We start from the raw sequence: 114,987 nt of genomic DNA on the forward strand, positions 1-114,987 counted from the left end.
CAGTATGTCCAAGTCCCGCTCGATCAGAGTGCCCTTGGTCACAATTCCGATGGGATGCCGAAACTCCTGCAGAACTGTCAAACAAGATCTGGTGATTGATAGGTCACGCTCAATAGGTTGATATGGATCGGTGTTTGTTCCCAACGCAATTGGCGCGACCTTATAACCACGCGCCGACAGCTCTTTTCTGAGGACCGCCGCCGCGTTGGGTCGCGCAACCAAACGGGTTTCAAAATCCAATCCCGGGGAAAGGCCAAGATAGGCGTGGCTTGGACGCGCAAAGCAATAGACACACCCATGTTCACATCCCCGATAGGGATTAATGGAACGGTCAAATGGCAAGTCGGGCGATCGGTTATAGATTATCACGCTGCGCGCAACCTCTTGGCGAACCTCGGTCCGAAGAACAGGTAGATCGTCCTCCGCATCCCACCCATCGTCAAAAGATTCGGTCTCATACCTCTCAAACCGGCCTGCGGAATTTGACAGGGTCCCCCGGGCCTTGATGTTGTGCGAAACCATGATGTTTCCCTTTTGTTCTCACCTATGCATACGCCCGTTCTGCGTCTGCGGCAAGCATTTCGGAAGTTTCGTTGGGAATTGAGCATCCGGACAAAGACCCGCGTACCGCCACCTTTTCTGAACGAAATGCAGGATGTTCATGCAGAAAATGACGTCGAGTTGATCAATAATTTGCCGTATAGGTCGGTCCCGGAACCGCCAAGGTCGCAATCGTCACAGTCGAACTGCGGCGAAATGGCCAAAACGGAAAAAATGCCACCACGGGCGCAATGCCCGAACAGCTCAGGGAAACGCCCCATGTCCGATGAAGAAGACATCGTCCTGTCCGAACTAAATGACGACGAACTGGTCGAACAGATGTTCGACGATCTTTATGACGGCCTGAAAGAAGAAATCGAAGAAGGTGTGAACATCCTGCTGGAGCGCGGATGGACCCCCTATGACATCCTGACCAAAGCGCTGGTCGGTGGCATGACCATCGTTGGCCATGACTTCCGCGACGGCATCCTGTTCGTGCCGGAGGTTCTGCTGGCCGCAAATGCAATGAAGGGTGGCATGGCCATCCTGAAACCGCTGTTGGCTGAAACCGGTGCACCGCGCGTTGGTAAGATGGTTATCGGCACCGTGAAAGGCGACATCCATGACATCGGCAAGAACCTTGTTTCGATGATGATGGAAGGCGCTGGCTTCGATGTTGTGGATATCGGCATCAACAACCCGGTCGAAAACTACCTCGAAGCGCTGGAATCCGAGAAACCCGACATTCTGGGCATGTCCGCCCTGCTGACCACGACCATGCCCTACATGAAGGTTGTGATCGACACTATGGTCGAACAAGGCCTGCGCGAAGAGTATATTGTTCTGGTCGGTGGCGCACCGCTGAACGAAGAGTTCGGCAAAGCGATTGGGGCCGATGGCTACTGCCGCGATGCGGCTGTGGCCGTGGAAATGGCCAAGGACTTCGTTTCTCGCAAACACAATCAACTCGCCGGTTGACAATAGTGACACAGATTTGAACGAGACCGCCCAACCCGGGCGGTCTTTTTGTTGGACGCCTTGAAAAGAACTTCATTATTTTAGAGTTTGGTTTCGTGATGCCGAGTTTGCGATTTAAGCTCGATAAGTGACCAGTTTTTACGAGGTAGTTTATGCCTACGACGTTCAATGTGCTTTTCCTCGGAACGCTTCCGATCATCGACCCAACCGAGGGCAACAACACTGCTGAAAACGCGGGTGCGCTTGTCGGCCAGACCTTTGGTAGCCAAGGCGACCCCCTGTTCGAGGAAGCCGCTGTCTGGAGCCCGGTGGGAAATCCCGGCGGCACCTATGAAAACAACGCAAATGTCGACACCGACTCTTTCTCGATTGATGGCAACACGGCCCAATTCGATGCGGCGGTCGCGTATAACGCTACAATTACCTATGTCGACGGAACTACGGCGAACATAACTGCCGTAGTGGCGCAGGATGATGCTGGAAATACCTATCTGGTGCCGGAGTTTTCGGCCAACACGGATCAGGCCGCGCTAGAGGATCAGGGCATCCGCTCCGTAACCTTCAACAGTATTAACACCGATACAGCCAGCGGTCTGAACTCTAACCGCCAAGAGTGGGACATTGCCACGTGCTTTACCACCGGCACCCTGATTGAAACAGAATACGGAGCTGTCGCGGTTGAAGACCTTCGGATCGGCGACAGGATTAAAACACTGGATCACGGATTGCAGACGTTGCGCTGGGTCGGTCGCCGAACCGTTCGCGCCACCGGTGCATTCGCGCCCGTTCTTTTCAAGGCCGGAGCACTTGGAAACAGCAGGGATTTGCTGGTGTCCCAACAGCACAGAATGCTGATCGACACCTGGCAGGTTGAATTGAACACCGGATTTTCCGAGGCGCTGGCGCCCGCAACTCAATTGGTGAACGGCAACGACATCGTGATGCAAGCGGGCGGCCTTATCACCTATTATCACCTGATGTTTGATCGACATGAACTGGTCTGGGCCGAGGGGTGTTTGACCGAGAGCTTTCATCCGGGCATCCAAGCCTGGAATAGTTTGACCGACGCGACACGGACCGAGATTCTGAACCTGTTCCCGACACTGGCAGATCAAGGAATTACCGCATACGGTCCCCCTGCCCGTCCCTCGCTGCAGCACTTCGAGACGCAAGCGTCGGTCGCCTAGCGCGGGATGTCGTAAGCAGGCTTGTCTTCACCCCGATTTCGGCCTTTGATGTCGCAATCGCAGCCGGAACAAAGCCATGCAGCACAACAGCCCGCCAGATGACGAAAGCCTGACGTCGCAAGGCTATAGTGAGACCGGGCGCTCGGGCAGTATTCTTCTGCTGGCCTGTGGCGCGCTGGCGCGTGAAATTCTTGACCTGAAAAATCGTAACGGCTGGGATCACATATCGCTGACCTGCCTGCCCGCGATATTGCATGTTCATCCAGAACGGATCACGCAAGCTGTTGAAGAGGCCGTCGCCAAGCATCGCGACGAATATGACCAGATCTTTGTTGTCTATGCTGATTGCGGCACCGGGGGGCTGCTCCAAAAAGCCTGTGCCGAATTGGGGGTTGAGATGGTTCAGGGCCCGCACTGCTATTCGTTTTTTGAAGGCAATCAGGCCTTCGACGCGCGTGGCGAAGACGAGACCACGGCGTTCTATCTGACGGACTTTCTGGCCCGCCAATTCGATGCCTTTGTCTGGAAACCGCTGGGCTTGGATCGTCACCCCGAACTCAGGGACATGTATTTCGGGAATTACACGAAACTGATCTATCAGGCACAGACGGACGATCCGGATCTGACAGATCGCGCCCGCGACTGCGCCGACCGGATGGGGCTGGCGTTCGAGCGTCGCTTTACCGGGTATGGAGACCTTGAAACCACGCTTGCCGATTGGGCCACTCGCAGGCCCAATAACTAACGGGGTCAGGCGTTTTCCTGAGCCACTTCCCGAATGCGCTGGATCATCGCCCGCAGGCCATTTGAACGCTGGGCGGACAGGTGATCATTTAGGCCCAGCCGCGCCAATTCTCCGCCTGCATCGACCTTTGGCACCTCTGCAACCGGCAAGCCGTTATAAAGCGACCGCAGCACAGCGATCAGGCCCCGCACGATCAACGCATCGCTGTCGCCATCAAAGCGAAACACACCACCTTCAATAATGGGTTGCAACCATACTTGGCTGGCACAGCCATTCACCTTTGTGGCAGGCACCTTGAGCGCATCGTCCAACGGCTCCATCGCTTTGCCCTGTTCTATGACGTGGCGGTACCGGTCTTCCCAGTCCTCCAGAAACTCGAAATCCTCAACGATTTCTTCAAAGGCTGGCGTTGCCATCTTGCGGCGATCCTTTTGTTGCGACCATACAGGAGAACTATGCCGCGCACCCGCATCTGTCCAGCCCTGCCATGGGTTTTCAAAGCTTGCAAATTACGATAACCCATTGCGGAATTTAATGCTCTGAGCTGGGTCTATGCAAAAATCACTGTCACTCCTTATGATCGCCGCACTGACCCTGTCTGCCTGCAACAGTTGGAGCGACTCGCGGGCGAACCCATCCAACTGGTTCGGGTCCAGGACGTCGACCCCACCACCCACCGAGGCGGCCTATGACCCCAACGTCCTGGTACCGCCAGAACGCGAAGGGTCCGGCCTGTTTTCAAGACCTGATCCCGTGGACAACAGCGTGCCGATCGCCAAGGTTGATGAGCTGCGGATTAACCCCACGCCCTCGGGTGCCATCATTTATGTAAGGGGTACCGCTGCGCGCCAAGGCGCTTATGGGGCCCAACTTGTTCGGGTTGAAAACGCAGAGAACCAAAAGAACGGGGTTCTGGAGTTCACGTTCCGGGTCAGCTACCCCAGCTACGCCACCAATCAGGGGACAGAACGGTCACGAGCGGTGTCCGATGCGGTTAATGTTAGCCTGGATGACCTGCAAAACACCCGTCTGGTTCGGGTCGTCGGTCAGCAGAACGCACTGGAATCCCGGCGCCGGTAGCTGTCGCTAAAGCGTGACGACCTTCACCGTTTGCCCCTTGGCAGCCAAAGCGATCTTACCTTCACACAGTTTGAGGGCGTCCTCGCCGAACACCTCGAAACGCCAGCCTGACATGGCCGGCACGTCGCGCTCACCGGCGGCAATCTGATCCAACTCGGAACTGGTTGCGATCAGCTTTGCCGCAACGCCCGCGCTTTCGGTTTTTGACTTCAGCAACACGCGCAAAAGGTCCGCCAGCGCAGGATTGACCTTAAGCTTGTCTCGGCTGGTGTCCACGCGCGGCATTTGTTCGGGCGGGCAACTGACCCCTTGTTTGACAGCGTTCAAAATACCTTCGGCAATAGCCCCCTTGCGGGCTTCGCGCAGCAACAAACGAGAGCCACCCAGGTCTGACGGCGATTTCGGCTTGGTAGATGCAAGTTCGATCAGTGCATCATCCTTGAACACACGGCTGCGCGGTACATTATTTTCCTGCGCATAAGCCTCGCGGAACCGGGCCAATTCGCGCACGACGGCCAGAAACTTGGCGGAATTTGTCCGCGTCTTTACCCGCTTCCAAGCGTCTTCTGGGCGAATATCGTATGTGTCAGGCAAGGTCAGTGTCCGCAACTCTTCGGCGACCCAATGGCTACGCTGGGATTTCTCCAACTCAGCGGCCAAATGTTCGTAGATTTGCCGCAGGTGCGTTACATCTGCTAGAGCATAGGTTTTTTGCGCTTCGGACAGGGGCCGCCGGGACCAATCTGTAAAGCGTGAGGTCTTGTCCAAACCTTGTTTGCAAATCTTGCGCACCAGCGTTTCATAACCAACCTGTTCACCAAAACCGCAAACCATCGCCGCCACTTGCGTGTCAAACAACGGCTTGGGGAACACGCCAGCCTCGACCCAGAAAATCTCAAGATCCTGCCGGGCCGCATGGAAGACTTTGACAACACTTTCGTTAGCAAAAAGCTCGTACAACGGGTCCAGCGACAGTCCGTCCGACAAAGGATCAACAAGAACAGCACTGCCCTCGTCCGAGGAAGGAACCGCAAGTTGCAGCAGGCAGAGTTTGGAATAGTAGGTGCGTTCCCGCAGAAACTCGGTGTCCACGGTGACATAGTCATGATCCGCAGCCGCCGTGCAGAACTCGGCCAACTCTTGCGTCGTTGTCAGGGTTTTCATTCGTGGTGCTATTCTTGCTTTTGTTCTTTGTGACTGCCCGTCAGTTTTTTGACATACCGAGCCGTAGTGCAGACCATAGGCCGAATAACACGTAAGTGTAAATCACCCTGAAATGTTCAAGGCAGCAACACCGGAGTGCGATCCGCGCCTGCATAACGTCTAAGCACCGCCGGGTAGAGTTTGTGCTCTAATACCAGGACACGTGCAGCCAACGCTTCGGGCGTCTCATCTGGTTCAATGTTCAAACGAGCCTGACCCAGGATTGGACCGTCATCCAATGCGGCCGTGACCTCATGAACCGAGCAGCCATGTTCAACATCGTCTGCTTCGATTGCCCGGGCGTGGGTATTCAAACCCTTGTATTTTGGCAACAGTGACGGGTGTATATTCAGCATCCGACCCTGAAATTGCGACACAAAATCCGCCGTCAAAACCCGCATGAAACCAGCAAGGCATACGATGTCAGGCTGGGCTTGCTCCAAGGGCTTCAGCAACTCGGCCTCAAAAGCGGCGCGGTCCCCCTTGAACGGTCGGTGATCAACCGCAGCCGTAGCGATGCCGCGGTCGGCGGCTTTCACTAAGCCGCCCGCCTGCGGATCGTTGGCCAGCACCAGACACGGTCGCGCAGGGTGATCACCAGTCATGCTGTCGACCAGCGACACCATGTTGGAACCGCCACCCGAAATTAAGATCGCGACGCGCTTGTAGCTCACAGCAGGTGGCCCGAATAAGATACGCCGGGCACGTCTGTGACGCTGCCGATCCGGGCAACGGTCTCACCTGCCTCGGCCAACAAAGTGGTCAGTTCGTCTGCTTGCGCGGCGTCGCAAACGACGATCATGCCGATACCGCAGTTGAAGGTCTTTAGCATTTCAGCCTCGGCGATGCCGCCAACGTCAGCCATCCAGCGGAAAACGGGCGGCAAGTCCCACGCATTCAGATCAATCTGCACACCCAACTCATCAGGCAGTACGCGCGGCAGGTTTTCAGTCAGGCCGCCACCAGTGATGTGCGCCAGCGCGTGAACGCCCCCTGCCCGGATCGCTTGCAACGCCTGTTTGACATACAGACGCGTCGGCGTCAGCAGCGCCTCGCCCAGCGAACCTTCGCTGAACGGCGAGGCGGCATCCCAACCCAGCCCCGAGAGTTCAACCAGTTTGCGCACCAGCGAATAGCCGTTGGAATGCACCCCGTTCGAGGCCAACCCTAGCAGCACATCACCCTGTTGCACGTCTGCGGGCAGATGCGCGCCACGCTCCATCGCGCCGACCGAGAAACCGGCCAGGTCGAAATCGCCTTCGGGGTACATGCCAGGCATTTCAGCGGTCTCACCCCCGATCAGGGCGCAACCAGACTGTACACAGCCCTCAGCGATGCCTTCGATGATCCGCGCGGCGGTATCTGTGTCCAGCTTGCCGGTGGCGAAATAGTCGAGGAAGAACAGCGGCTCGGCGCCCTGACAGATCAGGTCGTTGACGCACATGGCCACCAGGTCAATGCCCACCCCGTCAACTACGCCGGTATCAATGGCGATGCGCAGCTTGGTACCTACGCCATCGGTCGCGCCCACCAGAATCGGGTCGCTATAACCTGCGTCCTTGAGGTCGAACAGCGCGCCAAATCCGCCCAGACCGCTCATCACGCCCGAGCGGTTCGTCCGCTTGGCCGCAGGCTTGATCCGGTCGACCAGAGCGTTCCCCGCATCAATGTCAACGCCTGCATCAGCATAGGTGATTCCGTTCTTGCCCGCTGTCATGGCCAACCCCTTATGAATGGTTCACGCGCGGGTTAGTCGATTGTTGGACATGTTGCAACGGTCAGGCTTGACGCGGCTGTTCACCGTGGTACGCAAGGCGCTTAGGCGGGCCTGTAGCTCAATTGGTTAGAGCAGAGCGCTCATAACGCTTTGGTTGGGGGTTCGAGTCCCTCCGGGCCTACCAAAAACCGCTTCAACGCAAGCCCACATACTGACAGGCTGTGTAGAATTCGTCACAGGGTTCAAACCACCCGAAATAAATCACGCCTGCAATTACGACACCAATAAAAATAAGCAACTTATTCAAAATCTTACCCTCACCATTTACCAAGGCGCGCAAATCAGAAATTTCGACTTTCGGTCAATGTGAATACACCGACGCGAAACACGCGCGACCGGACCTTTGACCTGAATCCCCGACAGACGGCCTACAAAAGCATAAACGCTCTCTACCCTTCCTTCGGGTTCATCCTAGCACATTTTGGCAATTGTAAAAAAACCTGCGTCCAAAGCGGACCAGTTGCCCCGAGTCATCGACCGATGATTATGTCCGCGCACAACCCGCCCAGCCTTTCGCTTTTGCCCAAGCGTAATACCCCGCCATGCGCACGCGCGATGTCCGAGACGATCGCAAGGCCAAGGCCGACACCGCTACCTTGATTCTGATTCCGAGCGGGATCAAGGCGAGAAAACGGTTTGACGGCCTCGGTGCGCTGATCCTGTGGAATACCTGGACCGTCATCCTCGACCCGAAAACGGATCGTCTTGGGTGTCATCGACAGACTGACTTCAGCCCGGTTTCCGTACCTGACCGCGTTTCCGATCAAGTTCTCAACGGCCCGGCGAATGGCAGTGGGACGCAGCAAGGCCGTACCCTCGCCCTCGACCGAGACCAGGCTGGCCTCGTGACCTGCGCGACGTGCATCCTCGACAATCTGCCTCAGCAAAATCTCGGGCTGAACGGTTTCCGGCGGGCCCTCTGCGGCCCCGCGCGAAAAGTCCAGAAATGCGTCCAACAGCAACTGCATTTCATCCACATCCTGTTGCAGCGGCGCGGCCTCATCCTCGGGCAGCATGGACAGGCCCAGTTTCAGTCGCGTCAACGGGGTTCTGAGATCGTGACTGACCCCCGACAACATCAGTGTGCGCTGTTCCATCTGGCGTTCAATTCGCGCGCGCATGTCCAAAAACGCACTGCCCGCTGCGCGGACTTCAATTGCCCCTCCGGGTGAATAAGGCACAACCCTGCCCCGGCCAAATGCCTGCGCTGCATTCGCCAGTCGAGTGATCGGCCGAAGTTGATTGCGCATGTACAAAAAGGAAATCGAAGTCATGATCACCGCGAAGAAAACCATGGTCACGATCAACTGGTGCGGCGCGGTTGGGGACAAGCGACGGCGATCCAGTGTCAGCTCAAGCAAGCCCAGATGGGTCCGCATATACAGCCGCGCCTGATCGCCCGTTGGCAGAGCGACTGCCACAAGATCCAGCAATTGTTCGTGCAGATCGGCTTCTACCTGTGGCGCGATGAAGTCATACCATCTGCGGTATTCAATATCGGGCCCTTCATTGATCCCTAAAAATCGGGCCTTCATTTCCAATGAGGCAATGTCCTGTCGAATCGCGGCAATGGCCTGATGCTGCGTTTCGGCGTCTGCCATCGTGTCTGTAATCAGGTCGACCTCACGTGCAGCCGCGCTGGTCATTTGCGCGGTCACATCCTCAAGGTGTTTTTGAATGAACGCGACGCCGACCACCAACAGAAGAACGATCACCGGAAGAACCAGGATCAGAACCGCACGCGCATAGAGACTGCGCGGCATATAGGATTTGAGCCACCGACTGGACATACGCTAAACCTAACGGGCTGATCCGACAAGAGAAAGAGTACAGAATGCAGGCTCCCGACGATTTCAACCCGCGCCCAGGTATGGCTGTCGAGTTACAGACGGGCCTAAGGCGCATTCTGGCCCCCAATCCATCGCCAATGACATATCGGGGCACCAACACATATCTATTGGGTGAAAAGGACTGCGCCGTCATTGATCCCGGCCCACTGAATGAGGGTCATCTTCAGGCGATTCTGGATGCTTTGCAGCCCGGCCAGCGGATCAGCCATATTATTGTAACGCACACGCATCTTGATCACTCGCCCCTTGCCGCACCATTGGCCGCCCGCACAGGTGCCCCGATTTTGGCATTTGGCGGCACCGAATCTGGCCGCAGCGCAGTTATGTCCGAATTGGCGGAACAGGGCCTCGCAGGCGGCGGCGAAGGCATCGACACCGATTTCCGTCCGGATATCGAGGTTTCAGACGGCGAAGTTATCCAAGGCGACGGCTGGCAAATCGACATCATTCACACCCCCGGTCATCTGGGCAACCATATCGCGCTGGGTTGGTCGGATGTCTGTTTTACTGCAGATCACGTCATGGGTTGGGCCAGCTCTCTTGTGTCACCACCAGATGGTGATCTGACTGATTTCATGAACGCCTGCTACCGCCTGCGCGAACGGGACTGGAGCAGTTTTCATGCCGGTCACGGAGCACCGATTCAGAATCCAGCCGAGCGTCTGGATTGGCTGATCAATCACCGGCTTGAACGCGAAGCACAGATTCTGACCGCACTGGAGGAAAAACCCGGCACCGCACGCAACCTGGCCGAGAGGATATACACAGAAACCCCTGCGGCCCTTCTACCCGCCGCCGAGCGCAATGTTTTTGCACATCTTGTCGATTTATGCGGAAAATCAAAGGCTTCACCAAAAGGCCAGCTTTCCGTGAATGCGCTTTTTGAAAGGTTGGGCTAACCAAAGAACTTTTTTCAGCTCTTATGACGATCTTGTCTTGTCGGCCAAAAACGAGGTTGCTATACGGCCCTCAGTTCCGGCGTAGCTCAGCGGTAGAGCAGTTGACTGTTAATCAATTGGTCGTAGGTTCGATCCCTACCGCCGGAGCCAAATTCCCCTTAAGATTTCAGAAGAATGGTTCGGCGAATTTCCCTGCGCCGTGGACAGTCAACCTTCGTCAAAAAAACTTCGCGCACCCCTCTGGACGCCGCAGAGTCGTATTGATATACGGCGCGGACCGTTCCGGCGTAGCTCAGCGGTAGAGCAGTTGACTGTTAATCAATTGGTCGTAGGTTCGATCCCTACCGCCGGAGCCATTTTCCCTAATTTCAAATACTTAGCCCGTAAGGGCATCCGAAAAATCCGCGCGAAGGTTGCGCTTAAGCACCTTGCCCGTAGCGTTCAGTGGCAGCGCGTCCACAAAGACAACCTTGTCAGGAATCTGCCATTTGGCGATTTTGCCGTCGAAGTATGACAGCAGTTCGTCCTCCGACGGGTCCTGCCCCTCGGCCTTAACCGCAACCAATAGAGGACGCTCGTCCCACTTGGGGTGCGGAACACCGATCACAGCGGCCGTCGCAAGCTTGGGATGGGCAACGGCGATATTCTCCAACTCAACTGAACTGATCCATTCGCCACCAGATTTGATGATATCCTTGGATCGGTCACGGATGGTCATGTACCCGTCGGCATCCAAAGTCGCCACATCACCAGTGGCGAACCAGCCATCCTGCAGCAGGTTCTGATCCTGCAGTTCAAAATAGCTGTCCAGCACCCAATACCCGCGAACCAGCAAATCACCCTGAGTTTCACCATCGCGGGGCAGTTCATTGCCGTCATCGTCAACGATTTTCAGTTCGACGCCATAGCACGGCCGGCCCTGACTCTCGCGCAGCTTGTGCTGCTGTTCAATCGGCAGATCAGCGTGTTTCGCCATGGGTTGATTCGCCGTACCCAACGGGCTCATCTCGCTCATGCCCCAGGCGTGAACAGTGTCTACATCATAGGTGTCACGGAATGTTTCGATCATCGAGGGAGGGCAGGCCGCGCCGCCGATAACCGTTCGCTCCAGACTGGTCAGTTTACTGCCCGACTTCCCTGCGTGGGCCAGCAAACCCTGCCAGATCGTCGGAACACCCATCGCCAGTGTAACGCCGTAGGTGTCAATCAGGTTCACCAACGCCTCACCATGCAGATCCGGTCCGGGCAGAACCATTCGTGAACCTGACATCGCGCAGGCATAAGGCGACCCCCACGCATTCACATGGAACATCGGCACCACCGGCATCACAACGTCCACGGCGGAGTACCCGATGACATCTCGCGTATTCGACCCAAAACTGTGCAGCACGGTCGAACGATGGGAATACAACACGCCCTTCGGATTTCCCGTTGTGCCGGATGTGTAACACAGGCTGGACGCAGTGTTTTCGTCAAAGCTAGGCCATTGGAACCCTTCATCACCTGTTTCGATCAGCTCATCATAGAACTGAACACCAGGAACCTGCGCGATCGCGTCATCGTTCCTTGGCCCCATCAGCACGAAATGCTGAACTTCGGTCAGATGCTCTTTGATCGCCGCAACTAGCGGAATAAAGGTTGCGTCAAAGAACAGAACCCGATCTTTCGCGTGGTTAATAATATAGGTGAGCTGTTCGGGGAACAGTCTGGGGTTGATCGTGTGACACACAAAGCCAGCACCAGAAGTTCCATAATATATTTCCAGGTGCCGCCGGTTGTTCCACGCCAGCGTCCCGATACGCGCTTGCGGTTCGAGGTCCAGTTTGGTCAAGGCTGACGCCAGCTTTCGCGCATTCACCGCCACTTGTGACCAAGTGCTTTCGGTCACGGACCCGTCGGTCTCAACCGAGATGATCTCGGTCTGACCATGATAGCGATCCGCGTGTTCAATCAGTGACGAGATCAGCAGCGGCTGCGTCATCATTTGTCCCAGCATGGACATCCTCCCTGTAGTTGCACCATTTCTTTGCGACAGTGCATTTGTTCCGCCCCCTGCAACGACCAGCAGGGCATCTGTTCGGGGACCCACCCTGCCAAGCATTTAATTTGCTGACAATAATAGAATGCAGCTTTCCGCTGCGGCAAAAAGAAGTTTTTTCCTCAGTCCCGATGGCGCATCACATACGCCACCAACGCGGCGGTCGAACCATCCTTTTCAGACGCCGATTCCTCACCTTCCACGATCGGACCAAGCGATGTTGCCAGTTCCTTACCTAGTTCGACACCCCATTGGTCAAACGAGTTAATTCCCAACAGCACACCTTCGACAAATACACGATGTTCATACAGCGCGATTATCTGCCCCAAAACAAACGGCGTAAGTTTTGGGTATATCAATGTGGTTGAAGGTCGGTTTCCGGAAAAGACCCGGTGGCGGGCCTGACGTTCCAGCTCGGCGCCTTCCAACCCCTTCGCGGCCATGCGTTGCCGTGCTTCGGGCAGCGAACGCCCTCGCATCAACGCCTCGGATTGAGCCAAACAATTCGCCAACAATAGACGGTGGTGATGCGAAAGCTCCGGCTCGTGCCCTTCGGCTGCAACCATGAATTCGCAGGGAATAACGTCGGTACCTTGGTGGACCAATTGATAGAAAGCGTGCTGCCCATTGGTTCCAGGCTCGCCCCAAACGACTGGTCCGGAAGGAACCGCCAATGCAGCGCCATCCATCGCCACGGATTTTCCGTTCGACTCCATCTCGAGTTGCTGAAAATACGCGGCCAACCGCAACAACCGCTGATCATAAGGCAGAACCGCACGGCTGGCATGGCCAAGAACCTGCCGGTGCCAGATACCGACGAGAGCCAGCATGACAGGCATGTTTTCACCCCAGTCAGCCGCTCGGAAATGCACATCCATGGCCTGACCGCCCCGCAAGAAGGCATCAAAAGCATTCGATCCGACGGCGATCATCACGGGCAAACCAACCGGCCCCCAGACCGAGTACCTTCCGCCGACCCAATCCGCAAAGCCGAATACCCTGTTTTCGGGAATGCCAAAGGCTTGCGTCTTGTCCAAAGCGGTGGACACCGCCGCGAATTGTGTCGCCGGGTCGCCCCCACCTTCGGTCATCCACGCCCGAGCCGTTCGCGCATTGGTCATGGTCTCAATGGTTGTGAAGGTTTTCGAGGCGACAATGACCAGCGTCCGCGTCGGATCCAGTTGTCTCAACGTATCGGCGATATGCGCGCCGTCCACGTTCGACACATAATGCAACCTTGGCCCATCGTGATACGGGGACAAAGCATGAGTGGCCATAACCGGACCCAGATCGGACCCACCGATTCCGATATTCACCACATCCGTAAAGCTGCCCCCTGCCCCGATGACGGCACCGCCGCGCACCTCTTCGGCAAAGACCCGCATACGTTGAAGCGTGTCCAAAACGTCAGGCATGACATCCAGACCATCAACTTCTACCGGGCCACCGTCCAAATTGCGAAGAGCCGTGTGCAGCACCGCGCGGCCTTCGGTTTCGTTGATCTTGGTACCGCTGAACATCGCCTCGCGACGGTCGGCCAAATCTGCCTCATCGCATAACTGAATTAGGGCATCGCGGATCGTCGTATCCAACTGGGTCTTCGAGTAATCAAACAGCAAGTCCCCAGTCGAAGCCGAGAAAATGCGCGCCCTGTCGGCCGAATGTTCGAACAAGTCCAAAATCGCGCGGTCCTGCGCGCCGGCTGCCAGAGTTCTGAGGTTATCCAGTTTCATTGTCGTCACTCCGCCCAGTGAACCGTCATCCCACTTAGCACCGCTGCGATCGGTGCCTCTTCCGGATGCAAGGTAAGTGCTTGTTTCAACGCCTCGCGCTTTGCAGCCCCGAAGATCACCAGATGTTTGGACAAGGCCCCGTCCAAAACTGGTGCTGTCAGGGTTATGCGCGCCTCTGGCTGGACTTCGGTCCGGGCGATGGCCAGCGGCGGCGCGTGCCTATCAAGGGCCTCTTCCAATCCCTGCATTCCAGGAAAAAGTGACGCCGTATGCATGTCCTCTCCCATCCCCAGAACAAGAACCGACAGGGGAAGGACCGGAGTGATCAGGCTTTCGACTTCCGGCAGTACTGTCTCGGGGTCCTTGCCGTCCAGATACAGCGGAACATATTGCGCCGCTGATGCGCGATTTGTCAGCAGACGCTCGCGGATCAGTTTTTCGTTGGATCGGTCGCTACTGCCTGGCACGCAACGCTCATCCGTCGGTAAAATCCGCACTCTGTCCCATTCCAGATCAGCGGCACACAACCCGTCAAAAATCGGCCCCGGAGTAGTGCCGCCGGGAACCGCCAGCGAAATCATGTCGTGATGCAGCAACGCGGCTTCCAGATCTCCGGCCAAGACGTTGGCGACGTCGATGGCCAGCATGTCCCTGTCGGCGTATTCCTGTATTTTCATGGGTTTATCCCTTGCCACCGGCGACCATCCCGTTTCATCAGCAGTTCGGCGTCGCCCGGGCCGGTACTGCCACTTTCATATGGTTTCGGCACGTCCCCACGCGACTGCCAACCCGCAATAATAGGGTCGGTCCACGCCCATGCGGCCTCGACTTCGTCGCCGCGCATGAACAGGGTCTGATTGCCGCGGATCACATCCATCACCAGCCGTTCATATGCGTCCGGCGGCTCTTGGTTTTCAGGCCCCAGCGCCTCGGCAAAGCTCATGTCCAAGGGCACGTCGACCAGACGCATGCCCCCCTGCCCAGGCTCCTTGATCGTCACCTTCAAGGTAATCCCTTCGTTCGGCTGCAGGCGGATCGACAGGACATTCGCATGGCGGCCAGCCTGTTCACCAAAGATCGAGTGCGGCGCATCCTTAAACATAACATTGATGACCGACGAGCGCGCCACCAACCGTTTGCCCGTTCGCAAATAAAACGGTGTACCGGCCCATCGCCAGTTGCTCACATGCGCCCGCAGCGCCACGTAACTTTCAGTGGTCGATCGTGGATTGCCCACGATCTGACGGTAGCTTGGCCCGCCCCCTTCAAACTGACCGCGCACGATATGGTGCGGTTCAACCGGGTCCAAGGCGCGGATAACCTTGAGTTTTTCATCTCGCACGGCGTCTGGGTCGAATTTCGCCGGCGGTTCCATCGCGATCAGGCACAAAAGCTGCATCAGGTGGTTCTGCATCATGTCGCGCATCGCACCGGCGCGCTCATAATACTCTTCCCGCCCATCTATACCTACGGATTCGGCCACGGTGATCTGAATGTGATCTACGTACTGGCTGTTCCAGAGAGGCTCAAACAACATGTTTCCGAACCGTACTGCCATCAAGTTCTGAACCGTTTCTTTGCCCAGATAATGGTCGATCCGGTAGATTTGCTTTTCCCTGAAATGCGCAGCCAAGGTCGCGTTCAACACCTTCGCGCTGTCCAAATCGTGACCAAACGGTTTTTCAACGACAATTCGGGTCTGTTCGGTCGCAAGATCATGTGACTGAATTCGCTCGGCCAACGAACCGAACAGCCTTGGCCCAACGGAAAAATAGAAGGCGCGCACCATGTCGGGCTGAAGCTTGGCCGCCAATGTCGACCACCCTTCGTCGGAACCACCATCTAGTGCAACGTAATCGACGCAATGAAGAAATGCCGCCAGCGCCGCCGCATCCTTGCACTGGACCGAGGCATGCGTTTTCAGCGATTCGGCCACAACTTGCCGAAAGGTTGCGCCGTCGTGCTTTGTTCTGGCGGCGCCAATAATCTGCACCCCATCGGCCCATTGACCAGCACAAAACCGACGGAACAGCGCCGGAAGGATCTTGCGCTGCGCCAGATCACCGGTTCCGCCAAAAATGACCAGATCAAAGGGGTCGACGGGTATGACACGAGAAACCATGTGTTTTCCTTACCTTGCCCCTAAGGCCATGTCCAATGTTAGCGCAACCATATTTGCGGCAATCTGCGTCTTCACAACTCTGTCAGTTCGGTTCAGCCCACTTAACGAACACAGGCCAAGGCGCTAAGTCTTTCACACGAGCTCAAAGAACCGGAAACCGGAATGAAAGACAACGCCCCTCAAAGCGCCAATATTGGCAAATTTCAGAACAAATTGGTGACAGCAGACGGGCAAACCCGTGCATCCGTGGCGTTGAAGGATCCTCAGACGCTTTGGTTCAATACTGGCACGCTGTGCAATATCGAATGCACCAACTGCTATATCGCAAGCAGCCCGACCAACAACGCGCTGGTTTACATAACCGCAGATGAGGTTTGCGCATATCTGGACCAGATCGAAGAACGCGCGTGGCCGGTACGTGAAATAGGCTTCACCGGCGGTGAACCTTTCATGAACCCCCAAATGATCGGGATGACGCGCGCCGCGCTTGAACGTGGGTTCGAGGTGTTGATCCTCACCAACGCAATGCAGCCCATGATGCGTCCCAAGGTCCGCGAAGGCTTGTTGGACCTGCAACGTGACTTCGGCGACAAGCTGACTTTGCGGATTTCTGTCGATCACTTCCACCCTGACCTTCACGACGAAGAGCGTGGGCAAGGCAGCTTTGACAAGACCGTCGAAGGTATGAAATGGCTACGCGACAACGGGTTTCAAATGGCCGTGGCCGGGCGTTCGGTTTGGGGGGATACCGACGCAGAAAGCCGTGCAGGATATGCCGCATTTTATGAGGCCCATGGTTTTGACATCGACGCGCAGGACCCCGCGCGGACCGTCCTGTTCCCCGAGATGGACGAAACCATCGAAGTGCCTGAGATCACAACCGCTTGCTGGGGCATTCTGGATAAATCACCCGAGGCGGTCATGTGCTCAAACGCAAGGATGGTCGTGAAACGCAAGGGCTCTGACAAACCCGCCGTGCTTGCCTGCACCCTGCTGGCCTACGAACCGGAATTCGAGATGGGTGAGACATTGGCCGAGGCCGAAGCTGATGTGCACCTGAACCACCCGCACTGCGCCAAGTTCTGCGTATTGGGCGGCGCAAGCTGTTCGGGCTGATCAGTTCAACTCGGGCGATTTCCAGTATTTGGTTCCCGACGCCCCTGCCGAAACGCGCCACCCCTTCTTGCTAAGGACAAAGAAGGAACGGCCATCGGTAAACCTGAGTGTCTCGTCAGTGCGTTCTTCACCGTACATGGCGTCCGATTGGGCCGTAGCGTCGTATCCATAGTCAATGAACTTGTCCAAATCCGCCTGCGTTTCAAACAGGATAACGAACTTGGTTTCAAACCCACCGATTCCAATCGCGGCACCGACCCCTCCGGTTCCCATGTTCATATAGGTGTGCTGTCCGGTCTCTTTCGACACGGCCACACCGCGTCCGTATCCGGCGGACACCGGAAATACCGTCACCTTTCTGGAATCAAAAACCGCATATCCCGCGCTGACATCGTAAAGCGCCTGTGCTTCGGGGTTTTCAGCCATAAGCTGCGTCAGAACCTCGTTTGCCATGACGTCAAGTTTCGCGCGTGTCTCTTCCGGGGTGGCTTCGTTCGACATCAGATCGGCAGTGGAGTCGATGGTGTCATCCACGGCGCTCACGCCCTTTTCGACTGTGTTCCCAACCGACTCGGCCCCACGCCCAATGGCGTTTGCAGTGTTTTCAGCACCCTTCTTGATTTTATCCAGGACGCCTTCGGCAGCGACGGGACCGCCAAGCATTGTGACGGCAAAAGCGAGATACAGAATTCGAGACATTGTGACTTTCCATATGGCAAACGGTTTGCATGCCACTCTACTCAATAAAACCGCGTTGAGAATGCCTGTTCAGTTTATCCTGAATTCACCGACCATGTTGCGCCATTCTCCGGGGGCAATCATTTTCCGGTGCGTGTACCTCACCGAATGCAGCGGTCCTTCAATCTCGCGCTGCCAGAATTCGATGAAATCAAACAGTTTCGGGTGGTCCGGGGCAAGATCGTAATCCTGCCAGATGAACGTATTCAGAACGTGGATATAGTCGGGCATGTGATAGAAGAATTCCGCCGTCGTCAGCCCATATCCCTTGAGCATTAATTCGGTTTCGCTTTGCTCCATGCAGACCTCCAATTTCTTGCAAGGTCTCGTTAGGGTAACATGGAAACCCTCAAACTATTGAATAACAATATGTTACTCCGGTGTTACTGTGGTTTTTTGCCGGAAATGCTCAGCTGGCTTGCACCTTATGTGCCGGGTCTGATAAGATGCACACACAAGATATAGACCCAAGCCAAAGATCGGGCAGTTTACGTGAGCGATACGCCAGAAACCCCAGAAAACATGGATGAAACCCCGCCTGAGCGTCCCGTTTATGACGGTCCGACGGTGTCCATCGAATCCGAGATGCGCACGTCCTATCTGGACTATGCCATGTCGGTCATCGTGTCCCGTGCGATCCCTGATCTGCGCGATGGTTTGAAGCCGGTGCATCGGCGAATTCTGTACGCCATGCACGAAACCGGGAACACGCATGACAAAGCGTATCGTAAATCGGCGCGTCCCGTTGGTGATGTGATGGGTAAGTACCACCCGCACGGCGACAGCGCGATCTATGACGCGCTGGTGCGGATGGCACAGGATTTCTCGATGTCGCTGCCGCTGCTGGACGGTCAGGGCAACTTTGGTTCGATGGACGGCGATAACCCGGCGGCCATGCGTTATACCGAAGTGCGGATGGACAAGCCTGCCGCATCCCTGCTGGCCGATATCGAAAAAGAAACGGTCGATTTTCAGGACAACTATGACGGCAAGGACAAAGAGCCGACTGTCCTGCCCGCGCGGTTCCCGAACATGCTGGTCAACGGGGCCGGTGGTATCGCCGTTGGCATGGCCACGAACATCCCACCACACAATCTGGGCGAAGTGGTCGATGCTACGCTTGCACTGATCGACGACCCGGACCTGACCTCTGAACAGTTGATCGAATACGTCCCCGGCCCCGATTTCCCGACGGGCGGTGTGATGCTAGGCCGGTCCGGTGCGCGCAAAGCCTATCTGGAAGGTCGCGGTAGTGTCATCATCCGCGCCAAAACGCGGACCGAGGAAATTCGAAAAGACCGCTATGCCATCATCGTGGACGAGATCCCATATCAGGTGAACAAGGCGTCGATGATCGAAAAGATCGCCGAGGCCGTGCGGGAAAAACGCATCGAAGGCGTGGCGCACGTACAGGACGAATCTGACCGCAACGGCGTACGGGTTGTTGTGGAACTGAAACGCGATGCAACGCCCGAAGTGGTTCTGAACCAGCTCTACCGTTTCTCGCCGATGCAAACGTCCTTCGGCTGCAACATGCTGGCGTTGAATGGTGGTCGGCCTGAACAGTTGACTCTGCGCCGGTTCCTGACCTCGTTCATCGACTTCCGCGAAGATGTTGTCGCTCGCCGCACGGCCTATGATCTGCGCAAGGCGCGCGAACGCAGCCACATCCTGTGTGGTCTGGCTGTGGCCGTTTCAAACGTAGACGAAGTGGTTGCCACCATCCGGTCGTCAGCAGATGCCGCCGAGGCGCGCGAAAAGCTGATGACGCGTCGCTGGCCTGCGGCCGAGATCGAAGGCTATCTACGCCTGATCGACGATCCGCTGTCCAAGATGAACGACGACGGCACCTATAACCTGACCGAGGTGCAGGCCCGTGCGATTCTGGAACTGCGCTTGCAACGCCTGACCCAACTGGGCGTCAAAGAAGTCACTGATGAGCTGGAGCAACTGGCCGCCAAGATCAAGGAATACCTTGATATTCTGTCCTCGCGCGAACGCATCATGTCGATCATCGGCGATGAGTTGCGCGAAGTGCGTGATCAGTTCGCCGTTCCGCGCCGCACCGAGATCGTCGACTGGTCCGGCGACATGGAAGACGAGGACCTGATTGAGCGCGAAGACATGGTCGTGACCGTCACCTCGGGCGGCTATATCAAGCGAACGCCGCTGGCTGATTTCCGCGCACAAAAGCGTGGCGGCAAGGGCCTGTCAGGGATGCAGACCAAGGAAGAGGACGTCGTTACCAACCTCTTCGTTGCGAACACACATACGCAACTACTGTTCTTCACCACCGAGGGGATGGTCTACAAGCTCAAGACCTGGCGCTTGCCACAGTCCAGCCGCACCGGAAAGGGCAAGGCGATCGTCAACATCCTGCCGATCCCCACGGGCGTGTCGATTGCCGCAATCATGCCAGTGGATGTGCCGGACGACGAATGGGAAAACCTGCAAATCGTCTTCGCCACCAGCGCAGGCGACGTGCGACGAAACCGCCTGTCAGATTTCACCAATGTGCGCCGCAACGGCAAGATTGCGATGAAACTGCCCGAAGATGTTGAACTGGTGAATGCACGCATCTGTTCCGAAGATGAAGATGTGATGCTGGTCACCAATTCTGGCCGTGCGATCCGCTTCCGCACCACCGACGTGCGCGTCTTCAACTCGCGCGAGTCGACCGGTGTGCGCGGTATCAAGCTGACCAATGGCGACCGCGTTGTGTCGATGTCTGTCATCCGCCATTTCGAGGCCGGACCGGACGAGCGCGCGGCCTACCTCAAGATGCGCCGTGCCGTTGCGGGCATCGCCGATGACGGCGAAACGGACGAGGATGAAGCCGCACCCGGTACGATCACGCAGGAACGCTATGCCGAGATGTCGGCAGCCGAAAACCTAATCCTAACGATTACCTCGGGGGGCGCGGGCAAGCTGAGTTCCAGCCACGATTACCCCGTGCGCGGGCGCGGCGGCATGGGCGTCGCGGCAATGGACAAGGCCATGCGCGGTGGTGAACTGGTGGCGTCGTTCCCGGTTGAAATCGACGACCAGATCATGCTGGCCACTTCCAAGGGCCAGTCGATCCGTGTGCCGGTAGAAGGCATTTCCTTCCGCTCGCGTAGCGCGGGCGGTGTACGGGTCTTCAATACCGGCAAGGGCGAAGAAGTCGTCAGCGTCGCCTGGATCGCCGATCAGGGCGACGAGGACGAAGACGAATAAGCCAGCCCAAAAGGATTTGTAAGACCCCGTAGGCCAGCCTGCGGGGTTTTTCGTTTACGTCGCGCTCTGCTTGACCGGTTTCAAAGGACCACAGTCACTACACAGGTTTCAGCGCATTCCGGATAGACGAACACCCCTCTCCATCCGTACTCGGGACACTCTATTGACCGGGGGATGGAATTCACGTGCCTACGCGTTCAAGCGGGCATGTTACAGGCCGTAAATCTCGCCAAACTTGTCTTCCAGATACGCCATCAAGGGCTCTGGCCCCGGCTCAACCCCGCTTGCACGGGTAATGATGTCACGCGGGGCATAAAGCCCGCCATATTGCTGTAGATTTTCGCGCAGCCACCCCGTTGGGCCCGAGGTATCGCCCTGCGCCAGTTGCGTATCCAGATCAGGCAGCGCCGCGCGCAGGGTCTGGTAAAGGCATCCGGCATAGACATTACCCAGTGCATAAGTCGGGAAATAGCCAAACAGCCCCACCGACCAGTGCACATCCTGCAGACAACCATTAGACGGCTTGTCGACCGCATAGCCGAAATCGGCCTTGAACCGGTCATTCCACGCAGCTTCCAGATCGTTGACCTGCAAGTCCCCGGCCATCAGGGCGCGCTCCAGATCAAAGCGCAACATGATGTGCAGGTTATATTGCACCTCATCCGCCTCGGTCCGGATGTACCCGTTATGGACGCCGTTGACGGTGGCGTAGAAGGCGTCGGCGTCGCTGATCCCGAAATCGCCAAAGGCCGCTGTCATCTGATCGAACAACCAACCGGTAAAGGCGCGGGATCGGCCCAATTGGTTTTCGTAAATCCGGCTTTGGCTTTCATGGACACCCATCGACACCCCACTGCCCAGCGGGGTCAACGCATAGGCTTGGTCGATGCCTTGTTCATAGGCGGCGTGGCCGACCTCGTGAATGGTCGAGTAGAAACAGTTGAACGGGTCAGTTTCACTGGTACGGGTGGTGATACGCACATCCAGTCCACTACCCGAACTGAATGGGTGCACAGCCTTGTCCACACGACCTGTGTTCAGGTCATAGCCAAAGGTGGTCGCCAGCTTCTGCGACAGGCGCATCTGGGTCAGTTCGTCAAATGTGCCAGTCAGGCTCTGCGGCACAGGGCGATCCAGTACAGCGGCGCGTAAGGCCACCAGACGTGGGCGCATCTGGTCGAATATATCGGCAATCTGGGTGCCGGTTGTGTAGGGCTCGTAATCCTCGACCATGGCGTCATAGACGTCACCGCCTTGGGCCAGCGCCGCACCCTCTTCACGTTTCAGGGCTACGACCTCTTGCAGCACAGGCAGAAACGCCGCTACATCCTCATCCGCACGTGCCTGCGCCCATGTACCCTGGGCCGACGAAGTCACGCGGGCGATGGCCTTGGCCAGATCGGCGGGCACTTTGACCGTGCGCTCAAAAGACCGGCGAATTTCGCGGATCTGTGCCTTGCCGACCTCATCCTGCGGGTCGGCCTGATCCAGCCACTCGGCCACGCGCGGGTCGGATCGGCGGGCGTGCAGAACGGATTCGATCGCAGCCATTTCCTCGGCCCGTTGCGGGGCCGCCCCGCGCGGCATCACCGTTTCCTGATCCCAGCCCAGCCGCCCGGCAATCTGCCCCAATGCCGAAGTTTCGCGTTGAAAGGCCATCAGGTCGTCAAAGGCGGTCATGTCACGCTCCGCGGATCGAGGTTGCGATTGGATAAGCGGCCAGGAACCGCGCGCGCAGGATCAGGGTCCAGACAACAACGGCCATGAACTGGTGGACAATCGCGATCTGCCATGGTGCGGCATAGACCACGGTGACAATCCCGATCACAACTTGCAGCGCCAGCGCCGCAAAGGCGGCATTGAAGGCGAATCGCGTCTGTGGATGCGCACTGGTGCTGCCGCGCCGCCAGACGATGACGCCGAAAATCAGCAACAGGTAGCCCGCACAGCGGTGAATGAACTGCACCAATCCCGGGCTTTCGAAGAAGTTTCGCCACATCGGCTCCAGCATGGTGGCATCAGGAGGCAAAAGCTGCCCGCCGATCAGAGGCCAGTCGGTATAGGATCGCCCCGCGTCGATCCCGGCCACCAAAGCGCCGATCAGGATTTGCAGGAACGCGAAATGCATAAGACCGGTCGAGAGAGAAAACAGCTTTGCCTCTTTCGCGCGGCGGGCCTGCATCAAATCACGTTCTTCGCGGCCTAGCTCTAAGATGTACCACGCGAGGAAGCCGAGGATCACAAAAGCCAGCCCCAGATGCACAGCCAGACGATAGCTGGCGACGGCGGTCATACCCTCGCCCTGCGTTACGCCCGAGGCGACCATCCACCAGCCCACGGCGCCCTGAACCCCGCCCAAAGCACCGGGAATCAGCAGCTTACCCGTCCAACCAGTTGGAATTTTCCGCGCCATAAGGAAGCCAAAGAACCCAATTGCCCAGACCAGACCAATCACGCGGCCCAGTTGGCGATGGCCCCATTCCCACCAGTAGATCGTTTTGAAATCGTCCAATTCCATCCACTGGTTCTGGATGCGCCACTGGTCGATTTCCTTGTATTTGTCGAACTCGGACTGCCAGTCGGCTTCGGACATCGGCGGGATTGCCCCGGTGAAGGGCCGCCACTCGGTGATCGACAAGCCGCTGTCGGTCAGTCGCGTCAGACCGCCCACGGCGATCATGATCACAACCAGCGCAAACAGCATCATCAGCCAAGCCCGGATCGCCTTGCGTGCACCGCCACGCCCACGGTCGATCATACCGGGCTGAATTGCCTCTTGTTTCTGGTCGCCCGAGACCTCTTCGAAGATGCTGCGCTTGCCGCTCATGCTGTCCTCATGTCCTTGTTTCGTCGCACGCTAGGGTGAAGCGGAAGATAGGTCCAGCCTCAGCCCTTGTCCTTCCAGCGGACCATCTGCCGCATGATCCCGTGCAGCATCTGCACATCCGCCCGCGTCAGCCGCATCCGAGACCAAAGGTTGCGCAGGTTGGTCTTCATGCCTTCGGCCTTTTCGGGGGGATAGAAAAAGCCTGCCTCGTCCAGCCGGTCCTCATAATGTTCGACCAGCTTTTCGACTTCGATTCCTGTGGCCCAGTCACCCTTGCCCAGATCGGTGGCCTCATGCACCACATCGGCACTTTGACGCATCCACTCATAGGCAGTCAGCAACACACATTGCCCAAGGTTGAGCGAGGCATATTCGGGGTTCACCGGGACCGAGATGATGGCGTTGGCCTTGGCAATATCCTCATTCTCAAGCCCGGCGCGTTCGGGGCCGAACAGCACGGCAACCTTTTCGCCCGCCGCGACCTTTTCAGCGGCGATCTGCATCGCGCGCTCGGGGCTGTAGACCGGCTTGGTCAGCCCCCGTTGGCGCGCCGTGGTGGCGAAGACAAACGTGCTGTCCGCCAACGACCCAGCCAGATCGTCAAACAACAGCGCCTCATCCAGCAACCGCCCAGCCCCGCTGGACATGGCAACGGCCTTGGGGTTCGGCCAGCCATCGCGCGGCGCCACAATCCGCATTCGGTCCAGCCCGAAATTCCACATCGCGCGCGCGGCGGCGCCGATGTTTTCCCCCATCTGAGGGCGCACAAGCACAAAAGAAGGCTGAGGTTGATCGCTGGGCATACCTTACTCCGAAAGTTCCGCCTGCTCTAATCGCCCCGCCTGATTAGGGCAAGCCGCCGCTGCTTCTTCTGTTCCCAAATACCCGCTCGGCAGGCTAAAAAGTTTGCTTCCCCCGCTCAATCCGCTAAACCGCGCCGAGAACTGAAAACTGAAGGACGCGCCATGGATACCCCCGAGCAGCCGCAGATTTACCTGATTACGCCTCCGACCATTGCGCTTAGTACCTTCCCCGACCAATTGGGCCGCGTGCTGGACAGCACAGAAATCGCCTGCATCCGGTTGGCCTTGGCGGGCAGCGACCAAGACACCATCGCCCGCGCGGCTGATGCCTGCCGCGAGGTTGCCCACGCGCGTGATGTCGCCATCGTCATCTCAAACCACGTCCTGCTGGCGCAACGGCTGGGTTTGGACGGGGTACATCTGGATGATGGTGCACGATCAGTCCGGGCTACGCGCAAAGAACTGGGCCCAGATGCCATCGTCGGCAGCTTTTGCGCGGCCTCCAGCCATGACGGCATGACCGCAGGCGAAAACGGAGCGGATTACGTGGCTTTTGGCCCTGTCGGCTCGTCAGCTTTGGGTGATGGCAGCATCGCTGAAAAGGACCTGTTCCAATGGTGGTCCGAAATGATCGAGGTTCCGGTCGTGGCCGAAGGCGGCCTGACCCCAGACCTGATCCGTGACCTCGCCCCCCATACCGATTTCTTTGGCATCGGTGACGAAATTTGGTCGCAAGACGATCCGGTCGCCGCGCTGAAGACGCTCACCGACGCGATGTGAGCGTTAACCCTTGCACCTGCTGTGACGCTGCGGCATGACACGGGCATGACTCAGACTAGTGACATCCTGTGTATCGGCTCGGTCCTGTGGGACGTGATCGGACGCTCGGCCAGCGCCATGCGGCAGGGCTCGGACGTGCCGGGGCGGATTACCCGCCTGCCCGGCGGCGTTGCGATGAACATCGCCATGACGCTGGTGCGATTCGGGATGACGCCCACCCTGCTGACCGCCATCGGCCGCGACCCCGAAGGGGATGAGCTGGTCCTTGCCTGCGCCCGGCTGGGCATGGTCACGGATCACATCTACCGCTCGCAGGATTTGCCGACCGACCGTTATATGGCGGTCGAAGGCGCCAACGGGCTGATCGCCGCCATCGCCGACGCGCACTCGCTTGAGGCTGCGGGGGCCAAGATTCTGCGCCCGCTGATGCACGGGCCACTGGGCTTTGAGAACACGCCGTTTGAAGGCCCGATTGCGCTGGACGGCAACCTGACGCTGACCCTGCTGGAAGAAATTGCCCAAAGCCTGGCCTTTGCCAAAGCCGACCTGCGCGTGGCTCCGGCTTCGCCCGGCAAGGCCGAACGCCTGCTGCCCTTCCTCAAACACGCTCGCGCCACGTTATACGTGAACCTTGAGGAAGCTGGCATTCTGTGCCAACGCGAGTTCGCCGATTCCGAAAGCGCCGCCAAAGGTCTGCTAGACCGGGGCGCGTTGAGGGTGTTGGTCACAGATGGCGGCAACTCTGCCACTGTCGGCACCTCGGATGAAATCCTGACCCAGACACCCCCGTCCGTTCTGGTCACCCGTGTGACCGGCGCAGGCGATACTTTCATGGCGGCGCATATCGCGTCCGAGGCCGCCGGGGCCGCCCCCGACGCTGCCCTGACCCGCGCCCTGCACGCCGCCGCCACTTACGTTTCCGGAGAAACCCCACTGTGATCGACATCCAATACTCGGCCGAAGTGCGCGCCGCCAAAGACGCAGGCCACCCCATCGTTGCGCTGGAAAGCACCATCATCACCCACGGGATGCCCTACCCGCAGAATATCGAGGTCGCAGCGCAGGTCGAACAAGATATCCGTGACGCAGGCGCAGTACCCGCCACCATGGCGGTGATCAAAGGCAAGCTGCATGTGGGGCTCGAGGCCGGCCAGCTAAAGGCACTGGGACAGGCGCAGGGCGTCGCCAAAATCTCACGCGCCGACATGGCCGCTTGCATCGCCACCGGCGGAACCGGCGCCACCACCGTTGCCGCCACGATGATCGCCGCGCAATATGCCGGGATCGAGGTCTTTGCCACCGGCGGCATTGGCGGCGTGCATCAAGGGGCGGAGACTTCGTTTGACATCTCGGCAGACCTGCATGAGTTGGCGCAAACCCGCGTGACCGTGGTGGCAGCAGGGGCCAAAGCGATCCTTGATCTGGCCAAAACGCTCGAGGTGTTGGAAACGCTGGGCGTGCCCGTGATCGCCTATGGCCAGGACGAATTCCCCGCCTTCTGGTCGGCGCAATCTCCCTACGCAGCGCCATTGCGCATGGACAGCGCAGCAGAAATCGCCAAGGCCCACGCCACCCGTCGCGCCCTTGGCCTGCCCGGCGGCCAGTTGGTCGCCAACCCGATCCCCGCCGCTGATCAAATCCCGGCGCTGGAACTGGCCCCGATCATCGCTTCGGCTCAGGCTGATGCCGACGCACACAGGATCACCGGCAAAGACGTTACTCCCTACCTACTGCAGCGCATTTATGAACAGACCGAGGGGCGGTCGCTGACCGCGAACATCGCATTGGTCAGAAATAACGCAAAATTGGCCGCCGGCATCGCCCGTGCCCTGTCCGAGTGAGCAAAGCTATTGTACCAAAGCCCCGGACTGCTTAACTAAATTGGCAAACACGCAGGACCGTAATGAACACGCCCTTTGACGAAGAACCTCACCGCCGACCGGGCCTGTTTTCCCGGCTGCGCGCGTCATTTCTGACGGGCATCGTTGTCATCGCTCCGGTCTGGCTGACCATCTGGCTGATCTGGTCCGTGGTGGGCTGGATCGACAGCGCGGTCCTGCCGCTGATCCCGCAGAAATTCCAACCCTCGGAATATGTGGGGGTGAACCTGCGCGGCGTGGGCGTGGTGATCTTCCTGATCTTCACCGTGCTTGTCGGCTGGATTGCCAAAGGAATTCTTGGCCGCTCGCTGATCCACTTTGCCGAAAGCCTTGTGAACCGGATGCCGGTGGTGCGCTCGGTTTATTCGGGGATCAAGCAAATATCGGAAACGGTGTTTGCCCAGACGGAACGGTCCTTTGAAAAAGCCTGCCTGATCCAATATCCCCGCCGGGGCATCTGGGCGATCGGATTTGTCTCGACCACTGCGCGGGGTGAGGTCAGCGACCGCGCTGAAACCGGTGGCAACCTGTTGAGTGTTTTTGTGCCAACCACACCCAACCCGACCTCTGGATTTCTGCTGTTCTTCCCGGAAGAGGACGTGATCCTGCTGGACATGTCGATCGAGGACGCGGCCAAACTGGTGATTTCGGCAGGTCTTGTTTATCCAAACGAAAAAGACCCGTCGCAGCCGCCCGAGTGATCAGCCGAACATTTCGGGCAGATTGACCGTGCTGCGCGTGCCAAGGTCGGATTTGTGCTCCGCCAGAAACCGATCCATGGCTCTGCGCCCTGCATCCTTGAGCTTGTGCAACACGACCGGGTTTGGCACGGTCTTGGTGGCCACCGACAAATCATTCATAAGATCATCATCTGCGATCATGTGAACCAGAACGCGGCTCATCTCTCCGGCCTTTAGTTTTCCATCCGCCAATAAGCGCTGAACAAAGCTGATCGCGCGCAGTTCTCGAAACAGGGAGGAATTGAAACTGATCTCATTGATACGGTTCTGAATCTGCTGCGGCGTCCGCGGTATCTCGTCCCGTTCCAGCGGGTTTATATTCACGATCACCACATCGTCTGGCAGATCACCGTTGAACAACGGATAAAGTGCCGGATTGCCGGTATATCCACCGTCCCAATAAGCTTCGGTTCTGCCGGACTTGGGATCAAAAATCTCGACCGCCTGAAACAGGTTCGGCAAACAGGCCGAGGCCAAAATGGCACCGGTCGAAACCTCTTGCCCGGTAAAAACCCGTATCTTTCCGCTGCGCACACAGGTTGCACAGACAAAAAGCTGCGGCCCGTCATCTGCGCAAATCTCGTCAAAATTGAACCGATCCACCATGGGCTCAAGCGGATTGCGATAAAAGGGACCATACGCATAAGGCGAGACCAATCTCGACCATGCATCGCCCACGGAAAACGGTAGCGAATATTCCATGGCCTGTGCGATCTGCGCGGGCTCCAACGACTGCATCCAGTTGGCAAGGCGCATGTCACCGACCGCACCCATCCGGGACCAAAGACCATTCAGATTTTCCCGCGCCCCCGCGCGGCCATCGTGCACCATGCCCGATTTGAACGCCGCCCCATTCAACGCCCCGGCCGAGGTTCCAGTGATCGCCGCGACCTCGATATCCTCTTCATCAAGAATTCGATCCAACACACCCCAGGTAAACGCCCCATGTGCGCCACCGCCTTGCAAAGCCAGATTGATCCTCTTCACGACCCACCCCTTCTTCTGTTTAGAAATACTTCGGGGGTGTGGGGGCAGCGCCCCCACGTAATCTCACAAAGCGGTCCAACCGCCATCCACGGAAATCGTCGTCCCCGTGATCTGCGCCGCCGCGTCCGAGCACAAAAACACCGTCGTGCCCCCCAGTTGCTCAACCGTTGCAAATTCTTTCGACGGTTGCCGCTCCAGCAGGACGTTCTTCACGACGTCCTCACGGCTCATGTTGTATTCCTTCATCGTGTTCGGAATCTGAGCGTCCACCAAAGGCGTCAGCACATAGCCCGGACAAATCGCGTTGCAGGTGATTGGTTCCTGCGCGGTCTCAAGCGCAATTGTCTTCGTCATCCCCACGACCCCGTGTTTGGCAGCGACATACGCCGCCTTATAAGGAGAGGCGGTCAGCCCATGCGCCGACGCGATATTAACCACACGACCCCATCCTGCCTTTCGCATCATCGGCAAAGCGGCGGCAGTCGTGTGAAAGGCCGAGCTCATGTTGATCGCAATGATTGCATCCCACTTGTCGACCGGAAACAGGTCGATCGGCGAGACATGCTGAATACCCGCGTTATTAACAAGGATATCGCAAGCCCCGGCCTGTTCGATCAGGGCGCGGCATTCGTCCCCCTTGGACATATCTGCCTTGATATAGCGCGCGTTGGTGCCAGTCTCCTGAGAGATTTCCGCAGCAAGGGCGTGGTCTTCGTCAAGGTCGGTAAAGGAATTCAGAACCACATCTGCGCCGGCCTTGGCCAATTCACGGGCAACCCCCAATCCGATCCCTGAGTTCGACCCCGTTACGATTGCCGTTTTTCCCTTAAGGCTCATGGCCGCTCTCCCTTAGAATCCGTATCGGCGACACAGTGCCATGCTGCACGTGCAAAGAAAACGAAGAATGACCTCGCGGAACGGATTGACAAAAACTCGGCCAAAAAAAACGCCCGCACGAAGCGGGCGTTAAGTTATTGAGGCAGGTTTCATACAGGCAAGAAACCTATCGAGCAGTGCACCCTTTATAAGCAATTCCACGCCTTCGTCCAAGCTAAAAGTTTGAAAAGAAGAAAAATCATCGGTACGATGAATCCCAACAAAATAAGGCCAGAGCAGGATTGTTTCCAAAATGAGCCCCGATTTTCTACGACCCGCACGCCCAGTGATCACGGGAATCACTTTCCTTTTGGGGGCCGCAATCGCCAGCGCAGAATCGGCGCATGGCATAGCTATGTACGGAGAGCCCGCCCTACCACCGGATTTTGTGTCTCTGCCTTACGCAAACCCCGACGCGCCCAAAGGCGGAAAAGTCGTTTTCGGAAATACGGGCGGCTATAACAGTTTGAACCCGTTTGTGCAAAAAGGGACCTCCCCATGGCAGTTGCGGTTTTGGACGCATGAAAGCCTGATGGGGCGATCTTGGGACGAACCTTTCACACTTTACGGCCTGTTAGCCGAATCAGTTGAGACGGCGCCGGACCGGTCTTGGGTCGAATTTACACTACGCGAAGGGGCACAATTTTCGGACGGCACACCCGTCACCGTTGATGATGTCATCTGGTCGCATGAGATTTTGGGAACCGAAGGGCATCTGCGGTATCGCGGTCTTTGGAGCAAGATCGACAGCATCGAAGCAACCGGCCCGCGCACCGTGCGGATCACATTCAACGAGCCCGACCGCGAACTGGCCTTGATCGCCGGTCTGCGCCCGATCCTGCAAAAGGCACAGTGGGACGGTAAGGATTTTGCCAATGCCACGCTGCACGATATTCCCGTCGGCACCGGCCCGTATGTGATCGACAGCTATGAGCCGGGACGATACGTCAACCTGCGGCGTAACCCCAATTACTGGGGAAGCGATGTTCCCTTCCGTCGGGGTACGATGAATCTTGATGAGATGCGGATCGAATTCTACGCGGACGGCACCGTTCTGTTTGAGGCTTTCAAAGCTGGTGAACTGACCGCCGTGCGCGAGTTCAACGCAGACAAGTGGGAAACACAGTACAACTTCCCAGCCGTTCAGCGCGGCGATGTAGTAAAAACCGAAATCCCTCATGGTAAGCCATCGGGCATGACCGGATATGTCATGAACACCCGCAAAGCGCCGTTCGACGACTGGCGCGTTCGCGAAGCCCTGACGCTGGCCTTCAATTTCGAGTTCATCAACGACACGATCACCGGCGGGGCGCAGCCCAGGATCACGTCCTATTTCTCGGGCTCCGTTCTCGCCATGCAACCTGGCGCAGCAACAGGCCGCGTGGAAGAGCTGCTTCAACCCTACGCGGCAGACCTGCCGCCCGGAACGCTTGAGGGATACGTCCTGCCGGAAGGTGACGGCTCGGCCCGCAACCGGTCAAACATCCGTAAAGCGACCAAGCTACTGTCTGAAGCAGGCTGGACCATTCAGGACGGCGTCCTTCGCAACGCAAACGGTGATGCGTTCACGCTGAACGTGTTGCTGCAACAGGGCGACAGCGAAGGCGAGACCGCCATCGAGATCTATAGCCGTGCGCTGGAACGTCTGGGAATTCAAGTATCAACAGAACAGGTAGACAGCGCGCAATTCACCGGGCGTACCTCAGATCTGGATTTTGACATGACGTTTTTCCGACGCGCCCTCTCGTTATCGCCGGGCAACGAACAACGGCTGTATTGGGGGAGTGAAAATGCCGATACGCCCGGCACCCGCAACCTGATGGGCGTGGCCTCACCTGCTGTGGACGGATTAATTGATGCCATGCTTGCGTCAGAAAGCCATGAGGACTTCGTTGCCGCCACCCGCGCCTTGGACCGCGTGTTGACAGCCGGACGATACGTCATTCCGATCTGGAATTTCGACGTCGGGCGGATCGCGCACGCCAAAGAACTGAAGCAACCGGAAACCCTGCCAATTTACGGCGACGGGCCCGAGTATATGCCGCAGGTCTGGTGGTTCGAAGAGTAACGCAAACGCACGGACCAGACCCGATTTCAGGCGGAATTCAATTGCGTTCGGCTTTTCGGCGAAAAACGGCACACGCGCCAATAGGCCCAACATCTTGCGTCACAAATTGGGACGGCTGCTACAGATTGGTACGGATACTAATTTGAGTTAATAAACAAAAACTTCGCACAAAAAGCTTTACGCAATGCATCCATGCGTTGTAGCCTTGCAGCATTATAGCGCTTTGCGCGACCTGATTATTGCTTTGAATTTCGGAACATAGCCTTTTCTCAGCCTCGCAGCGTGCGCCTTTTACGGACCAGCCCCCACTCACTCCAAACTTGTGTCCGTATGCCCGTTGCGGATTGCCTGCAACGGGCATTTTGATCCTTGCAGCAGATCGGAAATGGGTGCGACATTTTGTCATGCGCTGACGACCCATGCCCCTTCGTACCCTGTTTATGGCCGAGCAGCTTTGAAACCTGGAAACCGGAAAGCTTGCAGATGTTGAACTGGAATGACCTGACGCAAGACTGGGACGCAATGTATTCGCGCGCCAAACGGCGCTTTCCAAACCTGCGCGACAAGGACAAGCCGCTGTTCAGCAAGGATCGCAAAGGATTTGAGGCTTACCTTGCAGAACGTCACCACCTGACAGTGAACGAAGCCCACGAAGAGCTTGAGGACTTTCTGTTCACGGAAGGCCTGAACCGAGAATTCAGCCGGTCGTTAACTAAGTGACGTCACCCAAAGGATCGTCGCGTCTTCGTCGCTGACAGACACCACGTTGTGCCCCATGCTGCCGTCGTAATAGGCGCTGTCGCCGCGGCGCATTTCCACAGGTTCATAAAACTCGGTGTACAGACGTACAACGCCTGTAAGCACGTAAAGAAATTCTTCCCCGTCGTGGCGAACCCAACCCTCGAACTCGTCCATCGACCGCGCCCGCACACGCGCCCGATAGGGCAGCATCTGCTTTTTCGTCAGCGTTTCGGCCAGCAACTCGTGCTCGTATGTCGTCGTGGGATGGGCTGTGCCCTCTCCCATCCGGGTGACGGCCATACGGCCAATCACCTGTTCCCGCTGTGGCGGGGTGAAGAGCTGGGGCACTGAAATCTCAAGCCCGGTCGCCAGCTTTTTCAGCGCATCATAGGTCGGAGACATCTGGCCATTTTCGATTTTGCTGAGTGTCGAACGCGCCAACCCTGCCTGAGTTGCCGCTTGTTCCAACGTCCATTTGCGCGCCTTGCGCAGCTCGCGCACGCGGGCGCCAAGGTCCAGCGGCTCAACCTCCGCGGGCTCGCCCGAGTCTCGGGCCAATCGGATCAGGGATGTCTGTTCGTGCGTACTCATGTGCAATTCTATAGGGCTAGGTTGACCTGCTTGCAACGGAACAGACGTCGCGTTAGCCAGTCGCTATGCTTTCTGTCTTCGATCAAGGCCCTGCTTTGGCCTGTCCATCCCCGTTCAATCTGGCGGCGCATGTATTGCGTCAGGCCAATCGGCTGGCCGACAAAACCGCCCTGTCAGTTGTCGGGTCGACCAAGGCGGAACACTGGTCATACGCACAGTTGAAACGCGCCATTCTTGGCACCGGAACTGGTTTGCTGCAGTCCGGCTTAAACCCCGGAGACATCGCTTTGATGAGGCTGGGCAACACGGTCGACTTCCCCATCGCCTATCTGGGTGCGATATCGGTGGGGATCGTACCTGTGCCGACCTCGTCCCAATTGACCGAACCCGAAACCGCAAAGATCATCCAAGACCTAAAGCCAGCAGCCGTTCTGCGTGACCTGACCGTGGCCTGCGCCAACCATCCTGTGCAGATCACTTTGCCCGATCTGACCGCCATGCGGGACCTGTACCCAGCCACATTCCAGATGGGCGATCCAGAGAGGATGGCTTACGTCGTCTATACCTCGGGCACCTCTGGGAAACCTCGGGCTGTCGCACACGCCCATCGCGCAATCTGGGCCCGGCAGATGATGGTGGATGGGTGGTACGGTCTACGCGAAAATGACCGCCTGTGCCACGCCGGAGCGTTCAACTGGACCTACACATTGGGCACGGGTTTGATGGACCCGTGGACGATCGGCGCGACAGCGTTGATCCCCGAGCCCGGAACCGATCTGTCCACCCTTCCTGCGCTTCTGCGTGACCACCAAGCCACTATTTTCGCGGCCGCACCGGGTGTCTTTCGAAAAATCGTCGGAACGACCGATCAGCTAACCTTGCCGCACCTACGGCATGGGCTCTGCGCAGGTGAGAAGCTGTCGCCCACGCTTCATACACAATGGAAACACGCCACAGGGACCGAACTGTTTGAGGCCTATGGCATGTCCGAATGCTCGACCTTCATCTCGTCCAGCCCCGAACACCCCGCGCGGGGTGAGGCCTTGGGCCAACCGCAGCCCGGCCGGCGCGTGGCCATCCTTGGGCCAGATGGTCCAGTCCCGCAAGGAACCGAGGGCACCATCGCCATCCACCGCTCGGATCCTGGCCTGATGCTAACCTATCTGAATGCCCCGGACGAAGCGCAGGCGCGGATGCAGGGCGATTGGTTTCTGACCGGCGATCAGGGCGCGATGGCTGTGGATGGGCAGATAACTTATCTGGGCCGCGACGACGATATGATGAACGCGGGCGGGTACCGCGTGTCCCCTGTCGAGGTTGAGGCCGTGCTGTCACAATACCCCGGCATCACGCAGGCAGGTGCCGCCGCCGTCGAGGTGAAACAGGACACATTCCTGATAGCAGCCTTCTATACAGGCCCGGAAAAGCTGGACGAAGATGCCCTGCGCACCTATGTGGAAGCAAATCTGGCGCGCTACAAGCAACCGCGCGCCTTTATCCACCTGCCCGAGCTGCCGACTGGCGGCAATGGCAAACTCCTGCGCCGGGCGCTTCCGGCCTATTTCAAGGCGACCACCGAATGACCCAGACCGTCAAACTTGACATCATGTCCGACCCGATCTGCCCGTGGTGCTATATCGGCAAGACCCATCTGGACAAGGCGCTGGCCGCGATCCCAGATCACCCCTTTGTCATCGAATGGCACCCTTTCCAACTGAATCCAGACATGCCCGACGAGGGCATGGGACGCCGCGAATATCTGGAACGCAAGTTTGGCGGCAAAGAAGGTGCTGTCCGTGCCTACGCCCCGGTTGTTGAGCACGCTGAAAACGCTGGCCTGAAAATCGACTTTGAAGGGATGAAGCGCACTCCCAACACGCTGGACGCCCACCGCCTGATCCACTGGGCCGGGATCGAAGGGAAACAAAACGCGGCGGTCGACGCACTGTTCGACGCCTATTTCGTTCAGACACGCGACATCGGAGATCACGAGGTTCTGGCGGACATCGCCGACGGTATCGGTATGGACGCTGCGATCGTGCTGAAACTGCTGAAATCAGATGCTGATCGTCAGGACATCAGTGACCGCGACACGCATTCGCGCCAGATGGGAGTGAACTCGGTCCCGACCTTCATCGTCGCCAACCAGCACGCGGTTCCCGGCGCCCAACCTCCTGAAATGTGGGAGCGCGTGATCGGTGAAATCATGTCTCAGCTTGAGGCTTCCCCTGCAAATTAGCACAGCCCTCTGTGCACATTTAGTCTCTGGTGCCACCTGACCTGCCGTGATAGCGCGATCAGGTCAGGAGGGCACAATGGCCGGTCGTATGTCACGAGGAGAGTTCGTCGCACTTGTCGCGATGATGTTCGCAACAATCGCGTTCTCGATCGATTCCATGCTGCCCGCCCTGCCCGAAATCGGCGCGCAGCTCAGCCCGGATGACATCAACCAAGCGCAGTTGATCCTGACCTCATTCGTTCTGGGGATGGGGATCGGGACATTCTTTACCGGTCCGCTGTCTGATGCATTCGGGCGTAAACCTGTCATCTACGTCGGCTCTGCACTGTATATTCTGTCGGCGGCGGTGGCATGGTCCAGTTCCTCGCTCGAGATGTTGCTGATCGCACGGATTTTTCAAGGTATCGGCTGTTCCGCCCCGCGCGTTGTCGCGATGGCAATTATTCGGGATCTGTATTCCGGCCGCGAAATGGCCCGTATTGTCTCGATCGCGATGATGATCTTTACGCTGGTTCCAGCCATCGCGCCAATGATGGGCGCCGGAATTATCGCACTGACCGGATGGCGCGGAATTTTCGCGTCTTTCGTGCTGTTTTCGCTGATCACAATCGTCTGGATGGGGCTGCGCCTGCCGGAATCTCTGGCTGCTGAAAACCGACGCCCTTTGCGTCTGCCGCTGATGCTGGACGCAGCGCGCCAGATGTTTGCACATCCAACGGTAAGGGTTTCGATTATGGTGCAGACCCTGTGCCTTGGGATGCTGTTCACCATGCTGACCATGGTGCAGCCGATCTATGACATCATCCACGACAGCGCCGAAAGCTTTCCCTTCTGGTTCGGTTTCGTGGCGCTTATGTCCGGCTCCGCCAGCCTGCTGAACGCAGCCCTTGTCATCCGTCTGGGAATGCGCCGGATTGTGACGTGGGTTCTGGGTGCGCAGATCGTTTTCACGACTTCGGTCATCGTTCTGAACAGCATGGACCTGTCACCGACCCTGTCATTCGCCGTATTCGTTAGCTGGCAAACCGCCGTATTCTTTATGGCGGGCATGACCATGGGCAACCTCAACGCCATCGCGATGGAACCTATGGGCCATATCGCTGGCACGGCGGCCTCGGTCATCGGAGCGATCTCAACGGTTCTTGCCGCGGCGATCGCTGCACCCATTGGCCTGCTGTTCGACGGATCAATCGCACCTTTGGCAACCGGGATACTGACGATGAGCACACTGGGTTTTGGCCTAATGCTGCACATGGGTCGGATCGAAAACAGATTGCCAGCCTGATCTGTGCACCCCCGGTGAATCAGGTTAACCTCCGCTCAACCCGAGTGGAGATTTTCAATGAGCGACTATTACGATCTGGGAACCCATACCTGCACGGTCACCACCGCCTCGGCCGAAGCGCAGCTGTGGTTCGACCGCGGGTTGGTCTGGACCTACGGCTATAACCACGATGAGGCCGTAGCCTGTTTCCAGCGAGCGGTCGAAGCCGATCCGAATTGCGCAATGGCACATTGGGGCGTCGCCTATGCCGCCGGTCCCAACTATAATGTGCCGTGGAATCTGTTGGATGACCGCGGCAAGAAGAAGGCGCTGACGTTGGCATTTGACGCGACGCAACGGGCGCTTGCTTTGGTCGATGGCTGTACCCCAGTCGAGCAGGCACTGATCCACGCCCTGCCCACGCGTTATCCGCAGGACGACCCAACAGATGATATGCACCAATGGGACTATGACTTTGCAGACGCAATGCGCGCGGCGTTTGCTGAACGACCCGACCATCTGGACCTGCGTACCATCTATGTTGAATCGCTCCTGAACCTCACGCCTTGGCAGATGTGGGACCTGAAGTCGGGGAAACCAGCTGAGGGTGCTGCGACGCTTGAAGCCCAAAAAGCGCTGGAAGATGCGATGGCGAACGATCCAGCAGCCATGTCTCATCCCGGTCTTCTCCATCTATATGTGCACCTGATGGAGATGTCGCCAACCCCCGAAAAAGCGTTGAAAGCAGGGGATGTTCTGCGAACATTGGTGCCTGATGCGGGCCATTTGGTGCATATGCCCACCCATATCGACGTATTGTGCGGTCACTATCAAAACGTCGTTCATTGGAACGAAAAGGCGATCGAGGCAGACCTTAAGTATTACGAGCGCGAGGGCGCTTTCAACGTGTACACAGGCTATCGCCAGCACGATTATCACTTTGTCATCTACGGCGCGTTGTTTCTGGGTCAGATCGAGCCGGCCCTGCGCGCCAATCAGGGCATGTGGGACACCACACCCGAAGAGATGCTGCGCATCGAAAGCCCGCCAATGGCGGACTACTTCGAAAGCTATATGTCCATGGGCCCTCACATCCTGATCCGTTTTGGCCGCTGGGAAGAAGCCAAGGCGCTTGAGCCACCAGAAGACACCGACCTGTTCCTGACCCTGACCGCGACGGCCTACTATGCCCGCGCCATCGCTTTTGCAGCGACGGGACAGGTGGCCGAAGCCGAGGCCGAGGAACAACTTTTTCTTGCTGCCAAGGCCCGCGTCCCCGACACCCGGCTGATGCACAACAACCGTGTTACTGACCTGCTGGAGATCGCGCAGGAGATGCTGAGGGGCGAGATTGAGTACCGCAAGCGTAATTACGATGTGGCCTATGCCCATCTGCGACGCTCGGTCGAGTTGGACGACAACCTGCCTTATGATGAGCCGTGGGGCTGGATGCAGCCGACCCGTCACGCATTGGGCGCGTTGTTGTTCGAACAGGGCCACACTGCCGAAGCTGAAGCTGTTTATCGCGAAGATTTGGGACTGGGCGGCACTCTTAGCCGCGCCTCGATCCATCCCGACAATGTCTGGAGCCTTAAGGGGTTGCACGATTGCCTGAAAGCGCGTGGCGAGGTCGACGAGATCAAGCAAATCAGCCTAAGACTGGATCTGGCACTTGCCCGCGCCGACCGTGCCGTCGGCGCATCCTGCTTTTGCGCGCAGGCGGCGATGAAGGCCGCTGAATGAAGCCCCTTCTGCTTGTTGCCGCCTTTACCTGCGGCCCGGCGCTGGCGGATCGCCAGACCTTTCCCCCTGTGGATGAGGCTGACCAAGACCCAAGCCTTTTGGCGTTTCGGGCCGAGTTGTTGACCAAGGTCAAAGCGCGTGACGCTGACGCGGTCATCGCTGCGGCCTGTCCTGACATTTATCTTAGCCACGGCGGGAATGGTGGCCCCGAAGAGTTCCGAGATCTTTTGGCCCCCGATCCGGCCACCGTGTCGGACCAAGGAGGCGAGGCCTATTGGTCCGATCTTGAAAACACCTTGTTACAGCCCGGCTATTTCGACGAGGACGGTGAGTTCTGGATGCCGCATCAGTGGCAGATCACCCTGCCCGCCACGCTAGACCCTTATATGGCTTATTTCGTCAATGCTACGGACGTGACTCTGCGCCAGTCTCCAAACAGGGGCGCGCCTATTCTGGATCTGATCAGCCACGAGGTCGTTATCGTCCGGGACTATTCCGAGATTGACGAATACCAGCAGGTTTTGCTGACCGATGGCGGCCAGGGCTACATGCACAGCATGTTCCTGTGGCCGATGGTCGGGTATCGCGCCGCATTCGCCAAGTCAGAGGGCGGTCAATGGCAATTATGCACCTTCGTCGCCGGTGACTAAGGCGTCACCGGACCGAGCAATGTGATTTAGGTTTTGGCCTTTTTCTCGGCCATAACCTTTTCGGCCAGGTCCCGCGCAATAGAGAAGGCACCTTTGATCTTATCGCTGTCCTTCTTCCAGTCACGCCGCACGACGATCTTGTTGTCTTTGACCTTAGCCAACCCGCGCTGGTTCTGGATGAATTCGACCAATCCCTGAGGTGACGCGAATTTGTCATTGTGGAACTGGATCGTCGCGCCCTTTGGCCCTCCGTCCAGCTTGGCAATACCCGCGCGTTTGCACATGGCTTTGATGCGCACGACCAGCATCAATGTGTTCACCTCTTTCGGCAATTTTCCAAATCGGTCAATCAGTTCCGCCGCGAATCCTTCCAGTTCAACCTTTGTCGACAGCGATGACAGGCGACGATAGAGGCCCAGACGAACATCCAGATCGGGCACGTAGTCCTCGGGTATCAGAACGGGTACGCCCAGATTGATCTGCGGGGCCCATTGGTCGTCGCTATCTGACAGCCCCTCCATCTCTCCGGCTTTGATCTTGGCAATCGCCTCTTCCAGCATCGACTGGTAGAGTTCATAGCCCACATCGCGCATTTGCCCCGATTGTTCTTCGCCCAGTAGGTTACCCGCGCCACGAATGTCCAAGTCTTGGCTAGCCAGCGTGAACCCCGCCCCCAGTGTATCCAACGAGCCCAGAACGCGCAGACGTTTCTCGGCCGTGGCAGTCAGCTTCTGGCGCGGGTTTGTGGTTAGATAGGCATAAGCGCGGGTTTTTGAGCGCCCCACCCGACCACGGATTTGGTACAATTGGGCCAGACCGAACATATCCGCCCGATGCACAACCATCGTGTTCGCGGTTGGGATATCCAGCCCACTTTCTACAATCGTTGTGGCCAGCAGAACGTCGTATTTGCCGTCGTAAAAGGCGTTCATTCGGTCATCAAGCTCGCCTGCCGCCATCTGTCCATGGGCGACCACATAGGTCAGCTCTGGCAATTGCTCCTTCAGGAACTCTTCGATCTCGGGCAGGTCAGAGATGCGTGGAACGACGTAGAAGCTCTGCCCGCCGCGGTAGTGTTCGCGCAGCAGGGCCTCGCGGATCGTGACCGCGTCGAATTCGCTGACATAGGTGCGGATCGCCAGACGGTCGATGGGTGGCGTGCCGATGATCGACAGGTCGCGCACGCCGGTCAGCGAAAGTTGCAGGGTGCGCGGGATCGGCGTGGCGGTCAGGGTCAGAACGTGGATATCGCTGCGCAGCTGTTTCAGGCGTTCTTTGTGGCCGACGCCGAAATGCTGTTCCTCGTCGATGATCAGCAGGCCCAGATTGTTGAACCGGATGCCCTTGGCCAACAGCGCGTGGGTGCCGATCACGATATCGACCGTGCCGCGCGCCAGCCCGTCGCGTGTTCGCTGAGCGTCTTTTGCGGAGACAAACCGCGACAACTGCCGCACCTCAAGCGGGAAGCCCCGGAAGCGTTCTTTGAAGCTGGCCGCGTGTTGGCGGGCCAGCAGGGTGGTTGGCGCGATCACCGCCACCTGCACGCCCGACATGGCGGCGACAAAGGCCGCACGCATGGCGACCTCGGTCTTGCCAAAGCCGACATCGCCGCAGATCAGACGATCCATCGGTGCGCCGGAATGCATATCCTCCATCACCTCAGAAATCGCGCGCAACTGATCGTCGGTTTCCTGATAAGGGAAACGGGCGCTGAATTCCTCCCACGCATGGGGCGGAGGGTCCATGATGGGGGCTTTGCGCAAGGCCCGTTCGGCTGCGATGCGGATCAGCTTGTCCGCCATTTCGCGGATACGCTCTTTTAGCTTGGCCTTTTTCGCCTGCCACGCGCCGCCGCCCAGACGGTCCAGCAGACCTTCGTCATGGCCGTATTTGGACAGCAACTCTATATTTTCGACCGGCAGGTACAGTTTTGATTGCTCGGCATATTCCAGCAGCAGGCATTCATGAGCGGCACCGGCGGCAGTGACGACCTCCATCCCCATATAACGACCGATGCCGTGATCCACATGCACCACAAGATCGCCGGGCGTCAGGGATTGGGTCTCAGTCAGGAAGTTCTCGGCCTTGCGGCGTTTCTTGGGCTGACGGATCAGGCGATCACCCAGCACGTCCTGTTCGGCAATCACCGTTAGGTCGGGGGTCTCGAACCCATGCTCCAGCGCCCAGACGGCCAGATGCAGGCCGCGTTTGCCGACGCGGGTGCCATCGGTGACGGGGATCGCCTCGGCCAGCCCTTCATCCTCGATCAACCCGGTCAGACGTTCGCGCGCGCCTTCGGAATAAGACGCGATCAGCACCGGGCCTTTGGCCATTTTGTCGGTGATATGCGCAGCTAGGGCACCAAATAGGCTGATGTTTTCCTGCTGCCGTTCGGGTGCAAAGTTTCGACCGATCCGTCCGCCTGCGTCGATCACGCCCGGTCCGCTGGCTTGTGGCAGGGGGCCGAACTGCAGAACCCGCCGGTCGCCAATCGCCTGTTCCCACGAAGCATCGTCCAGATACAACAATCCGGGTGGCGTCGGCTTATACACCGTATCCATGCGCGATCGGTTTTCCAAAGCCAAACGCCGGGTTTCATACTGATCGGCAATCGTATCCCACCGCGCAAGACGTGCGGGCGTCACCTGATCATCCAGCGAGATCGTCGCCCCCGGCAGGTAATCGAAAAGTGTCTCCAGCCTTTCGTGAAAGAACGGAAGCCAATGTTCGACACCTTGATGTTTGCGCCCCGCACTGACGGCCTCGTACAAAGGATCATCGGTCCCCGCCGCGCCAAATTCGATGCGGTAGTTCTGGCGAAACCGAGTAATGGCGGCCTCGTCCAGAATAACCTCGGACACCGGGGCCAATTCCACGACCTCAAGCTTTTCGGTCGTTCGTTGTGAGACTGGATCAAACCGGCGCGCACCGTCCAGAACATCGCCGAACAGGTCCAGCCGCACGGGGCCGGACTCACCGGGCGGGAAAATGTCGATGATGCCACCGCGAACCGCATAGTCACCGGGTTCCATCACGGTTGGGCTTTGGGTAAATCCCATGCGGACCAGAAACGCACGCAAGGCCTGTTCATCGACACGATGATTCACACGTGCGGTAAAGGCAGCTTGTCTTAGCACGTCCCGCGCCGGAACGCGCTGTGTTGCCGCGTTCAGGGTTGTCAGCAAAACGAAACGTTCTGGCATCTGATGGACCAGAGCTGCCAATGTCGCGACTCGCGCCGCCGCAATATCCGCATTTGGCGACACCCGATCGTATGGCAGGCAATCCCAGCCGGGAAACACAAAAACGGGAACGTCCGGTGCGAAGAAAGCCAGCGCCGCGCGCATCGCTTCCATCCGCTTGTCATCACGCGCGACATGACAGACCGGACCGCCGCTCCGGGTCATTTCGTTCAGAACAAGCTGTGCGTCAAACCCTTCGGGGGCGCCGCCAACCGTCACATGGTTCGGAGCCGTCATCGCCTTGCCTTTCCGAATTCTCTATCCCAGAACGCCGATGGAAAAGTTCTGATACATACCCCAAAGCGATGTGATCAAGATCGAAATTATTCCAACGATCTGCGTATAGATTCTGCATCGCGTGAGAATTTTTGACACGACATCCATGCCCGGTTCGGTCCGTTGTAACTTGCGCGCAGCGGAAATGTTGATCAGCATCACCACACAAAGCGGAAACAAAAGCAGAAAGACCGCCTGAGCGAACTCAACTCCGTAGAAAAACCCAAGTATCGCCAGTCCGGTAAAGAAAAAGCAACTTAACGCCAAAATGACCAGCCCGGACACATCCACGATGTATAAAAGCCGGTTCTTGTTGATCCTGACGACGTCCAACAGGTCTTCTTCAGCCTGCCCACCGATGCGGCGTGCGCGAACGACCAGGTCATAAGGAACCCCCATGGCCCAGTGGCTGGCCGACGACCATAGAACGGCCAAACCGATCCAATACCAAAGGTTGGAAAAGCTGCGCATGTCGATGAGTTCAAAAATCGAAGAGTATAAGTCCACGCGTCAGCCCTTTGTTCACTGTCCTTAGGGACCCTCTTCGCATAGGCGCGTCCATCGTTACCCTTGAGACTACGCGGAATTCATGCCACCCAATGCGGGAATATTCAAGGAGAGCGCGACATGAAACCGACCATCGCCCCTTTTCCATTGGCTCGTTTCCGTAGAGCGCGGCAATCTCAGGCCATTCGGGGTCTTGTGCGCGAAAACACACTGACCACAGATGACCTGATCTGGCCGGTATTTGTGCGCGACGGCGAAGGGATTGAAGAACCGGTTCCTTCTATGCCTGGTGTTGTACGTCGGTCCGTCGATCTGATTGCGAAGGCTGCAGTCGAAGCACAAGCACTTGGAATACCTGCGATCTGCATCTTTCCTTACACTGACCCCAGTCTGAAAACCGAAGACTGTGCCGAGGCGTGGAATCCCGACAACCTGTCGAACCGCGCCATTCGCGCCATCAAATCCGCAGCTCCGGATATTGCTGTCATGACAGATGTGGCATTGGACCCCTACAACATCAACGGTCATGACGGGTATGTCGTCGATGGCGAGATTGTGAACGATGAGACGGTTGAGGCGCTGGTGAAGATGACGCTGGCCCAGGCCGACGCGGGTGCTGACATCATCGGGCCATCTGACATGATGGACGGCCGGATCGGGGAAATGCGCCGCGCGCTGGAATCCGCAGGCCACCAGAATGTGATGATTCTGAGCTACGCCGCCAAATACGCCAGCGCCTTCTATGGTCCGTTCCGAGATGCAGTTGGCGCGTCTGGTGCGCTGACGGGTGACAAGAAGACCTACCAGATGGACCCGGCCAATTCGAACGAGGCCATGCGCCTGATCGAACGTGATCTGACGGAAGGAGCCGACATGGTCATGATCAAGCCGGGCATGCCCTATCTGGACATCTGCCGACGCGTCAAAGACACGTTCGGCGCCCCCACTTATGCCTATCAGGTGTCCGGTGAATACGCGATGATTCAGGCCGCTGCGCAGAACGGCTGGATCGATGGGGAAAAGGTCATGCTGGAAAGCCTTCTCGCGTTCAAGCGCGCGGGATGTGACGGCATCCTGACCTACTTTGCCCCAGAGGTCGCCCGGCACCTTCAGGGCTAAGACCTCAAACTGTCGCGATAATTCGCCTATTGTGATCGGGGGTGATGCAGCTTTCCCGTGACACGTGGACTCAATAGGCGTATCCTCGCCCACAAGATCGGGAACACCCGACAACTCAGGCAGTCATACAGAGAAAAAACATGAGCAGTTCCAATCCCATTCGACTAAGTCGTCGTGGCTTTGCCTTTGGCATGGCCGGGCTGACCCTAACCGCAGCTTGCGGCAACGGTGTCGGCAACTCGAACGCGGCAACGATCGACGCGCGCGTCGATGCCACGCTGACCGAAATGTATTCACGCTATCCGAACACGGTGGAAATCGCAGAAAAAGCCAACGGCATGCTGGTCATGCCCTTGATAACCGAAGCCGGGTTCGTTTTTGGCGGCGGTTATGGCCGTGGCGCATTGCGGATCAATGGCGCAACCGTGGACTACTATTCTGCCGTAAAAGGCACCGCTGGATTGCAGGTCGGGGCACAGCAATACGCCCACGTCCTGTTCTTCATGACACAGGACGCGCTGAATGACTTCCGTCGTTCCAGCGGATGGACGGCTGGCGCGGATATCGGCTACGTGGTCAGCGATCAGGGCGACTCTCTTTCGACCAACACAACAACGTTGCGCTCCCCGGTACTGGCCGCCGTTTTCGGTCAGGCGGGTCTGCAGATCGGCGCAACCGTCGATGGCACGAAATACACTCGGATCATCCCGTAACACAGCACTAACCCCCTCAGTGCTTAACCCCTACCATGGACGTATCTCTGTGGCAGGGGTTTTTCTTTGCGACGTTGCGCAAAGATACACAATCTTCCGGCGTTCCTCTTTCGGTTGGGATGGGCTTCTACTAATCTGACGCCAAACGGAGATAGATAAGAAAATGGGCCTCAGATGGGATTAGTATTTCGTTGGCTGGTGCGCCTCGCCACGGGCCTCGTTCTTCTTAGTCTGGCCGCCGTCATACTGGTCTACTTTCTGGCCAGCCAATCCCTGCCCGAATACGATCAAACCGTTGAGGTACGCGGGCTGACTGCGCCCGTGGAAATCGTGCGCGATACCGCCAATGTGCCGCATATTCTGGGCGAGACTGACCCGGATGTCTTCTTCGGGCTTGGGTACGCACATGCGCAGGACCGTCTGTGGCAAATGACCGTCCTGCGACGCACCGCCCAAGGGCGCTTGTCCGAAGTGTTCGGAGCGCGCACGGTTTCAATCGACAAGTTGCTGCGACGGCTTGACCTTTACGGCCTCGCCCATCGCTCGGTCGATGTGCAGGACGACTATACCAAGGCTGCGCTGCGCGCTTACGCGGCCGGTGTCAACGCGCGGCTGGACGAAATCAACGAGATGGCGCTTGGGCGTGGCGCGCCCGAAATGTTCCTGTTCAATGCGCCTGTTTCCCCTTGGCAACCCGGTGACAGCCTCGCTGTGATCAAATTGATGAGCCTTCAGTTGTCCGGCCATCTTGAAGACGAAGTGCTGAGGGCGCGCACGTCGCTCATGCTGAACAACTCGGCGCGGCTGGCCGATATCCTGCCCGATGTACCGGGTGCCGGAATTGCGGCCCTGCCCGAATATGCCGCCTTGTTCCCGGGTTTGCCCCGATATGTAGACGGATCGCCGATGCCAGACAGTCCGCTTTCGCCATTCCCGAAACGTGGATTAGCCGGGGCATCAAACGCCTGGACTGCAGCACCATCACGATCGGCCATTGGTGGGACGCTGCTGGCGAACGACCCGCATCTGGGTTTCACTGCACCCGGAGTTTGGTATCTGGCCCGGCTGGAACTTGAAAAAGGTGGCGTCATCGGCGCAACGATTCCGGGCATTCCTTCGGTCATGGCGGGGCGCAGCGATCGGCTGGGATGGGGGCTGACCTCATCTTATCTGGATGATCAGGACGTTCATATTGAACAGCTCAACCCCGACAATCCCGAAGAATACCTGACCCCGGACGGGTACAAGTCATTCCGAACCCGCCCGTCAATCATCGAGATCAAGGATGAGGCGCCCATCACACTGACCCTCCGATGGACGGAGAATGGACCCCTTCTGCCCGGCAACCACTACGATCTGGGAACCATAACACCGCAGGGCCACGTTGCATCGCTGTCCTGGACGGCCCTAAGTGCGCAAGACACGTCAATGACCGCGTCGATGGCCTTGATGAATTCTGATACCGTGCCGCAGGCGATTGACGCAGCCGAACTGTTCATCTCCCCATCTCAGAACCTGTCGCTGGTGGATAAGGACACGATCGGCATGAAGCTGATCGGGGCCATGCCCAAGCGCGACCTGCGCAATCAAAGCCGTGGACGCATCCCCACCCCCGGATGGCTGACCGAGAACCGCTGGCAGGGCCGCCTGCCCTATGCGGACAACCCCGAGTTTGTGGCCCCTGCCGGTGGCATACTGGGCAACACAAACAACAAGGTCATAGACCGCCCCTTCCCCGAGCATGTTTCATATGAATGGGGTGACACGCAGCGCATTCACCGCTGGGAACGCCTAATGCAATCGCGCGAGGTTCACACGCGTGACAGCTTTATCGAGGCGCAACTGGACACCGTCAGCTTTACCGCCCGCTCGCTGCTGCCCTTGATTGGCGCGGACCTGTGGTTCACCGGAGCATCGGCCCCAGAAGGCACGCCCGAGCGTCAGCGCCAGATCGCGCTGGGATTGCTGGCCGAGTGGAATGGCGAGATGAACGAACATCTGCCCGAACCTCTGATCTATGCCGCTTGGCTGCGTGCGCTGCAAATCCGCCTGATCTCGGACGAGCTTGGCCCGTTGGCTGCCAAATACAAACATGTTGAGCCGCTGTTCATAGAACGTGTTTACCGCGATATCGACGGCGCGGCAGTATGGTGTGACGTACGTCAAAGTGCGCCCACGGAAACCTGCACGGATATGGCGCGGCTGGCGCTGGACGACGCGCTGATCTGGATTTCCGAGAAATATGGCGGGTCGCTGGAATCCCTGCGCTGGGGCGATGCTCATCAGGCGACCCATGATCACCCGGTGCTGGGCTCGGTCCCGGTTCTGCGGTTCTTCGTCAATATCCGCCAATCCACCAGCGGCGGCGACAATACATTGCTGCGTGGGCGCACGTCGGGCGAAGGGCCGGACCCGTTTCAGAACGTGCACGGCGCGGGTTATCGGGGCGTCTATGATTTCGCGGACCCTGACAGTTCAGTCTTCATTACGGCCACCGGTCAATCGGGCCATTTCCTGTCGCGCTACTATGACGATCAGGCGCAACTTTGGCGGCGTGGGGAGTATATTCCGATGTCGCTGGATCTTGATCTGGCCCGTGCAGCGGCCGTTGGCGTGACGAATTTGATCCCGCGCTGATTTCGTCTGTTCGGCAAGACCTTGCCCCTTTTTCACGGTTGCGTGGACGCAGCCCCTTGTTTTGGCTTACGATCCCAGTGGTCATTGATTGGAACCGGGGGGGTATTCATGGCCAGTATTCGGGACACGTTGAACAACCTCGCGCGGGATTACGCAATCGCGTGGAGCTCTGGCGATCCCGAAGCGGTCGCCGGTTTTTTTGCACCGGATGGAACAATCACAATCAATCGTGGTGATCCGTTTGTCGGACGCTCGGCAATCGCGGATATGGCGCGCGGGTTCTTTGACGAGTTTGTCGACCTAGAAGTTCGATGCGATATGCTGAGATGGGCCGGAACCCACGCAATCTTTGTCTGGACACTGGAAGGGCACCACGCCGAAACCCGCAATCACGTCATCACCCGGGGTTGGGAAGAATGGGACATGACGGCTGACAACAAGGTTCAGTCTTCGCTGTGGTGGTACGACGCCGAAGACTATCAGCGGCAGATCGACGGGGTCTGACCCAGCCTACCCCTTGGTAATCTGGTACGAACGTGGGATGCCCTGCGTGATCCCGAACCAGTCCGAGTTTTGCGTGCGTTCCTGATGCGCATCAAACGACGTTTGATCCCGAAACACCTCGTTGACATTAAACCGACCCGGGGTTTCCGCGTCTTCGGTGACTTCGAAGGACAAGCACCCCGGTTCCGCCCGTGTCAGCGCAATATGCTTGGGCAATGCGGCGCGTACTTGCTCAAGACGATCTATCGGTACGTCGATATGACCAGTCAAAAAGACCTTGCTTTCGGACACTGTGCCCCCCGTCAACTCAAAGCGCCGAAAACTGAGCGGCCTGCTTGTCGGTCCAGAGAACCGTGATCTGGAACCCGTCCTCTGTCTGCTTTTCGGATCGGACGACGTCCTGACGGAATAGCCACGCGCGCTTGTCGCCTTCGGCAAATCCAAGGGTCAACGTGCTTTCGTGCCGTACGCCCTGCAGTTTGACCGCGATATCGGCCAGTAGCGGCTCTATCCCCTCACCCGTCACTGCGGAAATCGCAAAGATCGCAGGATCGCGATCCGAACGCGCTATGGCGGCTTCGCGATCCTCGTCGCTCAATAGGTCGATCTTGTTCCAAACCTCAAGCCGCGGACGTTCATCATCAACCCCAAGCGAGCTCAGGATCGTTTCGACATCCCGCGCCTGTTCGTCGGTTTCGTTATGGCTGATATCGCGCACATGAACAATGATATCGGCGCCCAGAACCTCTTCCAGCGTGGCGCGGAAGGCCGCGACCAGCTCGGTCGGCAGGTTCGAGATGAACCCAACTGTATCCGACAGGATCACCTCGGGGCCATCAGGCAGTTCAACCCGGCGCATAGTCGGGTCCAACGTGGCGAACAACATGTCCTTGGCCATCACCTCTGCCCCAGTCAGCCGGTTGAACAGCGTCGACTTGCCTGCGTTCGTGTAGCCCACTAGCGCAACGATGGGATATGGCACCTTAGCGCGCGCCGCACGGTGCAGGGTGCGGGTCTTGACCACCTTCTGCAATTGGCGACGCAAACGAACAAGCTGTTCGTCAATGGCGCGTCGGTCGGCTTCGATCTGTGTTTCACCCGGACCGCCGACAAATCCCAGCCCGCCCCGCTGCCGTTCAAGGTGGGTCCACGCCCGAACAAGGCGCGTCCGCTGATAGCTGAGCGCAGCCATTTCGACTTGCAGAACACCCTCGCGGGTCCGCGCACGATCGCTGAAAATCTCAAGGATCAGCCCCGTCCGATCAAGGATTTTGACCTTCCAGGCTTTTTCAAGGTTGCGCTGTTGAACAGGGGTAACCGGCCCGTCAATCAGAACCAGTTCGATTTTGTTATCGTGCATCCGTTCTGCCAGTTCTTCAATCTTGCCGCTGCCGAACAGCAACCCGGGCTGGGCGCGTTGCAGGCGCACGATTTCCGAGCCGACCACGTCAAGATCGGGCAAAGCGGCAGCCAGTGCCACCGCCTCTTCCAGCGCCGGTTCAGGAACACGGCGCTGTTCATCTGACTTGATTTCCGGATGCAGCACCCAAGCGCGGGTGCGCGTCCTATCGTGTTCCATCAAGAGGCGTCTTCGCCCTCATACAGGCTGATCGGCTGCGACGGCATGATGGTCGAAATCGCGTGCTTGTAGACCAACTGCGACTGTCCGTCGCGGCGCAACAACACGCAGAAGTTATCGAACCAGGTAATCACACCCTGCAATTTCACACCGTTGATCAGGAAAATTGTGACCGGGACCTTTGCTTTCCGTACATTATTCAGGAACGCGTCCTGCAGATTCTGTCTGTCCGAAGCCATATTTTTATAATCTCGCCATTGTTCTTGCTACGCGCTGCGGACCAACGCGCTCCCTCCGGCGGAGTATGGAGTGTCGTTAACCGAGTTTCCAGATGAAAAATAAGACATTCTGCGGGTGTGGATTCTTAGCCCCGCCAAAGTGTTGGCGTTATCAGCGCTACAATCGCCAGTGTTTCAAGCCGACCAATGACCATTGCGGCGCACATTGTCAGCTTGGCACCTTCCGACAAGTCCACCAGCCGCAGCGGAACATCCGTGGCCAGTTCGATCAACGGCCCGGTCGTACTAAGCGCGGCAACCGTCAAAACCATCGCCTGTTCAAACCCAGCCCCGGTCGCGGCCAGCAGCAAGTTGAAGGCCGCAGCGGTCAGCGCAAACATCATCAAAAAGATCCAAGCGATGAAGGCACCATCGCTTTGGATGCGTCTGTTGCCGCCACCCACCCCACTTACCGAGGACGGATAGATCAGTCGATCAATTTCGCGCGCACCGTTGAGGTACAGGGCAAACACGCGCAACAGTTTGACGCCACCTGCCGTTGTCGCAACGCCCCCGCCAATCAAGGCCAACCCCATCAGGATCAGGCCGGGTGTTCCTAATCCGGACAATTGCTGCGCGTCGTTCCAGTTGGCACTTTCGAATCCTGCAGTCGTGAGAAAGGACAAAGCCGTGAATGTCATGCCCCAGATAACGTTCAACGCCTGCAGCGGCTCCATCGTGTTGCCAATTTCATTCACACCCGCCCACACACGAATGAACAGCAGTATCGCGACCGAAAGGACAATCATCAGCCCGATCCGGAATTCCGGGTCTTTGTCCAGCCGAGAATACCCTGTCATGGCTGTATCGGTCGAAAACGTCAGACGGGAGAGCGCGAAGAAGAGAAACAGAAACAAAATCGCCTCGCCGGTAATTCCCGCCTGCGCGCCCTCAAGCCCCCCCACAGGCGAAATGCCGGACGTTGCCATGGTAGACATGGCATGGCAGATCGCGGTCAAACCCTGCTCACCCGCGATCAGCAGAAGCAACCAGATCACTGCCGTCAGACCGGCGTAGACGGGCGTCAGAGTACGCGCGACACGTATCAACCGACCACGCGGATCGACCTTTTCACTCTGCGCCACGCCCGAGACCGGGCGTCCCGGCTGCCCTCGGGCCGTTACTTCGAACCCACCCAGTGACAAGGGTGCCAGAATAGCTGCGGCAGAAATCCACATCAGCAAGCCACCCATCCATCCCACTTGCGCCCGCCATAGATGTAGCGGCGCGGTCAATCGGTCAGGGTCGGGAAAAATGTCCGCTCCGGTCGTCGTCAATGCGCTGACCATGTCGAAATACGCATTCAGGAACGTGGTGTTCCCCAAAGCATCATGCAGCGGGATCGCCAGAAAGATCGGCAGGATTGTAAAACAGGCCAGCAACACAGCCAACTGCCCCAATGTGCCGCGCCGTGGAACCCGGTTGGATGATGCAAGCGCAACGGTTGCAACGACAAACAACCCCAACAACCCCGAATAGAAGAAAGACCGGGACGTGTCGTGGTCATCCAGCGCGAGCGCATAGATCGCGGGGACCCACATCGACAAAGCAGCGATGCCCCAGATCAGCAGGAACAACGGCAATCGCCGCACCAGCCCGATCCTGTGTGCCTGCGCCCGCTCCATCAGAAGAAATCAATCGAGACCTGTAGCAACCGTTCGACCTCGGGCACGTCCTTGGCCATGGCAAAGATGGCGACCACGTCTTTTTCCTCGATCCGCAAGCTGCCGGTTGGCCGAAACAATTCTTCCCCTTTGCGAACCGCGCCAACAAGGACACCTTCGGGAAAGTCGATATCGCGCAACCGCTGCCCCGCCATAGGTGAGGTGGACAGAACCTCAGCCTCGATCACTTCGGCCTCGGCATCGCCGATGGAATAAACCTGCCGAACACGTCCATGGCGAATGTGACGCAGGATCGAGCTGACCGTGGTCGCGCGCGGGTTGATATAGGCATCAATTCCCAAAGGTCCCATCAAAGCGACCATGCTGGGGTCATTGATCAGCGCAATCGCCAATGCACAGCCTTCGGCCTTGGCGCGCACGGCAGCCAGCATGTTGGCACGGTCGTCGTCAGTGACGGCCAGCATCGCGTCTGCACGTTCAATCCCGGCCTCGCGCAGCAAAGCGGCATCAAGCCCGTCGCCATTCAGAACAATCGTACGCTCCAGCGCCTCGGCCGCGAGTTCGGCGCAATTGCGGTCCCGTTCGATGATTTTGGCACGTACGCGGCTTTCGCGTTCTTCCAGCGTGCGGGCAACTTCGAGCCCGACATTCCCGCCGCCGACGATGACGACGCGATCCTGTTTCTTTTGCGCCTTTCCGAACACCTCCATCGTGCGGTCCACGTCTTTGACATTGGCAAAGACATAGCATTCGTCGTCGACGAAAAGTTGGTCCTCGGATTCGGGGGCAAAAAGGGTGCCTTCGCGCCGCACCCCGACGACAACAGAGCTGAGCGTGGAGAATAGATCGGTCAATTGCCGCAAAGGGGTGTTCACAATTGGGCAATCCTCGTCGATGCGAATCCCCAAAAGCTGCGCCTGGCCGTCCATGAACATTTCGGTATCAAAGGCTGAAGGCGCCGAAAGGCGGCGCATGGCGGCGGCTGCGACCTCTCGCTCTGGGCTGATCACCACGTCGATGGGAAGGTGATCCCGGCGATAAAGATCCGAGTGGATCGCCTCAAGATAAGATTGTGACCGCAGTCGCGCGATTTTCCGCTGAATCGAGAATACCGAATGCGCCATTTGGCAGGTGACCATATTCACCTCGTCCGAATGGGTGGCGGCAATGATCATCTCGGCGTCGCGCGCACCTGCGCGTTCCAACACGTCGGGGTAGCTGGCGAACCCGGCGATGCCCTGAACGTCCAGTGTTTCCGTCGCCCGCCGCACGAGGTCCGGGTTATTGTCCACAACCGTTACATCATTCAATTCGCCCGACAGGTGCCGTGCAATCTGCCAGCCAACCTGACCAGCACCGCATATGATGACCTTCATGTTTTTGGCCCTCTTGCCTGAAATCTTTGAATGACAGATGCCCTTATAGCGGTCAATTGAATTGTCATACCCGTGCAATCAAGGCAAGATAACCCTATGAAAACAGTGCTTCGATTGCTTATTCCTGTTCTGACGCTCACCTCATGCGGCCCACTTTCCATGTATTACCGTGAGGGTGAAAGCGTATCGCGCATGCAAACGGACACGACCGAGTGTCGGGTGCAGGCGGTCAACAACGTGCCAGTCGCCACTCAAGTGCGGCAATCCCCGCCAACATATTGGCCCGGTCGAACCTATTGTCACGGGAACGGAAGATGCTACCGATCGGCTGGATGGTGGCAGCCGGGGCAAGTCTACACCGTGGATGTGAACCAAGGCCTGCGCAACAATGTCGAAGCGCAGTGCATGGCCAAAAAGGGATATCGACCCGTCAGCTTGCCGCCGTGCAGGCAAAATGTGAAATCACGGGTTCCTGCGCAGCGAACGAGACAACTCCCGCCGCTGAGCACCGAGTCGTGTTTCGTCAAATTTAACGACGGCGCGTTTCAGATCATAACCCCCGGAGTACCGGGCTAAAGTCACCGGCAGCTTATTCTGCCGGCTCCGGTTCATCCAATTGTGCGACACGTGCACCCGACTTGTTCGACGTCACAACGCCCAGTGATTTCAGCTTGCGGTGCAGCGCGCTGCGCTCCATCCCGACGAAGCTGGCGGTGCGGCTGATATTGCCACCGAAACGGTTGATCTGAGTCAGCAGATATTCACGTTCGAACGCCTCGCGCGCCTCACGCAGAGGCAACGTGGCCAATGCACCTGACAGTACGACACGGCCGGAATCGTCCGCTTTCTCATCCTCGGCGGGCAGCTCCTTGGCCTCGATTGGGCCCGTGCCGTCACCCAGGATCAACACCCGTTCGATCAGGTTCTTCAACTGGCGTACATTGCCCGGCCAGGTCATCGTCTGCAGCAGAGCGACGGCTTCATCAGATATCTCACGCATGGGTAGACCTTGGGATTCATTGCACATTTCGATGAAATGCTGCGCCAGAACCGGGATGTCCTCGCGCCGGTCTTCAAGCGAAGGCACATCAATCGGCACGACGTTCAAACGGTGATACAACTCTTCCCGGAACCGTTCTGCCGCGATCTCTGCGTCAAGATCCTTGTTCGTCGAAGAGATCACCCGCAAATCCACCCGCACCTTGTCAGATCCGCCGACGCGCTGAAACTGCTGATCAACCAATACGCGCAATATCTTGGATTGCGTGCCAAGCGGCATATCCGCAACCTCGTCAAAGTAGACTACGCCCCCATGCGCTTCTTCCAGAAGTCCGGATTCAACACCGCGCTCCGACGACTCTCGTCCGAACAGAACCTCTTCGACCCGCTCAGGTTCGATACCCGCGCAGTTTACAGTCACGAAGGGCGCATTCGCCCGGTTGGAATGGGCGTGAATATAACGCGCCGCGATTTCCTTGCCGGACCCGGCAGGGCCGCTCAACATTACACGGCCATTCGATTTGGTAACTTTGTCCAACTGACTTTGCATCGAACGGAAGGCGGCGGACTTGCCGATCATGTCCGAATTCGTGACTTCTTTGCGCTTGAGCGATGCATTCTCGCGGCGCAGGCGCGAGGTTTCCATTGCGCGCCGGATCACCACCATCAACTGATCAATGTTAAAAGGCTTTTCGATAAAGTCGTAAGCCCCCTGTTTGATTGCAGCCACGGCAATTTCAATATTCCCGTGCCCCGAGATGATCACCACTGGCACATCGGGATTGTCACGTTTCACAGCCTTGAGGATGTCGATTCCGTCCATGCGGCTGTCCTTTAGCCAAATGTCCAAAATCAAAAGCCCCGGCGGTTCCGAATTGATTGCCGCCATGCACTCGTCCGAGTTGCCAGCCAGCCGGGTTGAATAGCCTTCGTCCTCCAGAATGTCGGACACCAGCTCGCGAATATCGCGTTCGTCATCTACGATCAGAATGTCACTCATCTTTGGCCTGCTTTCAGTTTGTTTATATGATTTGCCTGCTTTTGTGGCGCAGCCGACTGGGTAAATTTGCCCCCCGGCAAACGGATAACGGCCATCGCGCCAAAATGGTCCTGTCCCTCAAATACCGGTGCATCTTCCAACGTCAGCGCACCGCCATGTTCTTCGATAATCTTCTTGACGATAGGCAGTCCCAGACCGGTTCCCTCGTCACGTGTGGTTACGTATGGCTCAAACAGCCGCGCCCGATCTTCGGGCAACCCTATTCCGTTGTCTGCAATGGTGATGATTGTCCCTGCATCATCACAGGTTACATCCACTTTTATCTGTGGTTTGAGATTTTTCGGAGCACCTTTTTTCTTCAAGGTTTCAATCGCTTCTCCGGCATTCTTGATAAGATTGGTCAAAGCCTGATTCAGCATCGTCGCGTCCAGATCCGCCACGACTGGGTGGTTCGGAAGCGTTGCATCAATCTGAACGTCGGGCTGACCGGATTGTTGCAGCAACACCGCCTCGCGTACCAGATCGACGACGTTTTCCTCGTGTCGGTCAGGTTCGGGCATACGCGCAAACTTCGAAAACTCGTCCACGATCCGCCTTAGATCATTGGTCTGCCGCACAATCACGTCCGTCATGGATTCGAGGCTGTTGCAATCTTCCTCATCCAGCTTGCGAGAGAATTTTCGTTTGATCCGCTCGGCACTCAGTTGAATTGGGGTCAGCGGGTTCTTGATCTCATGCGCAATGCGGCGAGCCACATCACCCCAGGCCGCCATGCGCTGCGCGCTGACCAGATCGGTTACGTCATCAAAGGCCACAACGTAACCTTCCAGACCACCATCCTCGCCCCGCCGGATTGCCATGCGCACCAGAAGGTTCTCCAACCTGCCCTTTCGGGTCACTTTGACCTCGCCCTGAACGGCTTCCTGACCGCTGTCCTTGAGGCTTTCAAACAAAGGAAGGAACTCCGGCACGGCAATACCGATGGCCAGATGTTCTTCCTTACTGGACCAGTCCAAAAGGCGTTCCGCCGACCGGTTCACGAATGTCACGCAACCATCGGAATCCACACCCACAACGCCGGACGTTACAGAGCTGAGGACCGAGTCGAACAGCCGCCGACGCCGCTCAATCTGGCGCGTATTTTCAAGCAGAGTGTCGCGTTGGCCTTTCAGTTGCCGAGTCATCTGGTTGAAATAACGGCCCAACATGGCGATTTCGTCGTCGCTGGCCTCTTCGATCACCTGCACACTCAGGTCACCCGCCCCAACCCGCTGCGCCGCCGTGGTCAATCGTCCGACAGGGCGTGACAGTCGCTCGGCAAACCACATGCCCAAAGACACAGCCGCCAAAATCAGGATCACCGCAAAGCCCAGATAAAGCAGGCCAAACTCGAACAGTACCCTGCCCCGTTCGTTTTCAAGCTGTTGATAGAACTGGACTGTTTCTTTGGTGTCGTCCAACAAGGTAAGCAGTTGCCCGTCTACCTCACGACTGACGTAAAGATAGCGATCCAAATAGGCCTGAAGGGGTACCAAGGCCCGAAACTCGCTGTTTTGCCAATCGGCAATTATCAGCAATCCAGTGTCCGTCGCTTCGATCATCTGCTCAGGCGTAGGGGCTTCGTAGTTGAACAGGTACGAACGATCGCCCCGGGATTTGATCTCGCCACTGCCGTCGATGACGTAAGCCTCGCGCAAGCCCCGCTGAATCTGCGACTGGCCCTGCGCCAGAACGGTGCGCAATTCGGCGTCCGAAATGTAGTAATCCCGCGCTCGAGCCGTATCCAAGAACCGCGCCAGAACGGTGGCGTCTTGGGTAAGTCCTTCGCGGTGCTCCTGTTCATAAGCCTCAGCAGCGGTCAAGGACGAGCCTACAACTTCGCGGACGCGGTCCGAGAACCAACCTTCAAGCCCGATATTCACCGTCAGCCCTGCGAAAATCGCGACGGTGACTGTTGGCACCAGCGCCAACAGCGTGAAAGCGCCGATCAGACGCAAATGAAGACGAGAACCCGCGGATTTAGCCCTTCGCGCGGCGATCAGGCTTCCAAGTTGGCTTAGGACCAGTGCCGCAACGACCAGAACATATACTAGGTCAGCCAGCAAAATCAGGCGCAGCGTCGGCGCCGTCGTTCCCAGATCGAATGGACCAATGACAAGGTAAGTGGCCAACGCAAGGACGGGGCCCAGCAAAACCAGACCCAAGGTGCTAAAATTGCGCAGCTTTCGTGACTTTCTCCACCGATTGATCGATAGGATCAGCCCGCTCTGTGCCCGGGTTGCCACCGTCTGCCCTCATCCTGATGTGCCGCTTGCGCGGCTTACCGCCATATTTCGTGGTCGTTGCCGGACATAGGCCCGGATGCCACGCTTTGTGTGGCTATATTACATCAGTTTGCGTCGCCGTGTCACCTGAATATCGAGATCAGTAATCTTTTTCCGGAGCGTATTCCGGTTTATGCCCAGCAGATCGGCACATTTCGCCTGATTTCCGCCGGTTGCGTCCAACGCCAGCTCGATCAAAGGGGCCTCAACCTCGCGCAGGATGCGTTGATACAGGCCCGGAGGTGGCAATAAATTGCCGTGCAGATCAAAGTAACGACGCAAATGACGCGCGACAGAGGCGGACAGTTTTTCGCGCTCACCATCCCCCAGAACCGGTTCGGCTTCGGGTTGACTGCCCAAGACCATCTCGACCTCGGCCTTCGAAATCTCGTCGGCGCGGCTGGTCAGGCTTAGACGGCGGATCGCATTTTCAAGCTGCCGCACGTTGCCGGGCCACGAATACCGGCGTACTAGTTCCACCGCCTCGGGGCTGAGCCAGCGTTTTGCGCCATGCTCGCGCTCCTCTCGCGCCAGAAAATGATCGGCCAAAAGCGTGATGTCATCCACCCGTTCGCGCAGGGCCGGAACATGGATTGTTGCGCCACACAGCCGGTAATACAGGTCCTGCCGAACACGACCGCTTTCCATCGCTTCAGTCAGGTCCGACTGGCTGGTGGCCATGAATCGGGGGACATGATCGCCCGGTGTGTCCATCATCCGCACAATCCGGGCCTGCAATTCATCTTCGATATCCGCGATCTCATCAATCAGCAGCGTGCCGCCACGCACACGGGCCATCACGCGGGCCGGACCTTCCAGATCACGCAAGTCCGCAGCCGTGGCTGTGACAAACGGCAACGTCCGGCGATCAGAGAAATCATGAATAGCACGTGCTATCAGAGACTTACCTGTTCCGCTTTCACCCGAAATCATCACTGAAAGATCGGTATTCATCACCCGCGCAACCAGACGATAAAGCGCCTGCATGACCGGTGTCCTACCGACCAGCGGCAGTTCTTCAGGGCGATCATCCGACGGTTCCGTGACCTCGGTTTGAACCCGCTGTTTCTGCTCCAACGCCCGCGCGGTGCGCTTCATCAGGTCTGGAAGGTCGAACGGTTTGGGCAAATAGTCATATGCGTCCGCCTCTGCTGCCTGAATCGCCGTCATGATCGTGTTTTGCGCGGAAATGACGATCACCGGCAGACCGGGCCGATCTTGGGCGATCTTGGGCAACATCTCCAACCCGTTCCCGTCCGGCATGACAACGTCCGAGATCACGACGTCACCCTTACCTTCTCCGACCCAGCGCATCAGCGTGGTCAGCGAGGATGTCGCATGTACCTTGCACCCTGCCCGCGTCAGGGCCTGTGTCAGGACCGTGCGGATTGTGCGATCGTCATCTGCGACCAATACTGTTCCATCCATCGGGTGCTCTCCTTATCTTCAGCTCTTGCCGGCTGTGTTCTACGTTGCGTCTTTTGGCGCCCGCCTCAGCGAGATGCGGAACACCGTGCGACCCGGCACCGAGTCGGCGGAAATCCAGCCGTCATGGTCCGAGATGATCTTGCTCACCAGCGCCAGCCCAAGGCCGGTGCCGTTTTCCTTGCCCGACACGAACGGGTCAAAAATATCGCTGCGAATCTTATCCGGCAGACCCGGCCCGTCATCCATGATTTCGATCTGCAGGGGCAGCGAATGCCCCGATCCATCGCTTCGCCGCAGTCGGAAGGAATGTTCGAAATACGTGCGAAGCCGGATTGTTCCCCCTTTAGGATCAGCTGCTTCCGACGCGTTCTTCAACAAGTTCAGTACAACTTGCAGAAACTGATCCGGGTCTCCATAGGCCAACGGCAACGAGGGGTCGTAATCTTCGATGATCGTCATATGGGCACCAAACCCCAGCAGCGCCGAGCGCCTTGCACGGTCCAGAACATCGTGAATATTGACCGGCTTGAAATCGGGCTGCGAGAGGTTGCCGAACTGCTCCACCTGCTCCAACAGCTTTACGATCCGGCGGCTTTCAGCGACGATAAGATCCGTTAATTCAAGGTCTTGCTGCGAGATATTCATGCTCAATAACTGCGCTGCCCCAGTTATTCCGGCCAACGGATTCTTGATCTCGTGCGCCAGCATTTCGGCCATGCCGATGGCGGACTGCGCCGCAGATTTGACCGTATTGCCGCGTGTCATCCGCCCTGCCAATTCGCGCGGCGAGATGATCATGATCATCGACCCCGTATGCCCAACCAAAGGTGCAATCTGCAACGCGCATTGCAGCGGCGCGCGACTGCCGGACCCTACGTCAACGTCGTTCACGAACAACGGGGTGCTTTGCTGACGGGCGCGCAGAAACGCCTCTTCCAGCGGGGCATCGACAGCGATCTGGTCCCAGACTGGGTTGCCGATTACGGACTTGCGGGACGCATTCAAAAACCCTTCACCCGCCGAATTTACATCGGTGATCCGGTCCTCGGCGTCAATAATGAAGGCTGGAACCGGCAATGAGGCCCAAATGCTCTGATCCGAAGTCATGCCGCAGCCTCCGCATCGCCTATAAGCGCATCGCCCAGCAGACGCAGAACCTCAGCCGTGTCGCGGGACGTCAGCACAGCGCGACGCAAACTCGGGGAGGTACCTGCCTCATCCATGTACCAGCCAAGGTGTTTTCGTGCGACCCGCAGCCCCAGGTCTGCACCATAGAATTCGAGCATTGACTGATAGTGCCCCTGCACCATTTCAACCAGATCATCACCTGTGGGAACGACCGGAGCTTGGGCGCCATACAAGTCGTGGCAAATCTGCGCCAGCAACCACGGCTTACCCTGGGCACCCCGCCCGATCATGACCCCATCTGCGCCCGACTTTTCCAGTGCAGTCCTCGCCGCGCTTGCGTCCACGATATCGCCATTGGCAATGACAGGGATCGATACAGCCTCTCTCACGGCCCGAATTGCGGCCCAATCCGCGCGCCCCTTATAGAACTGACACCGCGTGCGGCCATGGATCGTGACCATACGGATACCCGTGTCCTGCGCACGCCGCGCAACGTCCGGGGCATTCAACAGGTTATCGTCCCAGCCAAGGCGCGTCTTCAGCGTGACCGGCACGTCAACGGCATTCACGACTGCCTCGATCAGCGTCAGCGCGTGATCCGGTGTCTTCAACAACGCCGATCCGGAATAGCCGTTCGTCACCTTCTTGGCCGGGCACCCCATGTTAATGTCAATCACCCGTGCACCCCGATCTGCAACCTGCCGTGCAGCTTCGGCCATCCAATCTGCCTCGCGCCCTGCTAGTTGAACGGCGGTGTTTTCGACGTCGGCCGAAAGCTCGGCCCGCTCGCGCACGCCGGGCTTAGCTTGAACCATCTCCTGACTGGCGACCATCTCACTGACGACCATCCCGGCGCCAAAGCGCATCACCAGATCACGAAACGGCCGGTCGGTGATTCCGGCCATCGGAGCCAGCATGACTGGCGGGTTCAGGTCTTTGTCAGCGAGTTGCAGAGTCAACGTGCTTAATCCTTGGGCAGTTGCGGCTTTGATATCGAATTGAGCGTATATGAACAACAAAACGGGGGGGGTAGAAGCCCGGAAAATCATCATGTGCCTATTTTTTAAGCACGGTTACGCGGGTGATTGCCTCTGCATTCACCGCACCCTAAACATTGCGCTCAAATCACCGGAGTGACCGCCCCATGACCACCGCCGCAATCATCGTCGCCGCAGGACGCGGAACGCGCGTTGGAGGGGATATTCCAAAACAGTGGCGACCACTTGCAGGGCGTCGCGTCGCGGACTGGACGATTGACCGCTTTCAGGGTCAGGTCGACCACATCGTTCTTGTCCTGTCCGAGGGCGATCAACCCGCCTGGAGCGAGTTTGAAAGAACGAACCTGATCCTCGCCGCAGGTGGGTCGGACAGGGCAGCGTCTGTGCGCAACGGATTGGACGCGCTGGCCGATTTGGAAATCGAACATGTTCTGATTCACGATGTGGCGCGCCCTTGCGTGACCACCGATCTTATTCAGTGTGTTCTGTCGGCCCTGAACGATTCCCCTGCTGCCGCTCCGGGGCTTGCCGTCACGGATGCCTTATGGACCGGAGATGGACATTTCGTTACGGGAACACAGGACCGAACCGGCCTGTTCGCTGCGCAAACGCCACAAGGCTTTCACTATGGTGCGATTGTCTCAGCCCACGCGGCCCATCCCGGAGGCGCAGCAGACGATGTCGAAGCCGCACGCGCGGCGGGTCTGGACGTGGCGATTGTTCCAGGTGATGCGGCCAACTTGAAAATTACACGGCCCGAGGATTTTGCCCGGGCTGAACGCATAATGGGAACGAATATGAATGTAAGACTGGGCAACGGGTACGACGTGCATCGGTTTGGCGACGGGGATCATGTGATCCTGTGCGGCGTGAAAGTTCCGCATGATCGCGGCCTACAGGGCCACTCAGACGCAGATGTGGGAATGCACGCCGTGACTGATGCGATCTATGGCGCGCTGGCACAGGGTGATATTGGCCAGCACTTCCCGCCCTCGGACCCGCAATGGAAGGGCGCGGCCAGCAAGATTTTCCTGCGTCACGCGGTCGAACTGGCCGAAACGATGGGTTACGCAATTTCGAATGTGGATTGCACGCTGGTCTGCGAATACCCCAAGATCGGCCCCCATGTGAGCGCGATGCGCGCGGAAATGGCCCGGATTATGGGCCTACGGACCGATCAGGTCTCGGTCAAAGCGACCACATCTGAACGTCTGGGCTTTACCGGCCGAAGCGAGGGGATCGCCTCGCTTGCCACCGCCTGTCTGGTGAAGTCATGACCGCCGCGCGCCTGATCGGAACGGTCTGCGGTGTGGGTTATCTGCGCCCTGCGCCGGGCACATGGGGATCGCTGGTCGCCCTGCCCCTTGCGTGGCTGCTGCATACGCTGGGCGGCTTTCCCCTGCTGGTGATCGCCACGCTGGCAGCGTTCCTGGGTGGCCTTTGGGCGACCCGCGTGATGACTGCAGGGCAAGAGGATCACGATCCGTCCGAGATTGTTATAGATGAGGTCGCGGGCCAGTTCATCGCGCTTTGGGCGGTTTCCTACCCCTCATGGGCGCATGGGATCGACATTACCGCACTCTGGCCCGGTTGGATTGCCGGTTTCCTGCTATTCCGGCTGTTCGACATCACCAAGCCCGGTCCGGTTGGTTGGGCCGACCGCAAGGGGGATGCGATGGGCGTTATGCTGGACGATATGATCGCCGGGGTATTCGCCGCCATTGGTGTGATACTGCTGGCAGGGCTTGCACATGGAGTTCTTGGGCTATGAACGTGACTGACCTGCTTGACCGCGCCAAGGTGCAAGGGGTGATGATCGCCACCGCCGAAAGTTGCACAGGGGGCATGGTGGCCGCGGCGCTGACCGACATTCCTGGAAGCTCGGCGGTGGTTGACCGCGGTTTCGTCACGTACACCAACACCGCCAAGCAACAGATGCTGGGTGTTAACGCCGGGACGCTGGACGCCCATGGCGCAGTCTCGGAACAGGTCGCCCGCGAGATGGCCGAAGGAGCGTTAGAGCATTCAGATGCGCAACTGGCCGTGTCCATTACCGGTATCGCAGGCCCCGGCGGGTCCGAGTTCAAACCCGAAGGGCGCGTGTGCTTCGGACTAGCTGCCAGCGGGATGCCAACGCATGTTGAAACCATCGAATTCGGCGCGCTCGGCCGTGACAAGGTTCGCGTTGCCGCGCGCGATCACGCGTTGAACTTGCTTTCAACTGGGCTTTTCACACTCGCCTAAAAATAAAGCATTTTGCCAGATTTGATGCGCATTTAATCATCACTTCACAAAAAGCCCCCAAAATAGGCGGGTTTTTCGATCATTGCCTCTTTTTTCCACGCTCTCCCTCCGCTTCAAGCCCCGCCACACATGCTGATGAGGAGAGCGGCCAATGAATGGAGCCGATACCGCCTGGATCATAGTTGCAACCGCACTGGTCCTTTTCATGACACTTCCGGGCCTGGCCCTGTTCTATGGCGGCCTTGTGCGTGCCCGTAACGTGCTGAGCGTTTTCATGCACTGTTTCTCGATCGCAAGCCTGATGAGCATTCTGTGGCTGGTCGCGGGCTACTCGATTGCGTTCGGCGACGGCGGGTCGGGCCTGTGGGGCGGTCTGGGCAAAGCCTTTCTGAACGGCGTCGATGCAGACAGCCTTTCAGGCAATCTGCCCGAGGTTCTTTTCTTCGCGTTCCAGATGACATTTGCCATCATCACGCCCGCGCTGATCGTGGGTGCCTATGTGGAACGCGTTGGTTTTGGCTTCGTGCTGACCTTCTCGGGCCTGTGGATGCTGCTGTGCTATGCGCCGGTGGTGCATTGGATCTGGGGCGGCGGCATGCTGACCGATGGCGGTATTCTGGGTGAGGTCGGCGTGCGCGACTTTGCAGGCGGAATTGTGGTGCATGAAACCGCAGGTCTGGCCGCGTTGATCATTGCCGTGGTGCTTGGTCCCCGCCTTAACCGCACGACGCCGCCGCACAACCCCGGATTCGTGATGGTTGGTGCCGCGATGCTGTGGGTCGGCTGGTTCGGCTTCAACGGTGGGTCGCAACTGGCCGCTGACGGCGGTGCCGCGATGGCGATGACCGTGACACATATCTCGGCCGCAACCGCCTCGCTGACATGGGCGCTGTACGAGCGGATCAAGTACGGCAAAGCCTCGATGGTTGGTCTGGTGACCGGCACGATTGCGGGTTTGGCGTCAATCACCCCGGCTTCGGGCTATGTCGATCCGGTGCAGGCGCTGATCATCGGTGCTGTCGCAGGTGTGTTGTGCCAAGAGGCCGTCAATGTCATCCGCAACGTGCTGAAAATCGACGACACGCTGGATGTCTTTGCCGTGCATGGTGTCGGAGGCATTTTCGGCACGATCATGATCGCCGTGTTCGGCCTTGGCGCTTGGACCGCACAGTTGGGCGGGTTGGTTATCGTGGGTGCCTTTACGGCAGTTGTCACATTTGTGTTGATCAAGGTGGTTGCGCTGATCACCCCGCTTCGCGTAGACGCCGAGACCGAGACAAACGGCCTCGATCTGTCGGTACACGGTGAGCGGGCCTATGACATGAGCAGCTAAGCCCACCTTGGCGCTCGGGCCCTTTTGGGCCATGGCGGGCCTCGCATCTGCGGGGTCCGCTTTTCTTTTGCCCGCCCTCTCGACTCTGGGTGGCGGGGCGCGCTATCAGCCCGCAACGTGTTTTCAGCCCAGAGGTTTGCACCATGATCCCCAGCTCGTACCCCGACAGCACCGAAATCGCCCGCCTGACCGCGCGGATGCTGCTGGAGATCAAAGCCGTCCACTTCAATTCGCGTGAGCCGTTCACGCTCGCTTCGGGCCTGCCTAGCCCAACCTATATCGACTGCCGCAAGCTGATTTCATACCCGCGTATCCGGTCGACCTTGATGGATTTCCTGACCGTTACCGTGATGCGGGACGCGGGGTTCGAGGCATTTGACAACATCGCGGGTGGAGAAACCGCTGGCATCCCGTTTGCCGCCATGGTGGCCGAGCGCATGGCCCTGCCGATGACCTATGTACGCAAAAAGCCCAAAGGCTATGGCCGCAATGCCAGGATTGAGGGCGCAATGTCCGAGGGTGAGCGGGTCTTGCTGGTCGAAGACCTGACCACCGATGGAGGTTCCAAGCTGTCATTCGTCGACGCGATCCGCGATACGGGTGCCACCTGCGGCCATACCGCAGTAATCTTCTACTATGGGATCTTCCCCGAGACCGAGAAAACCCTGGGCGACCATGGCGTGAAGCTGCATCACCTGTGCACCTGGTGGGATGTTCTGGCCGAAGCAAAGGCGCAGAAAGCCTTTGATGCAGAGACACTTGATGGCGTCGAAGCCTTCCTGAATGATCCGCGTGGATGGCAGGAAACCCACAAAAGCTGATAATCCACCTGTGCATAAGCTGGGGGTAACTCGGCGTAGAATCGCCCCTAGACGCTTGCATCTAGTATCGCTGGCTGGATGGCGCACTAAATGTTGCGCGGCGCGGCGTTCTTTGGCAAAGTTGTCCAAACTTATCCCAAGCTGAAGCCGAGTTATACGCAACTTATCTTCAGAGATTTACAGATGGCCCAACAGGTGCCGGAATGATTAGAACTGTCGCACGGGCAGCGGGGACAAAATGAACGAGATTAGCAGCATCGAGCAGGCAGCGGCGCAGATTCAGAATGCCGAAACTATGCCGCACTCCATCGAGGCCGAGCAGCAGCTTCTGGGCGCGATCCTGACGAATAATGATCTGTATGACCGGGTGGCCTCGATCATCGGGGCCGAGCATTTCTATGACCCGGTCCACGCCCGCATCTATGAAGTCGCCGCCAACCGCATCGCCAAGAATGCGCTGGCCTCACCCGTCACGCTGAAATCCTTCATGGCCGAGGATGAGGGCCTGAAGGAATTGGGCGGCCCCGCCTATCTGGTCAAACTGGCGGGCGCCTCGATCAGTGCGTTTGCCGTGCATGATTATGCCCAGATGATCTATGACCTGGCCATTCGGCGCGAGTTGATCCGACTGGGTCGGGACATTTCGGACAAAGCGGCGCGGGTCGATGTATCAAGCGAACCAAAAGAACAAATCGTCGAGGCCGAGCAACAGCTTTATCAGTTATCCGAGCAGGGCCAGACCGAACAGGGATTTCAATCCTTCCTCAAGGCGGTCACAGAAGCCGTCAACGTCACCAACGAAGCGTACCAGCGCGGCGGTGGCATGGCGGGGATATCCACCGGTCTGGCCGACTTGGACAAACAGCTTGGGGGCCTGCACCCCTCGGACCTGATCATTCTGGCCGGGCGTCCGTCGATGGGGAAAACCTCGCTTGCGACCAACGTGGCGTTCAACGTGGCCAAAGCATACAAGCGCGGCACTAAATCGGATGGGTCCGAAGGAGCGGTTGACGGCGGCGTGGTCGGGTTCTTTTCACTGGAAATGAGCGCCGAGCAGTTGGCGGGCCGGGTTCTGGCCGAAGCGTCCGAAATCTCAAGCCACAAAATCCGTCAGGGTGACATGACGGAATCCGAATTCCGCCGTTTCGTGGACGCCGCGAAGGAGTTGGAAGCCTGCCCGCTTTTCATCGACGACACCCCGGCCCTGCCGATTTCGCAGCTTGCCGCCCGCGCGCGGCGGTTGAAGCGGACACATGGGCTGGACCTGCTGGTGATCGACTATTTGCAACTCTGCCGGGGTATGTCCGACAACCGGGTGAACGAAATTGCCGAGATTTCGATGGGCATGAAGGCCATCGCCAAGGAATTGAACATCCCGGTCATCGCTCTGTCTCAGCTGTCGCGTCAGGTCGAAAGCCGCGACGACAAGCGCCCGCAACTGTCAGACCTGCGGGAATCAGGCTCGATCGAACAGGATGCCGACGTGGTGATGTTCGTGTTCCGCGAGGAATATTATAAGGAACGCGAAAAGCCCGGCGATCATGAGCTGGAAAAGATGGAAGAGTGGAAACAGGCGATGGAACGCCTGCACGGCAAGGCCGAAGTCATTGTCGGCAAGCAGCGACATGGTCCCATCGGCACGGTCGAACTGTCGTTCGAGGCGCAATTCACCCGCTTCGGCAATCTGGTCAAACCCTGGCAGCAGGACGGCCAGATCGAAGGCTACTGACCTACCACAATTCAGGCTTGTCAAACGCGGGAACGCAGCGCGACGGACCAGTGAAAGGGGCCGCGTCGCCCTCAGCCAGCGACTGACCGATCCATCCGTGCGGCTGGCTCAGCTTCTGGGGCGGACGGGCGAAATCCTGCGCCATCGGTTTGAACCCTGTCTTTCCGTAGTAGGCAGGATCACCGTAAGTTATCGCGAAATCAACGCCTTGCCCCTTCAGGTCGTCCAGCGCGAAACGGATCAGCCTTTGCCCAATCCCTGCTTTCTGGCGATCGGTTTTAACGGCGACCGGCGACATCAAAACGACGTTGCGCGGGTCTTCATCGTAAAACAAGCGCGAAAAGAGGATGCACCCCAAAAGCTCTTCACCTTCGCTTGCCAGATAGCAGCGCAGATCGTCGTCTTCGGATGTCCCCATCAAATCCTGCACCAACGACGTCAGAGCCTGACCTTCGGCCACTCCTTCGGAGGCTGTGAAAACGTCCCCATAAAACGATGGTATCTGCGCCTCAAAACCGGCGTATCCCGACGTAAGTTCAATCATGTTCGCCCTTTTCCCGCCGTCACAGCCCAAGTGAACGATTCCCCTGGCTGGCCGCTGTTGATCACAAGTTAAACACAATAGGGCACCCGTAAAAAACGAAAACTCGACCGGCAATTTGGCGCGCCCGTTTCGAAATACAGGCCGCATGCCGCCCACGTTCCCGTCAATCGAGGCAATAATCGGCCCGTACCCCCTTGACCTGCCGCGATCCAATGTCATGAACAGAGCCATGAGTACCGCACGTTTGACGATCAACCTTCATGCGCTGGCCAGCAACTGGCAGGCGCTCGACGCGAAAACCAATGTCGAGACCGGCGCCGTGGTCAAGGCCGACGCTTATGGCCTTGGGGCCGAGCCCGTTTCGGCAACGCTGGCCGAAGAAGGCGTGCGCAAGTTCTTTGTGGCGGCCGCGGAAGAAGGGGCCGCCGTCCGTCAGGCCGTCGGGCCTATGCCAATGATCGGCGTGTTCTCGGGCCATATGGAAGGCGACACAGATCTGTTGCGCGACCATGACCTGACACCTTTAATCAATTCACCCGAGCAGTTCCTACGCCATGTCGAGGCCCTGCCCGATCAGGCTTTCGGGGTTCAACTGGACAGCGGCATGAACCGTCTGGGCCTAGAGCCTGCGGACTGGGCGGAACTGCGCCCCAGGATCGAACCGCTGAAACCGCTTGTTGTGATGTCGCATTTGGCGTGCTCGGACGAACCTGACCACCCCATGAACCAACAGCAGTTGCGAACCTTCCGCGAGATGACCGATGGAATTTCCGCGCCGCGTTCACTGGCGGCCACTGGGGGAACGCTGCTTGGCCCCGAATTCCATTTCGACTTTTGCCGCCCAGGGATCGGTTTGTACGGTGGAATGCCGTTCGCTGACGCAAAACCGGTGGTGACCGTAGACTTGCCTGTCATTCAGGTCCGCCAACTGGCGGTCGGAGAAACGGTTGGCTATGGCAACAGTTGGACGGCCCGGCGGCCGTCGCGCATTGCAACTGTCGCGGCGGGATACGCGGATGGGTTGCACAGGGCAATTGGCGGCGGGATCGACGCGTTCGCCGGTGGTCAGCCCTGCCCAGTCGTTGGACGCATTTCGATGGACCTGATTACCGTCGATGTCACCGATTTGCCCAATGACCCCGAGCGTATGCGTATCCTGAACGGTCACCAGACTGTCGATGATCTGGCCGAGGCCGCTGGCACCATTGGATATGAAATCCTCACATCGCTAGGCGCGCGATATTCCCGAGGCTACGTGGAATGAGTGCGCTGGACATGCTGGGCGGTCTTGGTCGCGCAGTGCTGACCCTGCTTGCGACCTTTGGCAAGGTGGCCTTGTTTTCCATTGACGCCATCTCACACATCTTCAGGCCGCCTTATTACCCACGCGAATTTGCCGTTGCGCTGATGAATATCGGATGGCTGTCTTTGCCCGTTGTCGGATTGACCGCCATCTTTACCGGCGGTGCGCTAGCGCTGCAAATCTATGCAGGCGGTGCGCGTTTCAACGCCGAGGCCGTGGTACCGCAGATCGTTGCCATTGGCATGGTGCGCGAGCTTGGTCCGGTTCTGGTCGGCCTGATGATCGCCGCCCGTGTTACCTCGTCCATCGCGGCTGAGATTGCGACCATGAAGGTGACCGAACAGATCGACGCGTTGGTGACACTGTCGACCCACCCGATGAAATACCTAACAGCGCCCCGCGTTCTGGCCGCGCTAATTACCGTGCCCCTGCTGGTAGGCATCGGGGATATCATCGGCATCGCCGGAGGGTATGTCGTCGCGACCGAGAATCTGGGCTTCAACGCAGCGACCTATCTGCAAAACACGGTCAATTTCCTTGAAACACGCGACATTGTCTCGTCGCTGGTCAAAGGGGCGGCTTTTGGCCTGATCGCGGCGATCATGGGCTGCTACTACGGCATGAATTCGGGACGCGGCGCGCAAGGCGTCGGTCGGGCGACCAAGTCCTCGGTCGAGTCTGCTGCAATCATGATTCTGGCCGCAAACTTCATTCTGACAGGGGTGTTCTTCTCGGTATGATCAGGATGGAAAATGTACACAAAGCCTTTGGCTCCAATCAGGTTCTGCGCGGCATGAGCCTTGATATCCCCAAGGGCACCTCGATGGTCATCATCGGCGGGTCGGGCACCGGAAAGTCCGTTGCGCTGAAATGTATTCTTGGCCTGATCAAACCCGACAGTGGCATGATCTATGTTGACGGCAAAGACGCCACCAAGGGCGACCGGGATGCGTTTCTGGCGCGGTTCGGGATGTTGTTTCAAGGGGCGGCGTTGTTTGACTCGCTCCCCGTCTGGCAAAACGTGGCCTTCCGCCTGCTGCGCGGCCCGTTAAAACGCCCCCCGGAATATGCGCGCGAGATTGCAATCGAGAAACTTCGCCGGGTCGGTCTGAAATCCGACGTGGCCGATCGGTTCCCATCTGAACTGTCGGGCGGGATGCAGAAGCGCGTGGGCCTCGCCCGCGCCATCGCCGCCGAGCCGGAGATCATTTTCTTCGACGAGCCCACCACCGGCCTTGACCCGATCATGTCTGGCGTCATCAACGACCTGATCCGCGAAATCGTGACCGAGATGGGCGCGACGGCCATGACCATCACCCACGACATGAGTTCCGTCCGCGCGATTGCCGACAACGTCGCCATGCTTCACGGAGGCGTCATCCAATGGACAGGCCCGGTTGGGCAGATGGATTCGTCGGGCGATCCTTACGTGGAACAGTTTATCAGTGGGAGTGCCGAGGGGCCAATTGAGGCGGTGCGATAAAAGCTTCACTATGCGAGGCAATGTGACAACCACGTAAGTTACAAAGATGTTTTTCTTAATTGCTGTAGTATTATTTTTACCAATAACAGCCGCCTGGATCTCTATCTCGCTTGGTCAGAAAATCAAAGCGACCACCGACTACAAGAAAGTCGGTCTAGTCTTGATTTGGACCCCCATGCTTTGCAGCGCTTGGATAACACTTTCAATAATTGCACTCCTTAACACTTCTAGTTTCCCTGAAAGCGTTCAGGAGTCGATGTTAAAAGGAGAATGGCTGGAAACCGTGGTGGTTGCGCCGGTCATTCTTTGCGCCGTTGCAACAATTGGTGCCGCGATTTTCGCAATCACTAAACGTCTCTACCCGGTTCATGCCGCTGTGACCGTTATTTTTTGTATTCCGGTTATGCGGATGTTTTTTAAATATTCTGCAGAGGTATTTGGATAATTCATAGCTCATCCATCTTGTTTGCGCTTGTGGAACACTAAGTCGAAATTCCACTTGGAATTCTGACATCTTTGACCAATCTAAGCATATGCTCCGCCTCGCCACCCTCTCGCTCCTGATCCTCTACCCCATCGCATGGTTTGCCCCACTGATGCGCGCCGGTCTGCTGCCCATTTTCGGCCTGTCGGAAATCAGCGTCATCACCGGCCTCCAATCCCTGTGGAAATCCGATATCTTCCTTGCACTGGTTGTCACCGTCTTTGCCCTCTTCGCGCCCTATATCAAGACGATTGGCACGGCTCTGGTGCAGTGGGACCTGCTGGACGCCCGCGTTCAACCCGCGCTCAATATCATGGGGAAACTGGCGATGGCTGACATCTTTCTGATCGCGCTGTACATCACGCTGGCCAAAGGCATCTCCTACGCCACTATCGAAACCGCATGGGGATTGTACTTGTTTACAGCCTGCATTCTGGCCTCAATCGCGCTGGGATACATTACGGAAATGACATCCAGTTCACGAAAACCTCAGACCTAATTGATTGAAAACCTTCATCTGGGTATCATCTTAATATTTCGAGCAGCAACAATTAGTAGTTCCAGGTCCGCAGCGGATCAATCTGCGTGTGTTAATTGCATCCCACTCTGGCCTGGTTTGTACCGGTTTGAGAAGGAGTTCGTCTATCATGACCGCCCTCCATAATATGACTTTGCAATTTCAGAATGCGTTTTTAAGACTTACTTTTTTGCTGATTTGTGCTGCGGCACTGTTCTCTGTTTCAACGACAATACTTTCTGCTTTCGGCGTGCTGCCATGGTTGTCCATGCAAGCCGGTTTCGGCACGGGAACCTATGTTGATGCGGGTATGTTCATACAGATAGGACTGACAGCACTGATTCTCATGCTGGCGTTCTATCTGCCGGCAAATGCGCGAATGATGGCGCTGGAAAACGCCCATCGGAAGTTCTCGCTGAACATGCAGGACATCTCTTACGCGTACCAGTTGGCGCATGCGGCTGATCGTGGGGATACCTTTCTACTGTCCTCGGAATTCGATGCGGTCAAGGAACGGATGGCGTTTCTGCGCCACCATCCAGACCTGCAATTGCTTGAGCCGGAAATCCTGGAACTGGCCGCACAGATGAGTCAGATCAGTCACGAGCTGGCTGAAACCTATGGCGATGCCAAAGTTTCCCGCGCGCGTATGTTCCTGCAACAGCGACAGGAAGAGATCGAACAATTCCAGCAGCGGATCGGCGACGCCCAGACCATTCAGCAGGAACTGCGACAGTGGACACGCGATATCGAGATCGAAGAATCCATTGCCAAGTCTCAGCTTGCTCGGCTGCGCGATGAGTTGTTCGAACTTCTGCCAGAGCTGTCAGCCCAGTTACAGACGCCGGCCGAAGATCGTGAAACTTCGGCATCCAGCGTAATTGCAATGTCACCACCACGCGCGGCGGAATAGGCGCGTCAGCGCCTGCTGTCGACGATGACCCGTCGGGTCTGAGGACGCAGCCCGCCACCGTCGGAGAGGAAAGCCCATAAGGGCTTGAAGAACCGACCGTCCTCGGGCACCAAGGACGGCATGGTGAAGACGACTTCTTTTTCTTGTTCGGCCTGTGGTGCTACCCATTCCCGTTGGTCCGGGCGATGCGACAGTTGCGGCGAATGGAACACGATTGCGCAGGATGTACCCCTTTCGGCTGGCCCTGCAAAAAAATCCCTCGGCGGCAAACGTGGCCAGCCCATCGCACTCACGGACCTGTCGACCGAGGAAACTCCCCCGCCCCGCACGCTGTGCGGGGTTGATGAACTGGACCGTGTTCTGGGTGGTGGCCTTGTTCCGGCCTCGGCCTTGCTGGTGGGCGGTGACCCCGGAATCGGCAAGTCCACTCTGCTGCTGCAGGCTGCCGCCCGGTTCTCGCGTGCTGGCGTCAAGACCATTTATGTGTCCGGCGAAGAAGCCAGCGCGCAGGTGCGGATGCGCGCGCGTCGCCTTGGGCTAGAAGACGCACCAGTGCAACTGGCGGCGGAAACCAACCTGCGCAACATCCTGACCACGCTTGAGGCGGAAAAGCCCGGCCTTGCCATTATCGACTCGATTCAGACCATGTGGGCCGACAATGTCGACAGCGCCCCCGGCTCGGTTTCACAAGTAAGGGCCGCTGCGCATGAATTGACCACGTTTGCGAAACGACACGGGATTTCGATCATCATGGTCGGCCATGTCACGAAAGAGGGTCAAATCGCAGGCCCCCGGGTCGTCGAGCATATGGTCGATACAGTGCTGTATTTTGAGGGCGAACGCGGTCATCAGTTCCGTATCCTGCGCGCAGTCAAGAACCGTTTCGGCCCTGCAGATGAGATCGGCGTGTTTGAAATGACGGGCAAAGGTCTGGCTCAGGTCACGAACCCTTCGGCCCTGTTCCTGTCCGAGCGTGGCGCGCCCAGCCCCGGTTCGGCAGTATTCGCGGGGATCGAAGGTACGCGCCCTGTTTTGGTTGAATTACAAGCACTTGTCGCACCTTCCCCACACTCTCAGCCCCGCCGAACGGTCGTGGGTTGGGACAGCGGGCGACTGGCCATGATCCTGGCCGTGCTAGAGGCACGGTGCGGTGTGCCCTTCACCGGGCTTGACGTTTACCTCAACGTGGCCGGTGGCCTGAAAGTCAGCGAACCCGCTGCCGACCTTGCGGTTGCAGCGGCATTGCTCAGCGCACGCGAAGACACGGCCCTGCCCGCAGACACGGTCGTCTTCGGGGAAATCTCGTTATCCGGGGCACTTAGGCCAGCCTCTCAAACTGAAAATAGGTTGAAAGAAGCCCAGAAACTTGGTTTCACATCAGCCATAGCTCCGGCAGGTGGCAAAACTGGGAGTGTGGCAGGTCTGACACTCACCCGACCCTCTGATTTGGTGGGGTTTGTTGGCGAAACCTTCGGAGCAGGTTAAGGTAACGCCTTGAGAGGCTGAAAAAAATACAGGCGAGGGCCATGGAAGGTTTTACAATTATTGACGGGGTGGTTGCCCTGATCGTCGTGGTGTCGGGCCTATTGGCCTATTCCCGCGGCCTTTTGAGAGAGATTCTGGCGATTGCGGGTTGGGTCGCAGCCGCCGTGCTTGCCTTTATTTTCGCACCCCAAGCTGTGCCGCTGATCAAAGAGATTCCCGTCGTTGGTGATTTCCTGCGCGACAGTTGCGAATTGTCGGTGATAACCGGGTTCGCAGCCGTATTTGCAGTGGCCTTGATCGTGGTCAGCATATTTGCACCCCTGTTTTCCTCGGTCGTGCAACGCTCGGCGCTGGGTGGACTGGATCAGGCGCTTGGGTTCTTTTTCGGTATCGCGCGCGGCATCTTATTGGTCGCCATCGCGTTCTTCGTCTACGACACGGTCATGACCGGCCAGTCCTATACCATCGTGGACGAAAGCCGTTCGGCGAAAGTTTTCGAACAATTCGGGGAAAAGATCGAAGAGCAAAACCCCGAGGCCGCTTTGGGTTGGGTCACCCAGCAATACGAAGAACTGGTCGCAAGCTGCACAGAGGGGTCAGCCCCCACCGAAAGCTCTACTCCGACCGAAGAAACGACGACACCAACAACGAACGAATAACAAAAAAGCCCGGCTCAGACCGGGCTTTTTCTTTGGCCGTGAGACTTTGCTTCAGGTAAAGCCTTCACCCGCGCACACCGTACAGCGGACGTTCTTCAGGCCGAAACAGCCGGTACAGTTGCTGTAGATAGGTTTTCCATAGACATCGCGGCTTTTGACGACCTCGCCCGCCCCATTGCAAATCGGGCACGGAGCACGGCCCATTCCACGACAACGATGGCATCGCCGCTTGGACGGCTCTTCCTTTTTTTGTCCTTGTTTGTGCTGCCACATTTTTCAAAACCCTGCCCGATATTTTTCTATATCAGACAATCATTCTTGCGGAATTGACAGCATAAGCCGCACCGAACGTCACCTTTTGATGCTCATTGTGACAAAATCCACCTGCGTCAAATCGCAAATGTGATCCTTTGATGACACCGGCACCGTAAGGCATTATGTGAGAGCCGAACTGACATGGAATCGGAGCCACCGATCTTGCTGTATCTGTTTTTCTTCGCGCCAACCCTTCGTGACGCAGGCGCGTCTGCCCCTAAGTTTAGACGGGCAGTACAAAGCATAGATACTCCCATGCGCCCGTTCCAAACCGCGTCGCACGTCAAAACGTCATAGAAATTGGAGCCCGTACATGTGTGGGATTTTGGGGATCGCAAGCAGAACGCATGATGTGTTTGCGGAAATCTATGACGGGCTGCTGATGTTGCAGCACCGGGGTCAGGATGCCTCGGGGATCGTCACCTATACCGGAGAGTTCTTTCGCGAGAAAAAGGCCAACGGTTTGGTCAAGGACGTGTTCAACGCCAAGGACGCGGAAACCCTGCTGGGCAAGGTCGGGATTGGCCACGTCCGCTATCCGACCGCCGGGTCGCTCAGCGCGTCTGAGGCGCAGCCATTCTTCGTGAACGCCCCCTACGGCATCTATCTGGTCCACAACGGCAACATCACCAATACCGCCCAACAGCGTGCAAAGGTAACGGGCAAGTACAGCCGCCACCTGCGCACGACATCAGATTCCGAGATTTTGCTGAACGTTTTGGCCGACAAAGTGGCCGATGCGATCAAAGTCAACGGCAATGCCGATCCGATCCGCAACATCTTCGCCGGTGTGAAGATGACGATGGAACGTGTTCAGGGTGCCTATTCCGTCATTTGCCTGATCGCTGGGGTCGGCATGTTGGCGTTTCGTGACCCGCATGGCATCCGCCCGCTGTCCGTTGCGATCCGCGAGGAAGGCGGCAAAGGAGATGACTATGCCTTTGCCTCGGAAGATGTTGCTTTTGGGATCAACGGGTTCAGCAAATTGCGTGACCTGCGTCCGGGCGAAGCGATCCTAATCGACCTTGACGGAAACAAACACGAGTTCCAGGCCGTCGAAGGCAAGCTGACACCCTGTATCTTTGAATATGTGTATCTTGCACGTCCGGATTCGTTGCTGGATGGCGTATCCGTTTACAAGACCCAGATGCGCATGGGGCAGACTCTGGCCAAACAAATTCAGGATTCAGGGCTTGAGATCGACCGGATCATCCCGGTTCCCGACAGCGCCCGCCCCGTCGCACTTGAGGCTGCCAAGATTACTGGTATTCCCTATCGCGAAGGTTTGGTGAAGAACCGCTATGTCGGGCGTACCTTTATCATGCCCGGTCAGGAAGAGCGTCAGAAATCCGTGCGCCGCAAGCTGAATGCGGTTCCGCTGGAGTTCGATGGGCATAACGTGCTGCTGATCGACGATTCCATCGTGCGCGGCAACACGATCAAAAAGATCGTCCAAATGTGCCGTGAGGCCGGTGCAAAAAAGGTCTATATCGCCAGCGCCTCGCCTCCGGTGAAGTACCCCAACGTCTATGGGATCGACATGCCCACCAAGCATGAATTGATCGCCAACGGTAAAGAGATCGAGGAAATTCGGCAGGAGTTGGGTGCAGACGCTTTGTTCTATCAGCACCTCGACGACCTGATCTGGGCGGCCAAGGAAGGCAACCCCGAGATCGAGGCCTTTGACTGTTCATGCTTTGACGGCAAGTACATCACCGGCAGCGTCAGCGAAGACTATTTAGACACGCTGGAAAACAGCACTCGGGTCAGCAAAAAGCGCGAGGACATGCAGATACCGGGCGGGTCGTGGAACGCGGCCAAGCTAGCCTCTGGCTAAGAGCTACATCGCGAATCAGTTGTGACAATGGCCCGCGTTGCTTAGGCGATCGGGCCATTTTTCATGCCCGGAGAGGGAACGATTGGTTGATTTCCGCGCACAACCCTCTGGCGAAGGAGGCGCATTCGCAATGGGTTCGCTGGGTCGGTATGGTATGTGGCGGAACGGCCTGCCAACCGCACCTTTTGTTCCGGCCGCGCCTTTGATAGCCCCCCTGTCACCAACCACTCAACACAAGGGGCTGGGGCCATGCGCCCCGGCCGCAGTTCATGTCAAACGCCACCGTCAAAAGCGCTGCCACGCAGAAGGGCGCGTTAAAAAAGAACTCAGTTTCCTTACTTGGAATTTTTGGCTCCAAAACCGATATGCGTGCTTTGGTGCGCTTGTCATCGGGCCGCGTGAAAGAGGTCAAACCGGGTAGCCGCATTGCCTCGGGCACCGTGGTCGCCATTGATGACGACGGAGTGATGCTGCGACAAAGCGGCCAAACCAAGCGGATCGCCATCCCCGGCAGCTAATCCTGTCTTGACGCTTTGCGCACAGGGGTCCAAACCGCATCCATGACCGATCAGACCAAAATCGCCCTTATCACCGGGGCCTCGCGCGGCCTGGGTGCTGCTTTGGCCGAGGCCCTCGCGCCGGAGTATCACATTGTTGCCGTCGCCCGCACGACCGGCGGGTTGGAAGAACTGGACGACGGCATTCAGGCCAAAGGTGGCTCAGCGACGCTGGCCCCCATGGATATCGCCGATCCAAACGCAATGGCCACCCTGTGCCGCAGCATCCATGACCGTTGGGGCAAGGTGGATTTGTGGGCGCATACTGCTATCCACACCTCGGCGCTGACGCCCGTTCATTTTGTAGATCCCAAAGAGTGGGCAAAGGCCGCAAGCATCAACGCGACGGCAACGTCCGTTCTTATCCCATACGTGGCCCCTTTGTTGGGTGAAACCGGACATGCCGTGTTTTTCGACGATCCAAAGGCGGGCCAAAAATTCTATGGTATTTATGGTGCGACCAAAGCAGCCCAGATCGCGTTGGCGCGGAGTTGGGCGGCAGAGACCGAACGCACCGGTCCGCGCGTTTCGATCATTGAGCCTGCGCCTATGCCAACGGCTGTACGCGCCAGGTTCCACCCCGGTGAGGATCGCGCCGCGCTAACACCCGCGACAGACGAAGCCGCGCGGATATTGGCCCTGCTCTAGGAATGGCCCTTTCGGGCCATGCCTCCGGCGGGGATATTTTTAGCCAGATGAAGCGGGCGGATCAGCCTATTTGGGTGCCGCTGCGCCCAGCCAGATCGACGAAGAATTGCCACGCGACGCGGCCCGAGCGCGCGCCACGGGTGGCCTGCCATTCGATCGCTTCGGCGCGCAGAGTGTCAGCGTCGACCGTGACTCCGTAGGCGGCGCAATAGCGATCGATCATCGCAAGGTATTCATCTTGATCGCAGGGGTGGAAGCCCAACCACAACCCGAAGCGATCGGACAGCGAGACCTTTTCCTCGACCGCCTCGGACGGGTTGATGGCGCTGGAGCGTTCGTTTTCGATCATGTCCCTTGGCATCAGGTGGCGGCGGTTCGAAGTAGCATAGAAAACAACGTTTTCCGGGCGGCCTTCGATGCCGCCATCCAACACGGCCTTGAGCGATTTGTAATGCTGGTCATCATGGCTGAACGAGAGATCGTCACAGAACAGGATGAACCGGTACGGCGCGGCGCGCAAATGGTTCAGCAGGCGCGCGACCGAGCCCATATCCTCGCGCTGGAGTTCCACCAGTTTCAGGTTGGGGTGGTCCGATTGCAAGGTGCCGTGGACCGCTTTGACAAGGCTGGATTTTCCCATCCCGCGCGCACCCCACAAAAGCGCGTTGTTGGCTTTGAAACCGGATGCAAAGCGGCGGGTATTATCCAGCAACGTGTCTCGGGACCGGTTGATCCCAACCAGTAGGTCCAGATCAACCCGGTTGACCTTGGTCACCGGCTCAAGCCGGTCGGGGTCCACGTGCCAGACAAATGCCGGGGCCGCATTGAAATCAGGTGCGGCCAAGGGTGCAGGGGCCATCCGTTCCAGAGCGTCAGCAATGCGGTTCAGGGCTTGGTTGTCCATCGGGGCCTCCGGTCTTGTCGTAGCGGTTTCAAACCATGTTCCGGCTTGCGCAACAAGGTCCAGAAAAGAAAAAGGCGCGCCTAGCGGTGGCGCGCCCGATTTTCAGTTCAAAGAGCGGTTATTTACCGTCTTCGTCGCGAATAATCTCGGCATCCGCCTCTTCTTCATCATCATCGTAATAGCCATCGGCGCGCAGCTGTTCCTCGCGCTTTTTCTCGACGCGGGCGACGAGGAAGATCGAGATTTCATACAGCCCGTAGACCACCACAAACAAAATGACCTGAGTGATCACGTCCGGTGGAGTCACCAGCGCGGCCAGCACCAGAATGGCGACCACGGCGTATTTGCGGACTGATCCCAGGCCTTCGGCCGTCACCAGCCCCGCCTTCCCCATCAGGGTCAGCAGAACCGGCAGTTGAAAGCACAGGCCAAAGGCCACGATGAACTTGATCGTCAGGTTCAGGTATTCCTGCGCCGAGCCCTGGAAGACCACGCTCAGCGGGGCGGCAGTTGCACCTTCGGTCACCACCTCACCTTCGGCCCCGAATTGCTGGAACCCAAGGAAGAAGTCATAGGCCAACGGCGTAACGACGTAGAAGGCAAAACTTGCACCCAGCAGGAACATGAAGGGCGAGGCCAGCATGAACGGCAGGAACGCGTTCTTTTCGGATTTATACAACCCCGGAGCAACGAACCGCCACATCTGCATCCCGATATAGGGGAACGCCAGAATGAACCCGCCAAGCAGCGAGACCTTGATGGCCACAAAGAAACCTTCCTGCGGCGAAATGAAGATTAGTCCGCAATCCTGCCCGCGTTCGGCCAGAACATCGCATAACGGGCGCGTCAGGAAGTTAAAAAGCGGCGTGGCCACCGTAAAACAGATGATCATGCCAATCAGAAACGCTACGACGCAGTGAATAAGCCGCGTGCGAAGCTCCGCCAGATGCTCGATCAATGGGGCCGAGCTGTCCTCGATCTCGTCGGTCTTGGTCATGTCTTGCTTTCGGTATTCAGCGCGGCCTCGGCTTCTTCCGCTTTGGCCAAAGCTTCAGCAGCTTCCTTGGCCTTGCGTTCGGCAGCCGCGCGCGCGGTCGAGGCCTGAATCTTTTTCGCCTGCTCTGCCCGTTCAGCCGCCAGTTTGCCGGTTTCGCTGTCGGGGTCGAACTTGGTCGGATCCATGCTCTTGGCCATTTCCTGTGCGGCTTCTTTCACGCCGTCCATGGCTGTGCCAACCGGATTGGTCGCCGCGTTCAGCCCCTTTTTGATTTCATTGACACCAGCCTGATCTGCGGCCTCGTTCATCGCACTGCTGAATTCGCGCGCCATACCACGTGCCTTGCCGACCCAACGGCCAACATTGCGGAACAGCACAGGCAGGTCCTTTGGCCCCACAACGATCAGGGCCACGATGCCAATGACCAGAAGCTCGGTCCAGCCCAGATCAAACATCTGGTCTTATGCCTTATCTTTGTCAGTCTCGGGCGTGACGTCCTTTGCGAGCTCGGACGCGTCCTGCTCCAACTCATCCGCGCCTTCTTTGACGCCCTTTTTGAACGAAGTGATACCCTTGCCCACTTCACCCATGAGCGAGCTGATCTTGCCACGGCCAAACAGCACTAGCACCACAACCGCAATCAGCAGAAGACCGGGAAGGCCGATATTGTTGAGCATGTCATATCTCCTTGTACATCGACGCACTGCGCCGGGAATGTGATCTGAGTTCGTGTCTACGCCCGGATCCCCGATTGCAAAAGTCAGGGCTTGCAATTTGTGCAGTAAATTTGATCGCCCTACCCTTTTTTTGAGGCTCGCTTTTTGCAACTGACAGGTTTATGTCAGTTGTAGTTGGCTAGGTAGAGGACATCGAAACCTGGTCAACGGAGACTCAAATGACCCATGTTGCAGAAATCGTCACCTTCAGCCTCGCCAATAGCACCACGCCGGAAGAGTTTGTGAAACTTAGCCGGGCCTCCGAAGGCTTTGTCCGGTCTGCTCCCGGCTTCACCCATCGACACTTAAGCCAGGGCGAAGATGGCCGCTGGACCGACTATGTGGTCTGGACGGATATGAAAGCGGCCAAAGACGCCGCCGCGCAATTCCCGCAGCAGGACTTTTGCGCGGATCTGATGGCTGCGATCGATCCGGAAAGCATCCAGATGCGCCATGAGAATGTGCTATGGAACATGACCGCCTGATCGCGGTCGAAACGGTGTGTCATGCGCCGCACTGACCGCCTGTTCGACATCATCCAGATTCTGCGCGACGGTAAACTGCACCGCGCGCAGGACATTGCGGACCGGCTTGAGGTGTCGGTTCGCACGATCTACCGCGACATGGATACTCTCGTCGCCTCGGGCGTCCCGGTCGAGGGGGAGCGCGGCGTAGGCTACATGGTGCGCGAACAAATCACCCTGCCCCCCCTGAACCTGACCCCAGCCGAGCTAGAAGCGCTGAACCTCGGCATGGCGATCGTGGCCGAAGCCGCCGACCCGGATCTGAAAGCCGCCGCCGAAACTCTCGCCGACAAGATCGACGCGGTGCTACCGGCACAGGTCGTGGCCGAGGCCGACGCCTGGAAATTCGCCGTTTATCCCTTTGCCGATGCCGCGCGCGGGCTGGCGCATATGGCGCCAATCCGATCCGCCATCAAGTCGCGCCAAAAGCTCCTCCTGTCCTACCGCCGCATCGACGGCGTATTGACAGAACGCACGATCCGCCCACTGCATATGGAATACTGGGGCCGCGTCTGGACCCTGACGGCATGGTGCGAATTGCGCGCAGGCTTCCGTGTCTTCCGCGTAGACCTGATCGAATCCGTGCACCCCTTGCCAGAAATCTTTGCCGACGAGCCCGGCAAAAGACTAAGCGACTTCGACCCCGAAGCGTGATCCGCGCTTCATCTGGCTAAAAATATCCCCACCGGAGGTATGGCCCGATCAGGGCCATTCCCTTTAGTTCAAGTAGGGTTCCGGATCGACGGCCTCGAATCCTTTCCGAACCTCGAAATGGACATAAGCATTGTCGCCGCCGCGCAATGCAGCAATCTTTTCGCCCCGGCGCACACTATCGCCCTTTTTCACCGCGATGTTTTCGACATTGGCATAAACGGTTAGCAAGTCGTTCTTGTGCTTCACAACGATGATCGGCACCTGATCAGCGTCTGCGGTGATCGCGGCCACCGTACCGGCTTCGGCGGCTTTCACCGCAGTTCCCGGTGCCGCCGCGATATCAATGCCCTCGTTCTTTCCCTTGCTATAGGTACGGATAATCGTCCCCGTGACGGGCAGACCCAACAGGGAGTTGCTCTGGTTGGTTGGGGCTTCGGCCGTAACATCAGGCGCAGGTTTTGCTGGCGCAATCACTTCTTCCGGCAAAGGTTGCGTCGCGCTTGGCGGAGTGGGCGTCGGCGACCCCTGCCCCGGCTGCGTGACATTGGTTGCCGGTTGGCTTACCTGTTGCGGCGCAGGCTGGCTTTTGATCGGGATCAGCAGGAACTGCCCCTCACGCACAGTAAAGTCTGAATCCAAGCCGTTCCAATCGGCAAGCGCGTCCACCGGCACATCGTAAAGCCTTGAGATCGTAAAGGCTGTTTCACCCCGCTTGACCTTGTGCCGGATCGGTTCTGGGCCAGCTGGGGCCGGGACTGGTGCCGCGGCAGGTTGCGCAGGCTCCAGTGTCGACGTTCGAACAGACCCATCCGTCGGCGCGTCGTCAATAGCCGTTCCGGCGATCGTGGCGATATCCACTGTACTGGCGGCACCAACCGCCCGAGGCAGGGCAACAACCTCGCCATCACGCAGCGTGTCCGTCGGCTTGAGGCCGTTGAAGGTGGCAAGCTCGCCCTCAGGCAACCCGACCCGTGCGGCCACGTCCCTCACTGTGTCACCACGGCGCGCTATGGCCACCTGATATGTTGGATAGCTGATCACGCCGCGTGCATCCGGCGCCGGACGACTTGTCGTCGCGGATTGCGCCGCGTCGGTTGTCGAAAACCCACCGACCTGCCCGCGCAGATCATAATCGAGCGGGCCTTCACATCCCGCCAAAAGGGCCAGAGCCGCGGCTCCGGTTGCGCAGCGTCGTATCGCTGACTTGGAAACTGCTCTCATTTTGCTGTCCTCATCACCTGCCCCTGTTGGCCGGGGTTCCGGTGCATCTGCAAAGTAATCCTTTACGCCCCTTCTTTTCCCAACCCCTCTAGCAGAGGTACGAAACGAACGGGCAACAATTCATCATATTCCAGACCGGTCTCGGTTCGCCGCACGCGGATCAACGTCTGAACCGCATCCGACTGCCCCACCGGTAAAACCATGATACCGCCGATTTTGAGCTGCGCCAAGAGCGGCCCGGGAGGGTCTTCCGCAGCCGCCGTCACAATGATGCGGTCGAACGGTGCCTGTTCCGGCAGACCAAAGGATCCATCCGACAGCATCGCTGTCACGTTGGTCAGCCCCATATCGCGGAACAGTTCCCCCGTTTCACGGACCAACCTCTTGTGGCGCTCGACGGTGTAAACCCGGCGCGCCAGCTTGGACAGGACGGCGGCCTGATATCCGGACCCCGTGCCGATTTCCAGAACTGTATCGCGCGGACGCACGTCCAGCGCCTGCGTCATAAGCCCAACAACTGACGGCTGACTTATTGTTTGACCACAGGCAATCGGCAACGGAGTGTCTTCATAGGCGCGCTCAGAAAACAGGCCTTTGACAAACTTTCCGCGATCAATCTGCTCCATCGCGGCCAGAACACGTGCATCCGTCACCCCGCGCGAGCGCAAGGCAAACAGAAATTGCATAATGGTTTCTGCGCTTGGTCCGCTCATTCGATCGACTTCAATGCCTCAAGCGTGTCATGCGCTGTCAGGTCCGCGCGCATCGGCGTAACCGAAATATAACCGGCCAGATTTACTGCGGCGTCCGTTCCGGGCGCGGTCGGGTTGTGCTGATAGCCCCCCTTGATCCACAAAAAGCGCCGCCCCGAAGGAGAGCTGTGAGGTTCGACCGAGAAATGTGTATCCCGGCGGAACCCTTGCGGCGCGATCCGCGTCCCCAACACTTCGTCCGCAGGAACCGGAGGGAAATTCACGTTATAAAACAATTGGTAATCGCCCTGTTCTGCTGGGGTAGCATCCAGAATTTTCCGTACAAGGTCGGCGCCGTGCCGGGTTGCTGTCTCAAAGGGATCGTCCAGCCCAAGATTACGCGGGCCGAAATACTGCGACAACGCGATCGCGGGGATACCTTGTAAGGCAGCTTCCATCGCGCCGCCCACGGTTCCGGAATACAGCGTGTTTTCGGCCGAGTTGTTTCCACGATTCACACCCGACAAAACCAAATCCGGCAGCGCATCCTTCATCACGTCGTGCAAACCAGCCAGCACGCAATCGGCGGGCGACCCTTCAGCCGCAAACCGACGTTCACCCAACTGGGCCATCATCATCGGATGCGTATAGCTGATGCAGTGACCAACGCCGGATTGTTCGAATGCCGGCGCGACGACCCAAACCTCCCCATCCGGCCCTGCAAGTTCTGCGGCAATCGCCTCGAGCGCGATAAGCCCCGGGGCGTTGATTCCATCATCGTTGGTCAGAAGAATACGCATATGCCCCATCCGTCCCTGCGTTTTTTCCTTGATAGACCCGCCCCTGCGCGGCGGCAAGCGACCCGCGCACGCAATCTGCGGCTTTCGCGCACCACTTGGCCCTAATCTGTGGTTACAGGCGTTACTCGGGGAACACGAAACACCGGTCCCGGCGGACCGTCAGCCACATAACGCGTCCCGGCTGGGGCACAAAGACGTTGGGTACCGTCGCTTTCAGGATCGAGCCGTCATGATCCATGCGAAACTCAACAAGGCTTTCGTTGCCCAGAAACCGCGAACGCTCGACCACGCCTCGGGCCGCGACGCCATCCGTCGCCGTTGGGAGCGGCCCTTTGCCGTTGCGATCAAAGTCCAAGCGAACGTGCTGAGGGCGGAAAACGATCTCGACATTCGTGCCATCAGCGACGCCGGGCGCCAGAAACTGCCCAAACGGCGTGTCCGCCAAGGCCCCATTCACTTGCGACCTTAAAGTATTGAGATCGCTAAAAAAGGCCACGGCCGCCTTATCAGCCGGGCGTGTATAAACGTTATAGGGCGCGCCTTGCTGAACGATCTTGCCCCGTCGCATCAACGCGATTTCGTCTGCCATGCGCATGGCCTCTTCGGGTTCATGAGTGACCAGAACCACAGCCGCGTCTTCCTGCTTGAGGATCGCCAGGGTCTCATCCCTGATGCCATCGCGCAGCCGGTTGTCCAGCCCCGAGAAGGGTTCATCCATCAACATGATACGCGGGCGCGGTGCCAGAGCACGCGCCAATGCCACCCTTTGCTGCTCACCCCCTGACAGGTGATGCGGAAAATCGTCTATGAACCGCATCATGTCGACCTTGCGCAGCAGTTCTTCGACGCGGGCGCGTTTTTCGTCCTTGCGCCCTTTCAAGCCAAAAGCGACGTTGTCCGCCACGCTGAGATGGGGAAACAGGGCAAAGTCCTGAAACATCAACCCAATTTCGCGACGTTCCGGAGGCACGCGAAACACGGTGTCGCAGATCAGTTTCCCGTCGACGTAAATCTCACCGGATTCCTGCATGTCGACCCCTGCGATCATCCGCAGCGTCGTTGACTTGCCACAACCCGACGGCCCCAGCAAACAGGTGACCTGCCCCGCCTGAACGGTCAGCGAGACATCGTCAACCACAACCCGCCCTTCATAGCGCGCGACCAGATTGCGAATTTCCAGACGTGGAGGAGTTGCGTCTACTGTCACCGATGGACCCCGTTGCCTTTCCCGATCAATTCCATCGGACTTGGGCGGGGATAGCAACCCCGCCCCTCAGGCGCAAGGGATCAGCAACACCCGCCGGACAGAGCTTCTCCGGCGGCTTCAAACGGGCTTTCCCCGCCACACCCTTCGAAAATGCCATAATGGGTCGAGAAATCGCCGATAAAGTCGAAATGCCGGGCAAATCGTGTGTCTTTCAACATCATCCACGTATTACCGCAAACCGGAAAGACCTTGCCGGTTTCAATCGCATGATGGTCATCCAACTCAAACAGATGCGGAGCATGAGGGATGGTGCCCTTGTAGATCACCGCCTGCCCGTAATCCTCGCAAGCTGGCTCCAGCTCCGGCAGCTTGAACAGACGATACGTCGCGGACAGGAACGTCAACGGCGCAACGCGCTCCTCCAGCACCGGGTTTTCAATGGTCAGCGGTCGGTGAGTCACACGGCGTGGATCGCCAAATCCTGCCTTGCGCGAGATCGACAGGAAATCATTCCAATACAGCGCCCCGGACAGGCATTCACCGTACAAAACCTCATCCTCGGCCATAGCCTGAGGCACGCGTCGATCGGCGTAGACGTCCGAGAAATACATCTCGCCGCCTTCTTTCAGCAGGCGGTGCGCCCCGCGCAAAACCGCCTCTTTATCGGTGGCCAGATTGATGACGCAGTTCGAGACGATGATGTCGAACGAGCCGGGCTCAAGGTCCAATTCGTCCAGTTTTTCGATATAGCCGTGATGGAATTCAACATTCGACGCTCCGTGACCAAAGGCCTGTGCGTGATAATCCTGATGCGCTCGGGCGACGTCCAGTTGCTCGGGCGTCATATCCACACCAACCACGCGGCCTTTTTCGCCCACCATAGCGGACAGAGCGTAGACGTCGCGCCCGGCCCCACAGCCCAAGTCGAGGATGCTCATCCCCTCAAGATCCAGCGGGGCGATCAACCCGCATCCGTAGTAACGGGTCAACACATCGTCATGAATTTGCGAAAGAATTTTCTTTACATGATCCGGCATGTCATCCGGCGTGCAACATGCGTTGGTCTGCAGGTCAGAACTACCTTGCAAGACTTCGCCATAGTAATTCTGCACCGACTCATGCTTCATCCCGAGCTTCCCTCTGTTTCGCGACAGACATCAGCTAGATCAGAGCGGTGTCAGGTGCAATCCAAGCCTTCGACATTTAACAGAACTGTGAGTTGCCCGCCTCAACCCAGCAGTTCGAAATCGACGCCCGCGCGCACCCGACCATTCACCTGAATTTCCAACCGATGTGCGCCGGGGACCAGCTTGAAGGTTGTCGCATCGGCTTTAAGCTTGTGCTTCTTTCCCAGTTTTAACGCCCCGTCGCGCAAAGCCGATTGCTTGAGTTTATGCACCTTTGTTGAAGTTTTTCCTCCAGGCCTTTGAAAGTGAATAATATAATCTACCAAAACGGGTTGATCACTCTCTCCGGTCAAAGCCACATCAAACTCCAACGCCCCGCTAATCCTGGCCTCACCAAGAACAGCGATGCTTGCCGAAACCTCGGCTTCTGGGTCAAAGCCCAGCATCTTCATGGCCTTGGGGTGGCCCGATTTGACTAGCCCGCGCAGAGTGTGCGTTGTCATCCATCGCAATTCGTCAGCGTCTTGATGCGCGTCCTGCGACCAGCTTTGCAAGCGGCTCAGAACCAGTTCGGGGTCCTTCTTTGTGATATCATTCAGATGATTGGCGACCGAGCGTGTCACGTAACGAGTCTTGTCCACGTGAAGCCGGTCCAACAATGGTAACGGATCAGTCAGGTCCAGCCCGACCGCCTGCCCCCACGGCAGCCTTGGCCGCGTTCCTTCGCTAACCAGTCTGCGCACGTGATAGCTGTCGTGATCGCACCAAACTTCCATACGCGCCATCACCTTATCAGGATGGTGGTTAAGGAATGGGCGAATGGCCCATTCCATTGAGAACCTCTGCGTCAGTTCTTCGATCACGTCCAGCGCCAGATCGGGATGGTCCAACCCAACGTCCACAACCCAATCGCCCAAGGGCGCAAAGATGAAGTCACCGAAATCATCATCCGTCTTGGTCGGGTCCAACGGAGGGGGCAAGGCGTTCAACAACGTCGGCGCAACGTCCGGCAGATCACCGGGAACGGCCTGTTGCAGACACGTGGCGATCCACGCCATACGCTCTTTCAACTCAAGACCAGACAGGCGGGACATGACCTGCGCTTGAAGCGCATCCACATCGAAACCGGGGTCGGCTGCCGCGAAAAGCCCCGCCAGATAGCGGGTCTTTTCTGCATTAAATAACTGATCTTTCAGTGAAAAATTTTTCGCCATCATCTACATCGTCAGGTTGGTCCCGCCGCCGTCCAGCAGGATATTCTGACCCACGATAAACCCCGCGTGCTGGGAACACAGAAAAGCGCAGGCCGCGCCAAATTCCTGCCGTGTGCCATAGCGGCGCGCGGGGATCGTGGCGGCGCGTTCGGCACGGGCGTCTTCCATCGAGATGTTCTTTTGCAAGGAAACCCCGCTGTCCAGCGCATCGGCGCGGTCGGTGGCGTGAATGCCGGGCAACAGATTGTTGATCGTCACCCCTTGGGGGGCCACCTGACGCGCGGTTCCGGCGACATAGCCAGTCAGCCCCGTCCGCGCCGCGTTCGACAGGCCCAGCACGGCGATGGGCGCGCGCACGGATTGCGAGGTGATATTGACCACGCGCCCCCAGCCTTTGTCCATCATTCCCGGCAGCAAGGCCTTCATAAAGGCAATCGGCGTCAGCATGTTGGCGTCCAGCGCTTTGATGAAATCTTCACGCTCCCAATCCGACCACATACCCGGAGGGGGACCACCCGCGTTTGTCACAAGAATATCAACACCCTGCGCAGCTTCTATGACCTGCTCCTGACCGTCCGGCGAAGTGACATCGCACGCGACCGTCTGAACGTCCACGCCATGGTCCGAGCGCAACCGCGCGGCTTCAAACTCTAACGCCTCGGAACCGCGCGCGTTCATCACGAGATCGACCCCCGCTGCAGCCAATGACTCGGCACAGCCCAGACCCAATCCCTTGCTACTGGCACAAACCAGCGCGCGTTTTCCTTTGATTCCCAGATCCATCTGATCCTCCCCATCTGTTGTTGTTGCCATGTCTAGCACCGGCCAGACAGGGAAGACCAGAATTCAAGAACGATCAGTAAAAGAACTCTTCCCGAACAATTTTTCCGTTCGCCACATGATAGACGCCAACCTCTTGCATATCAAAGGCTTCACCGGTTTCTTTCACCTTGCCCTGCACTGAAAAAATCACCGCAAAGCGATCTTCACCATGAGGAAAGGGATCACTGACCGAAGCGCCCGAGACCTCGTGCGCGCCTTCCCACCATTCGTGTTTACCTCGAATGGCGTCGCGACCGTGGGTTTCACGCCCCATATCCATGAAATCCTGCCCTTCGACCGAAACGGCATCCTCGGCATAGAGCTTATCCAGATTTTCCTTGGCGCGGTCTTCGCGACAACCAGCCACCAGCTCATCGGCAATCTCTTTCAAATTCATTTATCCACTCCACTATTTGTTCACTATATGTTCTTATTGCCATAGCTGTACGATTCGAACCACCCCCTTTGTCTTGCCTCGGCAGGATTCCCCGCCTATACGCGCGATTATGCTTGATACCTCGAACCAACCCTCCCTGCCGCCCGAGATCGCCCGTCGCCGGACCTTTGCGATCATCTCGCACCCGGATGCGGGCAAGACGACGCTGACGGAAAAGTTCCTTCTATACGGAGGCGCGATCCAGATGGCCGGTCAGGTCCGCGCCAAAGGTGAGGCGCGGCGCACACGCTCGGACTTCATGCAGATGGAAAAGGATCGCGGTATCTCGGTTTCCGCTTCGGCAATGTCGTTCGACTATGGGAACTTCCGTTTCAATCTGGTTGATACACCCGGTCACAGCGATTTCTCGGAAGATACCTATCGGACGCTCACCGCTGTAGACGCTGCTGTGATGGTGATCGACGGCGCGAAAGGTGTGGAAAGCCAGACGCAGAAACTGTTCGAGGTCTGCCGCCTGCGCGATCTGCCGATCCTGACCTTCTGTAACAAGATGGACCGCGAAAGCCGCGATACGTTCGAGATCATCGACGAAATTCAAGAGATGCTGGCCATCGACGTCACTCCCGCCGCCTGGCCGATTGGCGTGGGGCGCGATTTCATCGGCTGCTATGACATGCTGCGCGACCGCTTGGAACTGATGGACCGCGCCGACCGCAACAAAGTGGCCGAGAGCATTCAGATCGACGGTTTGGACGATCCCAAGCTGGCCGAACACGTCCCAGAACATCTGCTGGAGAAACTGCTGGAAGAGGTCGAAATGGCGCGCGAATTGTTGCCCAAGCTCGACCCGCAGGCAGTGCTTGAGGGGCATATGACCCCAATCTGGTTCGGCTCGGCGATTAACTCGTTCGGCGTCAAGGAATTGATGGAAGGCATCGGTGCATACGGCCCGCAGCCACAGGTTCAATCGGCTGAACCGCGTCAGATCGCGCCGGATGAAAAGAAGGTCGCAGGCTTTGTCTTCAAGGTGCAGGCCAATATGGACCCCAAGCACCGCGACCGCGTAGCGTTTGTGCGAATGGCCTCGGGGCATTTCAAACGCGGCATGAAGCTGACTCATGTACGGTCGAAAAAGCCCATGGCGATCTCGAACCCGGTGCTGTTTCTGGCCTCGGACCGGGAATTGGCCGAAGAAGCATGGGCCGGCGACATCATTGGCATCCCCAACCACGGGCAACTGCGCATCGGGGACACCCTGACCGAGGGTGAGGCGTTGCGCGTCACCGGAATTCCGTCCTTTGCGCCGGAACTGCTGCAAACCGTCCGCGCGGCAGATCCGTTAAAAGCCAAGCATCTTGAAAAGGCTTTGATGCAGTTCGCCGAGGAAGGTGCAGCCAAAGTGTTCAAACCCTCGATCGGGTCTGGCTTTATCGTAGGTGTGGTCGGTGCGCTGCAATTCGAAGTGCTCGCCAGCCGGATCGAGATGGAATACGGCCTGCCTGTTCGGTTCGAGGCGTCACAGTTCACCTCGGCCCGTTGGGTCAGCGGTGACAAGGTCGAGGTTGAAAAATTCGTCAAAGCCAACAAACAGCACATCGCGCATGACCATGACGGCGACATCGTTTATCTGACGCGCCTGCAATGGGATATCGACCGGGTTGTGCGGGACTATCCGGCATTGAACCTGACGGCGACCAAGGAAATGATGGTTTGATTGCAGTGGCAAATACCCCGCCGCAATCTCTTGGGCATGAACGAGATTGACCTGACCTATCCCGACGGTCTGACAGGCGTCCTGGACCGTTTTGAGGGCCGCCGCGCCCCGTTCGACTTTGGCGCTGAAACGCTGCCGCCTGCTGATGCTGCTCTGGAGCCTTTGACTGTTCAGATCGTTGCTGAGGATGCGGCGCGGCTGGGTCCGGGGTCGCCCAACACATCTTGGGCGCGCAAACGGGCGCGGATCGCGGAAGAATTCGTAGGCTCGACCGAACTGGCATTCCTGAACGCTCAGTTGATCGCAAACCTGCGCAAAAGGGATTTTCCCGCACAATGCCCGACCCTGTTTCAGCGCCTCTGGGCCGAGCAATCGGCGCATCTGTTGCAGGTATTGGACCTGCGTTGGCTGGTATCCTCGGTGCAGACATTTGCAGATCACGGCATGACCCCGACCCAACGTGAGGTCGGTCATGCCTTGCGCATGTTGTTTGGTCTGGTCAAACTGTATGAGTTTGAACGTCTGTTTTCCGGCCACCCACCCTCGGATGCCTTTCGGCTGCGACACAAAGTCGATGCCGCCCTGCCAATGGGGATGGAGGGGTTTTCGCTGGATAGTGGTGGTCTGGATATCAACCTTATTGCGCCGATCTGGTCCAAAGCTTTGACCGACCCAACCATAGCGCCGTTGGCCAATCATCTTCTGAACAGGCTTAACGCGGACCCCGGCACTGTGTTCCGACGCCTGAAACTAATGCGAGAGATGCGGGCGGCGCGGCAAAGGGCGCGGCAGTGACAACTTGGGGCATCGTATCGACTGTTCGGGGAACGGCGAAGGACATCCTGCGGTTTGTGGCCTACCACCTCGATCTTGGGGCCGATCAAATCTTTCTGTTTCTGGACGAGCCCTGCCCCGACGCCTTCAATGTGCTAATTCGCCATCCGAAGGTCGAGGTCCGCATCTGCGACACAAGGTTCTGGGCCTACAGGCAACGCAAAAGGCCCGATACGCATCAGGTGCGACAGACCGCAAATGCCAGCTTTACTTATCGAAAGGCACAAGTTGACTGGCTGACTCATATTGATCTGGACGAATTCCTGTGGACCCAGACCCCTGTTGATGAACAGTTGGCAGAGATTCCGGATGACTTCCCCGCGGTTCGTGTCCGTCCGATTGAACCCGTCGGGGGCACGCAGGATCAGTACAAGGCCTATATTCCTACCGGTCAGGGCCGCGACGGGATTATGCAAACGCTTTATCCGAATTACGGCGCATTTGTTCTGGGTGGATTCCTCAGCCACGTTCAGGGCAAGCTCTTCGTGCGTACCGGCCTGCCCCAGATCAATTTCCGCATCCACAACCTGTTTCAGAACGGAGAGATGTGCCCGGTAAAGACCGAGTTACCCGGAATCGACCTGTGCCACCGCCACGCGCCTGACTGGGATCATTTCCGGGCGCATGTCCAATTTCGGATGCAAAGCGGATCATACAGGGCCGGAATGTCCCCGAACGTGCCACGCGAACAGGGCGGGTTGAACATGAACGAACTGCTGAGCTGGATAATGACCGAAGGCGGCGAAACCGGGCTTCGCGCGTTTTACGATGAAATCAGCGGTACAGACCCCGAGGTTTACGCGCGATTGAAGCAACATGGGTTGATCCGCTATCGCCCGTTCAATCTGGACGAAAAGCTCGCGAAACACTTCCCCGGAACCGCCTGAATTGTTGCGCGAAATCCAGACTATCACGGACCGCCGTTACGTTAACGTGTCTTCATTTGACGCTGATCGACGTTTTTGTTATGTCCCCGACCAAGCCGAAATGCGCGCTGCTGCGTATGGTCATCCGGACCCGGCATTCCTTTGACGCGCGGGCCAGGTCTAGTGTCCGCAAAAACGGACATACATGACAAAGTTTAACGAACTGAACCTGAACCCGAAGGTCCTCAAAGCCATTGAGGAAGCCGGATACGAAACCCCCACCCCGATCCAGGAAGGTGCAATTCCCCCTGCGCTTGAGGGCAAGGATGTTCTGGGTATCGCCCAGACCGGCACCGGGAAAACCGCAAGTTTTACTCTGCCGATGATCACCCTGCTGGCCCGTGGCCGCGCACGTGCGCGGATGCCGCGATCGCTGGTGCTGTGCCCGACGCGGGAACTGGCCGCGCAGGTAGCCGAAAACTTCGACACCTATACCAAGCACCTGAAACTGACCAAGGCGCTGTTGATCGGAGGCGTCAGCTTCAAGGAACAAGAGGCGCTGATCGACCGTGGCGTCGACGTTCTGATCGCGACACCAGGACGTCTGCTGGACCATTTCGAACGTGGCAAACTGCTGCTGACCGGCGTTCAGATCATGGTGGTGGATGAGGCTGACCGGATGCTGGATATGGGCTTTATCCCCGATATCGAGCGCATCTTTTCGCTGACGCCGTTCACGCGCCAGACACTGTTCTTCTCGGCCACCATGGCCTCTGAGATCGAGCGTATTACTGACACGTTCCTGTCAGCCCCTGCCCGCATCGAGGTTGCCCGCCAGGCGACGGCGTCTGAAACAATCGAACAGGGCGTGGTGATGTTCAAAGGTGGTCGCCGCGACCGTGAGGCTAGCAATAAACGCAAGGTCCTGCGCGCACTGATCGACGCCGAAGGCGACAAATGTACGAACGCGATCATCTTCTGCAACCGCAAGACGGATGTTGATATCTGCGCGAAGTCGCTGAAGAAATACGGCTATAACGCCGCCGCCATCCATGGTGATCTGGACCAGTCGCAGCGTATGAAAACGCTGGACGGGTTCCGCGACGGGTCTCTGCGCCTGTTGGTGGCCTCGGATGTGGCCGCGCGGGGTCTGGATATCCCGTCGGTCAGCCACGTGTTCAACTTTGACGTGCCCGGCCATGCCGAAGATTACGTTCACCGGATTGGCCGGACGGGTCGTGCCGGTCGTGAGGGCAAGGCAATCACCATCTGCTCGGGCCGCGACGAAAAGGCGCTGGATGCAATCGAAAAGCTGATCCAAAAGGAAATCCCCCGGATCGACAACCCGATCAAGGACGAACCGAAATCGGACGCGCCCAAGCAAGAGAAAAAAGCCAAGCCGTCGGATGAAAAGAAAAGCGACAGCAAAAAGAGCGACCGTAAAAGGGAAAAAGAACCTAGGGGCCGCAATCGTCGCGACGGTGGTGGCGCGAATGTTGTAGGAATGGGCGATCATATGCCCAGCTTTATCGCACTCAGCTTTGATGAGCGCCGAGCCGGTTAAATCGACAACACCAGCACAACTATCGACGCACCCAGCAATGTCATCCCGGCGATCTCGCGCCGGGTGATGGTCTCGCGGAAGAACAGCAGCGAGGCGAAAAGGCTCAGGATCAACTCGACCTGCCCCAGCGCTTTGACATATGCCGCGTTCTGCAGTGTGAAGGCTAGAAACCAGCAAAATGACCCGCTCAGGCTGGTGAGGCCGACAAATACTCCGGTCCGGCGCGTGTCCCAGACAGCCCGTAATTCGGCCCGGTCCCGCCACAAAAGCCAAAGCCCCATGCTGAGAAACTGGAACGACACCACAACAGCCAGTGTCACCAGCGCCCGGAACCACGCGTCGATATCACCCAATTCCAACGAAGCCCCGCGGTAACTGACCGAGGAAAACGCGAACAGAACACCCGACCCAAGCCCCAATCGCGAGGCGCGATTGGTCAGGTGTTTCCACCACGCGCCATCCCCGCCGGGGTTTTTCGACAGCAACAGAACCGCCGTCAGCCCCAGAATGATCGCCGCAAACGCCCCCGCCGACACCTGATCGCCAAGGACCAGAAAACCCACAATGGCGGTCTGGATGACTTCGGTTTTCTTGAAGGTGATCCCAACGGCAAAATTGCGCTGCTTGAACAAAGCGACCACACAGATTGTCGCAAGAATCTGAGTTGTCCCGCCAACCACGGCGAACAGCCAAAATTTGGCGGTCAGATGCCGCAGGCCATATCCTGTCAGCATCAAAGCCACAGCCAACCCTAGCACCGCCAGAGGCATCGAATACGCAAACCGCGCAAATGTCGCGCCAGCCGCACTCAGCTTCACGCTACTCAGCGATTTTTGCAGCATGAAGCGAACGGTTTGAAACGAAGCAGCCGCGAGAGTGACGGGAATCCAAAGGCTCATGCCGACCCTTGTGGCCTTAAATCAATCCCTTGGCCAGAGCGGATGCGCAACCGGGTCCTTCGCACGCACGAAGAACGCGCGGAAAATTTCTGCGTAAGAGCGATACACATAGGCGCTGTTTCTAGCCAGATAGCGGTCTTTCCCCTCGTGATACAAAGATGGCAGCTTGTACCAGGGCGCTGCAGGGTTCATGTGATGAACTACGTGCAAGTTATTGTTCAGAAACAGAAACGCCAGCGGACCACGGTCTTCGACGATGACGGTTCTGGCACCTGCATCTTCGTGTGCCCGGTGTTCCAGAAAAGTTCGGATCTTAACCAGACCCAACCCGATATATGCAGACGTGACATAGGCCCAAATCGGCATACCGGACTGCGCAACGACCCCAAGAACAACAGCGACTCCGACAAGATGCAGCGCCCACGCCCTCAGAACATTCCGGTCACCGCGAAAGGTGGCGCGCAGCTCATCCCGCGTGAAGACATATTGCCCAATCGCCGGGCCCAGAACGATACGCCCCAGCAGAGTGTTATTCGCAGACAGCAGCAGCCGTTGCCAAACGCGTAGACGACCCCAGACCTTCGGATCGAGGTAATTCGACTCCGGGTCGTCGTACGGGTCGGTCAAGGTTGCGTCCCTGTGGTGGGCAAGATGCAGGTCTCGAAAACGCTGATACGGAATGAACAGCGTCAACGGCAGGGCCATCAAAGCCTCGTTCAACCAGTTTTGCCGGAATGGATGCCCGTGCAACGCTTCATGCGTCAGTGAGGAATGCATGGCGGCGACACACCCCATCGCCGGGATTGCCACCCATAAAGGCGCGTAGAAAATCACACCCAGCCAAGCTGCATAACATGTCAGAATCAGCGCGAAGGTGATCCACTCGGGCCCCTCACGCTCAGACATTGCGACCCCACGTGATACCAGCCCAAACGCGTTCATAAATTACGTACAAGGTCAGACCGATCGCGGTGTTCACAATCGCCAATGTCCCGCCGATTGCAGCGGACCCAGTTGCCACCAACCCAACAAGGGTCATGACAATCAGCCCCATCGCATTCCACAGCACAGCCTTCACGACTGATCTTCGCCGTGTTTCCATTCCGTCACCCATATTCTTGTTATGTCTCAAGAATTACGGACAACAGGTCAGGTTGAAAATTCTGAATATGATTAACAAAATTCATCAAATGTGATATTTTCAAACAAATGCAGAATAAAATCGACAAACGAGACCGCGCAGCACAGTTCCGACAGCGCCTTGCCCGCGCCATGGAAGAAAGGCGGGTCAGTCAAAGCGCGCTGGCACGTGAGATCGGAGTGGACCGTTCAACTGTGTCGCAGCTTTTGACGCTCGATGGCGCTCGGCTGCCGAACGCGCATGTGGTCGGCAGTTGCGCTTCGGCCTTGGGTGTGTCGGCGGATTGGCTGCTGAGCCTTTCTGACCGCCCTGAAAGCGCGGCAGAGTTACTGGCAAGCTCGCTCACCATGACAGAAGCGCCACGCGCCCTTGTGGATGAACGGATATTTGAATGGCACAAAGAGGCTGCAGGCTACAAAATCCGTTATGTTCCAGCAACTTTGCCTGACATGTTAAAAACCCGCGCGGTGCTGGAATGGGAATACGCGCCGCATCTGGGCAGAACAGCAGATCAAGCAATCGGGGCGTCAGAAGACCGCCTAACCTGGATGCGCCAGGCACAATCAGACTACGAAGTCGCGATGCCGCTGTTTGAAATCGACAGCTTTGCTAACGCGACCGGTTACTATCACGGACTGGACCTTCAGACGCGTCGGGAACAGATCGACCATCTGCTTGCCTTGTGCGAACAACTTTACCCCCGAATGCGCATCTATCTTTTTGATGCAAAGCGACTTTATTCTGCGCCCGTCACGATATTTGGCCCGCTGCTGTGTGTGTTTTATGCCGGAAGTCATTATATGGCGTTCCGAGACCGTGATCGTATCGAAACCTTCACGCGCCACTTTGACACACTGGTCCGCGAGGCCGACGTGACCGCGCGGGATTTTCCATGCCACCTGAAGTCGTTACGCGAAAAGATGCGTTAACCCCCAACCTGTGTTATCGTCAATTGGCGCGAACTTACGGGCATTCCGACCACAGACGGAGGACCACAGAAATGGACGCACTACAAACCGCACAATACGCACGCGCCCTTTATTCGGCGCACGGTGACCGGGCCGAGGCCGAAGCCGCGCTTAAAATGCGCGAATGCCAAGCCGCCGGAAACATACAGCAAGCGCAGGACTGGCAGGCGGTTCGTCAGACCATCCGCCAAATACGCGGGCCAAATCAGGGATAGTCAGAGTTTTGGATCGGGGTTGACGGTGTGGCCGTCCACGGCGATCACCTGCCCCGACACCAGCCGTGCCGCATCCGAGGCAAGGAACACGGCCATATCCGCGATGTCCCGTCCCTCGACAAACCTGCCCATCGAAGTGCCGGACGCATAGCCGTTATACACTTGGTCGCGGGTCATCCCCTTGGCCGCCGCCTCACGCTCTAGCACACCTTCCATGCGCGGGCCTTCTACAGCGCCGGGGCAGATCGTGTTGCAACGCACGCCAAACGGCCCAAGCTCCATGGCAAGCGTCTTGGCCAGTCCGATCACCCCCCATTTCGCCGCCGCGTAGGGCGCGCGATTAGGGTATCCGTATTGTCCGGCAGTCGAGGATGTGATCACCACAGCCCCGCTTTTTTGACGCTTCATGATCGGCGCGGCGTATTTCGCGCACAAGAACGCACCTTCAAGATTCACCGACAGGCACGCCCGCCAATCCTCAATCGCCACGTCCTCGACCACGGCCGTCGGCCCGGCAACGCCAGCATTGGCGCATAACGTATCCAACCCGCCCCACTCGGCTTCGATCTTCGCGAAGATATCCGCTACGGTGATTTCCTCAGCCACGTTGATTTCGGACTTTCGCCAATGCGACGGGCAATGCGACAGGGCCTCGGGATCCAGGTCCGCCACCCAGACTTGCGCACCCGCCGCGTCAAACGCTTCGGCCATGGCCCGACCGACGCCCGAAGCGCCGGCTGTAATCAAAACACGCCCGCTCATGACGGTTTGCGGATCGCAGCACCCGCGCCTTCGGGATACGGCAAGGCGGCCTGCGCTTCGGAAATCCGGGCCATCGCTGCCTCAATCTCAGCTGACGGAGCACTGGGGCGGCGGGTCTCAAGACTGACATGAAGCAGGAAGCTCTCGCCCGTGGCCAGCAGCTTGTCACCCTCATACATGCTGTGGAAAACATGCAGCTTCTTGCCCTGCCCCAGCAGCATCTGCGTGCGCACCTGAATTTTTGCGCCTGCATGTACTTCGTCGATATACCGAATGTGGTTTTCGGCGGTGAAATAGCTACCGCCCGAGGCGACATAGTCCGCATCACAGCCCATGATCTCCATGAACCGGTCAGTGGCGGCCGCGAAGGCCTCAAGATACCGTGCCTCGTTCATATGGCCGTTATAATCCGTCCAATCCAAAGGTACCGCGCGCGCGACGGTCAGAATCGGCTGGCTCAGGTCGGCTTGGTCGATCGTTGGCAGGGCACCGGGCTTCAACACGGAATCGTGTTGGTTCAGGACCGCCCCCGCACCCCAGTTCTGCGCCTTGAGCGCCCGCATCATCCCCACAAGATTGTTGTCGCGAATACGTTCCAATTCACGAATCGAGTGCATACCCGACTGCGCATCCGACTGGTCGGCGATCATATCGACCAACTCATCAGTGAACTCGGGCACATCCATCAGCTTGGTCCATGGCCATTTCAGCGCTGGCCCGAACTGCGCCATAAAGTGCCGCATCCCGGCCTCACCGCCTGCCACGCGGTAGGTCTCGAACAGGCCCATCTGCGCCCAGCGGATGCCAAACCCCATGCGGATCGCCTCATCAACCTCTTCGGTGGTGGCGATGCCATCCTTGACCAACCACAGCGCCTCGCGCCAGACGGCTTCAAGAAAGCGGTCTGCAATATGAGCGTCGATCTCTTTCTTGATGTGCAAAGGGAAGAAACCGACGGATTTCAGCAGCCCCTGCGCGCGCTCGACCATTTCTGTCGGGCTCTTGTCGGTCGGCACCAGTTCGATCAGCGGCAGCAGATAAACCGGGTTGAACGGATGCGTCACCACTATCTGTTCAGGCCGCAGCGCGCCTTCTTGCAGTTCCGAAGGCTTGAATCCGCTGGTCGACGACCCGATGATCGCCCCCGGGTCACACGCCTCTTGCAGGCCCTTGTAAACCTTCAACTTCAGGTCCAACCGCTCGGGCACGCTTTCCTGAATCCACTCCGCGCCCTGCACGGCATCGGCCAAGTCGTCATGGAAACTCAGCACGCCCTCGGGCGGCAACGGCACATCACTTAACCCCGGCAGCGACCGCCGCGCATTGTCCAGAACCTCCCCGATCTTGCGCTCGGCCTCAGGATCAGGGTCGAAAACCCGCACATCCCAACCGTTCAGCAAAAACCGCGCGGCCCACCCGCCGCCGATCACGCCACCACCAATGATTGCCGCCGTGTTTGTCATATCACGCCCCAAACTTCATCTTTTCCAAAATACTCCGGGGGTTTGGGGGCTGGCCCCCAATCCATGCCTACTTCGCCACAGGCGCACGCTTGGTCAAACCAAGCTTCTCGCGCACCTCGGCAGGCCCAATGACCTTCGCCCCCATATTTTCGATGATCGTCCCGGCACGTTCCACCAACTGCCAGTTCTCGGCCAGCACACCCTTGTCGAGCCACAGGTTATCCTCCAGCCCCACGCGCACATTGCCGCCCGCCAGCACCGAGGCCGCAACATAAGCCATCTGGTTTCTCCCCAGCGAGAACGCGCTGAAGGTCCAGTCATCCGGCACATTGTTCACCATCGCCATAAAGGTGTTCAGATCATCCGGCGCGCCCCATGGCACACCCATGCACAGTTGAACCAAAGCGTTGGTTTCCAGCACACCCTCTTTCACCAGTTGCTTGGCGAACCAAAGATGGCCGGTATCAAAAGCCTCGATCTCGGGCTTAACGCCCATGTCTGTCATCATCTGCCCCATCGCCCGCAGTGCACCGGGCGTGTTGGTCATGACATAATCCGCCTCGGCAAAGTTCATGGTGCCGCAATCCAAGGTACAAATCTCAGGCAGGCATTCGGCGATATGCGCCACACGCTCGGACGCGCCGATCATGTCTGTCCCTTCAGCCACTGGAAACGGGCTTTCCACCCCGCCAAACACGATGTCCCCGCCCATCCCGGCGGTGAGGTTCAGCACAACGTCCACATCAGCGTCGCGAATGCGGTCCGTAACCTCACGATACAGGTCCAGACGGCGGCTGGGGACTCCGGTCTCCGGGTCGCGCACATGGCAATGGACAACGGCGGCCCCGGCCTTGGCTGCTGCAATCGCACTGTCGGCAATCTGCTGCGGTGAACGCGGCACATGTGGGCTGCGATCCTGCGTTCCACCTGATCCAGTAATGGCACAGGTGATGAAGACTTCGCGGTTCATTTCCAGAGGCATGACGTTTTCCCCAAGTTATACCCGGTTTTGCCTTGAGTTTTCCCCAGACTTCTCCCCGGATTCCGATTTGCTTTCGGGCCCGAGTCTGACGCAGCCTTGTGAAAACACTTGCCAGAATGCGAATCAGACTTGATGAAATCCGCAAAAAACATACTGCAGCCCGAACACCGCGCCCTGAAAACGGCGGTTTTGGTGCTGGACGAATGCAACACGCTCAGCTTCGCCTCGGCCGTTGACCCGATGCGCGCAGCCAATCGCCTGGCAGATCGCCCCGCCTTTGACTGGGACTATGTAACCGCCACACCAGAACCCGCGATGCTGACCAGCGCGCTGACCGTTCCCGGAATTCCCCTGGCCCGCCTGCAGGGCTGCGATCTTATGATCGTGGTTGCCGGGTTCCAACTGGCGCGCCACGCCACCCCCAGCCTGCTGGCCGGTTTGCGCCGCATTGCCAGCAGCGGCGCAACCATGGCTGGCATAGACGGCGGCCCCTGGCTGCTCGCCGAAGCTGGTCTTCTGGACGATCATGCCGCCACCACACATTGGGAAGATTTGGACAACTTTGCCAACCGGTTCCCCGAGGTTGACGTGCGCCCTGACCGTTTCACAGTCTCGGGCAATCGCCTGACATCCGGCGGGGCCATTCCAGCCGTTGAAATGATGCTGCACATAATCGCCGCCCGGCACGGGGCGGGATTTGCCGCGCGGGTGTCTGGTCTGTTCCTCTATGACGGTGCCCCTGCCCCGACAAAACCCCAAAGCCGCATTGGCGCACCGCACCGCCACACGGCGCTGACAGCCAAAGCCAACAGCCTGATGGAATCGTCCCTGGATGAACCCTTGCCGCTTGCCGATATCGCCGAGACCCTTGGAACCAGCCCCCGCACACTACAGCAGCAGTTTCGCCTGCGCCTGAACACCACACCGCAAGACCACTACCTGCAACTGCGTCTGGCCGAGGCGCGTCGTCTGGTCACCGACACCGACATGCCTCTGATGGATGTGGCGCTTGCTACGGGCTTTGGCTCACAATCCAGCTTCGCACGCGCTTTCCGAACGGCCCACGGCCTCTCGGCCCGCGATCTGCGACAAGACCGGACGCACCCCACCCATCACTGAGCTGGATCCCCCTTCATCTGGCTAAAAATATCCCGGGGGAGTCGCGCGGCACGCGCGGCGGGGGCAGATCCCCCTAGAACGGCATTGGATGCGCGCGGTGCGCCTCGGTAATGTCCGCCAAAACCTCGTCCGACAACTGCAGGTCCTTGCCGCTCAGGATGTGGGCAAGTTGCTCGACTGATGTTGCACCAAAGATCGCGGACATCATGAATGGGCGTGTCTGACACCAGGCCAACGCCATATGCACAGGGTCCAGTCCATGGCGCGCGGCAACCTCAAGATAAGCCCCAACCGCATCAAAGGCACGCGTTCGATGCCGCCCGCCCATTTCTGGTACCAATGACATGCGCGACCCTTCAGGCACCGCGCCACCCTGGTACTTTCCAGTGAGGAACCCGGCAGCCAGAGGCGAAAAGGCCATCAGACCCACATCCTCATGAACACTCAGCTCGGCCATATCCGTATCGAAGTGCCGGCACATTAACGAGTATTCGTTCTGCACCGAAGCGACTCGGGGACCCGCTCCGTTCTCAGCCAGACGCAACCACTGCGCGGTGCCCCAGGCGCTTTCGTTCGACAGGCCAAAGGCGCGGATATTGCCCTTGTCGACCTGCGCCTGAAGCGCCTCAAGACATTCCCGCATATTGTCCAGCACCTCGTCGGTGTTGTGGCCCGACGGCGCATAGGTCCAGTTCTGGCGGAACATATAGCTGCCCCGGTTCGGCCAGTGGAACTGATACAGGTCGATGCAGTCCGTTTTCAGGCGGCGCAGCGACCCTTCGATCGCCTCGGGGATTGTCTGACCCGAGATCGGCGCTCCATCTCGCGCATGTGCAAAACCGGCCCCCGAGTGTTTAGTGGCCAGAACATAATCAGCCCGCCGGGACGGTTGCGCGGTGTTCCAGTTACCCAGTATCTCTTCTGTGCGCCCGACAGTCTCTTTCGATATGGGGTTCACCGGATACATCTCAGCCGCATCGACAAAGTTAATACCGGCGTCCAGTGCCATGTCGATCTGCGTATGTGCATCGGCTTCGGTGGTCTGGGTGCCAAAGGTCATGGTCCCCAGACACAGGTCGGTGACCATGATACCCGTGCGGCCCAAGGGCTTCATTTCCATCTGTCAATCTCCTGAAATATCATTGAAGAAAAGGCGTTACGCCTCGGACTTCATCTCCCATCGGCCCGACTCCTCGGACCAGTATTTGGCGGCGCATCCAGCACCGGTCAACGCTTTCCACTGCCCCCGGGCATGTTGAACCGCCTGCGGGTCATTGCCGTCAAACAGGATGCAGACACGTTCCAGAGCGTTCACCTCATCCGGTTCGACAGGTGCGCCGTCGACGGCCATCACGCAGGACGGTCCGTTGGCGGCCTGCATCTCGGTCGTCAGTAAAATGGGCTGCCTAGCATCATGCGGGCCGCCTTCCCGACCATGTGGTAGGAACCCGTCATCCGGCCCCAACCACAGTCTTTCGTCCAGCCAGTCCATCCGCGCAGGATTAGTACCCCGCACGGCGATCTTCCACCCGGCCTGCCGCGCCTTGTCCAGAAGAACCGGCAAAGTATGTTCCAGCGGCTGGCGGGTCAGGTGGTAGAAATAGACGGCACCCACGGACTTACTCGAAATTGTCCTGCACAAATCGGCTCAGTGCGCGCACACCCCACCCGGTTGCGCCTTTCGGCGCATAGGATGTCTCGGCCGCAACCGAGGCGACGCCGGCGATATCAAGGTGAATCCACGGGGTTTCCTCTTTCACGAAGCGCTGCAGGAACTGCGCCGCTGTGATCGAGCCCGCAGGCCGTCCGCCCACGTTCTTCACATCGGCGATGCGCGACTTCAGCAGGTCGTCATAGGCCTTGCCCAAAGGCATCCGCCAGGCACCCTCGTCCTCAGCCCCAGCCGCTTTCAGGAAGGCGTTGCAGAATGTGTCATTGTTCGAAAACACCCCTGCGTTTTCGTGGCCCAACCCGATAATGATCGCACCCGTCAGCGTGGCCAGATCAACCATGCCCACGGGGCTGAACCGCTCTTGCGCGTACCACATGACGTCGCACAGGACCAAACGGCCTTCGGCGTCTGTGTTGATGATCTCGACCGTGTCGCCCTTCATCGACTTGACTACATCACCCGGGCGCGTTGCGTTGCCCGAGGGCATGTTCTCGACCAGCCCCACAAGCCCGACCACATTGGCCTGGGCCTTGCGTTTGGCCAGCGCGCGCATTGTGCCAGCGACGACACCCGCACCGCCCATATCCATGGTCATATCTTCCATGCCACCGGCGGGCTTCAGTGAAATGCCGCCTGTGTCGAACACAACCCCCTTACCGACAAGGGCAAGCGGTGCGTCACCTTTATTGCCGCCGTTCCACTGCATTACCACAACCTTGGACGGGCTGACCGAGCCCTGCCCAACGCTCAGCAGCGTGCGCATTCCCAGTTCGGCCAGCTTGTCTTCTTCCAGCACTTCAACCTCAAGACCAAGGTCTTTCATCTCGGCCAGACGGTCAGCAAATTCGGTCGTGGTCAGAACATTGGCCGGTTCGTTGGTCAGATCGCGCGTCATCCGCACCCCGTCCGCAATGGAGTAAAGCGGTGCAAACGCAGCCTCAACCTCATCCGGTTTTTGGTGGCTAATCGTGACACTGGCGGTGCGTTCGGATTCTTTCGACTTGTGCGCATCGAAATCGTAACTGCGCAGGGCGATCCCAAGCGCCAGCTCTTCGGCCCGAACCTGATTACCGGCCATCAGCAGCACATCCCGGTTGTCGGCCAGTTTCGCCAGCTTTGCACCGGCCTTGCGGGCCTCGGCCGCGTCCGGACGGCGCGACAGAACCAGAATGTCCAGCGCCTCGGCCTCCATGCCGGTTGGCCAAGCAAGCGACAGCACATCCCCTGACTTAACCTTTGCAAAGCGGTCGCTTTCAACCAGACGCGCCACGGTGCCACGAGTCAGACGGTTCGCGCGGCGAACGGCGGGGCTCATCTTGCCGTCCGGCGATATGATGATGACAACGCGGCCTTCAGCCTGCGTCATTGCGTCGACGTCAAAAGCCTGAAACTGGATCGGGATTAGACTGCTCATTGCGAACTCCTGAAAATCTGTTCCCCAAGACCTAGCCCGCACTGGCGCTATTGACCAGATAGCAGTTTTCCCCGACTGGCAATTGCAGTACAGTCCCGAAAAAATTCCGGCAAGATCGGGGGAGAGTACAGTGGCAAAACAGGGCAGGCATAAGCCATCGCTTCGTGGCGCATGCTGCAATGATTCCTGCTTGAACCTGACAGTGCCCGCCTTGCACCCAACCCCTGCGGGGTTTCGCCCGTGATCCTTGACCGCTATTTTGCCCGCCGGTTCATCCAAAGCTTTCTGGTTATCGGCGGCATCTTCCTGACTTTGTTGATTCTGATCGACCTGATCGAACAGGTGCGACGCTTTGACGAAGTTGACCTGTCCTTTGGCCAACTTCTGCACCTGACGCTGCTGAATACCCCGGCGGCCATCAGTGAAATGCTGCCCTTGCTGGTGATTCTTTCGACAATCGCGCTGTTTGTCGGCCTTGCGCGCAGTTCTGAGTTGGTCGTGACCCGAGCCATTGGCCGTTCGGGTATTCGTGCGCTGCTGGCCCCTGCAGTATTGGCCCTGGCGATCGGGGCGGCTGCCGTTGCCCTGCTGAACCCGATTTCGGCAGCCACGTCCGAGGAATACTCACGACTGTCTGACTCGTATCGCAACAACGGCGGGTCGGCCTTTTCGATCAGCGGCGAAGGTATGTGGCTGCGGCAGGGCTCGCAAAACGGCCAGTCTGTGATCCACGCGCGCGGCACGTCAAATGGCGATACGCTGAAGTTGAACGAAGTGACGATCATCGCATTTTCGCCGGACGGTACGCCGACGCAACAGATTGCCGCTGACAGCGCTGTCCTAGACGACGGCAACTGGACTTTGTCCAACGCCAAAGTCTGGTCCTTGAATCAGGACATCAACCCGGAAATCAACGCCGTCGAGCATTCGACGCTTGAAATCCCTACGTCGCTGACGCGCGAGCGCATTTTGGACACGCTGGGGCGGCAAGGGGCCGTTTCGGTCTACGACTTGCCACAGCTTATTCGTGACCTAGGAGAAGCCGGGTTTTCCACCAAGCAATACGAAGTCTGGCTGCAAGTGCAACTTGCGCGCCCGATCTTCTTGGTGTCGATGGTCCTGATCGGGGCAGCGTTCACCATGCGCCATGTCCGCTTTGGCGGAACCGGGATCGCGGTTCTGTCCGCGGTACTGTTGGGTTTTGGCATATACTTCGTGCGCAACTTTGCCCAAATTCTGGGGGAAAACGGACAACTGCCTATCTTTGTTGCGGCGTGGGCTCCGCCCTTCGCAGCCATATTGCTGTCCCTCGGTCTGTTGTTGCACGCGGAGGACGGCTGATGCGGCTTCTATCCTGCCTGTTTTTGTCCGGCGCTCTGGCGTTGGCCATACCACAGGGCGCGGGCGCCCAAAATCAGCCCGCTGGCGGCCCGCCGCAAAGTACTCCGCAAGAGGAAGAACCAGCCCTTCTGGTTGCAGATCGGATTTTCATCACTCCGCAAAGAGTGCTTGTCGCCGAGGGCAACGTCGAAGCGTTTCAAGGCGACATCAAAGTTACTGCGCAACGGATTACCTATGACCGCGACACCGGCGAACTTTTGCTTGAGGGTCCGGTCCGCATTGATCAGGGCGGCGCAACGACTCTGCTGGCGGATTCAGCGGAATTGGACAGCGGCATCCAAAACGGCCTGCTCATCGGCGCTAGAATGGTGTTCCAGCAGCAAGTCCAGATCGCGTCGGTCCAGGCCAAGCGTGCGGCTGGGCGCTATACGCAATTCAGCAAGGTCTCGGCCACGTCGTGCCACGTCTGCGCCAACGGTAAACCTCCGATATGGCAGATCCGTGCGCGCAAAGTCACCCATGACCAGCTGGAACGGCAGTTATATTTTGAAGGTGCACAGTTCCGAATTCTGGACTTTCCGGTATTCTATTTTCCGTACCTGCGTCTTCCCGATCCCACACTGGACCGCGCGACGGGCTTTCTCGTCCCGTCGGTCAGAACCACGTCGCAACTGGGCACCGGCCTACAGGTGCCGTATTTCTTCAAGTTGGGCGACCACAAGGACCTGACGCTGACGCCATATGTATCGTCCAAGACCAAAACGCTGGGCTTCCGGTATCGTCAGGCGTTCAAACGTGGACGTATCCGAATCTTGGGCGCCTATACAAAAGATGACCTTCAACCAGACGAGCAGCGCGGGTATCTATTTGCGGATGGCGCATTCAACCTGCGGGACGGCTATCGGTTCACCTTTGACCTGAAGACCACGTCTGACGATGCGTATTTGGCCGACTACGGCCTGCCCGATTTCGACCGATTGCGCAGCGAAGTCGCGCTGGAACGGATAAAACGGGATACGGCGTTCCGCACCAGCTTCATCCACTACCAGACTTTGCGCGACAGCGAAGATCAGGATGAAATCCCTTCGCGCGTGTTCGACCTGTACTATCAGAAACGCCACTTCCCGACCGCAGTGGGTGGCGAGGTTCGGCTCGGCTTTGTCGCACACGCCCATGAACGTACCAGCGACGAAGACATCGTGGGCCGTGATGTCGCGCGAGCAACTTTCGATGCCGAATGGATGCGCAGTTGGATATTCACCACGGGCCTGCGCGCGGACGCCAGGTTGGGCGCGTCTGTCGATACGTTCAATATTCGTCATGACAGCGGGTTCCCTAGTCAGGTTACCCGCACCACACCACGCGCGGCGCTGACGCTGCGCTACCCAATGTCACGGCGGGAAAAGTCGGGCGCGACCCAAGTCCTTGAACCGATCGCACAAGTCGGCTGGACCCATGTTTCAACCAACGACGTGCCGATCGACGAAAGTACGTTTCAGGAATTCGATCAAGGCAACCTTCTGTCCCTTTCGCGATTTCCGGCCCCCGACCGTCGGGAAGACGGCGCAACCGGAGTGGTCGGCATAAACTGGGCCCGATACGGAGCAAAGGGATGGCGCGCACTGGCAACAGTTGGTCAGGTCTTTCGCGCGGATGCCGACCCTGAATTCAACGTAACCTCGGGTTTGCAGGGAACAGCGTCAGACCTGTTGATTGCTGGTCAGTTGGAAACGGCCAATGGCTGGTCATTGGCAGGGCGCGGATTGCTCAACGGTGACTTCAGTTTCGCCAAGGCTGAATTGCGCGCCGCCTGGAGCCAAGAAACAACTAGCCTGTCGGGCACTTATGTCTGGCAGGAACCCGATCCAGCGGAAAACGCGGAAGATGAAATCTCGGAAGTTCGCGTCAATGGTCGTTACCGAATCGACCAAAACTGGCTGACCCGTGCATTCGCCCGCTATGACCTCGCCGAGTCCGAACCGATCCGTTATGGGTTGGGCGTGACCTACCAAAACGAATGTGTACAGGCAAATATGATCGTGAGTAGACGATTTACCTCGTCTTCGAGTATTGAGCCTTCGACAGAATTCGGCTTTACCGTAGCCCTGACAGGATATTCTGTTGAAGGTGGCGGACAACAGTTCAAGAGAAGATGCAGTTGATTTCACGTTTCTCCAGTTTCGTTCGTTCCGGTTGGCTGCCCTCGGTGGCTCAGGCACTGGCCGTTGCGGTATTGAGTCTTGGGCCCATGGAAGCGCAAGCCCAAAGCCCGTTCTCGCCTGCGATCAAGGTTAATCAGGATATTGTCACCTGGTATGAACTGGACCAGCGTCTGCAATTCCTTTTAGCCCTGGGCGCTCCCGGAGCCTCCGAGGACGAGGTGCGAGAGGCCCTGATCGACGACCGTCTGCGCAAGCAAGCCATGCGAGAGGCGGGAATCGAAATCAACCCAGAGGATGTTCAGGTCGGCATTGACGAGTTCGCTGCGCGCGGGCGGTTGTCGACGGATCAGTTCCTGCAACTTCTTGCCGATGCGGGTGTGTCCCAAGAAACCGTCAGGGATTTTGTCGCAGACCAGCTTTCGTGGCGCGACTATGTCAGCGCCCGTTTCCTGTCGCAGGCGCGCCCGTCCGAGGATGAAATCAACCGGGCGCTGGGACAAGCCGGTGGCGGTGGATTGCAGGTTCTGATGTCCGAGATCATCATTCCGGTCAATCAGCAGACCATCGCCCAGGCCGAGTTGTTGGCCGAAGAGATCGCGCAATTGGAAGGATTTGATGCCTTTTCAGCGGCAGCCACCCAATATTCCGCCGCCGGCACACGGGACAATGGCGGTCGGTTGGAATGGCTGAACCTGACCGATCTGCCCCCTGCCTTGCAGCCGGTTATCCTTGGCCTCAAGAATGGGGATATAACACAGCCCATCAACCTGCCAAACGCCATTGCCCTGTTCCAGATGCGCGGCCTGCGCGAGGTCGCGTCTGGCGCGCCGCGTTATTCGAAAATCGACTATGCCATCTACAATCTTCCCGGCGGTCGCAGCGCTGACACGCTGGCCCGCGCCGCCAAATTGCGGGAAGAGATCGACACCTGCGATGACCTCTATGGAATTGCACAAGACCAACCGGCTGAGGTTCTGCAACGGATCGAAGCCAGCCCCTCGGAAATTCCGCGGGACGTCGCACTGGAACTAGCCAAGCTGGATCTTAACGAAGTTTCGACGAATCTGACCGCCAATAACGGCCAGACCCTCCGTTTCCTGATGTTGTGCACCCGGACGCTCGACCGAGGCGAAGAAACTTCGCGCGTTGATGTGGCCAATGCGCTGACGCAACAGCGGCTGCAGGCCTTTTCCGAAAGCCTGCTAGAGCAGCTACGCGCGGACGCAACGATAATCGAGCAATGATCGCCCCGATCGCGCTCAGTTGTGGCGACCCTGCCGGTATAGGCCCAGAGATCGCGGCTAAAGCATGGGCAGAACTACGAGATACCTGCCCGTTTTTCTATATCGGGGACGCGGCGCATATTCCTCAGGGAACTCCGGTGCATCAAATCAGCGACCCGGCAGAGGCCCTTCGTATCAGCGCCTCGGCAATGCCTGTTCTGCAACTGGACTTCCCCGAACCCAATCGCCCCGGTACACCCTCAGCCGCAAATGCGCCCGGCGTCATAAACGCGATTGAACGAGGCGTGTCACTGGTTCAGTCGGGCGCGGCGTCGGCCCTCTGCACCGCGCCGATCCACAAGAAAGCACTGATTGACGGGGCCGGGTTCGCCTATCCCGGCCATACCGAGTTTCTTGCCGCGCTGGCCGGGCGTAAACGCGTTGTGATGATGCTGGCCAGCGATGAATTGCGCGTGGTGCCCACAACGATCCATATTCCCCTGTCCCGCGTCCCGTCCGAACTCACGCCCGCCCTGTTGCGCGATACGATTGAAATCACAGCCGAGGGGTTGCGAAAGCAATTCGGCATTGCTCACCCCCGCATCGCCATTGCCGGGCTGAACCCCCATGCGGGGGAAGGTGGTAAGATGGGGCTTGAAGAGCTGGACTGGATCGGCCCGCTGATTTCTGCGCTTCCTTCGGAAGACTACACTGTCAGCGGCCCAAACCCTGCGGACACCATGTTTCATGCCGCAGCCCGCGCCCGTTATGACGCAGCCATTGCAATGTATCATGATCAGGCGCTGATTCCGATCAAAACGCTGGATTTCGACCGCGGCGTAAACGTGACGCTCGGCCTGCCTTTCATACGCACATCGCCCGACCACGGCACCGCCCTTGATATCGCAGGGCAAGGTATCGCAAACCCATCTAGCCTGATCGAAGCTTTGAAACTCGCCCACCGCATGGCAAAAAGCTCTTGATCCTTCACCTGGCTGAAAATATCCCCGCCGGAGGCAAAAAATCTCTGGTGCACGCAATCCCTCCTGCGCCACGGTAATCTGAAAATGAGCGCTATCGACAATCTTCCCCCTCTGCGCGAGGTCATCGCAACCCACCAGCTTTCGGCGCGAAAGTCGCTGGGCCAGAACTTCCTGCTGGACCTGAATCTGACCGCCAAGATTGCGCGACAGGCCGGAGATCTGTCCGCGTGCGATGTGTTGGAAATCGGCCCTGGCCCAGGAGGACTGACTCGGGGTTTGCTGTCCGAGGGCGCGCGGAAAGTGGTCGCGGTCGAGAAAGACACCCGCTGCATTGCGGCCCTGAACGACATTGCCGCTGCATATCCCGGCCGTTTGGAGGTCATCAACGGTGACGCGCTCGAGATTGACCCGCTGACACATCTAACGCCACCAATCCGGGTCGCAGCCAACCTGCCCTACAACGTCGGAACTGAGCTTCTTGTGCGGTGGCTGACCCCCCCCGAATGGCCCCCGTTCTGGCAAAGCCTGACCTTGATGTTTCAGCGCGAGGTCGCTGAACGGATCGTGGCGCAGCCCGGCGGCAAAGCCTACGGACGCCTTGCCATCCTTGCGCAATGGCGCGCCGAGGCTCGGATTGCCATGTCTTTACCTCCCGGCGCGTTTACGCCTCCGCCCAAGGTTTCAAGCGCCGTGGTCCATCTAACTGCCCTGCCCGAACCCAGGTATCCCGCGAACCCCGCCACACTATCCCGTGTCGTGGCTGCAGCCTTCAACCAACGCCGCAAAATGCTGCGCGCATCGCTAAAGGGCATCGCCCCGAATATCGAAGACAGGTTATTGGCGGCCGGGATTCAACCAACTGAACGGGCCGAGCAGGTGCCGCTTGAAGCCTTCTGTGCATTGTCGCGCGAGGTTGATAACGCTTGAAACAAAAAAGCCCCGGGTCGAACCTCGGGGCTTTGTCTTGTTTTGTGCGCCTTTGATTACTCGGCGGCCTCGGGCGCATCACCTTTGTCCGACGATGCGTCTTCCGACGGCGCAGGCTTGGGCTTGCGCGTACGGGGACGGCGCGCCGGTTTTTCCTTCTTCTCGGCGGCTTCGCCTTCAGCACCCTTATTTTCAGGGGTCTCCACCAAACCGGATTCAGGCGAAGCGGCTGCGGGTGTGAAATCCATCACGTCAGGTTGCGGTGCTTCGGCCGGATCTGATTGGCGCGCGGCTTCGCGTTCCTGACGCTCAGCGCGTTCGCGATCACGTTCAGCCTGACGTTCACGGTTCTGCCGCTCCTGTTCTTCGCGGCGCGCTTCCATTTCGCGTTGCGCTTCACTTAGCAGACGCAGGTAGTGCTCGGCGTGTTGCTGGAAATTTTCCGCGGCCACGCGGTCATTAGACAACTGCGCGTCACGAGCAAGCTGGTTGTACTTGTCAATGATCTGCTGGGGCGTGCCACGCACTTTACCCTCTGGGCCCGAGCTGTCGAAAACCCGGTTTACTACGTTGCCTCCAGAAGGACGATTGCGGTTATTCTTGGCCCGCGAGCGGGATTTGGAAGATCTCATCTACTTTCGTCAGCCTTGTCATTCGATGTCGAACCTTTCGCGTCTTGCACTGCTCAAAGGCTTTTGCTGTGACGCGATGTCGACTTTTTGGGCTTGGCGTCAGGGGCGCGCTGTAACGGCGTCAACCTCGCTGACTAATCCTGAGTAAACATGTCCGGCGCGTGCAGACAAGGGGTTTGTACTAAATTTCGCAGCTTTTTTACATCAATCGGCGTATTTCAGCCTCAGCGCACAGATTCACTGCGACATTCTGGCAAATACAACACGGTCGCGACCATCCAAATCGGGAATTATCCTTATGTCGACCAATCCAGCAGCATCAAACAGCGCAGAAACGCTCAGGCCCTGCGTCGGCCCAATTTCGACCAGCAAACGCCCACCGGGTAACAGAAAATCAGGAACACCGGCAGCAATACGACGGTAAGCTCCCAAGCCGTCGCCCTCGTCCGTCAGTGCCATGCGCGGTTCATGCTCACGCACTTCGGGTGACAATTCCGCCATTTCCGGCAGAGAAATATACGGGGGATTGGAAACAATCAGGTCAAAGTTACCATTAATGTTTCCGAACCAATCAGACTTGATAATCTCGATACGGTTTTGAACTTGATGCTGAACAGCGTTCGCGCTGGCTTGCAGACAAGCAGCCTCACTTAGGTCAACGCCTAGCCCCGTTGCGCTGGTTCTTTCCGCCAATAAGGTGATCAGAATGCACCCGGACCCGACCCCAAGGTCCAGAACATGACCGAAAGGTTCGCTCAACGCCGCCTCGATCAGCGCCTCGGTTTCCGGTCGAGGGTCCAACACATCGCGGCTGACCCGAAAGCGGCGGCCATAAAACTCCCTTTCTCCCAGCAAGTGGGAGACCGGCACTCGAATAGCCCGCAAGGATATCAATTGATCGTACCGTTCGGCGATCTCCGGCGAAAGCTCCTCGGGGGCGATCAACGTGACGCGGCTGGCTTCGATTCGCGCGGCGTGGGCCAACAACACTCGGGCGTCACGCGCCGGATCAGCAACCCCGGCCGCCCGAAGCCGCGCTGTTGCAGCGACCATGGCCTGCGCCGCTGTCAACGCAGCAATCATTGCGCCATCGCAGCCAGCAGGCGGGCTTGGTCATCGGCTGTCAGCGCATCTATGACCTCGTCCAGATCGCCCTGCATGACCTGATCCAGCTTGTACAAAGTCAGGTTTATGCGGTGATCGGTCATCCGGCCCTGTGGAAAGTTATACGTCCTGATCCGCTCGGAACGGTCGCCAGAGCCCACTTGGCTGGCTCGGTCGGCGGACCGTTCGCTGTCGATCCTCTGACGCTCCAAATCATAAAGTCGCGTCTTCAGAACCTGCATTGCGATTTCACGATTGCGGTGCTGGGACTTCTCAGAGCTTGTAACCACAAGAGCGGTCGGAAGGTGGGTGATGCGCACAGCCGAATCTGTCGTGTTCACGTGCTGACCACCCGCACCCGAACTGCGCATGGTGTCGATACGAATGTCATTCGCGTCAATCTGGATATCCACATCTTCGGCCTCGGGCAGCACCGCAACCGTCGCAGCCGATGTGTGAATCCGCCCACCACTTTCGGTTTCGGGAACGCGCTGAACTCTGTGAACTCCGGATTCATATTTTAACCGCGCAAAGACGTTGTCGCCCTTTATATGCGCCACGACCTCTTTGATGCCCCCAAGGTCCGAAGCCTGTTCTTCGATGATCTCAAAACGCCAGCCGTGTGCCTCGGCATAGCGTTGATACATGCGCAACAGGTCTCCCGCGAACAAGGCAGCCTCGTCCCCTCCGGTTCCGGGGCGAATTTCCAGCATCGCAGGGCGCGCATCGGCCGCGTCACGGGGCAGCAATGCCAATTGCAGCGCGTGTTCCGCTTCGGGGATGCGGGCCTGCAAGTCTGGGATTTCTTCTTCGGCCAACTCCTTCATATCGGGGTCTGCCAGCATCGCCTGCGCTTCCGCCAAATCCGCCACCAACAGTCGCCAGGCCGTGATCTGTTCGACAACCGGTTTGAGGTCAGAATACTCCTTGGCCAAAGCAGCAATGTCCCCACCCGCCGCGCCGTCTGACATCGCCGCTTCGAGGTATTGGAATCGCTGAGTTATCTGTTCTAGGCGTTCTTCGGGGATCATCCCCGGGGGTGTCTAACAATCCGGGGCTTTGGTCAAGGGCCGACCGTATGCTAAGCTGCTGCGCATGAGATGGTTTACGCTTGTCCTGACGCTGTTTTCCACACCGGCCATGGCCGACTATGTTGGCCCGGATGGCAAGGTGCGCGATTGCTATTGCACCGATACATCCGGCACCCGCATCGAACTGGGCGAGATGATCTGCCTGCAGGTCGATGGCCGTATGTTCATGGCACAGTGCCAAATGTCGCTGAACGTACCAATGTGGCGCGAAGTGCAGGAAGGCTGCCTGTCCTCAGGGCTTGAGCGCAGTCAGCCACCCATCAACACGGTTGCGGTTTACCCCAAAATCTGAGCGCCCAAAGCGCAGGCGCGCGTGGATGCGCAGCGTGTCGCCATCCTGCTGGGCGGTCGCGTAGTCGGGAAAGCCGATCACTTTGGTGCGGGTGACATAGGTGACCATCCCTTTGTCCACTGACCCCGCCAAAACCGTTGTTCGGGGTGTGTTACGCGCAATTGCATCCAGACGCGCCAGCCCGTCGGGGCCAGTTTCCAAAACCCGAAACACTCCGCCTTGCATATCGCGATCCGCCTGACCGGTGGGCACTACGTGCCATCGCGTAGGATCGGACGGTGCCAGCCTGATATAAGCGCCCAGTACGACGACCGCCGCAACAACAAGG

Annotated in this window: 110 protein-coding genes and 3 tRNA genes (2 of these 113 cut by a window edge); 57 read left to right on the forward strand and 56 right to left on the reverse strand. The window is 58.1% G+C overall.

Translation table 11 applies throughout. From position 1 onward, the window contains the following. Positions 1-522, reverse strand: the 5' end (the start) of a protein-coding gene (locus GOX75_RS05555) for a PA0069 family radical SAM protein (RefSeq protein WP_171121555.1). 543 nt of this gene lie to the left of the window's left edge; 522 of the gene's 1,065 nt are visible here — the first part of the coding sequence; its start codon is at positions 520-522; its stop codon lies beyond the left edge, outside the window. A 297-nt stretch (positions 523-819) separates the two neighbouring features. Here GOX75_RS05555 and GOX75_RS05560 point away from each other — a divergent pair, with 297 nt between their 5' ends. From GOX75_RS05560 to GOX75_RS05570, 3 genes are all read left to right on the forward strand, one after another. After that, positions 820-1,518, forward strand: a complete 699-nt coding sequence (locus tag GOX75_RS05560; protein WP_171121556.1) for a B12-binding domain-containing protein — start codon at positions 820-822, stop codon at positions 1,516-1,518. Positions 1,519-1,670: 152 nt separating this feature from the next. Next, positions 1,671-2,705, forward strand: coding sequence for a Hint domain-containing protein (locus GOX75_RS05565; RefSeq protein WP_171121557.1), 1,035 nt, complete (start codon positions 1,671-1,673; stop codon positions 2,703-2,705). Between the two features lie 76 nt (positions 2,706-2,781). Next, positions 2,782-3,450 (forward strand): DUF1638 domain-containing protein, encoded by a 669-nt coding sequence (locus GOX75_RS05570; RefSeq protein WP_171121558.1) that lies wholly within the window; start codon positions 2,782-2,784, stop codon positions 3,448-3,450. Positions 3,451-3,455: 5 nt separating this feature from the next. Here GOX75_RS05570 and GOX75_RS05575 read toward each other — a convergent pair whose 3' ends face one another. Then, the gene (locus GOX75_RS05575) at positions 3,456-3,866 is read right to left on the reverse strand and encodes a SufE family protein (RefSeq protein ID WP_171121559.1); all 411 of its coding nucleotides are present in this window, start codon (positions 3,864-3,866) and stop codon (positions 3,456-3,458) included. A gap of 136 nt (positions 3,867-4,002) precedes the next feature. On the opposite strand from GOX75_RS05575, the gene GOX75_RS05580 reads away from it, so the two are divergent. After that, positions 4,003-4,530, forward strand: coding sequence for a hypothetical protein (locus GOX75_RS05580; protein WP_171121560.1), 528 nt, complete (start codon positions 4,003-4,005; stop codon positions 4,528-4,530). 6 nt (positions 4,531-4,536) lie between these two features. On the opposite strand, the gene rnd is transcribed toward GOX75_RS05580, so the two are convergent. The 3 genes from rnd to purM all read right to left on the reverse strand — a co-directional run bounded on the left by rnd (position 4,537) and on the right by purM (position 7,450). Continuing rightward, positions 4,537-5,694 carry a ribonuclease D gene (gene rnd / locus GOX75_RS05585; RefSeq protein WP_171121561.1) on the reverse strand — a complete coding sequence of 386 codons (1,158 nt, stop codon included), beginning with the start codon at positions 5,692-5,694 and terminating at the stop codon, positions 4,537-4,539. 116 nt (positions 5,695-5,810) lie between these two features. After that, on the reverse strand, positions 5,811-6,407 hold the full coding sequence (purN, locus tag GOX75_RS05590; protein WP_171121562.1) for a phosphoribosylglycinamide formyltransferase: 597 nt from the start codon (positions 6,405-6,407) through the stop codon (positions 5,811-5,813). Beyond that, complete coding sequence (gene purM / locus GOX75_RS05595; RefSeq protein ID WP_171121563.1) at positions 6,404-7,450, reverse strand: phosphoribosylformylglycinamidine cyclo-ligase; 1,047 nt, start codon at positions 7,448-7,450, stop codon at positions 6,404-6,406. Before purM ends, purN begins: the two co-directional genes overlap by 4 nt. Before the next feature lie 107 nt (positions 7,451-7,557). Here purM and GOX75_RS05600 point away from each other — a divergent pair. Then, positions 7,558-7,634 (forward strand) — tRNA-Ile (locus GOX75_RS05600). Positions 7,635-7,980: 346 nt separating this feature from the next. On the opposite strand, the gene GOX75_RS05605 is transcribed toward GOX75_RS05600, so the two are convergent. Beyond that, a complete protein-coding gene (locus GOX75_RS05605; protein WP_171121564.1) occupies positions 7,981-9,300 on the reverse strand; it encodes an ATP-binding protein in 1,320 nt (439 codons plus the stop codon). A gap of 44 nt (positions 9,301-9,344) precedes the next feature. On the opposite strand from GOX75_RS05605, the gene GOX75_RS05610 reads away from it, so the two are divergent. From GOX75_RS05610 to GOX75_RS05620, 3 genes are all read left to right on the forward strand, one after another. Beyond that, a complete protein-coding gene (locus tag GOX75_RS05610) occupies positions 9,345-10,259 on the forward strand; it encodes an MBL fold metallo-hydrolase (RefSeq protein ID WP_171121565.1) in 915 nt (304 codons plus the stop codon). A gap of 75 nt (positions 10,260-10,334) precedes the next feature. Next, positions 10,335-10,409, forward strand: a tRNA-Asn gene (locus GOX75_RS05615). 131 nt (positions 10,410-10,540) lie between these two features. After that, positions 10,541-10,615, forward strand: a tRNA-Asn gene (locus GOX75_RS05620). Positions 10,616-10,635: 20 nt separating this feature from the next. On the opposite strand, the gene GOX75_RS05625 is transcribed toward GOX75_RS05620, so the two are convergent. From GOX75_RS05625 to zwf, 4 genes are all read right to left on the reverse strand, one after another. Further along, positions 10,636-12,255: a long-chain-fatty-acid--CoA ligase gene (locus GOX75_RS05625; protein WP_171121566.1), complete on the reverse strand. Its 1,620-nt coding sequence runs from the start codon at positions 12,253-12,255 to the stop codon at positions 10,636-10,638. Between the two features lie 164 nt (positions 12,256-12,419). Further along, complete coding sequence (gene pgi / locus GOX75_RS05630) at positions 12,420-14,030, reverse strand: glucose-6-phosphate isomerase (RefSeq protein WP_171121567.1); 1,611 nt, start codon at positions 14,028-14,030, stop codon at positions 12,420-12,422. Between the two features lie 5 nt (positions 14,031-14,035). Further along, positions 14,036-14,707: a 6-phosphogluconolactonase gene (gene pgl / locus GOX75_RS05635; protein WP_171121568.1), complete on the reverse strand. Its 672-nt coding sequence runs from the start codon at positions 14,705-14,707 to the stop codon at positions 14,036-14,038. Then, entirely contained in the window at positions 14,704-16,152 is a 1,449-nt protein-coding gene (gene zwf, locus GOX75_RS05640) for a glucose-6-phosphate dehydrogenase (RefSeq protein ID WP_171121569.1), read from the reverse strand. Before zwf ends, pgl begins: the two co-directional genes overlap by 4 nt. Before the next feature lie 162 nt (positions 16,153-16,314). Here zwf and GOX75_RS05645 point away from each other — a divergent pair, with 162 nt between their 5' ends. Beyond that, positions 16,315-17,268: a radical SAM protein gene (locus GOX75_RS05645; RefSeq protein WP_171121570.1), complete on the forward strand. Its 954-nt coding sequence runs from the start codon at positions 16,315-16,317 to the stop codon at positions 17,266-17,268. Here GOX75_RS05645 and GOX75_RS05650 read toward each other — a convergent pair whose 3' ends face one another. Both GOX75_RS05650 and GOX75_RS05655 read right to left on the reverse strand, forming a co-directional pair. Further along, positions 17,269-17,967: a hypothetical protein gene (locus tag GOX75_RS05650; protein ID WP_171121571.1), complete on the reverse strand. Its 699-nt coding sequence runs from the start codon at positions 17,965-17,967 to the stop codon at positions 17,269-17,271. It abuts the gene before it with no gap. Positions 17,968-18,036: 69 nt separating this feature from the next. Continuing rightward, positions 18,037-18,306: an usg protein gene (locus GOX75_RS05655; protein WP_171121572.1), complete on the reverse strand. Its 270-nt coding sequence runs from the start codon at positions 18,304-18,306 to the stop codon at positions 18,037-18,039. A 192-nt stretch (positions 18,307-18,498) separates the two neighbouring features. On the opposite strand from GOX75_RS05655, the gene gyrA reads away from it, so the two are divergent. After that, positions 18,499-21,222 carry a DNA gyrase subunit A gene (gyrA, locus tag GOX75_RS05660; RefSeq protein WP_171121573.1) on the forward strand — a complete coding sequence of 908 codons (2,724 nt, stop codon included), beginning with the start codon at positions 18,499-18,501 and terminating at the stop codon, positions 21,220-21,222. A 210-nt stretch (positions 21,223-21,432) separates the two neighbouring features. Here the strand turns inward: gyrA and GOX75_RS05665 are convergent, their stop codons facing one another. Genes GOX75_RS05665 through GOX75_RS05675 form a run of 3 tightly spaced genes read right to left on the reverse strand, consistent with a single transcriptional unit; the run spans position 21,433 to position 24,852 of the window. Next, complete coding sequence (locus GOX75_RS05665; protein WP_171121574.1) at positions 21,433-22,902, reverse strand: carboxypeptidase M32; 1,470 nt, start codon at positions 22,900-22,902, stop codon at positions 21,433-21,435. 1 nt (position 22,903) lies between these two features. Further along, positions 22,904-24,049 (reverse strand): heme A synthase, encoded by a 1,146-nt coding sequence (gene ctaA / locus GOX75_RS05670; RefSeq protein ID WP_171121575.1) that lies wholly within the window; start codon positions 24,047-24,049, stop codon positions 22,904-22,906. Positions 24,050-24,108: 59 nt separating this feature from the next. Further along, on the reverse strand, positions 24,109-24,852 hold the full coding sequence (locus tag GOX75_RS05675) for an RNA methyltransferase (protein ID WP_171121576.1): 744 nt from the start codon (positions 24,850-24,852) through the stop codon (positions 24,109-24,111). Positions 24,853-25,014: 162 nt separating this feature from the next. Between GOX75_RS05675 and GOX75_RS05680 the strand changes: the two genes are divergently transcribed. The 4 genes from GOX75_RS05680 to GOX75_RS05695 all read left to right on the forward strand — a co-directional run bounded on the left by GOX75_RS05680 (position 25,015) and on the right by GOX75_RS05695 (position 28,213). Beyond that, positions 25,015-25,632, forward strand: a complete 618-nt coding sequence (locus GOX75_RS05680) for a thiamine phosphate synthase (RefSeq protein WP_171121577.1) — start codon at positions 25,015-25,017, stop codon at positions 25,630-25,632. A 45-nt stretch (positions 25,633-25,677) separates the two neighbouring features. Then, a complete protein-coding gene (locus tag GOX75_RS05685) occupies positions 25,678-26,571 on the forward strand; it encodes a PfkB family carbohydrate kinase (protein ID WP_171121578.1) in 894 nt (297 codons plus the stop codon). Continuing rightward, positions 26,568-27,473 carry a pseudouridine-5'-phosphate glycosidase gene (locus tag GOX75_RS05690; RefSeq protein WP_171121579.1) on the forward strand — a complete coding sequence of 302 codons (906 nt, stop codon included), beginning with the start codon at positions 26,568-26,570 and terminating at the stop codon, positions 27,471-27,473. The genes GOX75_RS05685 and GOX75_RS05690 overlap by 4 nt, the downstream gene beginning before the upstream one ends. A 62-nt stretch (positions 27,474-27,535) precedes the next feature. After that, positions 27,536-28,213, forward strand: coding sequence for a DUF502 domain-containing protein (locus tag GOX75_RS05695; RefSeq protein WP_171121580.1), 678 nt, complete (start codon positions 27,536-27,538; stop codon positions 28,211-28,213). Here the strand turns inward: GOX75_RS05695 and GOX75_RS05700 are convergent, their stop codons facing one another. Both GOX75_RS05700 and GOX75_RS05705 read right to left on the reverse strand, forming a co-directional pair. Further along, positions 28,214-29,239 (reverse strand): patatin-like phospholipase family protein, encoded by a 1,026-nt coding sequence (locus GOX75_RS05700; RefSeq protein ID WP_171121581.1) that lies wholly within the window; start codon positions 29,237-29,239, stop codon positions 28,214-28,216. A gap of 63 nt (positions 29,240-29,302) precedes the next feature. Next, positions 29,303-30,076 carry a 3-hydroxybutyrate dehydrogenase gene (locus tag GOX75_RS05705; RefSeq protein WP_171121582.1) on the reverse strand — a complete coding sequence of 258 codons (774 nt, stop codon included), beginning with the start codon at positions 30,074-30,076 and terminating at the stop codon, positions 29,303-29,305. A 292-nt stretch (positions 30,077-30,368) separates the two neighbouring features. Between GOX75_RS05705 and GOX75_RS05710 the strand changes: the two genes are divergently transcribed. Beyond that, positions 30,369-32,183: an extracellular solute-binding protein gene (locus GOX75_RS05710; RefSeq protein WP_171121583.1), complete on the forward strand. Its 1,815-nt coding sequence runs from the start codon at positions 30,369-30,371 to the stop codon at positions 32,181-32,183. A 483-nt stretch (positions 32,184-32,666) separates the two neighbouring features. After that, positions 32,667-32,903 carry a hypothetical protein gene (locus tag GOX75_RS05715; protein WP_171121584.1) on the forward strand — a complete coding sequence of 79 codons (237 nt, stop codon included), beginning with the start codon at positions 32,667-32,669 and terminating at the stop codon, positions 32,901-32,903. On the opposite strand, the gene GOX75_RS05720 is transcribed toward GOX75_RS05715, so the two are convergent. Further along, on the reverse strand, positions 32,892-33,515 hold the full coding sequence (locus GOX75_RS05720; RefSeq protein ID WP_171121585.1) for a helix-turn-helix domain-containing protein: 624 nt from the start codon (positions 33,513-33,515) through the stop codon (positions 32,892-32,894). The genes GOX75_RS05715 and GOX75_RS05720 overlap by 12 nt on opposite strands. Positions 33,516-33,580: 65 nt before the next feature. On the opposite strand from GOX75_RS05720, the gene GOX75_RS05725 reads away from it, so the two are divergent. The 5 genes from GOX75_RS05725 (at position 33,581) to GOX75_RS05745 (ending at position 39,411) form a co-directional block, all read left to right on the forward strand. Continuing rightward, positions 33,581-35,098 (forward strand): class I adenylate-forming enzyme family protein, encoded by a 1,518-nt coding sequence (locus GOX75_RS05725; protein ID WP_171121586.1) that lies wholly within the window; start codon positions 33,581-33,583, stop codon positions 35,096-35,098. Beyond that, positions 35,095-35,754, forward strand: coding sequence for a DsbA family oxidoreductase (locus tag GOX75_RS05730; protein WP_171121587.1), 660 nt, complete (start codon positions 35,095-35,097; stop codon positions 35,752-35,754). The genes GOX75_RS05725 and GOX75_RS05730 overlap by 4 nt, the downstream gene beginning before the upstream one ends. Positions 35,755-35,830: 76 nt before the next feature. Next, positions 35,831-37,039, forward strand: coding sequence for a multidrug effflux MFS transporter (locus GOX75_RS05735; protein ID WP_171121588.1), 1,209 nt, complete (start codon positions 35,831-35,833; stop codon positions 37,037-37,039). Positions 37,040-37,096: 57 nt separating this feature from the next. Beyond that, positions 37,097-38,761 carry a hypothetical protein gene (locus tag GOX75_RS05740; protein WP_171121589.1) on the forward strand — a complete coding sequence of 555 codons (1,665 nt, stop codon included), beginning with the start codon at positions 37,097-37,099 and terminating at the stop codon, positions 38,759-38,761. Then, positions 38,758-39,411: an SH3 domain-containing protein gene (locus tag GOX75_RS05745; protein ID WP_171121590.1), complete on the forward strand. Its 654-nt coding sequence runs from the start codon at positions 38,758-38,760 to the stop codon at positions 39,409-39,411. The genes GOX75_RS05740 and GOX75_RS05745 overlap by 4 nt, the downstream gene beginning before the upstream one ends. A gap of 26 nt (positions 39,412-39,437) precedes the next feature. Here GOX75_RS05745 and mfd read toward each other — a convergent pair whose 3' ends face one another. Then, positions 39,438-42,890 carry a transcription-repair coupling factor gene (mfd, locus tag GOX75_RS05750; RefSeq protein ID WP_171121591.1) on the reverse strand — a complete coding sequence of 1,151 codons (3,453 nt, stop codon included), beginning with the start codon at positions 42,888-42,890 and terminating at the stop codon, positions 39,438-39,440. 21 nt (positions 42,891-42,911) lie between these two features. Further along, on the reverse strand, positions 42,912-43,436 hold the full coding sequence (locus tag GOX75_RS05755) for a component of SufBCD complex (RefSeq protein WP_171121592.1): 525 nt from the start codon (positions 43,434-43,436) through the stop codon (positions 42,912-42,914). 120 nt (positions 43,437-43,556) lie between these two features. Between GOX75_RS05755 and hemB the strand changes: the two genes are divergently transcribed. From hemB to GOX75_RS05775, 4 genes are all read left to right on the forward strand, one after another. Then, positions 43,557-44,555, forward strand: coding sequence for a porphobilinogen synthase (gene hemB, locus GOX75_RS05760; protein WP_171121593.1), 999 nt, complete (start codon positions 43,557-43,559; stop codon positions 44,553-44,555). A 140-nt stretch (positions 44,556-44,695) separates the two neighbouring features. Further along, positions 44,696-45,268 carry a YSC84-related protein gene (locus tag GOX75_RS05765; RefSeq protein WP_171121594.1) on the forward strand — a complete coding sequence of 191 codons (573 nt, stop codon included), beginning with the start codon at positions 44,696-44,698 and terminating at the stop codon, positions 45,266-45,268. Positions 45,269-45,442: 174 nt separating this feature from the next. Next, positions 45,443-47,905, forward strand: coding sequence for a penicillin acylase family protein (locus tag GOX75_RS05770; RefSeq protein WP_171121595.1), 2,463 nt, complete (start codon positions 45,443-45,445; stop codon positions 47,903-47,905). A gap of 108 nt (positions 47,906-48,013) precedes the next feature. Further along, complete coding sequence (locus GOX75_RS05775) at positions 48,014-48,409, forward strand: nuclear transport factor 2 family protein (RefSeq protein ID WP_171121596.1); 396 nt, start codon at positions 48,014-48,016, stop codon at positions 48,407-48,409. Between the two features lie 6 nt (positions 48,410-48,415). Here the strand turns inward: GOX75_RS05775 and GOX75_RS05780 are convergent, their stop codons facing one another. The 10 genes from GOX75_RS05780 to dusB all read right to left on the reverse strand — a co-directional run bounded on the left by GOX75_RS05780 (position 48,416) and on the right by dusB (position 61,105). Next, positions 48,416-48,700, reverse strand: a complete 285-nt coding sequence (locus tag GOX75_RS05780; protein WP_171121597.1) for a putative quinol monooxygenase — start codon at positions 48,698-48,700, stop codon at positions 48,416-48,418. A 16-nt stretch (positions 48,701-48,716) separates the two neighbouring features. Next, positions 48,717-49,988, reverse strand: coding sequence for a GTPase HflX (gene hflX / locus GOX75_RS05785; RefSeq protein WP_171121598.1), 1,272 nt, complete (start codon positions 49,986-49,988; stop codon positions 48,717-48,719). Beyond that, positions 49,988-50,227 carry an RNA chaperone Hfq gene (gene hfq / locus GOX75_RS05790; protein WP_010440340.1) on the reverse strand — a complete coding sequence of 80 codons (240 nt, stop codon included), beginning with the start codon at positions 50,225-50,227 and terminating at the stop codon, positions 49,988-49,990. Before hfq ends, hflX begins: the two co-directional genes overlap by 1 nt. A gap of 125 nt (positions 50,228-50,352) precedes the next feature. Then, entirely contained in the window at positions 50,353-51,891 is a 1,539-nt protein-coding gene (locus GOX75_RS05795; protein WP_171121599.1) for a TrkH family potassium uptake protein, read from the reverse strand. Continuing rightward, positions 51,891-53,267: a Trk system potassium transporter TrkA gene (trkA, locus tag GOX75_RS05800; RefSeq protein WP_171121600.1), complete on the reverse strand. Its 1,377-nt coding sequence runs from the start codon at positions 53,265-53,267 to the stop codon at positions 51,891-51,893. Before trkA ends, GOX75_RS05795 begins: the two co-directional genes overlap by 1 nt. A gap of 589 nt (positions 53,268-53,856) precedes the next feature. Next, entirely contained in the window at positions 53,857-55,266 is a 1,410-nt protein-coding gene (locus GOX75_RS05805) for a sigma-54 dependent transcriptional regulator (protein WP_171121601.1), read from the reverse strand. Next, positions 55,263-57,551, reverse strand: coding sequence for a PAS domain-containing sensor histidine kinase (locus tag GOX75_RS05810; protein ID WP_171121602.1), 2,289 nt, complete (start codon positions 57,549-57,551; stop codon positions 55,263-55,265). The genes GOX75_RS05805 and GOX75_RS05810 overlap by 4 nt, the downstream gene beginning before the upstream one ends. Positions 57,552-57,650: 99 nt before the next feature. Further along, complete coding sequence (locus tag GOX75_RS05815) at positions 57,651-59,018, reverse strand: response regulator (protein WP_171121603.1); 1,368 nt, start codon at positions 59,016-59,018, stop codon at positions 57,651-57,653. A 39-nt stretch (positions 59,019-59,057) separates the two neighbouring features. Continuing rightward, positions 59,058-60,125, reverse strand: a complete 1,068-nt coding sequence (locus tag GOX75_RS05820; RefSeq protein ID WP_171121604.1) for a nitrogen regulation protein NR(II) — start codon at positions 60,123-60,125, stop codon at positions 59,058-59,060. Continuing rightward, complete coding sequence (gene dusB / locus GOX75_RS05825; protein WP_256368054.1) at positions 60,122-61,105, reverse strand: tRNA dihydrouridine synthase DusB; 984 nt, start codon at positions 61,103-61,105, stop codon at positions 60,122-60,124. Before dusB ends, GOX75_RS05820 begins: the two co-directional genes overlap by 4 nt. A 185-nt stretch (positions 61,106-61,290) precedes the next feature. Here dusB and GOX75_RS05830 point away from each other — a divergent pair, with 185 nt between their 5' ends. The 6 genes from GOX75_RS05830 (at position 61,291) to GOX75_RS05855 (ending at position 67,271) form a co-directional block, all read left to right on the forward strand. Continuing rightward, positions 61,291-62,421, forward strand: a complete 1,131-nt coding sequence (locus GOX75_RS05830) for a bifunctional 2-C-methyl-D-erythritol 4-phosphate cytidylyltransferase/2-C-methyl-D-erythritol 2,4-cyclodiphosphate synthase (RefSeq protein WP_171121605.1) — start codon at positions 61,291-61,293, stop codon at positions 62,419-62,421. Beyond that, positions 62,418-62,915 (forward strand): phosphatidylglycerophosphatase A, encoded by a 498-nt coding sequence (locus tag GOX75_RS05835; protein ID WP_171121606.1) that lies wholly within the window; start codon positions 62,418-62,420, stop codon positions 62,913-62,915. The genes GOX75_RS05830 and GOX75_RS05835 overlap by 4 nt, the downstream gene beginning before the upstream one ends. Beyond that, positions 62,912-63,388, forward strand: a complete 477-nt coding sequence (locus GOX75_RS05840; RefSeq protein WP_171121607.1) for a CinA family protein — start codon at positions 62,912-62,914, stop codon at positions 63,386-63,388. The genes GOX75_RS05835 and GOX75_RS05840 overlap by 4 nt, the downstream gene beginning before the upstream one ends. A 151-nt stretch (positions 63,389-63,539) precedes the next feature. After that, the gene (locus GOX75_RS05845) at positions 63,540-64,721 is read left to right on the forward strand and encodes an ammonium transporter (RefSeq protein ID WP_171121608.1); all 1,182 of its coding nucleotides are present in this window, start codon (positions 63,540-63,542) and stop codon (positions 64,719-64,721) included. Positions 64,722-64,864: 143 nt separating this feature from the next. Continuing rightward, positions 64,865-65,542, forward strand: coding sequence for an orotate phosphoribosyltransferase (locus GOX75_RS05850; RefSeq protein ID WP_171121609.1), 678 nt, complete (start codon positions 64,865-64,867; stop codon positions 65,540-65,542). Between the two features lie 238 nt (positions 65,543-65,780). Continuing rightward, positions 65,781-67,271, forward strand: coding sequence for a replicative DNA helicase (locus tag GOX75_RS05855; RefSeq protein WP_170383012.1), 1,491 nt, complete (start codon positions 65,781-65,783; stop codon positions 67,269-67,271). A 1-nt stretch (position 67,272) separates the two neighbouring features. Here GOX75_RS05855 and GOX75_RS05860 read toward each other — a convergent pair whose 3' ends face one another. Next, positions 67,273-67,815, reverse strand: a complete 543-nt coding sequence (locus tag GOX75_RS05860) for a GNAT family N-acetyltransferase (protein WP_171121610.1) — start codon at positions 67,813-67,815, stop codon at positions 67,273-67,275. Positions 67,816-68,044: 229 nt separating this feature from the next. Between GOX75_RS05860 and alr the strand changes: the two genes are divergently transcribed. From alr to GOX75_RS05915, 11 genes are all read left to right on the forward strand, one after another. Then, positions 68,045-69,079, forward strand: coding sequence for an alanine racemase (gene alr / locus GOX75_RS05865; RefSeq protein ID WP_171121611.1), 1,035 nt, complete (start codon positions 68,045-68,047; stop codon positions 69,077-69,079). After that, positions 69,076-69,858 (forward strand): ABC transporter permease, encoded by a 783-nt coding sequence (locus tag GOX75_RS05870; RefSeq protein ID WP_171121612.1) that lies wholly within the window; start codon positions 69,076-69,078, stop codon positions 69,856-69,858. Before alr ends, GOX75_RS05870 begins: the two co-directional genes overlap by 4 nt. Then, positions 69,855-70,601: an ABC transporter ATP-binding protein gene (locus tag GOX75_RS05875; RefSeq protein ID WP_171121613.1), complete on the forward strand. Its 747-nt coding sequence runs from the start codon at positions 69,855-69,857 to the stop codon at positions 70,599-70,601. The genes GOX75_RS05870 and GOX75_RS05875 overlap by 4 nt, the downstream gene beginning before the upstream one ends. A gap of 46 nt (positions 70,602-70,647) precedes the next feature. Continuing rightward, positions 70,648-71,046, forward strand: a complete 399-nt coding sequence (locus GOX75_RS05880) for a hypothetical protein (protein WP_171121614.1) — start codon at positions 70,648-70,650, stop codon at positions 71,044-71,046. An 88-nt stretch (positions 71,047-71,134) separates the two neighbouring features. Then, positions 71,135-71,584: a paraquat-inducible protein A gene (locus GOX75_RS05885; protein WP_171121615.1), complete on the forward strand. Its 450-nt coding sequence runs from the start codon at positions 71,135-71,137 to the stop codon at positions 71,582-71,584. A 286-nt stretch (positions 71,585-71,870) separates the two neighbouring features. Then, positions 71,871-72,515: a DNA repair protein gene (locus GOX75_RS05890; protein WP_254428769.1), complete on the forward strand. Its 645-nt coding sequence runs from the start codon at positions 71,871-71,873 to the stop codon at positions 72,513-72,515. A 120-nt stretch (positions 72,516-72,635) separates the two neighbouring features. Beyond that, complete coding sequence (radA, locus tag GOX75_RS05895) at positions 72,636-74,000, forward strand: DNA repair protein RadA (RefSeq protein ID WP_171121718.1); 1,365 nt, start codon at positions 72,636-72,638, stop codon at positions 73,998-74,000. Positions 74,001-74,041: 41 nt separating this feature from the next. Further along, the gene (locus tag GOX75_RS05900; protein ID WP_171121617.1) at positions 74,042-74,659 is read left to right on the forward strand and encodes a CvpA family protein; all 618 of its coding nucleotides are present in this window, start codon (positions 74,042-74,044) and stop codon (positions 74,657-74,659) included. Positions 74,660-75,287: 628 nt separating this feature from the next. Continuing rightward, on the forward strand, positions 75,288-76,811 hold the full coding sequence (gene purF / locus GOX75_RS05905) for an amidophosphoribosyltransferase (protein WP_171121618.1): 1,524 nt from the start codon (positions 75,288-75,290) through the stop codon (positions 76,809-76,811). A gap of 269 nt (positions 76,812-77,080) precedes the next feature. Beyond that, positions 77,081-77,329, forward strand: coding sequence for a hypothetical protein (locus GOX75_RS05910; RefSeq protein WP_171121619.1), 249 nt, complete (start codon positions 77,081-77,083; stop codon positions 77,327-77,329). 42 nt (positions 77,330-77,371) lie between these two features. Next, complete coding sequence (locus GOX75_RS05915; RefSeq protein WP_171121620.1) at positions 77,372-78,016, forward strand: SDR family oxidoreductase; 645 nt, start codon at positions 77,372-77,374, stop codon at positions 78,014-78,016. 61 nt (positions 78,017-78,077) lie between these two features. Here GOX75_RS05915 and GOX75_RS05920 read toward each other — a convergent pair whose 3' ends face one another. From GOX75_RS05920 to GOX75_RS05935, 4 genes are all read right to left on the reverse strand, one after another. Continuing rightward, positions 78,078-78,920 carry an ATP-binding protein gene (locus tag GOX75_RS05920; RefSeq protein ID WP_171121621.1) on the reverse strand — a complete coding sequence of 281 codons (843 nt, stop codon included), beginning with the start codon at positions 78,918-78,920 and terminating at the stop codon, positions 78,078-78,080. Positions 78,921-79,038: 118 nt separating this feature from the next. After that, entirely contained in the window at positions 79,039-79,917 is an 879-nt protein-coding gene (tatC, locus tag GOX75_RS05925; protein ID WP_171121622.1) for a twin-arginine translocase subunit TatC, read from the reverse strand. Beyond that, a complete protein-coding gene (gene tatB, locus GOX75_RS05930; RefSeq protein WP_171121623.1) occupies positions 79,914-80,372 on the reverse strand; it encodes a Sec-independent protein translocase protein TatB in 459 nt (152 codons plus the stop codon). The genes tatC and tatB overlap by 4 nt, the downstream gene beginning before the upstream one ends. Before the next feature lie 6 nt (positions 80,373-80,378). Beyond that, entirely contained in the window at positions 80,379-80,594 is a 216-nt protein-coding gene (locus GOX75_RS05935) for a twin-arginine translocase TatA/TatE family subunit (RefSeq protein WP_039531114.1), read from the reverse strand. 218 nt (positions 80,595-80,812) lie between these two features. Between GOX75_RS05935 and GOX75_RS05940 the strand changes: the two genes are divergently transcribed. Beyond that, positions 80,813-81,118: a hypothetical protein gene (locus GOX75_RS05940; RefSeq protein ID WP_171121624.1), complete on the forward strand. Its 306-nt coding sequence runs from the start codon at positions 80,813-80,815 to the stop codon at positions 81,116-81,118. A gap of 21 nt (positions 81,119-81,139) precedes the next feature. Beyond that, positions 81,140-81,811 (forward strand): YafY family protein, encoded by a 672-nt coding sequence (locus GOX75_RS05945; RefSeq protein ID WP_171121625.1) that lies wholly within the window; start codon positions 81,140-81,142, stop codon positions 81,809-81,811. Positions 81,812-81,874: 63 nt separating this feature from the next. Here the strand turns inward: GOX75_RS05945 and GOX75_RS05950 are convergent, their stop codons facing one another. The 8 genes from GOX75_RS05950 to GOX75_RS05985 form a co-directional block, all read right to left on the reverse strand. Beyond that, positions 81,875-83,032: a M23 family metallopeptidase gene (locus GOX75_RS05950; protein WP_171121626.1), complete on the reverse strand. Its 1,158-nt coding sequence runs from the start codon at positions 83,030-83,032 to the stop codon at positions 81,875-81,877. Between the two features lie 62 nt (positions 83,033-83,094). Further along, positions 83,095-83,745, reverse strand: a complete 651-nt coding sequence (locus GOX75_RS05955) for a protein-L-isoaspartate(D-aspartate) O-methyltransferase (protein WP_171121627.1) — start codon at positions 83,743-83,745, stop codon at positions 83,095-83,097. After that, positions 83,742-84,524 (reverse strand): 5'/3'-nucleotidase SurE, encoded by a 783-nt coding sequence (gene surE / locus GOX75_RS05960; protein ID WP_171121628.1) that lies wholly within the window; start codon positions 84,522-84,524, stop codon positions 83,742-83,744. Before surE ends, GOX75_RS05955 begins: the two co-directional genes overlap by 4 nt. Positions 84,525-84,645: 121 nt before the next feature. Next, a complete protein-coding gene (locus GOX75_RS05965; RefSeq protein WP_171121629.1) occupies positions 84,646-85,731 on the reverse strand; it encodes an ABC transporter ATP-binding protein in 1,086 nt (361 codons plus the stop codon). Between the two features lie 80 nt (positions 85,732-85,811). Then, entirely contained in the window at positions 85,812-86,858 is a 1,047-nt protein-coding gene (locus GOX75_RS05970) for a methyltransferase domain-containing protein (RefSeq protein WP_171121630.1), read from the reverse strand. 101 nt (positions 86,859-86,959) lie between these two features. Next, positions 86,960-88,072, reverse strand: a complete 1,113-nt coding sequence (locus GOX75_RS05975) for a hypothetical protein (protein WP_171121631.1) — start codon at positions 88,070-88,072, stop codon at positions 86,960-86,962. A gap of 3 nt (positions 88,073-88,075) precedes the next feature. Further along, positions 88,076-88,855, reverse strand: coding sequence for an SDR family oxidoreductase (locus GOX75_RS05980; protein WP_171121719.1), 780 nt, complete (start codon positions 88,853-88,855; stop codon positions 88,076-88,078). Between the two features lie 73 nt (positions 88,856-88,928). Continuing rightward, positions 88,929-89,291, reverse strand: coding sequence for a SnoaL-like domain-containing protein (locus tag GOX75_RS05985; RefSeq protein ID WP_171121632.1), 363 nt, complete (start codon positions 89,289-89,291; stop codon positions 88,929-88,931). Positions 89,292-89,400: 109 nt separating this feature from the next. Between GOX75_RS05985 and GOX75_RS05990 the strand changes: the two genes are divergently transcribed. From GOX75_RS05990 to GOX75_RS06005, 4 genes are all read left to right on the forward strand, one after another. Further along, positions 89,401-91,005 (forward strand): peptide chain release factor 3, encoded by a 1,605-nt coding sequence (locus tag GOX75_RS05990; RefSeq protein WP_171121633.1) that lies wholly within the window; start codon positions 89,401-89,403, stop codon positions 91,003-91,005. Beyond that, a complete protein-coding gene (locus GOX75_RS05995) occupies positions 91,006-91,800 on the forward strand; it encodes a hypothetical protein (protein ID WP_171121634.1) in 795 nt (264 codons plus the stop codon). Then, positions 91,797-92,726 carry a glycosyltransferase family 2 protein gene (locus GOX75_RS06000; protein WP_171121635.1) on the forward strand — a complete coding sequence of 310 codons (930 nt, stop codon included), beginning with the start codon at positions 91,797-91,799 and terminating at the stop codon, positions 92,724-92,726. Before GOX75_RS05995 ends, GOX75_RS06000 begins: the two co-directional genes overlap by 4 nt. Before the next feature lie 184 nt (positions 92,727-92,910). Continuing rightward, positions 92,911-94,269 carry a DEAD/DEAH box helicase gene (locus GOX75_RS06005; RefSeq protein ID WP_171121636.1) on the forward strand — a complete coding sequence of 453 codons (1,359 nt, stop codon included), beginning with the start codon at positions 92,911-92,913 and terminating at the stop codon, positions 94,267-94,269. On the opposite strand, the gene GOX75_RS06010 is transcribed toward GOX75_RS06005, so the two are convergent. Genes GOX75_RS06010 through GOX75_RS06020 form a run of 3 tightly spaced genes read right to left on the reverse strand, consistent with a single transcriptional unit; the run spans position 94,266 to position 96,270 of the window. Then, positions 94,266-95,168 carry a DMT family transporter gene (locus GOX75_RS06010; protein WP_171121637.1) on the reverse strand — a complete coding sequence of 301 codons (903 nt, stop codon included), beginning with the start codon at positions 95,166-95,168 and terminating at the stop codon, positions 94,266-94,268. The genes GOX75_RS06005 and GOX75_RS06010 overlap by 4 nt on opposite strands. Before the next feature lie 21 nt (positions 95,169-95,189). Beyond that, positions 95,190-96,074 (reverse strand): fatty acid desaturase, encoded by an 885-nt coding sequence (locus GOX75_RS06015; RefSeq protein ID WP_171121638.1) that lies wholly within the window; start codon positions 96,072-96,074, stop codon positions 95,190-95,192. Then, positions 96,067-96,270, reverse strand: coding sequence for a DUF2061 domain-containing protein (locus GOX75_RS06020; RefSeq protein WP_171121639.1), 204 nt, complete (start codon positions 96,268-96,270; stop codon positions 96,067-96,069). The genes GOX75_RS06015 and GOX75_RS06020 overlap by 8 nt, the downstream gene beginning before the upstream one ends. A 107-nt stretch (positions 96,271-96,377) precedes the next feature. Between GOX75_RS06020 and GOX75_RS06025 the strand changes: the two genes are divergently transcribed. Both GOX75_RS06025 and GOX75_RS06030 read left to right on the forward strand, forming a co-directional pair. Then, complete coding sequence (locus GOX75_RS06025; RefSeq protein WP_171121640.1) at positions 96,378-97,238, forward strand: helix-turn-helix domain-containing protein; 861 nt, start codon at positions 96,378-96,380, stop codon at positions 97,236-97,238. Between the two features lie 71 nt (positions 97,239-97,309). After that, on the forward strand, positions 97,310-97,492 hold the full coding sequence (locus tag GOX75_RS06030) for a hypothetical protein (RefSeq protein WP_171121641.1): 183 nt from the start codon (positions 97,310-97,312) through the stop codon (positions 97,490-97,492). Here GOX75_RS06030 and GOX75_RS06035 read toward each other — a convergent pair whose 3' ends face one another. The 3 genes from GOX75_RS06035 to GOX75_RS06045 all read right to left on the reverse strand — a co-directional run bounded on the left by GOX75_RS06035 (position 97,493) and on the right by GOX75_RS06045 (position 100,699). Next, entirely contained in the window at positions 97,493-98,254 is a 762-nt protein-coding gene (locus GOX75_RS06035) for an SDR family oxidoreductase (RefSeq protein WP_171121642.1), read from the reverse strand. It lies immediately after the preceding gene. Continuing rightward, complete coding sequence (locus GOX75_RS06040) at positions 98,251-99,717, reverse strand: carnitine 3-dehydrogenase (RefSeq protein WP_171121643.1); 1,467 nt, start codon at positions 99,715-99,717, stop codon at positions 98,251-98,253. The genes GOX75_RS06035 and GOX75_RS06040 overlap by 4 nt, the downstream gene beginning before the upstream one ends. Positions 99,718-99,784: 67 nt before the next feature. After that, positions 99,785-100,699 (reverse strand): 3-keto-5-aminohexanoate cleavage protein, encoded by a 915-nt coding sequence (locus GOX75_RS06045; RefSeq protein WP_171121644.1) that lies wholly within the window; start codon positions 100,697-100,699, stop codon positions 99,785-99,787. A 132-nt stretch (positions 100,700-100,831) separates the two neighbouring features. Here GOX75_RS06045 and GOX75_RS06050 point away from each other — a divergent pair, with 132 nt between their 5' ends. Then, positions 100,832-101,818: a GlxA family transcriptional regulator gene (locus tag GOX75_RS06050; RefSeq protein WP_171121645.1), complete on the forward strand. Its 987-nt coding sequence runs from the start codon at positions 100,832-100,834 to the stop codon at positions 101,816-101,818. Positions 101,819-101,891: 73 nt separating this feature from the next. Here the strand turns inward: GOX75_RS06050 and GOX75_RS06055 are convergent, their stop codons facing one another. The 3 genes from GOX75_RS06055 to GOX75_RS06065 are packed head-to-tail and all read right to left on the reverse strand — an operon-like array spanning position 101,892 to position 104,904. Then, a complete protein-coding gene (locus tag GOX75_RS06055; RefSeq protein ID WP_171121646.1) occupies positions 101,892-102,938 on the reverse strand; it encodes an aldo/keto reductase in 1,047 nt (348 codons plus the stop codon). Positions 102,939-102,974: 36 nt separating this feature from the next. Beyond that, positions 102,975-103,433 (reverse strand): DNA polymerase III subunit chi, encoded by a 459-nt coding sequence (locus GOX75_RS06060; protein WP_171121647.1) that lies wholly within the window; start codon positions 103,431-103,433, stop codon positions 102,975-102,977. A gap of 4 nt (positions 103,434-103,437) precedes the next feature. Then, entirely contained in the window at positions 103,438-104,904 is a 1,467-nt protein-coding gene (locus tag GOX75_RS06065) for a leucyl aminopeptidase (protein WP_171121648.1), read from the reverse strand. 240 nt (positions 104,905-105,144) lie between these two features. On the opposite strand from GOX75_RS06065, the gene lptG reads away from it, so the two are divergent. The 5 genes from lptG (at position 105,145) to rsmA (ending at position 111,540) form a co-directional block, all read left to right on the forward strand. After that, entirely contained in the window at positions 105,145-106,245 is a 1,101-nt protein-coding gene (gene lptG / locus GOX75_RS06070; RefSeq protein ID WP_171121649.1) for an LPS export ABC transporter permease LptG, read from the forward strand. Then, entirely contained in the window at positions 106,245-108,407 is a 2,163-nt protein-coding gene (locus tag GOX75_RS06075) for an LPS-assembly protein LptD (RefSeq protein WP_171121650.1), read from the forward strand. Before lptG ends, GOX75_RS06075 begins: the two co-directional genes overlap by 1 nt. Next, positions 108,398-109,651 (forward strand): peptidylprolyl isomerase, encoded by a 1,254-nt coding sequence (locus tag GOX75_RS06080; protein ID WP_171121651.1) that lies wholly within the window; start codon positions 108,398-108,400, stop codon positions 109,649-109,651. Before GOX75_RS06075 ends, GOX75_RS06080 begins: the two co-directional genes overlap by 10 nt. Beyond that, positions 109,648-110,613, forward strand: coding sequence for a 4-hydroxythreonine-4-phosphate dehydrogenase PdxA (gene pdxA / locus GOX75_RS06085; RefSeq protein WP_171121652.1), 966 nt, complete (start codon positions 109,648-109,650; stop codon positions 110,611-110,613). The genes GOX75_RS06080 and pdxA overlap by 4 nt, the downstream gene beginning before the upstream one ends. 84 nt (positions 110,614-110,697) lie before the next feature. After that, entirely contained in the window at positions 110,698-111,540 is an 843-nt protein-coding gene (gene rsmA, locus GOX75_RS06090; protein WP_171121653.1) for a 16S rRNA (adenine(1518)-N(6)/adenine(1519)-N(6))-dimethyltransferase RsmA, read from the forward strand. A 56-nt stretch (positions 111,541-111,596) separates the two neighbouring features. Here rsmA and GOX75_RS06095 read toward each other — a convergent pair whose 3' ends face one another. From GOX75_RS06095 to prfA, 3 genes are all read right to left on the reverse strand, one after another. Continuing rightward, on the reverse strand, positions 111,597-112,172 hold the full coding sequence (locus tag GOX75_RS06095; protein ID WP_171121654.1) for a DUF4167 domain-containing protein: 576 nt from the start codon (positions 112,170-112,172) through the stop codon (positions 111,597-111,599). A gap of 237 nt (positions 112,173-112,409) precedes the next feature. Further along, a complete protein-coding gene (prmC, locus tag GOX75_RS06100; RefSeq protein WP_171121655.1) occupies positions 112,410-113,255 on the reverse strand; it encodes a peptide chain release factor N(5)-glutamine methyltransferase in 846 nt (281 codons plus the stop codon). Beyond that, complete coding sequence (gene prfA, locus GOX75_RS06105) at positions 113,252-114,307, reverse strand: peptide chain release factor 1 (RefSeq protein WP_171121656.1); 1,056 nt, start codon at positions 114,305-114,307, stop codon at positions 113,252-113,254. Before prfA ends, prmC begins: the two co-directional genes overlap by 4 nt. Positions 114,308-114,371: 64 nt before the next feature. On the opposite strand from prfA, the gene GOX75_RS06110 reads away from it, so the two are divergent. Continuing rightward, on the forward strand, positions 114,372-114,659 hold the full coding sequence (locus GOX75_RS06110; protein WP_171121657.1) for a hypothetical protein: 288 nt from the start codon (positions 114,372-114,374) through the stop codon (positions 114,657-114,659). Here GOX75_RS06110 and GOX75_RS06115 read toward each other — a convergent pair. Further along, a protein-coding gene (locus tag GOX75_RS06115) for a DUF1499 domain-containing protein (protein WP_171121658.1) crosses the window boundary here: on the reverse strand, positions 114,600-114,987 show its 3' portion. The gene runs 20 nt beyond the window's last position; 388 of the gene's 408 nt are visible here — the last part of the coding sequence; its start codon lies off the right edge, out of view; it ends in the stop codon at positions 114,600-114,602. The two genes, GOX75_RS06110 and GOX75_RS06115, sit on opposite strands and share 60 nt — an antisense overlap.

The sequence above is a fragment of the Ruegeria sp. HKCCD7251 genome, from assembly GCF_013031165.1.
Taxonomy (GTDB): Bacteria; Pseudomonadota; Alphaproteobacteria; order Rhodobacterales; family Rhodobacteraceae; genus Ruegeria.

Bases quoted from the DNA above. Each gene is read 5' to 3' on its own strand.
- GOX75_RS05695 (WP_171121580.1), top strand. From the start codon at position 27,536: ATGAACACGCCCTTTGACGAAGAACCTCACCGCCGACCGGGCCTGTTT.
- GOX75_RS05680 (WP_171121577.1), top strand. From the start codon at position 25,015: ATGGATACCCCCGAGCAGCCGCAGATTTACCTGATTACGCCTCCGACC.
- GOX75_RS05705 (WP_171121582.1), bottom strand. From the start codon at position 30,076: ATGAGCCTTAAGGGAAAAACGGCAATCGTAACGGGGTCGAACTCAGGG.
- GOX75_RS05730 (WP_171121587.1), top strand. From the start codon at position 35,095: ATGACCCAGACCGTCAAACTTGACATCATGTCCGACCCGATCTGCCCG.
- prmC (WP_171121655.1), bottom strand. From the start codon at position 113,255: ATGATTGCTGCGTTGACAGCGGCGCAGGCCATGGTCGCTGCAACAGCG.
- hfq (WP_010440340.1), bottom strand. From the start codon at position 50,227: ATGGCTTCGGACAGACAGAATCTGCAGGACGCGTTCCTGAATAATGTA.
- GOX75_RS06005 (WP_171121636.1), top strand. From the start codon at position 92,911: ATGACAAAGTTTAACGAACTGAACCTGAACCCGAAGGTCCTCAAAGCC.
- GOX75_RS05710 (WP_171121583.1), top strand. From the start codon at position 30,369: ATGAGCCCCGATTTTCTACGACCCGCACGCCCAGTGATCACGGGAATC.
- GOX75_RS05665 (WP_171121574.1), bottom strand. From the start codon at position 22,902: ATGACCGCCTTTGACGACCTGATGGCCTTTCAACGCGAAACTTCGGCA.
- GOX75_RS05720 (WP_171121585.1), bottom strand. From the start codon at position 33,515: ATGAGTACGCACGAACAGACATCCCTGATCCGATTGGCCCGAGACTCG.
- GOX75_RS05715 (WP_171121584.1), top strand. From the start codon at position 32,667: ATGTTGAACTGGAATGACCTGACGCAAGACTGGGACGCAATGTATTCG.
- GOX75_RS05880 (WP_171121614.1), top strand. From the start codon at position 70,648: ATGTTTTTCTTAATTGCTGTAGTATTATTTTTACCAATAACAGCCGCC.
- GOX75_RS05835 (WP_171121606.1), top strand. From the start codon at position 62,418: ATGACCGCCGCGCGCCTGATCGGAACGGTCTGCGGTGTGGGTTATCTG.
- GOX75_RS06015 (WP_171121638.1), bottom strand. From the start codon at position 96,074: ATGTCTGAGCGTGAGGGGCCCGAGTGGATCACCTTCGCGCTGATTCTG.
- hflX (WP_171121598.1), bottom strand. From the start codon at position 49,988: ATGGAACACGATAGGACGCGCACCCGCGCTTGGGTGCTGCATCCGGAA.
- GOX75_RS05900 (WP_171121617.1), top strand. From the start codon at position 74,042: ATGGAAGGTTTTACAATTATTGACGGGGTGGTTGCCCTGATCGTCGTG.
- GOX75_RS06110 (WP_171121657.1), top strand. From the start codon at position 114,372: ATGAGATGGTTTACGCTTGTCCTGACGCTGTTTTCCACACCGGCCATG.
- surE (WP_171121628.1), bottom strand. From the start codon at position 84,524: ATGCGTATTCTTCTGACCAACGATGATGGAATCAACGCCCCGGGGCTT.
- GOX75_RS05885 (WP_171121615.1), top strand. From the start codon at position 71,135: ATGCTCCGCCTCGCCACCCTCTCGCTCCTGATCCTCTACCCCATCGCA.
- GOX75_RS05920 (WP_171121621.1), bottom strand. From the start codon at position 78,920: ATGGACAACCAAGCCCTGAACCGCATTGCTGACGCTCTGGAACGGATG.
- GOX75_RS06055 (WP_171121646.1), bottom strand. From the start codon at position 102,938: ATGGAAATGAAGCCCTTGGGCCGCACGGGTATCATGGTCACCGACCTG.
- GOX75_RS05795 (WP_171121599.1), bottom strand. From the start codon at position 51,891: ATGGAGCGGGCGCAGGCACACAGGATCGGGCTGGTGCGGCGATTGCCG.
- GOX75_RS05975 (WP_171121631.1), bottom strand. From the start codon at position 88,072: ATGGCGAAAAATTTTTCACTGAAAGATCAGTTATTTAATGCAGAAAAG.
- GOX75_RS06020 (WP_171121639.1), bottom strand. From the start codon at position 96,270: ATGGAAACACGGCGAAGATCAGTCGTGAAGGCTGTGCTGTGGAATGCG.
- GOX75_RS05910 (WP_171121619.1), top strand. From the start codon at position 77,081: ATGTCAAACGCCACCGTCAAAAGCGCTGCCACGCAGAAGGGCGCGTTA.
- GOX75_RS05890 (WP_254428769.1), top strand. From the start codon at position 71,871: ATGCAAGCCGGTTTCGGCACGGGAACCTATGTTGATGCGGGTATGTTC.
- GOX75_RS05610 (WP_171121565.1), top strand. From the start codon at position 9,345: ATGCAGGCTCCCGACGATTTCAACCCGCGCCCAGGTATGGCTGTCGAG.
- mfd (WP_171121591.1), bottom strand. From the start codon at position 42,890: ATGACGGCTCCGAACCATGTGACGGTTGGCGGCGCCCCCGAAGGGTTT.
- prfA (WP_171121656.1), bottom strand. From the start codon at position 114,307: ATGATCCCCGAAGAACGCCTAGAACAGATAACTCAGCGATTCCAATAC.
- GOX75_RS05805 (WP_171121601.1), bottom strand. From the start codon at position 55,266: ATGAGTGACATTCTGATCGTAGATGACGAACGCGATATTCGCGAGCTG.
- GOX75_RS05870 (WP_171121612.1), top strand. From the start codon at position 69,076: ATGAGTGCGCTGGACATGCTGGGCGGTCTTGGTCGCGCAGTGCTGACC.
- GOX75_RS05915 (WP_171121620.1), top strand. From the start codon at position 77,372: ATGACCGATCAGACCAAAATCGCCCTTATCACCGGGGCCTCGCGCGGC.
- GOX75_RS06025 (WP_171121640.1), top strand. From the start codon at position 96,378: ATGCAGAATAAAATCGACAAACGAGACCGCGCAGCACAGTTCCGACAG.
- GOX75_RS05770 (WP_171121595.1), top strand. From the start codon at position 45,443: ATGGGATTAGTATTTCGTTGGCTGGTGCGCCTCGCCACGGGCCTCGTT.
- GOX75_RS06035 (WP_171121642.1), bottom strand. From the start codon at position 98,254: ATGAGCGGGCGTGTTTTGATTACAGCCGGCGCTTCGGGCGTCGGTCGG.
- GOX75_RS05655 (WP_171121572.1), bottom strand. From the start codon at position 18,306: ATGGAGCAAAGCGAAACCGAATTAATGCTCAAGGGATATGGGCTGACG.
- GOX75_RS05605 (WP_171121564.1), bottom strand. From the start codon at position 9,300: ATGTCCAGTCGGTGGCTCAAATCCTATATGCCGCGCAGTCTCTATGCG.
- GOX75_RS05725 (WP_171121586.1), top strand. From the start codon at position 33,581: ATGCTTTCTGTCTTCGATCAAGGCCCTGCTTTGGCCTGTCCATCCCCG.
- trkA (WP_171121600.1), bottom strand. From the start codon at position 53,267: ATGAAGGTCATCATATGCGGTGCTGGTCAGGTTGGCTGGCAGATTGCA.
- GOX75_RS05845 (WP_171121608.1), top strand. From the start codon at position 63,540: ATGAATGGAGCCGATACCGCCTGGATCATAGTTGCAACCGCACTGGTC.
- GOX75_RS06045 (WP_171121644.1), bottom strand. From the start codon at position 100,699: ATGCCTCTGGAAATGAACCGCGAAGTCTTCATCACCTGTGCCATTACT.
- GOX75_RS05830 (WP_171121605.1), top strand. From the start codon at position 61,291: ATGACCACCGCCGCAATCATCGTCGCCGCAGGACGCGGAACGCGCGTT.
- GOX75_RS05850 (WP_171121609.1), top strand. From the start codon at position 64,865: ATGATCCCCAGCTCGTACCCCGACAGCACCGAAATCGCCCGCCTGACC.
- ctaA (WP_171121575.1), bottom strand. From the start codon at position 24,049: ATGAGCGGCAAGCGCAGCATCTTCGAAGAGGTCTCGGGCGACCAGAAA.
- GOX75_RS05735 (WP_171121588.1), top strand. From the start codon at position 35,831: ATGGCCGGTCGTATGTCACGAGGAGAGTTCGTCGCACTTGTCGCGATG.
- GOX75_RS05625 (WP_171121566.1), bottom strand. From the start codon at position 12,255: ATGCTGGGACAAATGATGACGCAGCCGCTGCTGATCTCGTCACTGATT.
- GOX75_RS05820 (WP_171121604.1), bottom strand. From the start codon at position 60,125: ATGACTTCGGATCAGAGCATTTGGGCCTCATTGCCGGTTCCAGCCTTC.
- GOX75_RS05950 (WP_171121626.1), bottom strand. From the start codon at position 83,032: ATGAGAGCAGTTTCCAAGTCAGCGATACGACGCTGCGCAACCGGAGCC.
- alr (WP_171121611.1), top strand. From the start codon at position 68,045: ATGAGTACCGCACGTTTGACGATCAACCTTCATGCGCTGGCCAGCAAC.
- GOX75_RS05740 (WP_171121589.1), top strand. From the start codon at position 37,097: ATGAGCGACTATTACGATCTGGGAACCCATACCTGCACGGTCACCACC.
- rsmA (WP_171121653.1), top strand. From the start codon at position 110,698: ATGAGCGCTATCGACAATCTTCCCCCTCTGCGCGAGGTCATCGCAACC.
- GOX75_RS06040 (WP_171121643.1), bottom strand. From the start codon at position 99,717: ATGACAAACACGGCGGCAATCATTGGTGGTGGCGTGATCGGCGGCGGG.
- GOX75_RS05650 (WP_171121571.1), bottom strand. From the start codon at position 17,967: ATGTCTCGAATTCTGTATCTCGCTTTTGCCGTCACAATGCTTGGCGGT.
- GOX75_RS05765 (WP_171121594.1), top strand. From the start codon at position 44,696: ATGAGCAGTTCCAATCCCATTCGACTAAGTCGTCGTGGCTTTGCCTTT.
- GOX75_RS06075 (WP_171121650.1), top strand. From the start codon at position 106,245: ATGCGGCTTCTATCCTGCCTGTTTTTGTCCGGCGCTCTGGCGTTGGCC.
- GOX75_RS06065 (WP_171121648.1), bottom strand. From the start codon at position 104,904: ATGAGCAGTCTAATCCCGATCCAGTTTCAGGCTTTTGACGTCGACGCA.
- purF (WP_171121618.1), top strand. From the start codon at position 75,288: ATGTGTGGGATTTTGGGGATCGCAAGCAGAACGCATGATGTGTTTGCG.
- tatC (WP_171121622.1), bottom strand. From the start codon at position 79,917: ATGACCAAGACCGACGAGATCGAGGACAGCTCGGCCCCATTGATCGAG.
- GOX75_RS05560 (WP_171121556.1), top strand. From the start codon at position 820: ATGTCCGATGAAGAAGACATCGTCCTGTCCGAACTAAATGACGACGAA.
- GOX75_RS06095 (WP_171121654.1), bottom strand. From the start codon at position 112,172: ATGAGATCTTCCAAATCCCGCTCGCGGGCCAAGAATAACCGCAATCGT.
- GOX75_RS05575 (WP_171121559.1), bottom strand. From the start codon at position 3,866: ATGGCAACGCCAGCCTTTGAAGAAATCGTTGAGGATTTCGAGTTTCTG.
- GOX75_RS05935 (WP_039531114.1), bottom strand. From the start codon at position 80,594: ATGCTCAACAATATCGGCCTTCCCGGTCTTCTGCTGATTGCGGTTGTG.
- GOX75_RS05875 (WP_171121613.1), top strand. From the start codon at position 69,855: ATGATCAGGATGGAAAATGTACACAAAGCCTTTGGCTCCAATCAGGTT.
- GOX75_RS05580 (WP_171121560.1), top strand. From the start codon at position 4,003: ATGCAAAAATCACTGTCACTCCTTATGATCGCCGCACTGACCCTGTCT.
- tatB (WP_171121623.1), bottom strand. From the start codon at position 80,372: ATGTTTGATCTGGGCTGGACCGAGCTTCTGGTCATTGGCATCGTGGCC.
- GOX75_RS05675 (WP_171121576.1), bottom strand. From the start codon at position 24,852: ATGCCCAGCGATCAACCTCAGCCTTCTTTTGTGCTTGTGCGCCCTCAG.
- GOX75_RS05815 (WP_171121603.1), bottom strand. From the start codon at position 59,018: ATGGATGGAACAGTATTGGTCGCAGATGACGATCGCACAATCCGCACG.
- GOX75_RS05745 (WP_171121590.1), top strand. From the start codon at position 38,758: ATGAAGCCCCTTCTGCTTGTTGCCGCCTTTACCTGCGGCCCGGCGCTG.
- GOX75_RS06050 (WP_171121645.1), top strand. From the start codon at position 100,832: ATGAAATCCGCAAAAAACATACTGCAGCCCGAACACCGCGCCCTGAAA.
- pdxA (WP_171121652.1), top strand. From the start codon at position 109,648: ATGATCGCCCCGATCGCGCTCAGTTGTGGCGACCCTGCCGGTATAGGC.
- GOX75_RS05860 (WP_171121610.1), bottom strand. From the start codon at position 67,815: ATGATTGAACTTACGTCGGGATACGCCGGTTTTGAGGCGCAGATACCA.
- GOX75_RS05775 (WP_171121596.1), top strand. From the start codon at position 48,014: ATGGCCAGTATTCGGGACACGTTGAACAACCTCGCGCGGGATTACGCA.
- pgi (WP_171121567.1), bottom strand. From the start codon at position 14,030: ATGAAACTGGATAACCTCAGAACTCTGGCAGCCGGCGCGCAGGACCGC.
- GOX75_RS05955 (WP_171121627.1), bottom strand. From the start codon at position 83,745: ATGAGCGGACCAAGCGCAGAAACCATTATGCAATTTCTGTTTGCCTTG.
- GOX75_RS05565 (WP_171121557.1), top strand. From the start codon at position 1,671: ATGCCTACGACGTTCAATGTGCTTTTCCTCGGAACGCTTCCGATCATC.
- GOX75_RS06030 (WP_171121641.1), top strand. From the start codon at position 97,310: ATGGACGCACTACAAACCGCACAATACGCACGCGCCCTTTATTCGGCG.
- radA (WP_171121718.1), top strand. From the start codon at position 72,636: ATGGTGAAGACGACTTCTTTTTCTTGTTCGGCCTGTGGTGCTACCCAT.
- GOX75_RS05990 (WP_171121633.1), top strand. From the start codon at position 89,401: ATGCTTGATACCTCGAACCAACCCTCCCTGCCGCCCGAGATCGCCCGT.
- GOX75_RS05840 (WP_171121607.1), top strand. From the start codon at position 62,912: ATGAACGTGACTGACCTGCTTGACCGCGCCAAGGTGCAAGGGGTGATG.
- rnd (WP_171121561.1), bottom strand. From the start codon at position 5,694: ATGAAAACCCTGACAACGACGCAAGAGTTGGCCGAGTTCTGCACGGCG.
- GOX75_RS05570 (WP_171121558.1), top strand. From the start codon at position 2,782: ATGCAGCACAACAGCCCGCCAGATGACGAAAGCCTGACGTCGCAAGGC.
- GOX75_RS05980 (WP_171121719.1), bottom strand. From the start codon at position 88,855: ATGGATCTGGGAATCAAAGGAAAACGCGCGCTGGTTTGTGCCAGTAGC.
- hemB (WP_171121593.1), top strand. From the start codon at position 43,557: ATGAAACCGACCATCGCCCCTTTTCCATTGGCTCGTTTCCGTAGAGCG.
- GOX75_RS05645 (WP_171121570.1), top strand. From the start codon at position 16,315: ATGAAAGACAACGCCCCTCAAAGCGCCAATATTGGCAAATTTCAGAAC.
- GOX75_RS06080 (WP_171121651.1), top strand. From the start codon at position 108,398: ATGCAGTTGATTTCACGTTTCTCCAGTTTCGTTCGTTCCGGTTGGCTG.
- GOX75_RS06010 (WP_171121637.1), bottom strand. From the start codon at position 95,168: ATGAGCCTTTGGATTCCCGTCACTCTCGCGGCTGCTTCGTTTCAAACC.
- GOX75_RS05685 (WP_171121578.1), top strand. From the start codon at position 25,678: ATGACTCAGACTAGTGACATCCTGTGTATCGGCTCGGTCCTGTGGGAC.
- GOX75_RS05985 (WP_171121632.1), bottom strand. From the start codon at position 89,291: ATGAATTTGAAAGAGATTGCCGATGAGCTGGTGGCTGGTTGTCGCGAA.
- GOX75_RS05940 (WP_171121624.1), top strand. From the start codon at position 80,813: ATGACCCATGTTGCAGAAATCGTCACCTTCAGCCTCGCCAATAGCACC.
- purM (WP_171121563.1), bottom strand. From the start codon at position 7,450: ATGACAGCGGGCAAGAACGGAATCACCTATGCTGATGCAGGCGTTGAC.
- zwf (WP_171121569.1), bottom strand. From the start codon at position 16,152: ATGGTTTCTCGTGTCATACCCGTCGACCCCTTTGATCTGGTCATTTTT.
- GOX75_RS05945 (WP_171121625.1), top strand. From the start codon at position 81,140: ATGCGCCGCACTGACCGCCTGTTCGACATCATCCAGATTCTGCGCGAC.
- GOX75_RS05970 (WP_171121630.1), bottom strand. From the start codon at position 86,858: ATGAAGCATGAGTCGGTGCAGAATTACTATGGCGAAGTCTTGCAAGGT.
- pgl (WP_171121568.1), bottom strand. From the start codon at position 14,707: ATGAAAATACAGGAATACGCCGACAGGGACATGCTGGCCATCGACGTC.
- GOX75_RS05855 (WP_170383012.1), top strand. From the start codon at position 65,781: ATGAACGAGATTAGCAGCATCGAGCAGGCAGCGGCGCAGATTCAGAAT.